We start from the raw sequence: 115343 nt of genomic DNA, 5'->3' as shown, positions 1-115343 counted from the left end.
GGCTATAACACGGAGCTGAATGAAACATTGCCAAGTGCTTTTATTCGTTTTGAAAATAAGCACCCTGAACATGACAATGGTAAAACCTATATCGGTCTAGGCTATGTAGAGCGCATGCCAGATTATTGGGAATTATTCAGCCCAAAATCAGGAAATGGTCATAACAATACATTCAATCATATTGATACAGAAAAAACGCTTCAGTTAGATATGGGTTATCAACATGAACATAGCGCTTTGAATTCCTGGGTATCGGCTTATGCAGGTTTAGTGAGAGATTATATTTTAACAAGTTATAAGTCTGGATCAGGAATGATGAAGGGTATGGAAGCACATAGCCGAAATGTGGATGCCACCATTGCGGGAGCTGAAGCAGGGATTGGCTATCAATTTACAGATGCGATCCAAGCAGATGTCAGCGCAATGTATGCGTGGGGGGAAAACACCACGGATAATACGCCATTACCACAAATCTCACCTTTAGAAGCTCGGGTAAATTTACGTTATATCCAAGATAATTATACTTTGGGAGCATTTTGGCGTGTGGTTGATGGGCAAAATCGTATCAGTGCGTACCAAGGCAATATCGTGGGTTATGACCTGAAAGAAAGTGCAGGTTTTGGCACACTGTCATTAAATGGTACTTATCATATTGATGAGGGTGTAGATGTATCTGTGGGTGTGGATAATCTCTTGAATAAAACTTATACCGAGCATCTGAATAAATTGGGTGATGCAGGGACAGGTTTAGCGACCGATCAACAGTTTAATAATATTGGTCGCAATTATTGGGCACGCATATCGATGAAATTCTAAGTTCTGATATTTGTCATCCAAAAAGCAGAGCGATCGCTCTGCTTTTTTTATTGGTGCATACTGGCCAGTTGTTTGGCTTTACTTTGATACGGTGCTAAACCGAGTTTTTGAATTGCACGGCCTTTTTGCTGTAATTTTTGATTTAAACTTGGGAGATGCTTAGCACCTGAATACAGGACGAGATTTCTAGCTAATAAATAATAGGCAAACCATGCGGCGGACTGGGGTTTGAGCCCTAATTTATGCATGCGTTTTTTGCCAATAAAAAATTGTGTCAGCTCCAGATGTTGTCGATAAGCCAGTTTTTGCTGAAATGGTCGGAGGTATTTGTATTGTCTTTCAAAAGGTTCTTTAGATAGACTTGCACCGAGAGCCATACTGCTTGCATCGGATTGAGGATGTACAAATTGCATCCAATACAGCAGTTTCCAACCGTCAGATTCTTTTTCAATTAACCATTTTTCATCAATACCCATCAACCAGCCGACATAGCGCCAAAAATGCAAAAAGCTTTCAGTTTCTTGTTTTGATGGGAAAATCCCTAAAGCGCGAATGCCCAAAAGTACCACACTGCTAAAGGCAAGATTGGTCATCGCTAAGTCAAATTGATTGATCGGCACCCCCCACGTTGCAAAATCCCAGTCTTTGCCTTTTTGGAGTTGATGCCGTACCACAGCATGAATAAAACGCACATAAATTGTCGATGTAAATCCTGCATGCAAACGTTCGAGTCCGCGTTCTTCAGTGATATCTACCCACCATTTAGTGGTTTCAGCCAGACGTGTACCGGCTTGTTTATTTAAAGCACCGGTCAGCATGAGCGGCTGATTGAAACCGGGGAAAAGATAACCGACCATAAGTGAAAGATCGCGCAAAATAAAGCCATTATTAATCCCTAGCCGATGGGTGAACTCAAGGGCTTGCTGTATTTTTTCTGGCTCTAGCCAGGGCGGTATTTGTTCAACATGCTTAAAAAAATGTTCGAGTTCAGGAATAGGAAAGGGAAGCTGTTCTACACCTTTAAATAAAGCAATTTCAAAATATTCACGATGCTGCTTAGGGTTCTGCATCATCCACGTGAGCACTTTTTCCATCTGTGGATCACCACATTGCAGGGCTTTATTGAGGGCAAGATATTGAGGGTAATTCGGCTGTGCAGCTCGACCCGTCAAATGAGACAACAGAAAACTCAGTAGATTAGATTGCTGCGTGGCCTGAAATGAAGCCAGTCGGGTATTGAAGTGAGTGGTCATGTTTTGATCTTCAATGTTATTGTTGCATACCACACTAATATGAATATTTATTCGCATTCAATTCGCATAACACTATCGCATTGGAGAGCAAAAGAATGAGAAAAAGACCACAACAACAACGCGCGAAAATGATCGTGGAAAGCATTTTGCAAGCTGCGCAGTTGTGTATTGCAGAACAAGGTTTACTGGAGCTGACGACGCCCAAAATTGCGGAAAAATCTGGCGTGAGCGTTGGGTCAATTTATCAATATTTTGAAAATAAAGAACAAATCGTAGAAGAATTACTGCTCCGAAAATCAGAACAATTGGGGTTGGCACTAAAAAATATAGTCGTGGAACAAGAGCAGCACAGTATTTATGAGGTGATCCCACTTTGTATTCAGTTTGGCTTTGATATGTTGAAAGCTGATCGTGGCTTCTTCATTGAGATCTTAAAACATTGGCATCAATACAGTCATTCAGATGCCTCTCAGGTTTTGGAAAAGCATTTTTTTGAAGTTGGGATGTATTTATTTAATCGCTATTATTCACATTGGAACTTTGAAACTTTGAAACACCGCTCTTTTGTAATCATTAATAGTACCTTATTTACCATGATGCGCTATGTGAGCAATAATAGTTTTTTAATTACAGAACAACAGCTTAAAGTTGAATTGTCAAAGATGATTTTGGCGTATTTAGATAGTGAATAACACTGAAAAAAATAAATTTGTCTATTAAAGAATCTAATTAATTCAGATCCAAGATATGTGAAGATAGATCAATAATAAATCAATAACTTAAGATAATAAATCAGGAACATCATGATGGTTTCTTTGAGCTTGCAGCAACTGTCCAAATCTTTTGCGGGAAAACGTATATTTTCAAATTTAAATTTAGAGTTAAGCGAATTCGGAATTGTCGCTGTTGTTGCTGAGAATGGAGTAGGGAAGTCCACCTTACTTGCGATGATTGCGGGGATGTTGGATTTCGATACAGGCAATATTTTGATTAATGATCAGCAATATGCCCCTCACAACAATCAATACAAGAAACTTGTGGCCTATGTGCCAGATAAAAGCCCTATTTATGATTTTTTACAAGGGCAGGAGTTTCTGAATTTAATATGTAATATTCGAGGGATAGCGCATGAGCAGTATCAAATCTTCATTGAAAAATTTAAATTAGAAAACTATTTAGCCACGCCATTTGCTGACATGTCTTTTGGTACAACCAAAAAGTTTTTATTGGTTGCTGCCTTAATGACTTCGGCACCTTTACTGATTTTGGATGAACCGAGCAATGGCTTAGATCAAAATGCCTTGGCTGAATTAACAAGTATACTTTTACAACAGAGCCAATCAAAATTGATTCTATTGTCTTGCCATGATCCTTTATTTAGAGACAGTCTTGCAGCAAAAATCATCGAGCTGGATCGGCTAAAGTCCAATGAGCAGACGGCATGAATAAACAAAGACATGTTGGGCAGCGAACAATTATAAAAACGCTTTTGAAATACCGATGGACATACTATGTCAAGACCACAGCAGACGCAGTTGCACGGCAAAAGCATTTACTTATTTTAGTCACATTAATTCTCGGGCCAATGCTATTCGGACTGCTCTTATCATTAGTGCAGCCCATGATTGATTTGGTTTATTGCAAATCATTAATCACAAATCTGTTTCTTTGGACTGGCTTTCTTGCCTTAAATGTATTTTGGTGTGCGATACAGCGTAAAGCTTTGAGCGGTGGAGAAGGGTATCGCTATCTAGCGCTATTGCCAATCACGCTCAAAAGTCGCTTTGCAGTGGAAATCAAATTTTTAGGCAGTTTAAGCTTTTTGATGTTATTGCCATTTGTTTTGGCGCTTTTATATGTTTGGGTTGAGTATGAGCTTTTGGCTTCCATTGGTATTAGTGTATTGATGCTTCTTTGGATCTTTAATTTATTAATCATACAAATGCTGCTTTTACAACAGAATCAATATTGGGTTTTAGTCTGCCTTTTGACATATTTGCCCATTTTGAGCCTAGCGATATTGGAAGCTCAACTCGTTGCGGTGTTGTTATCTACTTTCATCTGTATAGCGGCAATAAAATTCTGGCTGCTCGGTAGGAAATCCAAACCAATAAAGCTGCAAGTACCTAGCGTATTTGTGATACAGAAATATAGCCCACTTTGGCTCAACCAAAATAAACTCATTATTCGTCAGGCATTTCATAAAAGATTTCTAACCCACCGTATTGTCAGTATCGGTATTTCGGTTACTGCGGTCGTGATTTTGTATTGGTTCGCCACACAGGTGGATACTTGGAACATCATGAGCCTTGATTTCACTGCTTCACAATTATTCCAATTAATGTGTGCCGTCTATATTGCACTGAGTTTATTCAATCTAGGCGTAATAAAAATGGACTTAAAATCAAATTTTGAATCTGTAGAACAATTCTGGATCATTCAAGGGTTCACACGATGGCAGCTCAGAAAATACGAATACTGTTTTTTATTGATAATTGGCTTAATGATGAGTGTGCCAGTTTTGCTGTGGCTACTGCTGAAAGGTGGATTGGTTGATGTGCTATTGATGGTTACATTATTTGGTATCGCCATTCCATTTATTCAATGGCTGTATAGAAAACCTGAAGAAGTGCACGGTGTTATGCCAGTTTTAATGTTTATCTTATGGGTGCCTGTGGCATATTGCATGCTTTCTGTACGCTAAAAACACTTTTTTAAGTAAAAAATACTAATTTAGTAGAATAAATAAACAAACGTAATGAAAAATTAAAAATAAATGGAAAAGGGTGTTGCAACGGATGTGAAATGCTGTAGAATGCACATCCATCGGCGGTGATGAAGATTAAAACTTCTGATAAAACAATGACTTGGTTGAATTGATTAAGTTGGGTTTTATTTGATAAGTTTAAAAATAATTTAAATTACCGGTTGACTCTTTAGAAATAAAGAGTAATATAGCCGACCTAGCTTGCTGGTGACGAACCAGTAAGAAGATCATTAAGAGATTATGAAGAACAACTTGTGTGGATTTTTACTGATTGATCGATCGAAATTATTTTCATTGATTAATGGTAGAAATTACTCGAAGTTTATTTGAGCAAATTTTTGTCAGTAATTGATGAGCCAAGATTGGTACCCTTATAGGTACTATTGATTTTAAACTGAAGAGTTTGATCATGGCTCAGATTGAACGCTGGCGGCAGGCTTAACACATGCAAGTCGAGCGGGGGAAGGTAGCTTGCTACTGGACCTAGCGGCGGACGGGTGAGTAATGCTTAGGAATCTGCCTATTAGTGGGGGACAACATTTCGAAAGGGATGCTAATACCGCATACGTCCTACGGGAGAAAGCAGGGGATCTTCGGACCTTGCGCTAATAGATGAGCCTAAGTCGGATTAGCTAGTTGGTGGGGTAAAGGCCTACCAAGGCGACGATCTGTAGCGGGTCTGAGAGGATGATCCGCCACACTGGGACTGAGACACGGCCCAGACTCCTACGGGAGGCAGCAGTGGGGAATATTGGACAATGGGGGGAACCCTGATCCAGCCATGCCGCGTGTGTGAAGAAGGCCTTTTGGTTGTAAAGCACTTTAAGCGAGGAGGAGGCTACTTTGGTTAATACCTAAAGATAGTGGACGTTACTCGCAGAATAAGCACCGGCTAACTCTGTGCCAGCAGCCGCGGTAATACAGAGGGTGCGAGCGTTAATCGGATTTACTGGGCGTAAAGCGTGCGTAGGCGGCTTTTTAAGTCGGATGTGAAATCCCCGAGCTTAACTTGGGAATTGCATTCGATACTGGGAAGCTAGAGTATGGGAGAGGATGGTAGAATTCCAGGTGTAGCGGTGAAATGCGTAGAGATCTGGAGGAATACCGATGGCGAAGGCAGCCATCTGGCCTAATACTGACGCTGAGGCACGAAAGCATGGGGAGCAAACAGGATTAGATACCCTGGTAGTCCATGCCGTAAACGATGTCTACTAGCCGTTGGGGCCTTTGAGGCTTTAGTGGCGCAGCTAACGCGATAAGTAGACCGCCTGGGGAGTACGGTCGCAAGACTAAAACTCAAATGAATTGACGGGGGCCCGCACAAGCGGTGGAGCATGTGGTTTAATTCGATGCAACGCGAAGAACCTTACCTGGTCTTGACATAGTAAGAACTTTCCAGAGATGGATTGGTGCCTTCGGGAACTTACATACAGGTGCTGCATGGCTGTCGTCAGCTCGTGTCGTGAGATGTTGGGTTAAGTCCCGCAACGAGCGCAACCCTTTTCCTTATTTGCCATCGGGTTAAGCCGGGAACTTTAAGGATACTGCCAGTGACAAACTGGAGGAAGGCGGGGACGACGTCAAGTCATCATGGCCCTTACGACCAGGGCTACACACGTGCTACAATGGTCGGTACAAAGGGTTGCTACTCCGCGAGGAGATGCTAATCTCAAAAAGCCGATCGTAGTCCGGATTGGAGTCTGCAACTCGACTCCATGAAGTCGGAATCGCTAGTAATCGCGGATCAGAATGCCGCGGTGAATACGTTCCCGGGCCTTGTACACACCGCCCGTCACACCATGGGAGTTTGTTGCACCAGAAGTAGGTAGTCTAACCGTAAGGAGGACGCTTACCACGGTGTGGCCGATGACTGGGGTGAAGTCGTAACAAGGTAGCCGTAGGGGAACCTGCGGCTGGATCACCTCCTTAACGAAAGATTGACGATTGGTAAGAATCCACAACAAGTTGTTCTTCATGACGATGTATCTGAGGGTCTGTAGCTCAGTTGGTTAGAGCACACGCTTGATAAGCGTGGGGTCACAAGTTCAAGTCTTGTCAGACCCACCATTCTGACTAACGAAGTATTTGAATAAAATACGGAAGCAAACAGAAAATCAGAGACATTGACTTATTGATAAGCTGGGGACTTAGCTTAGTTGGTAGAGCGCCTGCTTTGCACGCAGGAGGTCAGGAGTTCGACTCTCCTAGTCTCCACCAGAATACTTTTTAAAGCACTGCTTTTAAAAAGTATGCAAGACAAGATCACGAAGTGATCGCGTAGTTGTCTTGTGGGTTAAGCCTTAATCAAACGGTTTGATAGCTTATAGAGCTTAGCAACAAAGTGGCGTATGATTCGCTCCATTGTTATTAAGCTCTGTGATTTATCACAGTTTCCTGACCTGACGAAGGCTGGAAAAATCATTAACAGAATATATTTGAGTTGAAATAATTTGTTCATACTCATAACTGACATTAACACTAACAGTGATTTATTACTGTGATGTGAAGATAAAAGCTATGAGTTACTAGCGAAATTAACTGAATCAAGCGTTTTGGTATATGAATCTAATTGAAGCTGTACAGTGATTAAGTTCACGAGACTCTAACTGTGGCGATTAAGTTCGCAACGCAACATCTTCACTTGTAGGAGATGGGCGACTGTTTGGGGTTGTATAGTCAAGTAATTAAGTGCATGTGGTGGATGCCTTGGCAGTCAGAGGCGATGAAAGACGTAATAGCCTGCGATAAGCTCCGGGGAGGCGGCAAATATCCTGTGATCCGGAGATTTCTGAATGGGGAAACCCACCCGCTATAAGGCGGGTATCATAAACTGAATACATAGGTTTATGAGGCGAACGAGGGGAAGTGAAACATCTCAGTACCCTTAGGAAAAGAAATCAATTGAGATTCCCTCAGTAGCGGCGAGCGAACGGGGAAAAGCCCATTAAGTTATCTAAGCTTTAGTGGAACGCTCTGGGAAGTGCGACCATAGTAGGTGATAGTCCTGTACGCGAAAGGGCTTAGATAATGATGTCGAGTAGGGCGAGGCACGTGAAACCTTGTCTGAATATGGGGGGACCATCCTCCAAGGCTAAATACTCCTGACTGACCGATAGTGAACCAGTACCGTGAGGGAAAGGCGAAAAGAACCCCTGTGAGGGGAGTGAAATAGATCCTGAAACCGCATGCATACAAGCAGTGGGAGCCAACTTGTTTGGTGACTGCGTACCTTTTGTATAATGGGTCAGCGACTTACATTCAGTAGCAAGGTTAACCGATTAGGGGAGCCGTAGAGAAATCGAGTCTTAATAGGGCGTTTAGTTGCTGGGTGTAGACCCGAAACCGGGTGATCTATCCATGAGCAGGTTGAAGGTTGGGTAACACTAACTGGAGGACCGAACCCACTGTCGTTGAAAAGCCAGGGGATGACTTGTGGATAGGGGTGAAAGGCTAATCAAACTCGGTGATAGCTGGTTCTCCCCGAAAGCTATTTAGGTAGCGCCTCGGACGAATACCATTGGGGGTAGAGCACTGTTTCGGCTAGGGGGTCATCCCGACTTACCAAACCGATGCAAACTCCGAATACCAATGAGTACTATCCGGGAGACAGACTGCGGGTGCTAACGTCCGTAGTCAAGAGGAAAACAATCCAGACCGCCAGCTAAGGCCCCAAAATTATAGTTAAGTGGGAAACGATGTGGGAAGGCATAGACAGCTAGGAGGTTGGCTTAGAAGCAGCCACCCTTTAAAGAAAGCGTAATAGCTCACTAGTCGAGTCGGCCTGCGCGGAAGATGTAACGGGGCTAAAACTATATGCCGAAGCTGCGGATTTACACATTAGTGTAAGTGGTAGGGGAGCGTTCTGTAAGCCGATGAAGGTGGATTGAGAAGTCCGCTGGAGGTATCAGAAGTGCGAATGCTGACGTGAGTAACGACAAAACGGGTGAAAAACCCGTTCGCTGAAAGACCAAGGGTTCCAGTCCAACGTTAATCGGGGCTGGGTGAGTCGACCCCTAAGGCGAGGCCGAGAGGCGTAGTCGATGGGAAATTGGTTAATATTCCAATACTTCAGTGTAATGCGATGAGAGGACGGAGAAGGTTAAGTCAGCCTGGCGTTGGTTGTCCAGGTGAAAGGAAGTAGGCATGTATCTTAGGCAAATCCGGGGTACTCTATGCTGAGATCTGACAGCAAGCTGTACTTGTACAGTGAAGTGGCTGATACCATACTTCCAGGAAAAGTCTCTAAGCTTCAGTTACACTGGAATCGTACCCGAAACCGACACAGGTGGTCAGGTCGAGTAGACCAAAGCGCTTGAGAGAACTCTGCTGAAGGAACTAGGCAAAATGGTACCGTAACTTCGGGAGAAGGTACGCTGCTTTTGGTGATGGAACTTGCTTCCTGAGCTGAGAGCAGCCACAGAAACCAGGCCCCTGCAACTGTTTATTAAAAACATAGCACTCTGCAAACACGAAAGTGGACGTATAGGGTGTGATGCCTGCCCGGTGCTGGAAGGTTAATTGATGGGGTTAGCGTAAGCGAAGCTCTTGATCGAAGCCCCAGTAAACGGCGGCCGTAACTATAACGGTCCTAAGGTAGCGAAATTCCTTGTCGGGTAAGTTCCGACCTGCACGAATGGCATAATGATGGGGGCGCTGTCTCCAGCAGAGGCTCAGTGAAATCGAAATCGCCGTGAAGATGCGGTGTACCCGCGGCTAGACGGAAAGACCCCGTGAACCTTTACTGCAGCTTGACATTGAACTTTGATCTTACTTGTGTAGGATAGGTGGGAGGCTTTGAAACCGAGACGCTAGTTTCGGTGGAGCCAATCTTGAAATACCACCCTGGTAATATTGAGGTTCTAACTCTGTCCCGTTATCCGGGACGAGGACCATGTCTGGTGGGTAGTTTGACTGGGGCGGTCTCCTCCTAAAGAGTAACGGAGGAGTACGAAGGTGCGCTCAGCGTGGTCGGAAATCACGCGTAGAGTATAAAGGCAAAAGCGCGCTTAACTGCGAGACCCACAAGTCGAGCAGGTACGAAAGTAGGTCTTAGTGATCCGGTGGTTCTGTATGGAAGGGCCATCGCTCAACGGATAAAAGGTACTCTGGGGATAACAGGCTGATACCGCCCAAGAGTTCATATCGACGGCGGTGTTTGGCACCTCGATGTCGGCTCATCTCATCCTGGGGCTGAAGCAGGTCCCAAGGGTATGGCTGTTCGCCATTTAAAGAGGTACGCGAGCTGGGTTTAGAACGTCGTGAGACAGTTCGGTCCCTATCTACCGTGGGCGCTGGAAATTTGAGAGGATCTGCTCCTAGTACGAGAGGACCAGAGTGGACGAACCTCTGGTGTACCGGTTGTGACGCCAGTCGCATCGCCGGGTAGCTATGTTCGGAAGGGATAACCGCTGAAAGCATCTAAGCGGGAAGCCTACCTCAAGATAAGATTTCCCTTGGACTTTATGTCCACTAAAGAGCCGTTGAAGACTACGACGTTGATAGGTTGGATGTGGAAGTGCGGTGACGCATGAAGCTGACCAATACTAATTGCTCGTGAGGCTTGACTATACAACACCCAAACAGTTGTATGTAAAGCATCAATTGATTCGATATTAAGCAAAATAACTTGATTTAGTTAACGCTTAAGAACAAAATATGCAACTTAGATATGATCTGTTAATAACTCATTTGACCAAGCAACGGCACTGAAAAGATAAGACCAAATGCAAAGTCATAACAGTTGTGCTGGCGACAATAGCAAGAGTGAACCACCTGATCCCTTCCCGAACTCAGAAGTGAAACCTCTTAGCGCTGATGGTAGTGTGGGGTTACCCATGTGAGAGTAAGTCATCGCCAGCTCATTATTCAAAACACCCCCTGATACGTCAGGGGGTGTTTTTTTTGCAAGGAGAAAAGGGAAGAAAAAGAGGAAAAGATAAAGTAGAAATATAGAAGAAAAGCTTCATTCATTTTTATGTGATTTATAAATTAAAGACTGAAAGGCGTATACTATCCGTGTCATTGATGGAAAGCTCATGTCTGATTTAGCCTCAAATTCTCCTTATATTGAATATGGCACACGGCCATTTCTTGCCATTTTATTTTCTTTATTTTTAGCGGGCTTCGCAATTTTTTCATCGTTGTATTGTGTACAACCGATGATGCCCATTTTTGCTGATTATTTTCATGTCAGTCCGACACATAGCAGCTTTCCATTATCTTTTTCAACCATTGCCTTAGCGGTAGGGCTGCTGTTCACTGGTTTGATTTCAGATCGATTCGGCCGTAAGCCTGTCATGGTCACCGCTTTATTTTTGGCAGCGTCACTTTTAATAATCAGTTCTATATTTCCGCTTTGGGAAGTATTTCTACTGAATCGCGTGTTGATTGGTTTAAGTGTGAGTGGTGTTGCTGCTGTTGCAATGACTTATATTGGAGAGGAAATTGCGCAAAAAGATATAGGCTTTGCAATGGTGTCAACGGCATTCTAAAATTGACCCCTTTTACCTTTCAAATGGCAAAGTAAAATTGACCCCTTTGATCTCGTATTAAGTTTCAACCTGGGGCTGAATCCCAATTCTTTTTTTATCCTTCAAACGATAACTCTCACCCGATATTTGTACCACATGACAGTGATGCAATAACCGATCTAACATCGCAGCGGTCAACGTGACATCATCTGCAAAGGATTTGGACCACTGGCTAAAGGGTAAGTTACTCGTCAATATCGTACTGCCTTTTTCATAACGCTTGGCAATCACGTTAAAGAACAGATTCGCTTCTTCACGTCCAAACGGTAAATAACCAATTTCATCGATAATCAGTAACTTTGGTCCCAGTACCGCACGTTGCATATAGGTTTTCAGTTTACCTTGCTGATAGGCTGTACTCAGTTGCAGCATGAGATCGGCGGCGGTAATGAACTTGATCTTAATGTTGTTCATGATGGCCTTATAGCCTAATGCCATAGATAAGTGCGTTTTTCCTACTCCGCTAGCCCCGAGAAACACCACATTTTCTGCTCTAGCAATAAAGCTCAGATTGAACAGTTCAATCACCTGTGATTTAGGGGCCCCTAGGGCATAATTAAAATCATAGTCTTCCAGGGTTTTGACTTGAGGCAGGCCTGAGAGTTTCATCAGTACCTGCTGACTGCGCTGTTGCCTGGCAGCATATTCATGCGTCAAGATCGCTTCAACAAAGTCGGCATAACTTCCATCTTGACCTAATGTTTGTTGTGCATGATGTGACCATTGTGATGCGATGGCAGGCAGATTGAGCTTTTGGCAAAGTTGCTCTATACGGTCGTATTGCAGATTCATCAGGAAACTCCCAGCAACTGGTCATATACCGATAAGGGATGCTGCAAACTCTCGTAGGGCATGACATGCTGTGCTGCTGCAACAGGTACAGTGCCAGAACCCGTATCTGATTGCGGTAATGGCGTAAATTTTTGCTGCTCCTGTTGCAGTCGAACAGCCGGTTTTTCTTGCGTGGTGGCATGAATCCGCTGATTGGCGGTTTCATGCAGCCACCGGCCAATGAGGGCATTGGCGACATCAACATCTAACAGTAAACCCGAAGTCTTCAGGCTTGCTTTCAATGGCACAATAAAGCTTGATTTGAGGTATCCATTAAAGCGTTCAACTTTGCCTTTGGTCTGTGCACGGTAGGGCTTACATACGCGAGGACGAAAGCTGTATTTCTTGGCGCAGTCGAGCAGTTTGGGATTCCATTTATGCTGCCCCTCCTGATAGGCATCCCGTTCAATCATGATCGTTTTAGCGTTATCAAACAGTATTTCCTGAGGTACTCCTGCAAAGAACTGAAATGCATTTTCTAGACCATCGATCCATGCATCGGTACGTTCATGATCATAAAATTTCACGAAAGTCGCTCTGGAATACCCTAATGTTGCGAGGCTTTGTTGCATAAAGGCTTTAAAGATAGAGTTTCCCTAAGTAACTCAAATTTAAGTGACAACTTGGGTATGAGGGCGACCTAATTCTGTGAATTTGTTCAAAACTGCTACACGTGCATGAATCTCATTCACCTGACTAGGAAAACTCCTTGCTGTTAATTTATCGCCCAATAATTTGATGCAATGCATCTTGGTTTCAACCAAACTTCGATGATGGTAGCCTGACCATTTTTTCCATAGCGTCCTACCTAGATGTTTAACAGTACGAAGTAATTCATTTCGCTCTAGCGAGCTGGTCTTTTTATCTTTCCATGGCTTCGCATTTTTTCTAGGTGGAATCACCGCATGTGCATCTCGATCTGAAATGACTTGTCGGCAGAGCTTTGTGTCATATGCGCCATCAGTATAGACCGAATCAATTCGTTCATCCAAGGGAATTTGAGAAAGTAAATCATCGAGTACTTGCGAATCGCTCACATTATTTGTAGTAAGCTGTACTGCACGTATTTGAAGGGTTTCAGCATCTATAGCAATATGAAGCTTGCGCCATTGACGACGATATTCAGGTCCATGTTTCTTACGTTTCCATTCACCTTCACCTAGAAATCTCAAGCCAGTGGAGTCTACGAGTAGATGTAGCCCATCACTACTTTTTTGATAGCTAATCGCAATATCAATATGCTTTTGTCTACGACAAAGGGTGGAGTAATCCGGAGCTGTCCAATCTAATCCCCAAAGCTTAATCAGGCTTTGAACAAAACCTGAAACCATGCGTAAAGAGAGTCGAAATAGGGATTTAATCATTAGGCAACATTGGATTGCTATATCAGAATAGGTTTGATTTCGACCTTGTTTGCCCTTTGCTTGTGCATACCACTGAGTTTTTGAATCAAACCAAATGGCAATATTTCCACGATTAATAAGTGCGCGGTTGTATGTAGACCAATTGAGAGTACGGTAAATTTTAGGTGTGGGCTTATTCATTTGAAAATTATATTGTGGAATAAGCCCTTAACGATAGGTTTGTGCAACAAAGCCGATCAATATTGGTATTAAAATTAAGGCGATTATGAAAAATATAACTATTTTAATGATGGCTTTATTTTTTATCTTAATTTCAGCTTGTGTAAGTACCACGAATTTAGGGACAGCTGGTGCAGAACGTAAACAGTTTTTTATCGTTCCTCAAAAATTATTAACTAAACAGGCGGACAGATCTTATCAACAATTTATTCATCAGTCTAAAGACAAACAACTTTTGATCATTTATCCGAAATTGGATCAGGTTTTAAATAAACTCAAAAAAAATGCGGAGTTTTACCGTCAAGGTTCGAGCCAATGGGATTGGCAAGTCAGTGGGAATCTCAATAAAGATTTAAATGCACATGGTTTTCCAAGTGGGAAAATTGTCATTAACACGGGTTTGTATTGGAGTTTAAAGCTGACTGAAGATGAATTGGCATTTGTGATGGCGCATGAAATGGCACATGCATTGCGTGATCATCATCGTGAAAAGATTTCTTTGCTGTTTGCTAGTCAGGTGGCGATGATTTCTTCGACTGCGGGTATCGGCGCGCTTGCAACGGCTGCCAGTAGTGTGACTGGGCAAGCGGTTTTTCTGCCTAAAGTTTCAAAATTTGAACTAGAAGCTGATGTTCTCGCACTTGATCTTATGTCGAAAGCGGGCTTTGACCCAAATGCAGCATTGAGTTTTTGTCAAAAATATCAGCAGGAAACGACACGCCGTCAAATGCTTGATGTAAAACCATTGATGACTCAAGACAGTATAGATAAGCGTAAGATTTATATTGAAAAATATTTACCTGAAATGCACATCAAATTTCAACAGGCGCAGGCTTTAATGTTGAATAAAATGCGATAACTCATGGCACATTCTAGGTTGATTTAAACTAAAGCAAAGTTACAAATGATTTATTTAAATCTTGTTTTATAGTCGTGCTACAGCACTATTACATCTGATGTCTATATAAAACAATTCAATGATTCTGTAGCTATTGTATAAATTATAATCAAGCATGATGAATGGAATTCATGGTAAAATGATCGGCTTTCATCTTCTTTGATCTTTTTTTAGATCATTCCATCTGCCAGCCGAGAATTGCTAGCCATGTCTACTGCTTATACTATGCAGACTGCGCCAAAAGCGTTGTTTGATTACGACAAATATTGGGCGTCTTGTTTTGACCCTGCGCCATTTTTGCCGATGTCACGCGAAGAAATGGATCAACTCGGTTGGGATAGCTGCGACTTTATTTTGGTTTGCGGTGATGCGTATATCGATCATCCATCATTCTGTTCAGGCATTATCGGCCGTACCCTTGAAGCACAAGGTTTCCGTGTCGGGATTATTGCTCAGCCAGACTGGACCAATGTAGAAGCCTTCCGTGTATTGGGTAAACCAAATATTGCTTGGGGCGTGACAGCCGGCAACATGGATTCGATGATCAACCGTTATACAGCTGACCGTAAAATCCGTTCAGATGATGCGTATTCTCCGGATAATCAGCCGAATAAACGTCCAGACCGCGCAGCAACAGTCTATTGCCAGCGTGTGCGTGAAGCTTATCCAGATGTGCCTGTATTATTGGGCGGTATTGAAGCCTCGCTGCGCCGTATTGCACATTATGATTATTGGTCAGACAAAGTCCGCCGTTCAGTATTGATGGACTCGAAAGCCGATCTATTGATGTATGGTAATGGTGAACGTTCAATCACGGAAATCATGCATCGTTTGGCTCGCGGTGAAAAAATCCAAGAGATTACGGATGTCCGCGGTACTGCATTTATTGTGAATAAAAATAACCGGGCTTCAAAAGCGAAGTTTATTGAAATCGCATCAAATGATGTCGATGCGATTGGCCGTGTCGATCCGATCATTAACCCGTACGTGATGACTGAAGACCTTGAAGGCTGTGAAATCGAGAAAGGCAAAGACAGCGTTACGCAATATCAAGGCTTCCAAAAAGAAGCGGTAGCAAATCCGATTGTTCGTGAAGGTGATAACTTAGACGCCGATACGCAAATCGTGCAGCTGCAGCCTGCATCAAAAGCCATTAAGCATAAATTGCCGCCGCGTGAATTGGCGGTGATTCGTTTACCTGCCTATGAAGATGTGGCGAATGATCCTGTGCTGTATGCACATGCCAACCGTATTTTGCATTTGGAAACTAATCCGGGCAATGCGCGCGCGATGGTGCAAAAGCATGGTGAACGTGATGTTTGGCTGAATGCACCGCCGATTCCATTGACTACAGAAGAAATGGATTATGTGTTTGACTTGCCGTATGCACGTCTGCCACATCCTGCGTATGGTGAAGCGCGTTTTCCTGCTTTTGACATGATTAAGTTCTCTGTAAACATTATGCGTGGCTGTTTTGGCGGCTGTACCTTCTGCTCAATTACAGAGCATGAAGGGCGTATCATTCAAAACCGTTCTGAAGAATCGATTTTGCGTGAAGTTGAAAAAATTCGTGATACCGCACCGGGTTTTACCGGGATCATTTCTGACTTAGGCGGTCCAACGGCCAATATGTACCGTTTGGCATGTAAAGATCCTGAGATTGAAAAGAACTGCCGTAAGCCGTCGTGTGTATTCCCGGGTGTGTGTCAAAACTTGCACACAGATCATGCGCCTTTAACCCAGTTATACCGTAAAGCGCGTTCATTGCCGGGGATTAAAAAGATTCTGATCGGTTCTGGTTTACGTTATGACCTTGCAGTGTTAAACCCAGAATATGTCAAAGAATTGGTGACACACCATGTGGGCGGTTACCTGAAAATTGCACCTGAACATACCGAAAAAGGCCCATTATCGAAGATGATGAAGCCGGGGATCGGGACCTATGACCGTTTCAAACAAATGTTTGATCGTTTCAGTAAGGAAGCAGGGAAGGAGCAGTATCTCATTCCTTACTTTATCGCAGCGCATCCGGGTACGACTGACTATGACATGATGAACTTGGCGATTTGGCTGAAGAAGAATGGTTTCCGTGCCGATCAGGTGCAAACCTTTTATCCATCACCAATGGCGACCGCAACAACCATGTACTACACCGGTAAAAACCCGCTGGCTAAAGTGGCGCGTTATACCGAAAATGTCGATATCGTGAAAGGTGAAAAACGCCGCCGTTTACATAAAGCCTTCTTGCGTTACCATGATCCAAATAACTGGCCATTGCTGCGTGAAGCGCTCAAAGAAATGGGCCGTCAGGATCTGATTGGCAACTCAAAACAGCATTTGATTCCGACGTATCAACCGGCGGGCAGTGCTGAGGGCCAATACCAATCTGCACGTAAAAAGAACTCAAGCATTGCGGGTGATTCACAAAAACGTACAGGTGAACAAGGTAATCGGACGAAGGCTGCTCAATCGCGTCCTTCAAATACCAAGAAGCGTCCTGAGCGCGGTCAAATCTTGACGCAGCATACTGGTCTGCCGCCGCGTGAAACGGGTGATGCGAAAAAACCTTTTGGCGGTCCGAAACCCAAAGGAAAATCGAAGTCTAAATCACGCGCTTAAAATGGATAGATAAAAAAAGACACTTCGGTGTCTTTTTTTATGGGTGTTATGCTCGGCAGCATAAGAAAGTTTGCATTTTTATATGCTGTTACAAGCTCAATGCCATATGTGTGTCGGTTATCTCAATGAAATACGAGCAAAATTTGACAGCTTATCGGAATAGTCTGACAGTGAGAGGAAATGCACTTGCTGTCGTTTTAGCGAATGATCTAAAGTATCTGTATATAGCAATGGATGCTATTACTCTGAACGAAGTGGCATGTGATGTTTGACGCTTTAAGTTTGCAACTTTTTGTCAGTTTAAATACGTATTGTGTGAAAGTTAGAGTTATTTTTTTTAATAGGAAATTAAAAAAATAATACTGGTTGTATACTTCGTCTTCAAAAGAAGTATGTCAAAAACCAAAAATATAAGAAATATAAAGGATTATGAGATGACTATATACATAGTAATAGGGAGTATTTTACTCTTCTGTGTGCTCATAATGGCTTGGAAAAGTTTAGAAAGTGATTCTAAGCAACAAGATAGCGCATTGAAACAACGTGCTATTTTCAACATTAATGAGCAATTAACTTACACGCGTTTAAAAGAAATTTTGCCTAAGCATACGATCCTTGCGCATGTATCTTTTGATGCACTGTTGACCACGAAATATTATCGTACGCGGAACAAGTATCGAAATATGGTGGCGGACTTTGTCGTCCTCGATGAACAGCATCAGATCTTGGCAATCGTCGCTTTAGATGATCCAATGGTGCTGAAACGGATGCAGCAGTCGCAATATCAAGATGCTTTGCTCGCTTTGGCAGGCTATCGGGTCATTCGTTATGATGATGTGCCTGAGTACGTTCAATTACGCGAAGATTTCTTAAATGAGCAGCGTGTACAAGCGCCATTTGTACCGGTTAATGATTTGAAAAAATATCATTTATATTCAGATTTGGAACGTAAAAAGATCAAAATTATTGGATCTTAAGGATTCAAAGAGCCAAGTCTTTTGCAAAAAAAAGCATGTCTTTAGACATGCTTTTTTTATTGTTATTCAGGCTTAATGGTTATTCAGGCTTAACGGCTACGACAGTTAATTCTACCCGTACACGCGGGTCGTATAATTTGGCTTCGACACAAGTTCTGGGTAATGCTTCAATGTCTGACACCCACGCATCCCATACTTCATTAAATGCGGCATAATCCTGTTCAATATCTTTAAGATAAATGGTCACTGACATAATCTGGCTTTTATCTGTGCCGGCATCTGCAAGGAATTGATCAATGATCTCAAATGTTTGCTGTGTTTGTCCTTTGATGTCTAAATCAAGGTCTGTTGCCAATTGACCTGCCAAATGGACCAATTGACCTGAAATAGCGATTTCGGAAAAGCGTTTTGAAACATGCAGGCGTTGGATGGTCATGCGGAATATCCTGAAAGCAAAAAGGTCACTTAATCTTGAGTTTTAGGCATTGTAGCTGCAACCAAGGCCGTCAATAAACAGCCAACAGCAAGGTAGATTGCTACATAATGCCATGAACCATCACCCCAAATCACCAAAGCTGCTGCAATCATTGGGGTAAAGCCACCACCGATAATACTGGCTACTTGATAGCCGACACCTGCGCCACTGTAGCGATAGGCGGTACCAAACAAGGAGGTAAAAATCGGCTGGTGTACACTCACCACCATATCATGGGCAATATTGGCAAGGAAAATTGCACCGACAATAATTAGCCAAGTATTTTGTGCATCAAGGGCCATGAAGAAGGGAAAAGCTGAAAGCGCACCAATCAATCCACCCAGCACGCACATTTTACGATGATCAAATCGATCTGCTAGCCACACAAAGAGGGGAATGCTGAAGCAGCTAATGGCACCAACCATTAAGGTGATATTGAGGAAGAACTGTTTGTCCATGCCCAATTGAGCGGTGGAATAATTCAGTGCAAAGTTCGTCACCAAATACATGGTGAGTAACTCAGTCAGGCGCAGCGCAATAATGTAGAAAAAGGCTTTTGGGTGTTGGCTAATCGCTTGCAGAATCGGTAATTTTTGCGGCGTTTGTCGAGCTTTGACCACATTGTCGATGAATTCTTGTGATTCGTCTTGATCACGTCGAATCCACATCGCGATAGCCAGCAAGACAATACTGGCAATAAAGGGAATTCGCCATGCCCAATCAGCAAAAGCATCTTCACCCAAAGTGGCAATAATCAACGACACAGCGCCTGTTGCCAGAACGAGTCCGACGCCATAGCCAATTTGTACACCACTGCTGTAAAAGGCTTTTTTGCCTTTCGGGGCATTTTCCACGGCCATCAGGGCAGCGCCGCCCCATTCACCACCGACGGCAAAACCTTGTATTGCTCGAAGTGTCACGAGCAGGATCGGGGCCCACCAACCGATGGCCGCAAAATTGGGTAATAAACCAATGCCGACCGTCGAAATACCCATCAGGATGACGGTGAGCACCAACATTTTCTTACGACCCAGCTTGTCACCAAAATGTCCAAACACAATGCCGCCTAAGGGGCGGAACAAGAAGCCAACGCCAAAGGTCGCCAAGGCAGCAAGTGTGCCCATATTGTTGCCAATACTGGGGAAAAACTGATCTTTGAAAATGAGTGCGGCAACAATGCCATAAAGTAAAAAGTCGTACCAATCGACTACGGCACCAATGAAGCTACTTAATGCGGCTTTACGAGCGCGTTGTTCTTGATTTTGTGAAATATTTTGAGGATTTGGAGCGGATTTTACAGAAGGCATACAGCGGGGTATTCCATGATTGACAACAGAGTTGCCCTGTAATATTCGGATTTGATCGTCACGCCAATCACAGGACAGCATGCTGAAAGTAAAGGTGATTTTCAGCATCTCAGCGCATACACGGATAATGTAGTGCGCTGATAGAGTACTCTAATTTTAGGCTTTGTGAATAGCAAATTGCTTTAATTTTGTTCTTCTGCCTAAATCTTAAGCAAATACGATCTTCTTGAAGTTTTTAGAGCAGCGAAAGTTGTGCTTCTTGGTTTTGCGCACTTAATTGATAGACACCTACGCCAATCAGACGAAATTGATCGTCCTCAGAAAGATGCATTTCATGCAGTAATTGCTGCAATACATGCGCAAGGTCTTCACGATGATTCAGTGACGTTTTAAAACTTTTACTGTGCTGTAGCACTTGGAAATTCTTCAGTTTTAATTTGGCCGATACACCGCGCGCACTTAACTGCTTTTTTTCTAAACTAGACCAAACTTGGTCAATCAGTTTGGGCCAATAGGGCTGACATTGGCTCAGAGTGAGATCATCATCAAAAGTGGTTTCTTTCGAGATCTGTTGACGTTCACGTCTAGATTGGACAGGTCGCTCATCAATCCCTTGTGCATACAGATAGAGTTGTCGGCCATATTTACCGAAATGATGAATCAGAACGGTTTCTTCAATTTGTTGTAAATCACCCAATGTATTAAGTTGCATAGCTTTTAATTTTTCTTGAGTCACTTTTCCCACACCGGGTATTTTTTTCAGTGCCAAGTCATGGATGAAATGCAGGACTTGTGAAGGTTTGATAATACAAATGCCATTGGGTTTGTTCCAATCAGAAGCGACTTTAGCCAAAAATTTATTGGGCGCGACACCTGCGGAGGCAGTTAAACCAGTGCTTTGTAAAATCTCTGCCTGAATTCGCATAGCGACTTCGGTGGCGCTCGGAATGTGTTGTAAATTTTCTGTGACATCCAAATAAGCTTCATCTAACGATAGCGGTTCAATCAGCGACGTATAGCGTTGAAAAATGGCATGAATTTGCGCCGATACAGCACGATATTTTTCAAAATTCGGTTCGATCACTACGACTTGTGGACAGAGTTTACGGGCCTGTGCCATCGACATTGCAGAACGTAAACCAAATTCACGTGCAGGATAGGACGCAGCGCAGATGACTGCACGAGGGTGATGTGAAGACACAACAACAGGAAGCTGCTTGAGTTCTGGACGTTCCCGCAGCTCTACAGATGCAAAAAATGCATCCATGTCGATATGTATGATTTTCCTCATGCTTAGTTAGATCAGTGCCTAAAAATTGAATTTCAGTATCGCACAGTCAATCTAGCGCTTTCCTGAATTTTTTAACTCAAACGACACAGGTTGACTGAGTAAAACCACCTTGGTGTTTTGAGCTGCTGCCGACTGTATCAATAGATTTAGGCTTTGAGGGGTGTCATCGGCAAAACGGGGCAAAAATTCGAGCTCTGGATTCAGTGGTTTGAAAAAATTATCCCAATGAATTGGAATCACGGTGATGGGTTGAAGAGTCGCTAAGGTTTCTTTGAAATATTGCTGTTGAAACGCTGCCGTTTGCTTGGAAAGTTGGGCGATGCCTAGAAATAAAGTATCGACTTTTAGTTCTTGCAACTGTTTGGGCACAGCACTCGTACTGGCTTTGACTAAACTGTAATGCGGCCCATGTTGGATGAGATAATCATATGATCCACCTTCTTTAAACTGGCTAAAATGTGCAGGGAGTTGTAGTGGCTGCGAAATTTCTTCCCCTAAATCATCATTAACGGCCGTTGGCGGAGTATGTTGCGAGGGGATGGTAGTAATGGTGAATTTACCGATTTTCATCGGTTGCCATGCTTGAACTTCGTGTAATTGTGATTCAGCGATTGGCATCGCCCGTGCGATATTTAAGGTACTTTTAGAGCCGACAATCATGGCTTTAGGGAGCTGGTGGGCCAACATTGGAATATCGAGCGCATGATCATAATGTGAATGAGTCACGAAAATAGCACGTGTACGTTTTAAGTCGTATTGGTCGATATAGCTTTTTAATAAAGGCTGATCACTTTGAATCTGAGTGAATATGGTCTGACTGAGCGATGGACGAGTAAAGAAGCCATCGATGAGGAGTTGCTCTTGGCCATCGTCAAAAAGTAAGGTCGAAACACCAAAGAACTTCACGTGATAGGGCGCTGCTGAGTGTGTATATGTAGTGCTTTGTGCGGGATGTTGATAATGCCACGTTTTAAACACTGCCAAGGTCCCTGAAGGTTGGATCAAGTAAACCAATATCCCGATGGCGAGGATTATAAAGACTGAAAATATAATAAGAAAAATTTTTAAAATACGCATCCTGCGACTCAGTTTTCATGGATTATTTTGTTCGATGTTGTCCTGAGTCGGTGAATAAATCAACGGGGTTTGATCGGGGAAACGCCATTTTTGTCTAAAAAATCAGCCCATGCATTGGCATCACCTGAAAATACATTTAAATCGACGGTGGTCGAGATGCCTTGAATTTTTCCTTGATTGGTATGTTGCCAAATCAGCCATTTCGGATTGTTTTTTAGATCGGGTGGGCCTTTATACTCACGGACCCACAGCGGTGTGTGTTTAAACTCGCCTGCTAAGACAATATTATAAAAAGACTTCGAAGTATAAAAAATCGGTTGTTTGCCATAATGGTGGTGCAAGCGATCATGCATATAAGTGATTTCTTTGAGTAACTGCTCTTTGCTGTAGGTGTTAATGCAGTTGGTGTCATATTCCAAATCAATCACTGGGGGAAGGGCATCGGCTTTTTTCGGCACGGAAGCAATAAAATTTTCTGCCTGAATCCTGCCATCACGGCACAGACGGTAAAAATGATAGGCCCCAACTAAAAAGCCGTTTTCCCGCGCTTGCAGCCAGTTATCTTGAAATTTCCGATCTTTAAAATCACCACCTTCTGTGGCTTTGAGATAAACGAATTGGTATTTTTTAGGTGAAATTTTTGACCATTGAATATCTTTTTGATGATGGGAAACATCAAAACCTTTGACTGGATATTCTTCTGCAGATGCAGGGCGATGCGGCATAACGGCTAAATAACCCAGTCCTGCCACCACCAAGACGCCGCTGATAGCGCTGAGTGCAATAATCGGGCTGTATTTTTTGAGTGAACTTTTTGTGGTACGTGATTTGGCTTTTTTAGGCATGAAAATGTATCCAAGTATCTCTTTTATCATAACCCTTTAATGGCTGATCTGTCATAGATTTGCCCGATGACACGGATTTAGACATCCACATGTTTAGGAATCTGCCAAAAAATCGCTGCGGTAATCAGGTTAATGCAGCCGAGTAAAATCAAGGTGCTATGGAATGCCGTTTCGATTTGTGCAGGACCATAATAGGCCGTAAACACGTTGACTAAAGTCCCTGCCAAAGCCACACCGATACTCATCGACACCATCATAATCATCGACAAGAAACTGTTGCCACTGCTGGCATCTTGTTGGGGTAAATCTTTGAGGGTTAAGGTATTCATCGAAACGAATTGCAGCGAGTTTAAAATACCAAAAATAAAAAAGTGTAAGGCACGTAACCAAGTGGGGGTTTCAGCCGTAGAGAGTGCAAAACTGCAAATACAGGCACCGACCAAGAAGGTATTTACCAATAACACTTTGCGATAGCCAAAGCGTTGAATAATTTGACGAATAATCGGTTTTGATGCCAATGAACCGAGTACCGTCGGTATCATCAATAACCCTGTGATAAATGGCTCAAAGCCAAAAGCCACTTGTAGCATTAAGGGAATCAAAAATGGCATGGCATTGCCGCCAAGGCGGGCAAAGAAGTTGCCGATAATGCCGATAGCATAGATCCGATTTTGAAATAATTTACTGCGAAACAGCGCATTGGCGTGGGTATGTGCATGAAAGGCATAGATCAAACTGGCGATGATGCCTGCAGCGACCAAAAGCAGGCTCCACCATAGCGGAAGATGAGGGCTAGCAAAGTTTTCAATGCCTAACGATAACCCCACCATGGCGACGACCAATAAGAAAAAACCCATAAAGTCGAAGCGTTGTACGCTCGGTTCGGTCACATTGGGCATGGCTTTAAAGGTAATAAGAACCCCTAACAGCCCCATTGGAATGTTTATTAAAAAGATCCAATGCCATGTTGCGACTTCCACCATCCAACCGCCAAGGGTAGGACCAATTAAGGGCCCCATTAAACCAGCAAGGCTCATCAGACTCATGGCCGATAAAAACTGTGTCCGAGGAATCACTTTGAGCATCGCCAAACGCCCAACAGGTAGCAGCAACGCGCCACCTATGCCTTGAATTACCCGATAAACCAATAGCTCATTCAGGCTATTGGCCATACCGCAGCCTAGTGATGCTAATGTAAAAATAATAATGGCTGTGAAATAGGTATTTCGTACACCAAAACGATCGGCCAACCAACCACTTAAGGGAATACACGCTGCGACAGACAAGACATAGGCCACGACCACACTATGCATTTGAAGCGGGTCTTCGCCCAAACTTCTTGCCATCGCTGGGATTGCGGTATTGACGATTGTCGTATCCAGGCCTTGCATAAAAAAGCCAATAGAGACCAATAGCACTAGAAGTCTAAATTCGGGTTGTAAAGCCTGATGCGTTGGCGTGCTATTCATAAGTCAATAAAGCTGAGATTTTTAAACAGTTTAAATGAATATTGCCATTCGGATGTAGTAAAAGCTTTGCATAATTGAGCCAAAAAATTGCAAGAAAAATGCAATGAAAGTTTCATCTCTATGCAACCTAATGTTTATAACTTGGTCATATTTTAATAAAAGACGAATGAAAACATGAAACTACAAATTTCGGCACTGATGTGATTAAACAAGGCGATGTGGGACCTGAAGATCTGATTTTTATTGCCGCCAAAGATTCGCCCAATGCTCAACCTTTGTTGGTTGTTAGAAATGAAGTGAACGGTAGCACTGCAGTTTATCAGATTAAATTGAAATAATTAAATTTTAAATTTTTGTTTTATTTAAAGTTTTTATTTTGATGTCGAGAAAAGCAAGGCACAAAATTGTATGAACGCCAGATAAACTGTCATAATGCGCTCAAGTCCTTCATTTATTGGAGGGCTTTTTCTTTATGGCAAAGGTGTTTTGTTTTCATGACAATCGAAATTCTGATGGTCATAGGCTTCTGTCTCGCGGCCTATTCTATTGTCGGTAATGATGTGCCACAGACATTGGGAACCTTTATTTCATCCAATGCGCATCGCCCTTGGTGGCTGTTGTGGATCTATGTCAGCAGTATTCTAGCTATTGTATTGGTTTATGGTTGGTACAGTTCTGGCGTGGGGGATGCATCTTATGGTCGTTTAGAAACGATTCCATTTCCCGCAGAAGGGGTCACGTGGCTCTATATTGTGCCACCGATCTTACTGATCATTTTGACTCGCTACGGAATTCCGGTCAGCACCACATTCTTAGTGTTAACGATTTTCTCTCCGAGTAGTCTTGGGTCGATGTTAACTAAGTCGATGATGGGTTATGCGGTAGCTTTTGTTGTTGCGATTATTGTTTATCGATTTGTGATTAAAGGCATCTCGGTTTATTTCAGTAAAACACGTGATGAAACCCCCTCGAATATTTGGGTGGGACTACAGTGGGTTTCGACGGCATTTTTATGGAGTCAGTGGCTGATTCAGGATTTGGCCAATATTTTTGTCTACGTCCCTCGTCAGGTGCCGCTGGAGTTCCTGATTTTTGCAATTGTGGTGTTTATCGTACTGCTTGGGATCATTTTGTACCAACGTGGCGGGGCGATTCAGGGCATTATCGACACCAAAACGGGTGTGGCTGATATCCGCTCGGCAACCATTATCGACTTTATGTATGCCTTGATTTTATTGGTGTTCAAAGAGTGGAGTAATATTCCAATGAGTACCACTTGGGTGTTCTTGGGCTTACTCGCAGGACGTGAATTTGCCATGTCCATGCATTTACATGAAGTGAATAAATATCGAACTTCACGAAATGTCAGCAAAGATGCGATGAAATTGATGCTTGGTTTATTGATGAGTATTTTCTTAGCGACAACATTGCCATGGTTCTATCGTGTGGTGTCAGGTTAAGTCGGCACGATCTCGATTTGAAGTAGGATATCGAGTAATAAAAAAGGGGAATAATTTATTCCCCTTTTTGATATCTAAAATACAGTTAGACCACGAAATTTTTTGGGCAATCTAAATTTTTTAGTGCACTAAAGATCTGCTTCGAAGAATTACATACGATCAATTTGGCACGATGCTGCGGCGGCAAGAAACCTTCAGCGACCGCATGGTCTAATTGTGCAATTAGTGCATCATAGAAGCCATTGACGTTATAAAGCATCATCGGTTTTTGGTGTTGATTCAACTGTCCCCAAGTGGCGATTTCTAAAATTTCTTCAAATGTGCCAAGACCACCGGGCAGGGCAACAAAGGCACTTGCACGTTCTGCCATCATGGCTTTACGCTCATGCATACTGCGCACGACGTGTAATTCAGTCAAATGATTATGTGCAATTTCATAATCCAACATAAACTCAGGAATCACACCCACGGCTTCGCCGCCATGTTCGACCACAGCGTCAGCAACTTGACCCATCAGGCCAATACTGGCGCCACCATAGACCAGACCAAAACCATGTTCAGCCAAGCCTTGCGCTAATGCGATGGCTTTTTCTTGATAAATTGGATTGTTACCAGAGCGGGAGCCGCAATACAGTGCGATTAAAGGTTGTGTTGTAGCAGGAGAAGGATTACCACGTTTTTCTGTCATTTTTAATCCGCTATTCATTACGTTTTAATTTTACCTTAGCATGTTATTTTTTATGACACTACATTGGCAGCTAAATATGACGATTTAATGTCATCACTGGGTTTAAATTCTTCCATACAGAGATTGTACTTTGGTAAAAAAGGGTGAATTTTTACCTTAACTTGCTATACTTAAAACTTCATTTCAAGCTAAAGAACCGTCATGGGTAGTGGTTGTTGTCACTCAGCACACATCAAAATATTAGAAAGAACGCCATTAAAAGCGTTTGCGCATGTCCAATGCATTTCATCTTCAAATCAGCATGATCTACGTGTGAATAACATTCAGGAGATACAATTATGATCTTTGAATGGATGTCCGACCCATCTGCATGGGTGGGTTTATTGACACTGGTGGTGCTTGAGATTGTTTTAGGTATCGATAACCTGGTTTTTATTGCGATTCTTGCGGAAAAATTACCGCCAGAACAGCGTAATACCGCACGGATTGTCGGCTTATTGCTTGCACTGTGTATGCGATTGGTCTTACTGGCTTCGATTGCATGGGTGGTGACTCTAACCAATCCACTGTTCCATATTTTCGACCATCCATTCTCCGGTCGAGACCTAATCTTACTGTTTGGTGGGGTGTTCTTGCTATTTAAAGGCACCATGGAACTGCGTGAACGTCTTGAAAACAAGCCTATGCTAAAGGAAGAAAATCCTGTGCATGCGACGTTTTGGATGGTGATTGTGCAGATTGTGGTGCTCGATGCTGTGTTCTCGCTCGACAGCGTGATTACCGCTGTCGGGATGGTGAAACACCTGTCAGTCATGATGATTGCGGTCATTATTGCTGTCGGCATCATGCTGTGGGCATCTAAGCCTCTGATGAACTTCGTGAACCGTCATCCAACGGTAGTGATTCTGTGCCTGTGTTTCTTGATGATGATCGGTTTCTCGCTCTTAGTCGAAGGCTTTGGTTTCCATATTCCAAAAGGCTACTTATATGCAGCTATTGGTTTCTCCGTACTGATTGAGTTTTTGAACCAAACCATGCGTCATAATCAGGAAAAAATGGTGACAACCACAGACTTACGTTATCGCACAGCCTCAGCGGTGATGCGTATGCTCGGTGGGAGAAATGTTGCAGACAATCAAAATGAAAATGAAGATGTGCTTGCAACACGTGCCTTTGCCGATGAAGTCTTTGATGAAGACAACGGGGTTTACCACAGTGTCATGGTACAAGGGGTACTGGGTTTATCTGAACGTCCAGTGAAGTCAGTGATGACACCTCGTCCTGAACTAGAATGGATTGACTTGGATGAAGCGCCTGAGGCGATTCGTGCTCAATTACTCAGTACCACGCATTCACGTTTGATTGTGGCACACGGCGAGTTAGACAATATCGCGGGTGCGGTACTGACTCATAAAGTCATGAATGACTATATTGAAACAGGCGTACTTGATTTTGAAAAGCATCTCCGTGAGCCTGTAGTGGTGCATGAAAATGCACAAGTCTTGATGGTGATGGAACAACTGCGTCAAGCGCCGTTGCAAATGGCCTTGGTGTTGAACGAATACGGTTCAATTGAAGGGATTGCAACACCAATTGATGTCTTAGAAGCGATTGCTGGTGAGTTTCCCGATGAAGATGAACCGGAGACAGCAGCAGAAAGTCTCGATGATGGTTCATTGTTACTCGATGGCTCAACTGACATTCGTCATGTGTCTTTATTGTTGGGTCGTGACTTGGTGGATGATGCTGAACAGTATTCGACATTGTCCGGATATATCTTATTTCATTTGGGCCGTTTACCAGCCAATGGTGAAAAATTCAAAGCGGATGAACACATCTTTGAAGTGGTCACAATGGATGGTCATAAGATCGAAAAAGTGCATGTCATTCCCATGCCAACTGAAGATTAAGTTGCGTATCGGGGGGTAATCTATATAGATCACTGATGTTACGCACGTAAAAGTAATTACGCATTTTTAAAATGATTTTTAAGTCTATTCGACGGAGTCTTACATCTAGGGTTTAAATAAAGGGATTAGCCTTCGGCTGGAGGTACTTTTGTTTCGGCAAAAGTACCCAAAACCATTGTCATCCGCAAAACTCGTTCACTACCGTCAAATTATTCAAAGCATTGCAAAAACATTTTTGATTAGAAGTAGTCCTGTCTCAAACACTTGCGGATGACCTTACCGTGTATCATTCTTTTATTTGAATCGATACGGATCTACTGATGAAAATTGTGTGGAAAGATCCGTTAAAATAGCCTGCATTGTCAGGCTATTTTTTTATGGAAACAAACATGTCACAAGTCCAGTGTCCGTGTGGCAAAGGTGAATATGGTAGCTGTTGTCAGCCCTTACATACGGGGCGTGAAAATGCACAGACTGCAGAGCAGTTGATGCGTTCACGTTATAGTGCTTTTGCACTGCATAAGATTGATTATATTGTACAAACAACTGCGTTTGGACAGCAGCAAGCCTTGGATGTCAGTGCCATTGCAGCGTGGAGTCAGGCCAATCAGTGGTTAAAACTTGAGGTGGTACAGGCTCAAGAAAAACTCGATAAAAACCATGCTCAAGTTGAATTTAAAGCCCATTATCACGATGGGCAGCAAGCGCAGGTACATCATGAAATTTCACACTTTGTGAAGTTCGAGCAGCGCTGGTATTTCCTTGATCCGACCACAGAGATGCAAATCACCATGAAGCAGCCCTGTATTTGTGGTTCTGGACGAAAATTTAAACAATGTTGTGCGCAATTTTTATAACATTTGAGCAGATTTAGCTTAGAATAGCGCGCATCTCAACCCTCAGTGGAAGAAGGGCGATGTTACTTACCGTTATTTATATTATCGCAATCACGGCAGAAGCAATGACAGGTGCATTGTCTGCGGGTCGGCGGAGTATGGACTGGTTTGGGGTAACATTGATTGCCTGTGTCACGGCACTGGGGGGCGGTTCGGTTCGTGATGTGCTACTTGGGCACTATCCACTGACATGGGTTAAGCATCCTGAATATCTCATGCTGACTTGCTTTGCTGCATTTGTCACCATCCTGATTGCAAAGTGGATGCGTCATCTTCGTAATATCTTCTTGGTTCTCGATGCCCTTGGTCTCATTGGTTTTACCATTATTGGCTGTCAAATCGCTTTAGAAATGGGACATGGTTTTGTCGTTTCTGCGGTAGCAGGGGTGTTAACTGGGGTCTCTGGCGGTATTTTACGAGACATTCTATGTAACGATGTCCCGCTGGTGTTCCGTCGTGAACTTTATGCCAGTATTTCTTTTGTGTCCGTGATTTGTTATTGGCTCTGTATTGAGATTGGCTTATCGCTAGAATTAACCGTCATTGCGACTCTCATTTTCGGTTTCACCTTACGTCTGATCGCCATTTACTTTGGCTTAGAAATGCCTAAATTCATTTATAAAGATGATGATGATCAGTCGGTATCTTCAAAAGATTTGTCGTAACCGCGTTGCTATAACATCACATTAAAATGCTAAAAAGACGGATCAATGGTCGGTCTTTTGCATGGATCTATACTAAAAAACGCAAAATCATACATCCTGTTGGGAAAGCAGTGTTTATCCTTCCACCAGTTCAGAGATCTTGTTATGGACTTAGTCTCACGTATACAACGCTTACCCATCGGTAAGTTTCACTACACTTTACTTTGGGTTATTGGCCTTGGCTGGATGTTTGATGCCATGGATACGGGACTCATTTCCTTCATCTTAGCGAAAATGGCTGAAGATTGGGCCATGACGCCAAATGATAAAAGTTGGGTGGTCTCGATTGGTTTTGTTGGGATGGCGATTGGCGCGGTGTTTTCTGGAGGACTGGCAGATCGCTTCGGCCGAAAAACAGTGTTTGCATGGACATTGGTGATTTATAGCTTAGCCACTGCTGCATGTGCGTTTGCACCTAATCTAACTTGGTTATTGGTATTTCGTTTTATTGTCGGCTTAGGTTTAGGGGGACAACTCCCAGTCGCGGTGACTTTGGTCAGTGAATATATTCCAGCGCATGTACGTGGACGTTTTATTGTCTTACTGGAAAGTTTTTGGGGACTGGGCTGGTTGGTTGCTGCATTGGTCTCACGCTTTATTATTCCTGATTTTGGCTGGCATGCAGCGTTCCTGATTGGCGGTATTCCTGCGTTATATGCGATCGTGATTTGGAAAATGGTGCCCGAATCGGTGCCTTATTTAATCAACCGTGGACGTTTTGATGAAGCACATGCATTGGTGAAAAAGATTGAAGCCAAATGTGGTGTGCAAGTTGTTGAAATTTTTGAGGTCAAACCGGTTGCAGAAAAGCACAACATCAGTTTTTCACAGCTTTGGTCAGGCATTTTTGCACGACGTACTTTAATGCTGTGGCTCATTTGGTTCGGTATCGTCTTTTCTTACTATGGCATTTTTACGTGGTTACCAAGTTTATTGGTCAAAGAAGGCTACACCATTGTTCAATCCTTTGAATATGTCTTGGTCATGATTTTGGCACAATTGCCAGGTTATATTGCAGCGGCATGGTTGGTCGAAAAATTGGGTCGTAAAGCTACTTTGGCGGGCTTCATTGGGATGTGTGCCATTTCGGCATATTTCTTCGGACAGTCTGGCAGTGTGACAGAGATCGTGATCTGGGGCTGTTTAATGTCCTTCTTTAATCTCGGTGCATGGGGCGTACTTTATACCTATACACCAGAACAATATCCGGCCAATATTCGTGCCTTTGGTTCGGGCTGGGCGGGTGCCATTGGTCGGATCGGGGGCATTGCCGCGCCTTTTGCTGTGACACATATGATGGATATGGATCATGGTTTTAGCTATGTCTTTATGATGTTTACTGCAGTCTTAATTGCCGTTGCCGTGGTGATTTTGGTTTTAGGTGAAGAAACCAAAGGCAAAACTTTAGAATCCATTGGTCTATAAAGACTGTTGAATTTTTAGTTGATCATGGTGAATAAAATGGATATTTTTACGCCATAAGACACAATTTGTCGCAGAGTGTTAGATCATCCCCTTGTATAGGGGACACCTGCGACATAGCATAAGAACCCAATAAAGAACGAACAATTTAGGATTACAGGTTGTTATGACAAGCCTTGCGCATCATGCGACAGAAAACCGTTCCGTAGCAGAATTTACCGAACAAGCATATCTCAACTACGCCATGTACGTGATTATGGATCGTGCATTGCCACATATCAGTGATGGTTTAAAACCCGTTCAGCGTCGTATCGTCTATGCGATGAGCGAACTCGGGCTAAAGCCAACGGGTAAGCCAAAAAAATCTGCACGTACGGTTGGTGATGTACTGGGTAAATACCATCCTCACGGTGACTTAGCTTGTTATGAAGCCATGGTCCTCATGGCGCAGCCGTTTAGTTATCGCTATCCATTTATTGAAGGTCAGGGAAACTGGGGCTCACCAGATGATCCGAAATCCTTCGCAGCGATGCGATATACCGAAGCAAAACTGTCTGCTTATAGTGATTTATTATTGTCTGAGTTAGGACAAGGGACTTGTGATTGGCAGGATAACTTTGATGGTTCGATGAAAGAGCCAGTGAATTTACCGGCACGTGTTCCAAATATTTTACTCAACGGTACAACGGGTATTGCTGTGGGTATGGCAACCGATATTCCACCGCATAACTTACGTGAAGTGGTGAAGGGCACCATCGCCTTAATTCGCAATCCAAACTTAACCGATGAGAAAGTCGCAGAATATATTCCTGCACCTGATTTGCCTACACGTGCGGAAATTATTACCTCTCCAGAAGAATTACTTAAAATTCAAACCACGGGTCGCGGAAGTTATCGAACTCGTGCTGTGTACAGTATTGAGAAAAATGAAATCGTGATTACGGAGTTACCGTATCAGGTTTCAGGTTCGAAAGTGATCACGCAGATTGCAGATCAAATGCAGGCGAAGAAGTTGCCATTGGTCACGGACTTACGTGATGAGTCAGATCATAAAAACCCAACACGTTTAGTGATTGTCCTGCGCTCAAACCGTATTGATGCTGAATCGGTGATGAGTCATCTATTTGCAACCACTGACTTAGAGTCGAGCTATCGTGTCAATATGAACATGATTGGCGCTGACGGTCGTCCGCAAGTGAAATCGATCCGCCGTATTTTGTTGGAATGGATCGAAATCCGTAAAAATACCGTGACACGTCGTTTGACTTATCATCTGAATAAAATTGAAAAACGGTTACATATACTTGCAGGCTTGATCATTGCCTATCTGAATATTGATGAAGTGATTCGAATTATTCGAGAAGAAGATCAGCCTAAACCTGTGTTAATGACGCATTTTAATATCGATGAAATTCAAGCCGAAGCCATTTTAGAACTCAAGTTACGTCATTTGGCAAAACTTGAAGAAATGGAAATGCGCCGTGAACAAGAAGAATTGGAAGCCAAAGCTGCCATTATTCGTGAACAATTGGCGAATCCTGAATCATTAAAAGCATTGATCATTAATGAACTTAAAGAAGATGCGAAGAAATTTGGTGATGACCGCCGTTCTCCAATTGTGAAACGTGCAGAAGCCCATGCGATTAATGAACAAGATATGCTTCCTGCAGATCCTGTGACTGTGGTGTTGTCTGAAGCGGGTTGGATTCGCTCGGCGAAAGGTCATGAAGTCGATGCTGAGAACTTAAATTTCCGTGCTGGTGACCAATATCTCAGCCATGCGCAAGGTAAATCGAATCAACGTGTTTATGTATTAGATGATGCCGGTCGTAGCTATGCTTTGGGCATCAATACCTTGCCATCTGCGCGTGGTTTAGGTGAGCCTCTGAGTTCTAAACTTGCACCTGCAAGTGGTGTCGGCTTTAAACAAGTGTTTATTGCCGAAGATGAAACAGAAGTCTTGGCGATGAGTAGTAAAGGCTATGGCTTTAAAACCCAAGCCAAAAACCTCGATACCAATGCAAAAGCAGGTAAAGCCTTCCTTAGCTTGTCCGAAGGGGCGGCAGTTATGAATTTAACGGCGATTGAGAATGCAACACATCTTGCACTCCTCAGTTCTGCGGGGCGTTTGCTGTTGGTTGAACTTGATGAATTACCAGTATTGAATAAGGGTAAAGGTAATAAATTGATACAACTTGAGGCAAAAGATCAAATTGTATCCATGACAACTTTGAATTTAGATGAAATAATTCAAGTGCTTGCAGGAAATCAACAATTAAAGCTTAAAGGCGACGATCTGCAAAAATATGTGGGTAAACGTGCATCGAAAGGCGTGTTGTTACCACGTGGATATCAAAAAGCAAATAAACTGTTCATTCAAAGATAATACTAGCATCCATGGAACGAAATACGTTATATATGCTGTTATTCGTGAAATGGATGCAATATTAAGCACAAACAAGTTAAATAATGACCGCTTAATATTGAAAAAAAACAGTTGGATTATTAAGGATTACGACAGGAGAATTGGGCGTTATGGAAAAGATTTGGTTCGCTGAATACCAAAAGACAGGGATTCCAGAAACTGTAGAATTACCCGCAGAAAATACCTCATTGGTCGATATTTTTGAGCGTAATTTTCAGAAGTTTGGCTCAAGAGATGCCTTTATCTTCATGGATAAAGTCTTAACTTTTAAAGAACTTGATGAAGCAAGCCGTAAATTTGCAACCTATTTGCAAAGCTTAGGTTTGGCTAAAGGTTCACGCGTTGCAGTTATGATGCCTAACGTTCTTCAATATCCTGTTGTTGCATTAGGTGTATTCCGTGCTGGACTGGTATTGGTCAACGTGAATCCACTGTATACCTCTCGTGAACTTGAGCATCAATTGAATGACTCTGGAACAGAAGCTCTTGTTATTATTGAAAACTTTGCATCTGTTTACCAAGCGATTATTGGTAAAACCCCAGTAAAACACGTGATCGTGGCATCTGTGGGTGACATGCTTGGTACGCTGAAAGGTACATTGGTTAACTTTGTATTACGTTCAGTACGTAAACAAATTCCAGCTTGGAACATTCCAGGTCATATTCGCTTTAATGCAGCAATGTCTAAAGTGAGTGCAAACAATTACAAACGTCCAAACTTAACTTTAAGTGATACTGCTGTACTTCAGTATACCGGTGGTACAACTGGCGTATCTAAAGGCGCAGAATTGACCCATCGTAACCTTGTGTCAAACATGTTGCAGTGTGATGGTATTTTCCAAAGTAAATTTGGTCAGAAAGATGGTCAGCCAGATGATCGTATCTTCTGTGCATTACCGCTGTATCACATCTTTGCATTTATGGTGTGTGCACTTTACGGTATGTACAAAGGTCAGGCAAACGTATTGATTCCTAACCCGCGTGACCTACCTGCGGTAATGAAAGAATTACGTAAATACCAACCTTCATTCTTCCCAGCAGTGAACACATTGTTCAATGCTTTGGTGAACAATGAAGAGTTCAAGCAACTTGACCACAGCAAGCTAAAAATGGCGATGGGTGGTGGTATGGCAGTACTTCCTTCGACTGCAGAAGCGTGGAAGAAAGTTACAGGTACCAATATTATCGAAGGTTATGGTTTATCAGAAACTTCACCTGTTGCAACCGCAAACCCTCCAGCATCAATGGAATTCAGCGGTACGATTGGTATTCCATTGCCACTGACTGAAGTTGCTATTTTAGATGATGATGGCAATGAAGTTGCTCAAGGTGAGCAAGGTGAAATTTCGATTCGTGGTCCTCAAGTCATGAAAGGCTATTGGAACCGTCCAGATGAAACTGCCAAAGTAATGACGGCAGACGGTTTCTTCCGTACAGGTGACATTGGTGTCATGGATCCACGCGGTTATGTGAAGATTGTAGACCGTAAAAAAGACATGATTTTGGTGTCTGGCTTCAACGTTTATCCTTCTGAAATTGAAGAAGTTGTTGCAAAACATCCAAAAGTGCTAGAAGTTGCTGCGATTGGTGTTCCTGATGAAAAATCAGGTGAAGTACCTAAATTATTCGTTGTGAAAAAAGATCCATCTTTAACAACTGAAGAAGTTTTGGCATTCGCAAAAGAAAACTTAACTGGCTATAAACGCCCACGTTATGTTGAATTTATGGATGAATTACCAAAATCAAACGTTGGTAAAATTCTACGTAAAGATTTGCGTAAAACCGCATAATACGATGCATAAAAAAAGCGCCTTCGGGCGCTTTTTTTATCGCTTTAAATTTAGCTCATTAAAGCTTGCCTTTATTCATCGACCAGCGATCAAAGTAGCGACGTCCTACACCAAAAACACCCAAGAAAATAAACATCGCGCCGAACTGACGACTAAAGCCGGATTGGTTATAGCTGCCATAGGTTAAAATATTGTCGACTAAGCAATATAGGGCAATGACAATGACCCAATGCCAAAGGGGAAGTTGCTTGATGGAAACTGCATAGAATGCAATCCACATGATGACAAAGCTGAAAACAGTCGACCAGACATTTAAGTTGGCGCAGATCACAGCAAGTAAAAATGCAGTCACTGGAATGACGATTTTTAAGACACGATCGACGCGAAGCAGATGGCGTTTTTGCTCTTCAAGAACTTCAAATAATTGATCTTGATCAGAAGTGCTCATAGAGGATCCTTTCATCTGCCGATTATAAAAACACTATATTTAACAAAAATTATTCACGAAATGCCATGGTATTATAGCAGCCATAAAATCTTCCTGAGAAAAAACACATGCACAGCATCAGTGGGATCATCTATCTCATTTTGGCCGCTTGTTTATTGCCATATGTATTTACATTTATTGCGAAGCGAGCTGCAGGTTTTAAGTCGAGTGATAATCAAAATCCACGTGAGGTTTTAGCGCGCTCTACAGGATTGGCGAGCCGCGCACATGCAGTGCAGCAAAATAGTTTTGAAAGTTTACCTTTATTTATTGCGGCTATTCTAATGGCTGAATACATGGTGATTCATCAACAATACATCATGACCTTTGGGATTGCCTATCTCGTTTTACGCGTCATTTATGGGCTATGTTATTTAGCCAATTGGGCAACTTTACGTTCAATTATTTGGACCTTGTCGATGTTATGCCCGATTTGCCTGATGTTATTGGTCATTAAATTAAGCTAAATGTTCTGCTTGATGATTAAATTATCAGCATGATCGCTTAAATCACAAAAAAAGCGATAAAACCGTTATAATTGTGCCGGATTAAAAGATTTAACTTTGTTTAAAGAGTGATGCTATGAGCTACAGCAATATCCCAGCGGGTAAAGATGCACCAAACGACATCTATGTCATTATTGAAATTCCTGCAAATGCAGCACCAATCAAATACGAAATCGATAAAGATTCTGATGCGTTATTTGTAGACCGTTTCATGGGTACTGCAATGTTCTACCCAGCAAACTATGGTTATGTTCCAAATACATTATCTTTGGATGGTGACCCACTAGACGTACTTGTGGTAACTCCACATCCAGTAGAGCCAGGTTCTGTAATTCGTTGCCGTCCTGTTGGTAAATTGAACATGGAAGATGATGGTGGTGTTGACGCAAAACTCGTTGCTGTTCCACACGACAAATTGACTCCGCTTTATAAAGATGTTCAAGAATATACCGATCTTCCTGCATTATTGATCAATCAAATTGAACATTTCTTCCAACACTACAAAGACTTAGAGCCTGGTAAATGGGTTAAGTTAAGTGGTTGGGAAGGTGCTGATGTTGCGAAACAAGAAGTACTTAGCTCAATTGAAGCTTACAAAACTGCGAACAAATAATATTGTTTTAAGCTGAGCATCGTTTTTAGATGAAATCGATGCTCATAAAAAAAACCTGCACAGTGTGCAGGTTTTTTTTCTATCTTAGAGTAGCTGCGAAATTAAAATAATTTCACAGGGATGTCTAAGAATAAACGCCATTCGTTTGTATCACCGATATAGTTACCAGCTTGGTAGTTATCACTTGCGCGGTAGTAAGAATGACGTACACGTAAGCTTGCGTCCTTAGCAAAACCAGATTGAACAGTATATTTCACTTGGTTAAAGAATTCGCGCTCTTGACCTTCTTTTGCTGAATTGTTGACTTTAATATCCCAGCCATAAACGAATGCAGAAGTCCAGTTCAAGCCTGGCACACCATAATCAGTAAAGTTTAAGTTATATTGAACTTGTGCCGATTTTTCATGATTACCGATAAAGTCAGATAGATAAGAGTTCGCGACATAAATAGATTGAGCACCGTCAGCATTTTCACCATAGTCATAGCCAGTGTTGCCCGTATTTTGTTGGTAAGCCAACATTACAGAATGAGCACCTTGGTTCAATGTACCAGCAAGCGACCAAATGTTATTGCTTCGGTCAGCAGGGTCTACATTTGGAGATGTTGAATAAGTACCTGCTTCTTTATCCCATTCAGTGTGATAACCATTAAAATCTAAAGTTAAAGAACGCTTTTCAGCCAATGGTAATGTGTAATTTGCATTGATGTAGTGACGTTCGAGAGCATCTTCACTGTCTAAGCCATAATAAGATGCATTGAGTTGGTCATTAAATTTGTATTTTGCGCCCCAAACGATCGCATTATCTAAATGACGACCATCAGAGTTAATTTGGTCTGAATATTGGTTTTTAGTGAATTTACCAGCAATCACTTCTAAGTTTTCAATTTCATGGCTAGTTGCTAAAACACCTGTGAAATATTCAGGCACCATACGTGCAGTATTCGATGCAAGCACTGGAATATCAAGAACTTGGGTGCCGTATTCAACAGTTGTATTTGATATACGTGCTTTTACACTGGCACCACCACGTGCCCAATGATCATAGGTATCACCGATGCCTTTTTGTAATTCACCTTTATCATTGATTCCAGTTTCACGAGGAATCATGCCATTGCCAGCATTATTATTACTGCCTAATTTGAATGAAGCATCACCAGTAATGTTTACACCAAAACCAACCACACCTTGAGTAAAACCAGATTCAAGTTTTACGATCGCAGACTGAGCAGTTGAGCTTGTGTCAGTTACACGTTTTTCTGCACCGGTACCATTTTCGATATAATTTGTTTTGTCACGATGTAAATAACCTGTACGGAACAATACAGAGCCTTCGGCATCTTCCACAAAGCCTTTAGATTCGCTTTGTTCGCTAGCAAAAGCAGTAGAAATAAGAGCAGCGTTTACTAATACTGCAAGTGTTAGTTGTTGAGCTTTAAGCATTGGGAGAGAGCCTCATGCAAATTTGGTTAATATGTAGTGCGATTGTATATTTTTTCTTAAAAAAATCACTATTTTTAATGCGCTTATTACACTAAAGTTAGAAAACATTCAGATCATCGGTCAATCTGTAATAAGCAAATGTTTCGTATGTTATTGTTGTTTAACAAATAGTTTATTTAAATTGAATATATATTAAGCTAAAGAGAAGTTTATTCATTGCTTATCATAAAAAAATATAAAAAATTTCATTTAACTTGCTGATTTTTCATTACTCTTCGCGACAATTTGTGCTGAATTTAAATTGGTATTTTGATCAAAAAGTATAACAATGATTGAGGTGCATGGCATCACTGTTCAGGCACAGTAAGCACCGTTGGGGTGTATTTTGTAAATAGAGAATGACTTTTAGCGAAGTCGTCAGAAATGTTTTCCTTAAAAATACATTTCAATAAAAAGATGATATTAATCGTGATAAATATATATAAATGAATGCATTAAATTGTTGTTAAAGACTTGAACACGATAAAAGATATTTTATGAATCAAAAGCTTATTTTTTACTATTTTATATAATAGATTTCTTTCATAAGTCATTTTTCACTCAGCTCTAAGTTATAAATTCCAGCAATTAGATTGAATCTCAATGCTAGTCTTTTGCCTCGATTGCGATATCGCTCAGCAAGAATTTTGAAGGTTTTCAAACTGCCAAATACATGCTCAATTCCAATTCTTCTTTTATTGATTTCCTGATTATAGATTTTTAGTTCGGAATCCAGTTTACAGCGCTTCTTTGCTTTTAATGGCAACAAGCTATTTGGATACACTGTATAAATTCCCTGATAACCCTTATCCGCAAGGATAAATGCACCTGCAGGAATCTGATTCAAGTTACGTTTGAAGAGTTCGAAATCATGTACGGCACCACGACTCGTACATAAACTCAGGATTTTTTGAGTTTGATAATGAATGATGGCCTGTACTTTGAAAGTGTGGGTCTTTTTCTTGCCGCTATAGCTTTTCTTCTGTTTTTTTAGGCCTTTGGATTGGAATTTCTGTGGCATCCACGATCACAACATTCCAATCGATGCCTTCGCCCTCGGGTAAATCTTTGGGTAAATTAAAGAGATTGGACCGAATCAGGCAGTCTTCAACATGATGGACAATTCTTGAGGCTGTGGGCTCTGAAACCCCGTAGCTCGTCGCAACGTGAAATAAGGTTCGGTATTCCCGCCAATAGCTTAGACAGAGCAGAACCTGGTCTTCCAGGCTTAACTTGGGCGGTCTGCCTTTGGCAGGGACATGTTTCTTCAATTGCTCAACCATCAAATAGAAAGTTGACCATGAGATGCCTGTGTATCGCTTGAACTGAGGATCAGAAAGCTTGTTTGAATCGATGTATTTCATCCGCAGATTATGCACGAATGCTAAGAAATCCGGAGTGCAAATATTAACCAAAAATAAGATCGTTTTTTGATTTATGAAAGAGATCTAATCTTAGCTTTGTTTTTAAATGATTTAATTTATCAAAATAAGAAAAAAGGGGCTATACAGGGCGGTAAAATCGATTAAAATCGGCGCTAAATTTTACTCAACCCAATCCACGATCGATCCGATGTGGGGACTAAACATGATTCAATTTTATAAAAAAGCAATTTTAAGTATTTTAGTGACCCTAGGCACAGTCCCTGCATTTGCAGAACAAACTGAACAAGCCACAACTGCACAAGGGAATTGGTCTGGAAGTTTGGGCGTGGTAAACAAATATGTGTACCGTGCGAGTGAAGAAAATGATCAAGCGGCATTACAAGCTGGACTTGAATATGCACACAACAGTGGGCTGTTCGCGGGCTATTGGGGTTCTACACTCAACTATGATCCTACGGACGACAGTCAGTCGCATGGTTTTGAACATGATTTCTATGTCGGATATGGACGTGAACTGAATGAAGATTGGAGCTATAAGTCACAAGTGATGGCTTATGTCTATCAAGGTGGAGGTTCTGTTTATAACGACGACCGATCTGAAAAGCGTCGCACGACAGGCGTCGAATTTATTCAGGACATAAGTTATAAAGATTTAACTGCAAGCATGGCTGTATTGTTGTCTGATGTTAATTATGGCAACGCAGGCGATGTATATCTGAACGCTACTTATAGCTATGCATTACCGTATGATGTTTCATTAAATTCATCGCTCGGCGTTTCTGTTTTTAATGACAGTCACGATGACAGCCTATTAACAACCACAGAAGATGTAGTATTCACTGAAGCACGTTTGGGCTTAAGTAAACCGATTGCAGATACTGGATTTGAAATTGCTGCTGACTATGTATGGGGCGGTAAAGATCGAGAAGGCGAGCAATTAGACGATAACGTTGTGGTTGGATTGACCTATTCTTTCTAACATTAACGAGTTGATCGTATTCAGTCATATTCTTGAAAGTGCATAATGGTGATTGTGCACTTTTTTTATGCATTTTTGAGATCGGTGTTGAAAAAATATACTCAAAAAAGCGCATTTTTAAAGTCCTGTTACATCTATCAACCCGAAGATTTAAATAATCTAAATAGATGAAAATCTGCATTCTAAAATAAATTAAAGAGAAAAAAGGCCAAATAGGATAATTAAAAAATAATAAATAAAAACAGTAATATATTGGTTTTTCATAAACCAAAATGGTGACTTTTATAAAAAAAATATGCGCTTATTTTTAAACATGGCACAGCGCTTGCTAATACCTCATTGAGTTCAACGAAATAACCAAAAAATACGTCGTCGCACGATGTGGGGGAACAAACCATGAAATTTGTACTTAAAGCTTTATCAATCGCTGTACTAGGAGCAGCATCGACGTTTACTTTTGCTGAAGCACCTGCTTCTGAGCATTCTGTATCTGGAAATATCGGCGTACTGTCTAGCTATAATTTACGTGGTATTACCAATGTGCCTGAAAATAAAGATGCGACAATCCAAGGTGGTTTGGATTATAGCCATGCATCAGGCTTCTATGCAGGTTGGTGGGGTTCAACATTAAACTATGGTGATGACCTACCGAATGGTTTTGAAAATGATTTTTATGCGGGCTATAACGGTTCAATTAATGATGATCTTGGTTACACAGCAGGTCTAACTTACTACTATTACTATGATATTGATACAAGTGATGCAAACGGTTTAGAAACAATGCTTGGGCTAAGCTATAAAGATTTTGGCTTAACAGCGCAAACTTTGCTTGAAGATGTTTCATGGGGTAATGCAGGTGATACTTATATCAAAGCATCATATAGCTATGCACTTCCTAAAGACTTCAGTCTAGATACCGCGCTTGGTTTATATGCATATCAAGATTCAGGTGATTTTGAAGAAGATTTAGGAACAACAGAAAGCTTTGGTTTCCGTCACTTTGATATTGGTCTAAGCAAGCCTTTAGCAGATACAGGTGTTACCGCAAGCATGAATTACACAGTTGGTGGTTATGACCGTGCGGATGAAAAACAAAAGAATAAAGTCGTATTTGGTTTGAAATACGAATTCTAATTTTAAAGAGCATTAAAAATGGCGACCTTAGGTCGCCATTTTTTTAAGCATTGAGTTGGCTTCGATAGGACAGTGCTTCAGAAACGTGTTGAGCTTGAATGTGTTCACTTTGAGCCAAGTCGGCAATGGTTCTGGCAACACGTAACACCCGATGATAGGCACGCGCAGATAAATTCATTCTCTGCTGGGCTAACTGTAAAATATTCTGTGCAGTAGCATCCAAAACTGCTTGTTGTTCCAATTGCGTCGGCGTCAGTGCCATATTGGATTTTTGCTGGCGATCTATTTGTAACTCATAGGCACGAATGACACGATGCCTAACCGTACTTGAGCTTTCAACCTCTTGCGAACTTTGTAATTCATGCGCTGCCAGTGGCGGGACATCTATATGTAAATCAATACGATCTAATAATGGACCTGAAATACGGTTTTGATAGCGTTTAATACTTTCAGCACTACATTGACAGCGGCTGTCTTGGTTAAAGGCATAGCCACAAGGGCAAGGATTCATTGCTGCGATCAATTGAAAATTTGCAGGGAAAGTGATTTGACGAGAAGCCCGTGAAATCACAATTTCTTTGGATTCGAGTGGTTGCCGTAATACCTCCAACACCTTTCGATCAAATTCAGGCAGCTCATCTAAAAATAAAACCCCTAAATGTGCCAAGGTGATTTCACCCGGTTTAGGATTTGATCCTCCACCGACGAGGGCAATCGCAGATGCCGTATGGTGCGGCGCACGAAATGGACGCTGCCCAAAATGATGATTTGCACCTGCAATGGAATAAATACTCGCGACTTGCAAATTTTCTTGCATATCTAAGGGCGGAAGAATGCTGGCTAAACGCGAGGCGAGTAGAGTTTTACCTGTGCCTGGAGGGCCACGAAATAGCAGGGAATGACCGCCAGCCGCCGCAATTTCTAAAGCACGACGTGGTCTCAGTTGACCTTTCACATCAGATAAATCAAAAGGGTAACTGTGTTGATTGGCTGACGATGTCGAGGGGTGGCTGCTGATTAAGGCTGAACGACTCAAATGTTCACATACATCCTTAAGATGCTGAGCAGGAAAGACTTGGAACTCCGGCAGTTGCGCCGCTTCATCGGCATTGAGTGCCGGTAGAATCAGATGATGCCCGATATGCTGACAGGCAATGGCTATACTTAAGATGCCACTGACAGGTCGTAAATAACCATCAAGTGCCAATTCTCCAATAAATTCAAAACCATCTGCTGCATTTTCAGGAAGTTGTCCCGACGCGATCAGAATCCCTAAAGCAATGGCGAGATCTAAACGTGAACCATCTTTGGGTAAATCTGCGGGTGCTAGATTAATGGTCAGACGTTTGGTCGGAAACTGAAAGCCGCTATTAATAATCGCAGAGCGGACACGGTCTTTACTTTCACGGACGGCGGCCTCAGGTAGGCCCACAATGGTCAATGACGGTAGGCCTTGGCTGACATGAACTTCAACTTCAATTTGGGGTGCATTTAAGCCGAGCAAACCCCGAGTATAGATTTTGGCAAAAGACATATTATTGTTCCGTTATGGTGCATTATTTTTAATCGTTATGCGTCTTTTGTTGCACTAAAAAGGTGCTTATTTTTTGTTCTGAATTTTTTGTTCGAGTTCTTCGACGTGTTTCAACAATTCATTTAAACGTAAATTGGCATTATTCAGTGCAGTACGTTGGCGTTCGATTTCTTCTTTCGACACGAGATCCATTTTGCTCACAGCTTCATTGAGTAAGCTGCGAAGATTATGTTCGACGTCTTTTTTCGGCTGATCGATTTGTTCTAATATCGCTTGTAATAAGGTTTCAATCATTGTTTTGACCATCCTCAGTGAATTGGTGGCAGCAGTTTAACATCGCCACATTCATGACCATAGTGCTTTTATTTAAATATGCGTTTAATCGATCAGTAAAATCGTAATTCTTCTAGTAAAAACGTCTATTTTTATAAGCATACGCAAGATTATCCGTATAAAATAGGTTATAAAGAAATCTCATGCTGGGCTGACTATTTTCCCCCGACTGTAGTCATATTGGCATGAAAATTGAACATAAAACCTTACAGGTGAAATAAGCCGAAGGAAAACAAAACATGAAGCTCGTAACTGCAATTGTAAAACCTTTTAAATTAGATGACGTGCGTGAAGCACTCTCTGAAAATGGTGTTCAAGGGATCACTGTCACTGAAGTTAAAGGCTTCGGTCGCCAGAAAGGTCACACTGAACTTTATCGTGGTGCTGAATATGTGGTTGATTTCTTACCAAAAGTAAAAATCGAAATCGCAATCAGTGATGAAATGGTCGATACCGTAATTGAATCAATTACTCGTGTTGCAAGCACAGGAAAAATTGGCGACGGTAAAATTTTTGTAAGCAATCTGGAACAAGTCATCCGTATCCGTACTGGTGAAACAGGTGCAGATGCCGTTTAAAAAATTGGCATGAAGTTTGCTGAGTAGCTAATAACTCAGAAAATCAGGTCGGGGGATACGAATGAAAAAAATGCTAATTGCACTCGGCTTGTCCAGTGCACTTTTAGGTGGTTCTGTTGCGTGGGCTGAAGAAAGCGCAACAGCACCTACAGAAGAAGTCACAGTAGTTGATACTGCAAATACAACAACGCTAAATACAACAGAAGCTGCAGTTCCAGTTGAAGCAGCGCCAGCACCTGCAGAACCAGCACCTACAGAAGAAGAACCTAAGCTCGATACAGGTGATACAGCATGGATTTTAGTATCCACTGCACTTGTTCTACTTATGACAATTCCCGGTTTAGCATTGTTTTACGGCGGTATGGTCCGTAAGAAAAATGTACTCAGCACCATGGCACACAGTTTTGTTGCTGCGGGTGTCGTGAGTTTAACGTGGGTGATTGTGGGTTATACCTTAGCATTTGGTGAAGGCAATGCCTTTATCGGTAGCTTAGACAAATTTATGTTGTCGGGTATCACTACAGAAGCGTTGACGGGTACGATTCCAGAGATTCTTTTTGTTATTTTCCAAATGACATTTGCCATTATTACCGTTGCCATTATTAGTGGTTCGATTGCAGAACGTATGAAATTCGGTGCTTTTGTTGCGTTCATCGCAATTTGGAGTGTCGTGGTTTATGCACCAATTACTCACTGGGTATGGGGCGGTGGTTGGTTAGGTAACGACGGTGCGCTTGATTTTGCGGGTGGTACAGTAGTTCACATCAACTCGGGTGTTGCGGGTCTCGTTGCAGCGTACATGCTTGGTAAACGTATGGGGCTTGGCCGTGAATCTATGGCGCCACATAACCTAACTTTAACCGTCATCGGTGCAAGCCTTGTATGGGTAGGTTGGTTTGGTTTCAACGGTGGTTCTGCACTGGGTGCAAATGGTTCGGCTGGTTATGCATTGGTGGTAACACAAGTTGCAGCAGCGGCAGCAGCAGTGGCATGGTTAATTACTGAAAAAGTGGTTCGTGGTAAAGCGTCTGTTTTGGGTGGTGCTTCTGGTGCAGTAGCAGGTCTTGTGGTGATTACACCTGCGGCAGGTTTCGTAACAGTTGGTGGTGCTTTAGCGATGGGTCTGATCGGTGGTGTGGTTTGCTTCTGGGGGATTACTGCGCTGAAACGTGCGTTGAAAGCGGATGACTCTTTGGATGCGTTTGGTCTACATGGTGTCGGTGGTATCGTGGGTGCGATCCTTACAGCATTCTTTGCCAGCGAATTCATCATGGGTGACAATGCACCGAGTAACTTAATGCATCAATTATGGGTTCAAGTCGAAGGTGTACTAGCGACCATCGCTTACTCAGCAGTGATGACATTCATTATCTTGAAAGTGATTGATCTAGTGATTGGCATCCGTGTTGAAGCTGATGACGAACGTATGGGTCTAGACTTAAGTCAACATGGTGAACGTGTAGAATAATAAGATCACAGTAAATCAATATATTGTGTAAAACAGCCCGAAAGGGCTGTTTTTTTTCCATATCTAGCGTAAAGCTCTACAAATTTCAAAATTTTTGCTACACTCTAAATCCATTCGGATTTGTTCAATTTAACCGCTATGCATTGTCCATTTTGCAACGCTGAAGACAGTAAAGTGATTGACTCACGTCTTGCTGCTGAAGGCTGTCAGATACGCCGCCGCCGTGAATGTATTAGTTGCGGTGAACGTTTTACAACTTTTGAAAGCTATGAAGTGGTGATGCCGCGTGTCATCAAGTCTGATTCAAAGAGTGAACCTTTTGATGAAGCCAAGCTCCGCCGCTCGCTCATGCATGCCTTGCAAAAGCGTCCAGTAACGCAAGAGCAAATTGAAACGGTACTCAGTGATATTCAATTGCAAATTCGCCGTTTGGGTGAACGTGACGTGAAATCACGCACCATTGGTGAAATTGTCATGCAGTCATTGTTCGCTTTAGATCATGTGGCTTATGTACGTTTTGCTTCTGTGTATCAAGACTTCCAAGATGTAGAAGCTTTTCGTCGTCAAATTGAACAAATGCAGCAGCGTGAGCACTAATGCACATCTGCTTCCATTTTTATGATGAGTGATTACATGTCTGAGTTAGATCAAGTGACTTTGCAGCAGCATCAACAGTGGATGCGGCGTGCAATTGCATTGGCACAGCAGGGGCAATACAGCACTCGTCCCAATCCCAATGTGGGCTGTGTGATTGTCAAAGATGGTCAATTGGTTGGTGAAGGCTTTCATCCCAAAGCGGGTCAGCCGCATGCAGAAGTCTTTGCAATGCGTGATGCAGGTGAGGCCGCTCGTGGCGCAACTGCTTATGTGACTTTGGAGCCTTGCGCACACTATGGACGTACGCCACCTTGTGCCAAAGGCTTGGTAGAAGCAGGCGTTGCTCAAGTCGTTGTGGCATGTCCCGATCCGAATCCATTGGTTGCGGGTAAAGGTGTACAAATCCTACGTGATGCTGGCATTGAAGTCATTACGGGTATTTGTGAAGCAGAAGCGCATCAATTGAACTCGGGCTTTTTAAAAGCCATGGCGAGGGGCATGCCTTATGTCCGCCTCAAAGTCGCATCGAGCCTTGATGGGCGAACAGCCATGGCTTCAGGTGAGTCTAAGTGGATTACGGGTGCAATGGCGCGACAAGATGTACAGCATTGGCGTGCGATATCAGGTGCTGTGATTACTGGGATTGAAACAGTATTAGCCGATGATTGCTTACTCAACGTACGTCAGCTCGATGACGCTGTTGACATGCGTAACGTGGTTCAGCCGAAACGTATCGTGCTAGATCGTCAAGGCCGCTTGCCATTAAGCGCAAAAATATTGCAGCAACCTGAAACCGTGATGGTCATGGGGCCATATCGTCAGGAACTTGCTGACTTGGGCGTGGTACAATTTGAAATTCAGCCTTTGGCCGATCTGTTAGCAGCATGCGTTCAACAGTTTCAAATTTATGATGTACTTGTGGAAGCTGGTGCGACACTTTCGACCGCTTTCTTACAAGAACATTTGATCGATGAAATGATCAGTTATGTTGCACCGACCTTGTTGGGTCAGTCAGCACGTGCGATGTTTAATGCGGAATTTGACCGCATGGCAGAGCAGCTTCGATTTAAGCTGAAAGATGTCACTCAATTGGGTGATGACATCCGCTTAAGGTTAATCCCTTCTCAAGAGACGCTATGAATTCAGAGTCTACGGTTTATCACAAACGTCGTCATGCGGCTCGTACCACAGACGAATATCTTTTCCATCAGTTGGTTCCTTATTTGGGAAACAAACGCCGCCTATTACATCTGATTTTAGAAGCACTTGAGCAAACGGGAACCTTAAAACGCGAAGATGGTCGTGCGCCGATATTTGCAGACTTTTTTGCAGGTTCGGGTGTGGTATCACGGTTGGCTCGTCAAAACGGCTATCGTGTTATTGCCAATGACTGGGAACCCTACAGCCATGCCTTGAACAGCGCGATTCTCTCTTGCGTTGAAGCACCTGCTTTTAAAGAGTTGGGTGGCTATCAGAAAGCGATTGATTATCTGAACCGTTTGCCAGAAGTTAAAGGTTGGGTGACCCATAACTTGTGTCCACGTAATGATGAAATCTACGATCCGGCACGTGACCGTTTATTCTTTAAACGTCGTAATGGTATGCGTATCGATGCGATTCGTCAGCAAATTGCAACTTGGCAGGCTCAAGGCGCGATTGATGATGTGGAAATGAGTGCTTTGTTGGCACCGTTATTGTATTCAGCAAGTTTTGTCAGCAATACCAGCGGTGTATTTAAAAGCTTTCATCATGGTTGGGGTGGTAAAACCCAAGCAGCCTTAGATCGTATCGGTTCATTGTTATGGCTGACCCCAAGTCGTTTTTGTGAAATTGGTGATCCGAAAAAACCCGCTGCTGAAATGTGGTGTGTCGACGCACAGCATTTGGCCAATCAAATGAGCGGCTTTGAAGTAGATGTGGCTTATCTCGATCCACCATATAACCAACATGCTTATAGCAGTAACTACCATGTGTTGAATGCCTTAACGTTATGGGATCAGGTGGATTTACCAACACCAGACACCAAGGGTTTTAAGAGCGGAATCGATCGTGCATGGCGAAAAGAGCGTCCAAGTCCATATAATTCTTCGAAGCATGCGAAAGAAGCTTATGAAAAATTATTAGAAACCATCAATGCACGTTACATCCTGACGAGCTATTCAACCGATGGTAATATCAGCGCCACAGATTTGTTACAAGCCAATTTAAAACGTGGTCGAGTAAGCTTATTGACGCAAGATGTGCCACGTTACCGTGTGAGCAAGCAGCGTCAGTCTGAACGTGCGCGCGTACTAGAGTTTATTGTCATCACGGATACGCATGCCAAATCAGGTCCACCGATCCGTCAGTTGTTGAGTCAATTGCACCATTTTGCAGAATTAGGTGGTGTCGATACCTCTGGTGTGAGTACGCAACTTGATTTGTGGTAAAAATCATCGCCCCATATTTTTCAGGGATTGAACATGTTTACAGGCATTATTGAAAGTCTAGGTAAAGTTGAAAGCATTCAAAACGTGGGTGGCGATGTCCGCTTGCGTATCCAGACAGATTTAGACATGTCGGATGTGCATTTGGGAGATTCTATTGCCACCAATGGCATTTGCTTAACCGTGATTGACTTTGGCAGCAATTGGTATGCAGCTGATGTATCACGTGAAAGTTTAAATCGGACCACCTTGGAACACTGGAAAGCAGGGCAGGTAGTAAATGTGGAAAAAGCCATGTTGCCGACCACGCGTTTTGGTGGACATATTGTCAGTGGTCATGTCGATGCAGTGGGTGAAATCACTCAAGTTCGTTCAGATGCACGTTCAATTTATTTTGAAGTGACCGCACCGAAAGAAATTGCACGCTATTTAGCAGAAAAAGGCTCTGTGACCGTGGATGGTATTAGCCTGACGATTAACCATTTACGTGGCAATGTGCTGAGCTTAAATTTAATTCCGCACACGGCTGAACGAACCAATATCGGTACGTGGAAAGCTGGGGCTAAAGTGAACTTGGAAGTGGATGTTTTAGCACGTTATATTGAGCGTTTATTGCTCGGAGATAAAGCCGCTGAGACCACAGCGCAATCTAAAATTAGCTTAGATTTTCTCGCTGAAAATGGCTTCTTGAAATAAGTTGATACCGAAGAAAACCAAACAGTCTGATTGAAAAATTAGACTGTTTTTTTATTTTTGGTGATAATGCGTCGCGGAATGACATATATGATGAATAATCAGACAGGTGATAATGATTGATTTCTTACTGAATCTGGAACAGTGGTTACCCATGTTATTGGAAAATTATGGTGTGTGGATTTATGCCATTTTATTTCTGGTGATATTTTCAGAAACGGGTTCAGTATTTATGTTCTTCCTGCCGGGAGACAGCCTGTTGCTTGCCATTGGCGCATTATGCTCAACGACGGAAGTGGTGCATTTACACACCATGGGGCTGATGTTATTTGTCGCATCGGTCTTGGGCTACTGCGTCAATTACTATACGGGCAGCGTGTTAGGCATTAAGTACTTTAATAAGCACACACGTTACTTTAAGCCCGAATATATGGTCAAAACCAATAAATATTTTATGAAGCATGGCGGTAAAACGATTTTAGTCGCACGCTTTGTACCCTTTGTGCGTTCTTTTGCGCCTTTTGCTGCTGGATCTGCACGCATGAGTCTTGGCACATTTATGTTTTATAATGTGCTAGGTGGTTTTATCTGGATTGGATTATTACTCGGTATCGGTTATTTCCTAGGACATACCGTTTCTGCAGTTGCAGATTTGGTCTAAGCCAAACTTAAACATAAAAAAAGCCCACTGTTGTGGGCTTTTTTTATGGAGTCGATGGCCACTTAGTGTTTTGTAACGGTCACTACATCAAGGGTTTGAAAAATCGAGCTGTGGGGCAGTTGCTGAATGCTAAAACCACCTTTTTCTGATTCACGGCTGAGATAAACCGAAATACTGTGAAAGTCTGAATGACTCAGCCAAAGATCTTTGGCACGAATGTCCCATTGTTCTCCAGCAGATAGAGAGGATATTTTCTGGGTAATCTGGTGAATGATGTCCATATTGAATTCCCATCTGGATGCATGATTATATTTTTAGGATGCCTGAAGCATTGTATTTTGAGGGACAATGCTTCAGTCATATGAACATCATGTTGCAAATACATGTCAGTTTAATGACAGTGACCAGATTTCGATGCACGGCTTAAGATGCTTGGGACGATGTAGATTCTGTCGAAAAATTAGAGTTTTCTAAGATATAATCAATTTCTTCTTGTGCGGCTGCTTTCAATTTTGCACGGAAATCACTGACGGCCATTTCGATTTGCGTTTCTGCTTCAAGTTCCAAACGCACGCGTACACTTTCGAGTTCTGACAACATCTGTCCTTCGCTCACCGATAAGCTTTGACTTAATCCCGCTAAACCCGTTTCAGGGTTTTTATGATAGCGAGCGGCATAGTATTGTACTTCACGATCAAGATTATGCTGCATCATGGTGAGCGCTTGCGTTTGTGCAGCAAAGCGTAACTCTTCGTCGCGTCTCAGTTGTTCTGCATAGGCTTGTTCAGCTTCACGTTTTTCTTCTAAGGCTTTTTCTAAAGCCAATTGTTTGCGAATACGAGCATCTTCTATCAACTGTGCTTTTAAATCTGCATAGGCAGACTCAATTTTGTCAAAAGACACTTGCTGTTGCTGTTGGTCATTGACTAGCCATTGTTGAATGTCTGTACTGGGATTGAGGACATCGCAAACGCGACCAAGGTCATCAATAAAGGTCTGACGAATAGCTTCAGGTACTTTTAACCAGCGCTGTTTAAAGTCTGGACCGACATTCAATGCCATGGTGCATCTCCTTGCAAATAGGGTAAAACCAATATCACGTTAAAGTTTATGGGTCTGTGGTTGAACGCCCAAACGTCGATATTGTTTATATTTTTCACGCCCGATAATTTTAGCGGGTTCGTTATTTTCAATAATTTCGATAATGTGACTAAAACTTGCGAACTGTTCAAGTGCTTGATCGTTAAAATTAAACACAATCCAGTCGGCTTGCTCAGGCAATTGGGCAGAAATACAGACCGTTGCCTCGGGTTGATCGATACCATGGGGAATGAAACCTGTGTGATCGAAACTCCACAGGCGTTCATCAAGTTGTTGCTGTAAGTCTGGGTCAGCACAATGTAGCCAAATACGTACAGGCTGACGCAGGATCTTACGGCATAAACGACAAGTGCTTTCGACTTGTCGTTCAGGACTTTTTTCAAATAAATAAAAGCTAACTTTAGCCATTCGATTGAGCACGATTCGCTAAGAATTGCATTAATAATGGTACAGGACGACCTGTTGCGCCTTTATTTGCACCTGAGTTCCATGCAGTCCCAGCAATGTCTAAATGCGCCCAACGGTATTCACGCGTAAAGCGTTGAAGGAAACATGCAGCGGTCACAGAACCTGCTTTTGGACCACCAATGTTGGCAATATCTGCAAATGGAGAATCAAGTTGTTCTTGATAATCTTCAATCACTGGCATGCGCCATACGCGGTCAAAGCTATGTTGACCCGCAGCAGTCAATTCAGCCGCCAGTTCATCATCCGGAGTGAACATACCGGTAAGGACTGAACCTAATGCCACAACACATGCACCAGTGAGGGTTGCAATATCAATCACCAGTGCAGGATTAAAGCGTTTTACATAGGTCAAGGTATCGCACAGCACCAAACGACCTTCGGCATCGGTATTTAAAATTTCAACGGTTTGACCGCTCATGGTGGTCACGATGTCGCCCGGGCGAGTGGCATGACCAGACGGCATGTTTTCTGCAGCAGCAATTGCGCCGACCACATGAATCGGTAATTTCGCTTCACACAACGCACGGATGGTACCCAAAACTGATGCAGAACCGCACATGTCGAATTTCATTTCGTCCATGCCCGCACCTGGTTTAAGTGAGATACCACCCGTATCAAAAGTCACGCCTTTACCAACAAGCACTACAGGGGCTTCTTCACGATTTGAAAGGTATTCGATGGTAATAATACGGCCTGGACGGTCAGAACCTTTACTCACAGCAAGGAAAGCACCCATACCGAGATCAGCCATTTGCTGTTCATCGAGTACAGTCACTTTGAGTTGATCCGGAAATTCAGCTGCAAGCGCTTGAGCTTGTTCGGCTAAATATTCAGGGAAGCAGATATTGCCCGGACGGTTACCTAGGTCACGAGTAAAACTTTGACCTGATTGCACTGCAGAAATTAATTCAAGCTGTGCAGTGGTTAATGGACTTTCAGCAGCGATTAAATGGATCTGCTCCAAAACAAATTCATTTTTCTTAGACTTGTATTCATCAAATGCATAAGCCGCTTGCGTCAGGCTAAGTGCAAATAAATAATGTTGTTCTTGTGGTAGGGCAGAGATATCGACACTGATCTGTTTGAATTTTTTTTGTGACGCTTTAATAATGGTTTGTGCAATTTTTGCAAATTTATTGACCTGTAATTCAGCAACTTTGCCGAGGCCTAAAAGAGCGCTATTGCGACAAGCGGCAATGTTCGCCACCAAAGGCAGGCTTTCATTGAGTGCTGCTTTAAATTGAGTTGCTTCAATTAAATTATCTAAATCATTGATTTGATATGAAGTAGCTGCATTTGTAACGTGCTCAGAATCTACTAATATCAACAAATATTGGCTGGACGCATTCGCTTGGAATGACGTATTAATAGAAAGTTTCATGTGCGGTATTTATGCCTTTTTAAATTTATAAACCATTAAACCATTGAAACATTTATATGAATAGAGTTTCAATGAGCAACAAGGGTATAGGTTTTATATTTTCTACATTCGGGTAAACTAACGCTAGTTTTTATTGGCCCTATTTTTGGAAGAATTAATTTGATTATTCGGCGTTATCTGGTCAAGCAAGTGGTGTCGACATCACTGGTTGTGATTGCCTTATTGACCTTGATCATGATGGGTGGTCGTTTGATCAAGTACTTTGGTGTGGCGGCGCAGGGTCGTTTAGATGCAAGTATTTTATTTAGCATCATTGGCTACCGTTTGCCTGAGTTTTTAACTTTAATTCTTCCGCTCGGTTTCTTTATTGGTCTGATGTTGGTCTTTGGTCGTCTGTATGTCGATCATGAAATGGCTGTACTCAATGGTAGTGGTGTCAGTCGAAATCAATTGTCACGTTTATTGGTGCCAATGACCGTGGTCTTTATGGCTGTTCAAGCATTTTTGATGCTGTGGGCTTCGCCTTGGGGCATCCGCCAGTTTGAAGCATTAACGACTTCACAAGCGGTACGAACAGGCTTTGACTTGGTTCGACCAAAAGAGTTTATTTCCTCTGGGCCCTATACTATTTATGCAGGCGACTTGTCAGAAGACCGTAAAAACTTAAAAGATATTTTCTTCTATCAGCGTGCAGAAAAGGAGGGTAAGCCTGATGTCATTATTTTGGCAAAAGAAGCGACCCGCGTCGAAGTGCCCAATGATAATGCCAATGTCGTTGATTTAGTTGAAGGTCGCCGTTACGAAATCTATCCAGGACAACCGCGCTATTCTCAAGCTGAATTCCAAAGTTATCGTTTACGTTTAGAAAATGATAAAGAAGCAAAATTTGAAAGTACCGAAGTAGAAGCTTTGCCAACCTCGAAGTTATGGGATAACCGTCATGATCCTGTGGTTGTCAGTGAACTTGGTTGGCGAATTTTTGTGCCGTTCGCTATTTTGGTGGCGTTATTGCTTGCCACCGCTTTGTCTGAGGTAAGTCCTCGTCAAGGGCGTTACCTAAAACTGTTCCCCGCCTTACTTATTTTTGCCAGTTTAATCGTGGCTTTAATGGCGATCAAAACGCGGATCAGTAAAGATGAAATGGGCATCTGGGCTTATCCACTGGTCTTAGTGATTTACGGCATTGCAGCAGCATTGTTCTCGCGTAAACAAAAATTAGCGCCCAAAATTAAGAAACAAATTCAGCGAGTGAGGTCTTAAAATGTTGGCACGTCGTATAGTTGCAAAACATGTGACCAAAACTACTGCTTTAGCCATGCTTGGTGCGACCGCGGTATTGGCTGGCTTACAAGTGCTTTTTACTTATTTAGGTGAATTGGGCTCGCTGAAAGAAGGCTATAACGCATGGAATGCTTTGCAGTATGTGTTATGGAGTTCACCGAATTATTTATATGAAATTTTACCGATTTCAGCCTTGATTGGCGCGGTACTGGGTTTAGGTACTCTAGCTTCAAATAGTGAATTGATTGTCATGCGTTCGGTCGGCATCAGCCTTTGGCGGATTGTGGGCTGGGTGATTCGTTCGGCACTCATTTTGGTGGTTTTATCCTTTGCATTAAGCGAATGGGTCATTCCCTATACCAATGAACAAGCCAAAAGCGTCAAAAGTCACCGCACTGCGGCTGAGTTGGGTGAAGTCAAAGGCTATTGGTCGCGTGAAGGTCAGCGCTTTATTTATATTGACTATGCCAATTCGCAAGGTCAAATTAAAGATGTTCAGGTTGTTGATTTTGATGAAAAATATCGTTTGCGAGGCACTTTGGATGCGGAGCAAGGGAATTTTGTTAAAAATGGCTCTTGGTCGCTACAAAATTCAACCCAAGTGGATCTATTAGCGACGGGTGATGCTGTAGCGAAGCAAAATGCTGAACAGCCGCTTTCATTGGCGTTGCAACCTAAATATGTGCATATGGTTACCATTGACCCTGAAGACCTATCACCGAGTCAATTGGTGAGCTTTATGAGCTATATGCATGAATATAGCCAAGTCCCGAAGACCTACCAATTGGCATTTTGGCAAAAGTTTGGTTCGCCCTTTGCTTTAATTGCCTTGGTGGTGATTGCTTGTTCATTTATTTTTGGACCTTTACGTCAACAGTCGATGGGTTTCCGCTTGGTGATTGCCTTATTTGCTGGACTGGGCTTTTACTACTTACAAGATTTCTTGGGTTATGCCAGTTTGGTGTACGCACCATCGCCTGCATGGTTCGTCTTTATACCAATTATTTTGATGTTTGTAGCGGGTGGCTATCTGCTGCATCGCGCACGTTAAGTGCATGCAAGATTGAGTAAAACAATGTTGATGACCTAGATAAACCATGGTTGTCACATAGAGTCTTCACCGAAAATTCGGTAAGATAGTATGATTAATTTATAAACGAAAGAGTGTTCATTATGACGGATGCAACTGCTGGCAAAATCCCACACGTATTGGTAATTATGGATGGTGTGGGTCATCGCGAAGCGGTCGAGGACAATGCCTTTTTAGCAGCAAAACGACCTAACTTGACTGCAATGCAGGAAAAGCATCCGCATGGATTGATTTCAGGCTCTGGCGAAGACGTTGGTTTACCTGATGGTCAAATGGGTAACTCTGAAGTGGGCCACATGAACCTTGGTGCAGGACGTGTGCTGTATCAAGACTTTACTCGTATTACCAAAGATATTCGTACCGGTGCGTTCTTTGAACATGACGTTTTAGTCGATGCGGTTGAAAAAGCCAAAGCTGCAAATCGTGCTGTACATATCATGGGCTTGTTGTCTGAAGGTGGTGTGCATTCACATGAAGATCACATTGTGGCGATGGCTGAATTGGCATTAAAACGCGGTGCAAAAGTGTATCTTCATGCATTCCTTGATGGTCGTGATACGCCACCAAAAAGCGCACAACCTTCGCTTGAAAAATTAGATGCGCTGTTTGCTCAGTATCCGGGTCAAGGTCGTATTGCCACCATGATTGGTCGCTACTTTGCAATGGATCGTGACAACCGTTGGGATCGTGTTGAGCAAGCCTATCGTCTTTTAACTGAAGGTGAAGCAGTGCGTACAGCAGCGACTGCTGTTGAAGGTCTAGAGCAGGCTTATGCTGCTGAAGAATCAGATGAATTTGTAAAAGCGACGCGTATTGGTGATTTAGCACCGATCCAAGATGGTGATAGCGTTGTGTTTATGAACTTCCGTGCTGACCGTGCGCGTGAAATTACCAAAGCTTTTGTTGAAAAAGATTTTGCAGGTTTTGAACGTAAAGTGGTTCCCGCTTTATCAAAATTTGTCATGTTGACCCGTTACCAAGCAACAATTGATGCACCTGTGGCTTATATGCCAGAAGCGTTGCATAACTCGATTGGTGAATACCTGTCTAATTTGGGTAAAACACAACTGCGTATTGCTGAAACTGAAAAATATGCACACGTGACTTTCTTCTTCAGTGGTGGTCGTGAAGATGAATATCCGGGTGAAAAACGTATTTTGATTCCATCACCAAATGTTGCGACTTATGATTTAAAACCAGAAATGAGTGCTTATGAAGTCACTGATGAATTGGTTGCCGCAATTAATTCAGGTGAGTACGACTTACTGGTGGTGAACTATGCCAATGGTGATATGGTTGGCCATACCGGTGTGTTTGATGCAGCAGTCAAAGCAGTTGAGGCCGTAGACACGTGCTTAGGTCGTGTATATGAAGCTGTGATGGCAAATAAAGGTCACATGCTCGTGACCGCCGATCATGGTAACGTAGAGCAAATGCAGGATTACCAAAGTGGTCAGGTGCATACTCAACATACCACTGAACTTGTGCCGTTTATCTATGTTGGCCCGACCAATGCAACAATTGCAGAAGGTGGTGTTTTGGCTGACGTAGCGCCGACAATGTTAACGCTTATGCACATTCCTGTACCAACAGAAATGCAAGGTCGTAACTTGATTACTCTTGAAGCTTAAAATGTAAGGAAGCATGAATGACTAAAGCACACTGGACGTCAGTTGTAAGCCTTACAGCCTTGCTGCTGTGTTCTAGTCATTCGACATGGGGAGCCGACAAAGCAAAGTCGGCTTTCGATGAATTTGATGGCAGCTATGAACAAAGTTATGCCGAAGTACCTGTCGAATCGATCCAACAATTTGTTCAAATCTATGGCATTGTCAAAGAAAATTATGTCGTTGAAAAAAATGACGATGCATTATTCCAACAAGCCATCAAAGGCATGGTCAGTGGTTTAGACCGCTATTCACGATATCTTTCACCTGAAGACTATAAGCAGCTTTTGCAATACACTGAAGGGGATATTGCGAGTGTCGATTTCAATTTGCGCTTTGATGTAGGTTTACAGCAATGGGTCATCACCAATTTAAAGCCTGATGCCGATTCAGCAAAGCTAGGTCTGAAAAATGGCGCGGCGGTGTTTAAAATTGATGATCAAGAACTCAAAAAACTTAATCAAGATCAAGTGCGACACCTGCTCACAGGCAGTATCGGATCGACGCTGAATCTACAGTTGATAACTGCAAGTCAACCGGTTAATTTGGTCAGAAACACTAAAGTTGAAACAGATATAGAATCTAAATTATTAAATAATCAGGTTTTAGTTTTACACGTAAAAGTTTTTCAACAAGATACAGCCAATGAAATTAAGCGTTTAATTGAAAGTCACGGTTCACGTGTCAAAGCTGTATTGTTTGATTTAAGAAATAACCCCGGTGGGTTATTGTCCGCAGCAGTGGAGTCTGCCGATTTATTTTTGAATCAGGGCATTATTGTGTCGACTCGAAGTCGATCTGAGGGTGACCAACAGTTTCAGGCTTTACCGAGTTTTGAATTTCAAAATATGAAAGTTGGTATTTTAATCAACAATCGTTCTGCTTCTGCCGCAGAGGTCTTTACCGCAGCATTAAAAGAGCATAAACGTGCATGGGTAGCGGGTGAGAAAAGTTATGGTAAAGGTGTGGTTCAAAAACTATTTCCATTGAGTAATGGTGCGGCTTTACAAATGACTGTGTCGCAATATCTGACACCGAATGGCAAAATGATTGAAGGAATTGGAGTGCAGCCAGACTATAACTATCCGCTGCAACATGATGCACGTGAAGATCACTATGTCGATCATGTTGCAGAGTTATTGCTGAATCAAAAATAAACAGCAATACGCTGGAAAACTTTTACTCTTCGTCTTCGGTATCTAAACCGAATTTTTTCAAACGATAGCGCAATGAACGGAATGACATGCCTAATTTTTTTGCGGCAAGGGTTCGGTTCCAGTGGGTGATGTTCAACGCATTCATGAGCACTTCTTTTTCGATATTTTCTAAAAAGAGCTCTAAGCCTTCTTCAGGTAGTTTGCGAGGGACCACACTCTGTTCGTTGCTGTTTGCACCTAGCTGAGCGGATTCATTCGTTGTTGGAGCGGAATTGAACTGAGCACTTGGTTGTCTTAATGGCGCACTTTGCAGATGTTGAAGATCAATCTGATCATCATCGCAGAGGGTCATAGCGCGTTCGATAATATTGCGGAGTTCACGCACATTACCTGGATAATATTGGCTGAGCAGGAAACTCTTCGCACGTTCAGTTAGAGGCTTAGTAGCAATTTCCCATTCATGGCTAATTTTTTGAATAAAATGTTGAGCCAATAAGAGGATATCGTCGCCACGTTCACGTAAGGCAGGCAACACTAAATCCATCACATGGATGCGGAAGAATAAATCTTGGCGGAAGCGACCTTGTTGGACGAGTGCTTCTAAGTCCTGATGGCTGGCGCTGATCACACGGAAATCAACGTCAATTTCACAGTCTGAACCTACAGGACGAATACGTTTTTCCTGTACTGCGCGTAGCAATTTAACTTGCATGGCTAAAGGTAGTTCGGCAATTTCGTCCAAAAATAAGCTACCGCCATGTGCAGATTGAATCAGACCTTGTTTGTCTTGGGTGGCACCACTAAAGCTGCCTTTTTTATGGCCAAAAAGTTCACTTTCCATTAACTCTGTGGGAATTGCCCCGCAGTTAATGGCAATAAAGGGTCCTTCATTACGGTTGCTTAAACGGTGAACCAAATTGGCCACGACCTCTTTACCCGTACCAGATTCACCCGTAATAAAAACAGGTGCTTGTGAACGTGCAATTTTCTTTAGAGTTCGACGCAATTGCTGGATTGGAAGCGATTCACCAATCAACATTTTATGTTCTAAAGCATCTTGCGAAGTAATGTCTTCGGCCAATGGCTTATTCAGGGCTTTTTGTAGCAGTTGTTCAAGATGTTTGGGATTGATCGGTTTGCTGACAAAATCGAATGCTCCCGCCTTTAATGCGGCAATGGCAATGTCCATGTTGCCATAGGCTGTAAGCACAGCAACGGGCAGGGCAGGACAGTGTTCATTCATCCAATCTAAGAGCTGTAGACCATTACCATCGGGTAAGTTGAGATCGGTTAGGCAGGCATCGTAGCTATAGGTAGACAAGGCTTTTTTAGCTTCGTCGAGGCGATGTGCAACATGCGTTTTAACCCCCATCCTTGATAAAGACATCTGCATCAGCATACATAAGTCTTCTTCGTCATCAACTAACAATACCAGTGGTTGTGAATCCACAGTTTTCCCCTAAAAACAATTAAATAACAGCTTGTAAGCACTCAATCCTAAAGCAAGCTCCCTGTTTTTTTTCTACATAGGAAAGCTGTGCTTGATTCGCTTCACAGAAGCTATGAGCAAGATATAATCCTAAACCAGTTCCAGTAATTTCGGTACTAAAAAATGGTTGAAATAACTGTGCGCGGTTTTGTAAAGCAACCCCATGACCGAAATCTCGGACATCGATCTGGACTTTTTTCTGATCCGTACGCGCCACCACTTCGATATACGACATGTCCGGATTGTTATGGCGAATCGCATTACGAATTAGGTTGATTAAAATTTGTCTGAACTGTGCCTCATCAAAATCGATTAAAGTCTTGGCTTGTACATTGAGCCGAATGTTCTGTTGAATGTCTGCCAGATCTTCTTGCAGGAATAACGGTAAAAATTTTTCTAGATTCAGACGAGTCGGATGGGTTTCCTTATTGCGCACCATATTTAGGGTGTCTTGAATAATTCGGTCAATCCGCACCGCTTGACGTGAAATCATATGATTCAACATGTGCTGTTGTTCGGTATCACTTTGCGGATATAAATCATTGGCATGCACAATTGCGGCTAAAGGATTACGAATTTCATGTGCAATACTGGCGGAGAGTTGCCCTAAAGCGGCTAATTTTAGTTGTTGCACTTGCTGATTGAGTTTTTGTGCATCTTGTAAAATCAGCAAGGTCAGCATTTGATGCGGCACAACGAGTTTTTGTACGAGTACCTGAATGTGGTATTGGCTTTGTTGGGATTCAAATTGGAATTTTTCACCGCTTTTTAAATCTTCAAATTTGAGTAATTCAAATAAATCGGGCTGCGTGGTATACAGTGGATATTGATCATGATGATAAAAATTTGGCATGCCGAGTAAATGGCAAGCAGCAGGATTACTCAGCACCACATGACAGTTTTCATCCAACACCAAATAGCCCGTATCAATCTGCTCCAAGATATAGCGGTTAATGTTTTGTAGTCGATGTAGCTCTAAGGATTGCGAAAAATTCAGATTTTCTAGTAACTGGAAACGTTTCACGGCAATTTGCGCACTGCCATACACCACACAAAATAAAAAAGCCAAAATCGCACTGTTGGTTAAATTTTTGAGTGAGGTAAATTCAAGAATTGAACCTAAAAACAGTTGATACACCACGCAAATCACAGCGATGAGGGTGATGACCAAGGCTTTTTGGGCATCTAATAACAGGGATGCTGCAAAAATCGTAATCACAAACAGCAAACTCAAATGTAAATTGGGTCCATCGATGGCTAAGGTCAGTAAGCTCAGCGAAATGACATCTACAATGAATAACAGCAGTAACTGGTTTGGAATACGGACTTTGAAGCGTCCAAGCGACATGAATTGAATGCTGGTAAACAGCAAATAAATCGTCAATACATATAGGTATAAACGTGGGTATTCATAATCTGAACTGAATTGAGTGTAGGTCAGTAAAAAGACCAGTAACAGACAGGCACTGATGATAAAGCGATAAGCACTGTACCAAAGGCCCAAATGATACTGGTTCAATTCACTATGGATTGAACGCTGTGTCATAGTAACAGGATGTACGTTGTGTTAAGGTTTGATTAACCCGTAGCGAATCGCCAAGTGAGTTAGTTTGACATCACTATCAATATTCAGTTTTTCAAAAATACGGTAACGGTAGGTATTCACCGTTTTAACGCTAACGAATAATTTATCAGAAATTTCTTGTGCACTAATACAATTGACCACCATCATGGCAACTTGCATTTCACGCTCAGACAGGGCGTCAAAAGGCGATTGTTGTGTATCAGACAAATATGAGCTGGCCAGTTGTTCTGCAATGTCTGCACTGAAATATTTGCCGCCTTGCATCACTTTATTAATCGCACGGACCATTTCAGTAACTGGTGCACCTTTGGTGATATAGCCTTTGGCACCTGCTTTTAACAATAAAGACGGATAGGGTTCTTCAGCAAGTCCACTGACTGCGAGGACTTTTGTATCTGGCGCTGTTTGAAGTAGGCGACGTGTGGTTTCTACACCTCCGATCCCCGGCATATTGACATCTAATAAAACAACATTTGGATGGTGTTGGCGAACAAGTGTAATCGCATCTTCACCAGATTCGGCTTGTCCAATGACTTGGACATCTGCATGGTCTTCGAGCATACGGCAAATACCAGTACGGACTAATTCATGGTCATCTACCACCAAAACTGTGATCACCTACACTCTCCCTCAAATCAAAATCTGTTTTTTTTGTTACATAAAGCAAAATAAGCTTGCAATGAAACGACAAAATTAGCAATCCTATTCTTATATGAAATGAAAAACTTCATACACAATGTGTGAGCAAAAAATGTTCGTAGTTGTGACCAATGTACGGCATATTGCTGGTCTTGCGCAAATGTTTAGTATCCTGAGTTGAGTGAGCAATGGTGAAAAAATTAAATAAATCCTTCATGCACGTTTTGGGCATGTCAATTTTATTCAGTATGAGCAGTTTCAGTTCTGCTGAAATTGTGATGAATAGTGCTGCAAATCAGCAGTCAAATATTAGCTGGTCATCTGAAGATGCAAACCAGTTACTCAACGGTGACGTGTCTTATAGCGCTGAAGAGCCATCTCCTCAAGGGTCAACTAAAGTGACTACTTCTGTACGTAGTACAGGCGGTGTGGTACAGACAGCACCATCGAAAACGGTCCGTATTATTGATACCAATCAATACGCAGGTCAGCCTTCTGTAAATGCGCGTGCAGCACTGGTTATGGATGGTCAAACTGGTGAAGTGCTATATAGCAAAAATAGCAATACCGCTTTACCGATTGCATCAATTACCAAACTCATGACAGCAGTAGTGATTTCAGATGCCCGATTAAACATGTCTGAAAAGATTACCTTACAACAGTCTGATTTCTCATGTTCAGGCTGTAAAAGCTCAAGTTCAACGCTGCGTGCTGGCGACAGTATGAACCGCGCAGAAGCTTTGCTATTTGCTTTGATGAAATCTGAAAACCCAGCGGCTTCGGCATTAGCACGTACTTATCCAGGTGGTCGTTCTGCATTTATTTCAGCGATGAATGCGAAAGCACGCTCATTAGGGATGAACTCGACTCATTATATGGAATCGACTGGCTTGCACCCAGGCAATGTCGCTTCGGCACGTGACTTGGGGATTTTGGTGAATACCGCTTCGCAGTATGGTTTGATTCGTCAATTTTCAACCACACCAAGTTATGACTTTAATTTGGGCTACCGCGTGTTGAAATCAAACAATACTAATGCTTTAGTGCGTAATGGTGGTTGGAATATTAATATTTCAAAAACAGGATTTATTAATGAAGCAGGGCGCTGTGTTGTGATGCATACCACACTGAATAACCGTCCAGCGGTGGTGGTGTTATTGGGTGCGGATTCTTCAGTGGCACGAACCAATGATGCGACTCGTTTAATGAACTGGGCGAGCCAGTTACCAAAACGTATTTAACAAGATTTCAGATTTTTCATTCTTTCAGTATTTAGATTTACTCAACGTTTAAATGCTGAAGTGAATGCAAGATATAAAAAAAGCCCTGCAAGAGCAGGGCTTTTTTTATTCAGTCAGCATATAAATTACATATTTGACAGAATTGAATCACGAACTTGATCCATAGTTGCATCAATCGACAACATTACGGCATCTTGGCATTGCTTGATGGCAGTGTCAGGATCTTTTAAACCGTTACCTGTTACAGTACATACGATCACAGAACCTTCAGCAATTTTACCTGCTTTGATGTCACGAATCGCGCCACCGATAGAAGCTGCAGAAGCAGGTTCTACGAATACACCTTCGTACATAGATAGTAGACGCTGTGCTTCTAAGATTTCAGCATCTTGCAGTTCGTCAAACCAACCTTCTGAGTCGCGGACTACGGCTTTAGCATGGTTCCAGCTTTGTGGATTACCAATACGGATCGCAGTTGCTACAGTTTCAGGGTTTTCTACAGGTGCGCCGCGTAGGAATGGTGCCGCGCCAGCAGCTTGGTAACCCACCATTGTTGGTAGACCCGCAGGTTTTGGACCTGTGAATTGATCAGTTTCAGGATCATAAACCACTTGTACAAATTCTTCTTTAGGCTGATTCGCCACAGCTTCGGTATAACCCATCCAGTGTGCTGTGATGTTACCCGCATTACCTACAGGTAAGCAGTGGTAATCTGGCGCACGACCTAACTCATCCACGATTTCGTAAGCAATGGTTTTTTGACCTTGCAGACGGTATGGGTTGATTGAGTTTACAATCGTAACTGGTGCTTGATCTGCAACTTCTTTTACAAGACGCATACCGTCATCGAAGTTACCGTGAATTTGCATTGTTACCGCGCCATACATCATCGCTTGTGCCATTTTACCCATGGCAATTTTGCCTTCTGGGATGAGCACAAATGCTTTAATGCCTGCACGTGCAGCATAAGCAGCCGCTGCAGCAGATGTATTACCTGTAGATGCACAGATAATTGCTTTAGAGCCTTCTTCAACTGCTTTTGTTACAGCCATGGTCATACCACGGTCTTTAAATGAACCAGTCGGGTTTAAGCCCTCGTACTTCACATAAATTTCAACATTTTTGCCAATAATGCGTGGAATGTTCTCAAGCTTAATCAGTGGCGTATTACCTTCGCCCAAAGAAATTGCGCGAGTAGTTGCAGATACGGGTAAACGGTCGCGATAGCGGTCAACTAAACCAGTATAACGATTGGCATTAGACATGATGATGTTCCAATTGTGTGTAGAGCTTGGCGAGAGGAACTGAAATATTCCCCTCGACCCGATTAATTATCAAGCGATTCTAAACGAATTCGTACAATTTCGCCATGAATGACAGGCAATGCTTGAATTTGTTGAAGTGCTTCATCCATTTTAGATTCTTTGACTGGATCAGTCAGAATCACGATAGGAATAAGATCTTTTAAGCGCGGCTGTTGCATGATCGCATCGATGCTGATTCCTGCACGGCTTAAAATCGTAGTGACATCAGCAAGAACGCCAGTTTGATCTTCGGCATTAATACGGATGTAATAGCCTGTGGTCATTTCTTCACGTGGAAGAATTGGTAAATCAGTTAGGGCTTCAAACGCAAGCTGTGGAATTGTACCTGCGCCATCTTCGGTATATGAGATGTCACGGACAATATCGACAACGTCAGCAACCACGGCTGATGCTGTCGGGCCTGCACCTGCGCCTGCGCCATAGTAAAGCGTTGGACCAACGGCATTGGCTTGAACCAATACAGCATTTTTAACGCCATTTACATTGGCAATCAGTTGGTCTTCAGGGATCAGCGTTGGATGAACACGAAGCTCAATACCCGTTGCAGCACGACGTGCAATACCTAAATGTTTAATACGGAAACCAAGGTCTTCAGCATATTTCACATCTTGCGCAGTGACTTTGCTAATGCCTTCCGTGAAGACTTTGTCAAATTGGAGTGGGATACCAAAAGCAATAGAAGCCAGCAATGTTAACTTGTGCGCCGCATCGATCCCTTCGACGTCGAAGGTTGGATCTGCTTCGGCATAGCCGAGTTCTTGGGCTTCTTTGAGAACGTCTGCAAAGGCACGACCTTTTTCACGCATTTCAGTCAGGATAAAGTTACCTGTACCGTTAATGATGCCAGCCAGCCAGTCAATTTTATTCGCCGCCAAACCTTCACGGAGGACTTTAATAATTGGGATACCGCCTGCGACAGCTGCTTCATAAGCAATCTGAACGTGATGATCATCGGCCAATTTAAATAATTCATTGCCGTGTTCAGCTAATAAAGCTTTGTTGGCTGTAACCACTTGTTTGCCATGAACGATTGCTTCACGAATTACTTCATACGCAGGGTGAATGCCGCCCATAACTTCAACCACAACGTCTACATCGGGTTGACGGACGATATCTAATAAATCAGCACTTTGCTTCACTGAAGCAGGTAGTTCTAAATCAGGACGAGGGCGACGCGTACCCACATGGGTAATTTCAATTTCACGACCGGTGCGACGTTTAATCTCAGCAGCATTTTCTTTTAGTAGTTTAAGGGCACCACCACCCACAGTACCAAGACCGAGGATTGCCAGACGAACTGGTTTCACGTCACACTCCATTTATTTCATCATTGCTTTAAGTGAGTTTAGATCATAGCTAAAAAAACGTTCGGACTCTAGGGTAGAAATCACTTTATTCCCACCCATAAAAAACATTCATTTAGCCTATAAAAATTAGTTATTTAAGCGCACTTTCAAGTTCGGAAGCCGACATGTAAGCACCGATGTGTTTGCCTTCTGCGTTATAGATCGCTGGCGTACCATTCACACCAATATTTAGACCCATTTCATACATGCTGCGCACTGGGTTTTTACATGATGCTGGCTCGATTTGCTCACCGGCAATGGCTTTATCAAATGCGGCACGACGGTCTTTGCTACACCAGATAGTTTCCATCATTGGCATGTGTTGTTCACCACGTGGCCAAGCGATGTAACGGACTTCAATGCCACGGGCATTAATATCATCCATTTGTTCATGTAACTTATGGCAATAAGGACAGCTGACATCGGTAAACACATAAACCACGTGTTTGGTTTTACCTTTGGCTTTATAGATTAGTAAGTCTTCGGTTTTTAATTGATCAAATAGTTTTTTGTTGGCGTCTGCTTGTAGCGTATCGCCTACATTAAAGAGTTGTTTTTCACCCAAACGAACCACGTCGCCTTGGAAAATGTATTTACCATCAGCTGTAGCATAGACCGCAGGCATGCCTTCAAAGCTTACCCAAAACAAATTAGGAACTTCAGTCGCTTTCACCCCAGTGACTTTGGCATTGATATTGGCTTTTTGCAGATTGGATTGCAAAGTATCAATTAAACGCTGCTGAGCATTACGTTCAGATAAATTCGAAGCTTCACCAGTTGCAGGCGTACTTGCCGTTAATGTCGCATCTTTCTTTTCGTCATTATTTGAATTAGAACAAGCCACTAACGCCATACTGGCAACAAGTGTCGATGCGAGAAAAATTTTTGAACGGGTAAATAACATAAACAACCCTTTTCTTTTAGCTTTATCAAACAGGTGAGTAAGCATAGCAAAAAATATCGGGCACAATAGAACTTCTTGGTCTGATATTTCCTGCCGTTAAGCTCTCGGATGATAGTCTGCATGTAATTTTTGCATACGAACCTGCGCAACATGGGTATAAATTTGTGTGGTGGATAAGTCACTGTGGCCGAGCAGCATCTGCACGACACGTAAGTCGGCACCGTGGTTGAGCAAATGCGTGGCAAAGGCGTGGCGTAAGGTATGTGGTGATAATTCGGCTTGAATGCCTGCAATGAGCGCATAGCGTTTAATCGCGTACCAAAAGTTTTGGCGACTCATCATTCCACCAAGTTGAGTGAGAAATAAAGCATCGGTTGCACTTTTGTATAAAACGGGACGTGCTTCAGCTAAATATTTCTCGATCCATTCCACCGCCATTTGTCCTAAAGGGACTAAGCGTTCTTTATTGCCTTTACCGGTAATTCGTAAATAGCCTTGTTTAAGATTGATCAGTTCTAATCTTAAATTTAATAACTCAGAGACACGTAAACCACAGGCATACAGCACTTCGAGCATGGCACGATCACGTAGACCCAATGCGGTGTTGAGGTCTGGGGCATTAATCAGGGCTTCAACATCTGCTTCAGATAAATCCTTTGGTAGGGCACGACCCAATTTGGGTGTTTTATGGATTGCAACAGGATTGTCACTGCGTATTTTTTGTTCACGCAAGAACTTGAAAAATGAACGCAGTGCAGAAAGTGAGCGGGCGATCGAGCGAGGGCTTTTTCCTTGTTTCGTCAGGCTAAGCAAGACATCTGAAATGTCGTCACTGCTCCAATCAGTCATGACATGCATATGACACTCACTGCATTGAATTAAATCAGATAAATATGCATTTCGAGTGTGTGGACTGACGGTTTGAGCTATTAAATCATCACGATATCCGTGTAAAAAACTGAGTGATTCTGGAATTTGGACTGGGGTTGGAATACGTGGTTTTTTATTTAACATGTGCCGCTCATTTTCGAAATTAAACCAAGAAATCACAATGGTTTAATGCAATGTAATTTAAAAAAATAGTCGTGTCGATGCTAGATTGTTAAATGAGAATTGAAATCGAATCCGATTTGTTAATTATTCTCATTTGTTTGTATAATATTCAAAATTTTTTAGGGTTAGTTGCGTGCGATTATCTGATTTGAAAGTGAAACAAAGCGCAGTCATTCATAAGGTACATCGTAACCAGAATGGCAACAATGCTCCGGCTGATTTAGTCGCTAGCCGTTTAGAGACTTTGGGTTTTGTTCCCGGAACAAAAGTACAGGTGATTACCAAAGGTATTTTTGGTGGTGACCCGATTTTAATTCAAGTTGGGTTTACTCGTTTCGCACTGCGAAAAATAGAAGCTGAAAAAGTGGAAATAGCAATGGAAGGTGCATCAGCATGAGTGATGCGTTACGTATTGCCCTCGTTGGTAATCCAAACTGTGGTAAAACTTCATTATTCAATCATTTAACGGGTACACGTCAGAAAGTTGCGAACTATGCTGGGGTAACGGTTGAGCGCAAGGTTGGTCAATTTACGTTGCCATCGGGTAAATCTGTTCGAGTTTTGGATTTGCCGGGGACGTATAGCTTAGAAGCGACGAGTCCTGATGAAGCCATTACGCGTGATGTCGTGCAAGGTAAAATTGCAGAAGAAGGGCATCAAGATGTCTTTTTATGTGTAGTTGATGCGACAAACTTAAAATTGCACCTCGGTTTGGTCATGGAAATGATCGATTTGGGTCGTCCAATTTTACTTGTCCTCAATATGATGGATGAAGCACGCCGTCGTGGCATGCAAATCAATACCCAAAAGCTGTCTCAGCGTTTGGGCGTTCCTGTTGTAGAAACCGTTGCTGTACGTAATGCGGGTATTGAAAACTTAATGGGTGCTTTGGATGCTGAAGGTTTCAGAAAACCAGATGCGTCATTAAGTGATACCAATCTTTCTGGGACTAACCACGAAAAAATTGAACAAATTTTAAAAGACGTGGTGGTGTTTGTTGATCATGAAGATAAACGCTCAGACTTCCTCGATAAAATTTTTCTACATCCAGTCTTTGGTTTAATTACCTTAGCGGTGATGATGTTTATTATTTTCCAAGCGGTGTTTGCGTGGGCTGCGCCGTTTATGGATGGTATTGAAACCTTCTTCGGTTGGTTCGGTGAATTGGTCGGTGAACACATTTCACATCCACTACTGAACAGCTTGGTGGTTGATGGGATCATTGCGGGTGCAGGCGGTGTAGTAGTGTTCTTGCCGCAGATTTTAATTTTATTCTTCTTTATTTTGGTTTTAGAAGAATCAGGTTATTTACCACGTGCAGCATTCTTGCTAGATAAGCTGATGTTTAAAGCCGGACTGAGTGGACGTGCTTTTATTCCTCTGCTATCGAGTTTTGCCTGTGCTGTACCGGGCATTATGGCAACCCGGAGTATTCAAGACCCTCGAGATCGTCTGGTAACGATTTTAGTGGCGCCGTTGATGACGTGTTCGGCACGTTTACCGGTTTATGCTTTGTTGATTTCGGCATTTATTCCAGAGCAAATGGTCTGGGGCGTCTTTAACTTACAAGGCTTGGTGCTATTTGCATTATATGCAGCCGGGATTGTGAGTGCCTTAATTGTGGCAACAGTGCTGAAATTCTTCCAAAAAGATAAATCACAGCATGCCTTATTGATGGAACTTCCAAGCTACCGTTTCCCAGATATTAAGAGTGTTTGGATTGGTTTACTGGACCGTGCCAAGATCTTCTTGAAACGTGTCGGTGGCATCATCTTCGCTTTATCGATTTTGTTATGGTTCTTGTGTACTTTCCCGCAACCGCCAGAAGGCGCAACCTTGCCGGATATTGATTATTCATTGGCAGGTATGCTTGGGCATGTATTACAACCGATTTTTGCACCATTAGGTTTTAACTGGCAGATCTGTATTGCCTTAATTCCAGCGATGGCGGCACGTGAAGTCGTTGTGGCGGCATTGGGTACGGTGTATGCCCTGTCTGCAACTGATGACGATGCCATGTCTCAAGGTCTGGCAAATTTAATTAGTAGTGATGGGGCATTGGGTTGGTCATTGGCAACCGGTTTATCATTATTGGTGTGGTTTATTTATGCGCCACATTGCTTGGCGACACTGGCAACAGTTAAACGTGAAACTGGCTCCTTGAAAACGGTGAGTTTTATGACCATCTATTTATTTGGTTTAGCTTATTTAATGGCATTCATCACGTATCAAATTGCAACACGCTATTTTGGATCGTGAATTGTGAATGGCAAAAGCTGAACAAAGGAGAGAGACATGCTTGAATCAATAATTATTGCAGTATTGGTGATTTGGAGTGCTGTCGTGGTGTTTAAGAAGGTATTTCCAAAAACATCGAACTCAGTCTTCACAACTTTATCTGAGCACTGTGCAAACCGTGGTTGGAACAGTCTAGCCAAATGGTTAAAGCCAAAAATGGCAGCAGGCTGTGCAGGCGGTTGTGGATGTTCAGCTTCAGATAATCAATCTGCAAAAAAAGCTGAAGTACAAGCGGTGAAATGGAAATAAGCTCACCGTCAATTGCTTGAAGAAACCGCCCAAGATGGGCGGTTTTTTTACGAGCGGACACAAAAAAACTGCGAGAAAGTGAAAACATAAAAAGCATTCAAAACAGCAAAGTGCTAACATTTTGTCAGATTTAAAAACCGACCAAAAAATGGGGCGAAAATGTTAATACAGCGTGGTGGATTGAAGGTTGTTGCCGGATTAGGGATTTCTGGTGTTTCCGCAGTGAATTTCTTACATAGCCATGGCTACCGCGTTGCAGTCACCGATTCACGAGCAGTCCCACCGGGTCATGATCAAATTCCAAGTGATGTACAAACCAGTTTCGGTCAGTTGGACCAAGATTTATTACTCCAAGCAGAAGAAATTATTATCAGCCCGGGGCTAGATCCAAAATTACCGCAAATTCAGGCGGCCATTGCAGCCAACATTCCTGTGGTTTCAGAAATTCAAATTTTACGTCGTGCGACAGATAAGCCGATTGTCGCAATTACAGGTTCGAATGCGAAAAGTACCGTAACGACTTTATTTGGTCTTATGGCAGCAGATGCAGGAAAAAAAGTGGCAGTGGGTGGCAACTTAGGGCGTCCAGCTTTGGATCTCACCAAAGATGATCCTGAACTTTATGTTTTAGAGCTTTCAAGTTTTCAATTAGAAACCACGTCGAACTTGGCCGCAGAAGTGGCTGTTGTGTTGAACATGAGTGAAGACCATTTGGACCGTCATGGCGATATGATGGGCTATCACACTGCGAAGCATCGTATTTTCCAAGCGGTGAAAAAAGTCGTGTATAACCGTGATGACTCATTAACACGTCCATTGGTTCCAGATATTACTCCAATGCAAAGCTTTGGCCTAAATGCACCAGATATGAATCAGTTAGGTATTTTACGTGATACTGATGGCACAATTTGGTTGGCACGTGGTCGTGAGCGGTTACTGAAAAGTACAGACATGTATATTCAAGGGACTCATAATGTGGCAAACGCCTTGGCATGTTTAGCTTTGGGTGAAGCGATTGGTTTGCCACTAGAGGGCATGTTGGAAACTTTGAAAACATTTAAAGGTTTAGAGCACCGCTGTGAATTTGTCAAAGAAGTGCATGGTGTTCGTTATTATAATGACTCTAAAGGCACCAATATTGGTGCGACTTTAGCTGCGATTGATGGTCTAGGTGCTGCGATTGAAGCCAAAGGCGGTAAAGTGGCGATTATTTTAGGTGGTCAAGGCAAAGGGCAGGACTTTACTGCGCTGCGTGATTCACTTTCAAAATATGCCAAAGTTGCGGTATTGATTGGTGAAGATCGTCCAATTATTGAAAAAGCGATTGAAGGGACAACCACGCTGATTCATGCTGAAAGTTTGAAACAAGCGGTTGAGCTGTGCCAACAAAATGCGGTAGCCAATGATGTGGTGTTATTGTCTCCAGCGTGCGCAAGTTTTGATATGTTTAAAGGCTACAGTGAGCGTGGACACCAATTTGTCGATTGTGTGAATGTACTCGTTTAAAAGAACGATAAGGAAAGTTGTATGGCTGGGTTGGCTCAGACGACCATAAATAGAATAAATGAAGTTGTAGAGCGTTGGCTTCCTCGGTTACCTGCCGAGGTCAACGTGCGCAATGTTCTGGTGTTCTGTGTTTTGGCATTGTTGTGTATTGGTTCGATCATGGTGGCATCTGCATCTATGCCCTATGCAGAACGCATGCATGAAAATGCCTTTCATTACATTTCACGACACGGTATTTCGATTGCCGCCGCCGCCGCCGCCGCCTATATCGCCTATAAAGTGCCGTTGAATGTTTGGTTTAATAACACCTTCTTTTTATGGATTATCACGATTATCTTACTGGCTGCTGTATTGGCTGTCGGGACAGAGGTCAATGGTTCTAAACGTTGGATTCGTATTGCTGGTTTCACCTTACAGGCTTCGGAAGTCGCCAAAGTCATGATGGCGATATTTACCGCGGACTATGTGGTACGACGTGCTGAAGAAGTTCGCAATAACATCAAGGGCTTGGTACGATTGGCAGTGATTATGGCTGCAACTGTCGGTTTAGTCATGGCAGAGCCTGATTTAGGGGCGACGGTGGTGATTGCCTTAACTATGCTAGGGGTATTCTTCCTCGCAGGTGCACCGTTGATTCAGTTCGCAATTGCCTTTGGTGCGATCATCATGGCCTTTGTGTTCTTGATTTTATTTGAACCTTATCGTTTAGAACGTTTGATGTCCTTCTCAAATCCATGGAATGATCCATTAGGCGCAGGCTACCAGTTGTCGAATGCATTAATGGCTTTTGGTCGCGGTGAATGGTTTGGTGTCGGCTTGGGTCATAGTATTCAAAAAATGTCGTATTTACCTGAGGCACATACCGACTTCATGTTGGCGGTTTTGGGCGAAGAATTTGGCTTCTTTGGGATTTTGACCGTATTGACGCTGTCATTTGTGATGTTGGTCTGCTGTATTCGCATTGGTCATCGTGCTTTACGTCATCAATACTTACGTGCAGGCTACTTGGCTTATGGCATTAGTATTATCTTCTTGCTGCAAATTTTGGTGAATGCCGGCATGAACATGGGCATGCTTCCTACCAAGGGTTTGACCTTACCGTTTATTAGTTATGGGGGGTCTTCTTTGATTATCTGTGCGGTTATGGTGAGTCTGATATTAAAGATCGATGCCACGACCAAAGAAGTAAACCCAAGTAAAGAAGAATCAAGCTTCTAAATTCGTATCTCGTTGCGGATCGGGAGATGCATGGTGGAGGACACTGGCTGGCATCTCCGTTCCACAATGGAGACATTTGACAAAGCTGGCCTTGGCTTTAGAAAGGGGAATCAATGGGATAAAAAATAAAGAAAAATAATTACGTTGCTGTTTTAACTCATACTGAGTTCTGCTGCGGCAGACAGGGCAAGTAAATTGGCTCTTTTCAATGACTTTGGGTTTCGGACCAATTCCAAAAATAAAAAACATTAGGCTCTCCAATGGTCGATTGATCACTTTATTAAAGCATAATTCAATTGAATATCGAGTGATTGGCTCAGATAGGGATGTGGGTTTATTGATAGATTTGAGGCAATGCTGTGCCATGGGGAATTTGTTGAATATCCCACTGCGCAATCGCCTGTTGTAGCATAATACGTGGCGTATCCAAGTCGACTGGCGGTTGGTGTAGGGCTTGCAATGCTTGTTGTAATAAAGGTCCCGCTTGGCTTAAATCAAGAGCTTGAGCCATATTCTGTTTTGACAGTTTTTGTCCCTGATTATTCATTGCCAATGGCAAGTGCATGTATTCAAGGCGTGGATAACCCAAAACCTGTCCGAGCCAAATTTGACGTTCGGTATTGTCCAAAAGATCAGCCCCACGTACAACATGGGTCATCCCTTGTAGGTAGTCATCAACCACGACAGCAAGTTGATAATTGATAATGCCATCACGGCGTTTTAAGACAAAGTCACCCAAATCCTGTTGCAGATTGGAGCAATGCGTCCCTTGTAAGCGGTCGGTAAAACAAATCTTCTGTGCATCGACTTTGATTCGAATAGCCTGATCCTGAAGGGGAAGGCCAAGATTACGACATGTGCCTTGATAGATATGATTTGAACCGAGCATTTTTCGGGTGCATTGACAAGCATAGACCAAGTCTTGGGCATGCAAATGCGCAATGACTTGCTCATAGATTTCAAGGCGGTCTTTTTGGAAAATGATCTCGGTATCTGGTTCGAATTGAAATGCATCAATACAACGTAAGATGTGTTCTTCGCTGCCGGGAAATATACGTGGAATGTCGGTATCTTCGATACGAACGACCCATTGCCCCTGATGGGCACGGGCATCGCAGTAGCTTGCGACTGCTGTAATTAAAGAGCCAAAATGCAAAGGGCCGGTTGGCGATGGCGCAAACCGACCCACGTAATGCTCTGCAGCTTTCCCTCCCTTATCTAAAGGGAGGGCTAGAGAGGAATTACTCAACACAGAATTAACCGTTATTTTGCTTCTCTTTGATCTCTGCAAGTGTTTTGCAGTCGATACATAAAGTTGCTGTTGGACGTGCTTCTAGGCGACGTAAACCAATTTCGATACCACACGTTTCACAGAAACCGTAGTCATCATTTTTAATCGCTTCAATTGATTGTTCAATTTTACGGATCAGTTTACGTTCACGGTCACGTGTACGAAGTTCAATCGCAAATTCTTCTTCTTGCGTTGCACGGTCGTTCACATCTGGAAGCGCAGTATTTTCGTCTTGCATGGTATTCAAAGTACGGTCTACTTCAGACATTAACTCAGCTTTCCACGCCAATAAGATGTGACGGAAATGCTCAAGTTGCCCTTCAGACATGTATTCTTCATTCTTTTTAGGCTGATAAGGTTCAATACCAAATAAGCTTGCAGTAGAACCACCTTCAGTCGCCTTTGGCTTTGATTTGCGCACGCGTTTGGTAGACTTTTCGTCTACTACATCAGTTTGTTCGTCTAAGACTTGATTTTGGTTGTCATTCGCCATGTAGGGCATTCCTCATCATATGCATATATCTATACGCAAAAAATATGGTGATATGCAAGTTTTTTATCCACCCAACACAGAGTTTCCTTCTGTGGGGGTCGTCATCATATAGACTTTTTCTGCTTATTGATAGTCTTTGATGTTTGGATTCTAACTATCACTTTTCCTTTAGAAGCCATAAAGTAAAGCAAAAAAATCAAATTGAAAAGTTAATAACCTGAAATTTCAACATTAATTTGAGGTTGTTTTAATTTGACCCGAACAACTTCAGTTTTAAATTCACCATTATCATTCAGATAGAGTGCACGATACCCTGGTAAAGCCTCATCTAAGGCAAAATTTTCACTATGCGGTTTGAACTGAACACTGGTCGAAGGCGTCGATAAAAACTGAATATTGCGCCATTGATTAGACGAGTCTTGATGTACGTGTCCGCATAGTACAATTTTGACATTGTCATGGCGTGAAAGCACATCTATGAGATGTTCAGCGTTCTTTAGTTTATGCTGATCTATCCAATGCGATTGCATGGCAAAAGGGTGGTGGTGGCATGCCACAATGATGTGTTGCTGTGGGTGTGCTGTGAGTAACTGATCTAATTGTTCCAACTGCTGTTGTGATACCCAACCATCCACTTTTCCTTTAACCGCACTGTTCAGTAAAATCAGACACCAATTGCCTAATGCGATGCAGTGAGCACGATCTTCCTGTTGATGAAATGGGAAGCAAGACGCTTCGTCATGGTTCCCCGGAATCTGATAAAACGGAAACGGCTGCTGTTGCATATATTCGAGATAACGCGCATAGGTACGCTCTACCGGCACTTGTGCAAGATCGCCAGTATGGACAAGCGTATCGATGTGATGATGGTTCAACTGAATTTGTTGAATCACATCGTGAAAACTCTGCTCTGGATTCATGCGGACAAACTCAAGATCTTCCTGATCCATTAAATGTGTGTCCGAGATCTGGATCAGTGTCCAGTCGTATTGTGGTGTATCCCTTAAAGTCATGTCCTTCCCCTTAGACATTCCTTGTAGTATGTATTTGTTGTTGTAACCATTGCAAGGCCATAATGACAGGTGCGTTTTTTAGCCGACCATTGGTTAATAATTCAGGAATATCAGCATAGTTTAAGATATGCAATTGAATATTTTCTCCTTCATCAGGCATGCCAAAGACTCCACCATGTTCAGGCAGTTCAGCTTCAGCACTATATAGGTGGAATAATTCCGCGCAGGCACCCGCAGAGGGATAAAAACTAAATAAATGCTGTAGCGCATCTAATTCACAGCCTGATTCTTCCAAACTTTCACGGCGGATACAGCTTTCAGCAGATTCATCACCATCGAGCACGCCGGCAATGATCTCAAGTTGCCAAGGTGAAGTTTCATCATCAATCGCCCCAATTCGGAATTGTTCAATTAAGGCAAATTTTTGTTGTTGATGACTATAGATCAGCACACCTGCTGCTTCAGGACGATGAATCAATTCACGCTGAATGGTTGGAATCATGCTGTCTTGATGGAATAAGCGGTGTCGAAGCAGAACTTTTTCAACTTGAATAAAGCCTTTATAAAGATGTTCACGCCCTTCAATGCTGTAATCTTTTTTGTTATATGTGGCCTGTTTAATAATATTCATAAGCGCTAATTAGGATGAAATCTTCCATTTCATCCTAACCGAGATTTTGTTGAATACAAAAGATTTTTTTTAAGCTTTACACTTTGTGGTACAACTTTTGACCATGTTCATGATAGGCCGCTTTCATGCTCTGTAAACCTGTTTCAATTTCAGGATTAGATTCTGAAGAAAGCTGCATATCTTGCTGATTTTTTGCATAATCTCTCACATTTTGTGTGATTTTCATCGAGCAAAATTTAGGTCCACACATCGAACAAAAATGGGCCGATTTATGTGCTTCTTTCGGCATGGTTTCATCATGCATGCTGCGCGCTGTATCAGGGTCTAAGCTCAGATTAAATTGGTCTTCCCAGCGGAATTCAAAGCGTGCTTTCGACAATGCATTATCACGGGCCTGCGCACCGGGATGACCTTTAGCAAGGTCTGCGGCATGGGCTGCAATTTTGTAGGTGATAATGCCATCTTTGACGTCTTTTTTATCTGGTAGACCTAGATGCTCTTTCGGGGTCACATAACACAGCATAGCCGTGCCGTACCAACCAATCATTGCCGCACCAATCGCAGAGGTAATGTGGTCATAGCCTGGTGCAATGTCAGTGGTGAGCGGTCCAAGCGTGTAGAAGGGCGCTTCTTTGCAAACCTCAAGTTGTAGATCCATATTTTCTTTGATCATGTGCATAGGGACATGGCCTGGACCTTCAATCATGACTTGTACATCATGTTCCCATGCACGGTGAGTCAATTCACCTAAGGTGCGTAATTCACTAAATTGAGCTTCATCGTTGGCATCTTGAATACAGCCCGGACGTAAACCATCACCTAAACTGAATGACACGTCATAGGCTTTCATGATTTCGCAGATTTCATCAAAATGCGTATACAGGAAGTTTTCTTCATGATGCGCTAAGCACCACTGCGCCATGATGGATCCGCCGCGTGACACAATCCCTGTTAAACGGTTGGCGGTGAGAGGAACATAACGAAGCAGTACGCCTGCGTGAATCGTAAAGTAATCGACACCTTGTTCGGCTTGTTCAATCAGCGTGTCTTTGAAAACTTCCCAAGTTAAGTCCTCTGCGACACCATCAACTTTTTCTAAAGCTTGGTAAATCGGTACGGTGCCAATCGGTACAGGTGAGTTGCGAATAATCCATTCGCGGGTTTCATGGATATTTTTACCTGTCGATAAATCCATGATGGTGTCAGCGCCCCAACGAGTTGCCCAAGTCATTTTTGCCACTTCTTCATCGATGCTTGAACCAAGTGCTGAGTTACCAATGTTGGCATTGATTTTCACCAAGAAGTTACGACCAATAATCATCGGTTCACATTCAGGGTGGTTAATGTTGGCAGGGATAATGGCACGACCTTCAGCCACTTCTTGACGTACAAATTCTGGGGTGATTTCAGTTAAATTGCGTGCGCCAAAATTTTGACCGGCATGTTGGCGCATATCAACACCTTCACGCTGGCGCTGATTTTCACGAATCGCAATGTATTCCATTTCAGGGGTGATGATGCCTTGTTTGGCATAGTGCATTTGAGACACATTGTGTCCACGACGAGCGCGACGGGGTTTTGAAATATGCGCAAAACGAATCTCTGCAGTACGAATATCTCGAAGACGCTCTTGTCCAAATTTTGAAGTTAAGGTATCGAGTATTTCCGTATCATTTCGAGACTCGATCCAAGATTCACGGACATTAGGTAGACCTTGATTCAGGTCAATTTGAATATTGGGGTCTGTATAAGCACCAGAGGTGTCATAAACCATGATCGGCAGATTTTTTTCTCCACCCAGACCTGTAGGCGTATCTGTAAGGCTAATTTCACGCATTGGTACGCGAATATCTGGACGTGAGCCTTGGATATAGACTTTCTTTGACGCGGGGAGAATACGAGTGAGATCTTTAGCATCTTGTTCATGTTGAGCAGCGCGATCTGAAGCGGTGAGATTCGTTAATTGGTTCATTGCAATGATCCTTATGAATGACATCAACGAATCAAGCACGACCAAAAACGTGGCAGTTTATCTGATGGATTCACCTGAAAATAAAGGCGTAAAACCAAGAGATAAGAAGGGCTTAAGTTTTTAGATGGCTTGATTCCTACGCAGGTATTAACCTGATCAGGTTCAACGGTACTCATCCTTAAATTTAGCGAACTAAATTTAGATGATCTCAGCAGGAAATTACCTGCGCTCCGTCAAGCTTTGTGCGGATATTAGCATGAAGGCTGTTTTAAAACAGTGTTATTTTTCATCGATTTTGCAGTGCAGAATTTTGGCTAGGCACATGTGCAATTGAACTTGGATTGGCTAAGTAGAGGACTGATTTACACAGATGGCGTCACTAAAACAGTCTTTCTTATAATGCGGATCAGGATTGCGGACACCAATTAAATTCAACAGCTGCGCTTCTGATCGCTGATTAGATGCAGCAGTATTTTGATCTAATAATTTTAAAAATAAACGCGCCTGATCTGCCAATTTGGAGTTTTTTAATTGAGCCAAGCGTTCAATTTCTTCTAAAGAACTGGCTTGAATACTGAGGCGGTCTGAAAAATCATTGGAAACTGGACTATGTGCCGAACCAATAAATAACAACTGGCTATATTGATATAGTAATTGTTGTGCATCTTTTTTGTAGGGGCTATCTGGATATTGTTTCAGATAGTCTTCCCAAAAAATTGCACGTGTCGCAATCTCTTGTGGCTCAATGGCTAAACTTTGTTGCAGCAAGGCAGGTTGTGCATTTTGTTCAGCCAGTTTTTCAATAAAGACTTGCTCAGATTCTTGCATATAAGGCGCAAAAATTTTGGCTAAATATTCAGGACTGCGGCGATAGCGTAATTGTCCTTCACCTGCATCGAACAACTCCACATAAGCTTGGCCTTTATGTTTCAGTAAATACTGATCTCGGGCAGTGAGCTGCTCATAATGATTTTGTTGAATGGTGGGATGCTGAGCCATATCAAAGGCAAATTGTTCGAACGCCATTTGCTGTTGAGCTGTACGTTCAACATGTAAAAAGTTGCGATACATTTGATTGGACAAACGCAGTAATTTTTTTTGTTCGTCCGCTTTTAATAGCGGTAAGCAGACTTTGAGATCTTGGTTGATTTGTTCTAAAGCGAAAGTTGTTCGTTGATCGTCTATTTCCAGCATGTTTTTTTCAAGTTTTTTGCACAGCAAAGACAAATCGACTGCTTCTTTTTGAACAGTCTTATTGTTGGGAAACTCTGGTGCAGGTTGAGGTTCAGGCTGTTGTTGGCATCCATTCAACATACTGAAACATAAAAACATTGCACTAAACTTTGCAGGCAGCTGAAAAAATTTTGACACAGGAACTCGATGCGCTATAGAAGTGGTATTGTCCGATGGAATGTCGACTATTTTATAGATGAAACACGTGCAATATGTGTACTATTGTACAGTTCTTTGTTATAGCGTTGTGAGTAGTGTCCGAAAACGACTGAAATTATCCGGTTTTGTCGCATTTGATATAAAAAATTAATAAAAATCATACGGAAATTTGCAAGGATATGATTAGTATCTGCTTAGTTTTAGGCTTGAATATTCAATCTCGGGTATTTGAATATTAGGAATTTACAAAAAAAATGAACAAAAAAGTTGTGGTGGGTCTTTGTTTGCTTTTCACGAGTCAATGGGCGTGTGCGCTAGACCTTGTGCAAGCTTATGAACGTGCAAAACAAGAAGACCCCAATTGGCAAGCCAATAAACTACAATATGAAGCGGATAAATTGAATTTGGGGATTGCCAATGGGAACTTACTCCCGACGGTAACAATCTCCGGAAATGTGACCCGAAAAAATCAAAATTCCAACCAAAGTGGCGCTCAAGCCGGGCTGATCATGCCAGACAGCACCACAACAAGACAAATTGCGCTCACTGCCCGTCAGCCCATTTTTCGTTGGGATGCATGGGAAGGGCTGAAGCAAGTCAAGACCTCGATTAATTTAAGTGAAATTAATCTGCGGATTCAAAAACAAGATCATATTTTAAATGTCTCTGAAGCTTATTTTAATGTCCTACGTCAACAAGCTTTGACGGTTGCCAACCTACAAGAAGAACAGGCGCTATCTGAACAGTTGCGTATGATGAATGGCAAATTAAAAGAAGGCCTAGTGGCAAAAAGTGATGTCAGTGAAGCCAATGCACAATATCAAAATGCACGGGCAAACCGCATGGCAACCAATGTTCAATTGGTTTTGGCGCAGGAACAATTACAACAGTTGATTGGACCATATCGAGAAAATCTGGCGGTGTTACGTGAAGATTTTCAGTTTGAAAAACCGATTCCAAATAATGTGCAAGCGTGGGAAGAACTGGCTCAGGGGCAGAACCTAGGCATTTTACAAGCGCGTATGCAACAACGTTATGCGGAAGATGGTAAACGCGTCGAAAAGGCCGCCTTATATCCTCAGATTGAAGCGGTAGGGACCTATGGGTATAACAAGCAAAGTCCACAATCCATCATGTCGCAAGATGGTCAATTTGATCAGGTGGGGATTGAAATGAACTGGAATGTGTTTAATGGTGGACGGACACAGAAATCCATTAAGCAAGCAGCGATCAATGTTGAAAAAAGCCAAGCACAGGTGGATGCAGCAATTCGAAAAGCACAAACCGATGTAAAAAAATCTTATATGCAAGTCGAAACGGATCAAAGTAAATTACAGGCACGTAAAGCCGCGATGGATTCTTCCGCGCAAGTGTCTTTAGCATCACAAGCCCAGTATCAGGAAGGTCTGAAAACTATGGTTGATGTGCTGTTGGCACAGCGTAATGCTTTTTCAGCCCGTCAAGATTATTTAAATTCCAAGTACGATTATTTAATACATGTACTGCAACTCAAAGCCTCCGTTGGGAAATTAACGGAAGCTGATTTAGTGGAAATGAATGCATGGTTGGTCGATCAGAAAAATCAGCCATCGATCCTACTAAAGAAATAATCCATGGTCATAAAAGTTTCACAATCAATATGCTTTAATATGGCACTAAAATCTGCCGATTCACGTTGTAGTGGAGACTCGCTTTGCCTAATAATCCTGTTTTAAACCATCACATTTCTTCGCAATTCAATGAAGAGTTGCAGGATGTGCATACCAAATTTATGACCATGGGTGGTTTGGTGGAGCAGCAGGTTGCAAATGCCATTCATGCCTTATTGGATACGGATGCAACGATGGCGATTGATGTTCAATTTCAAGACAATACGGTGAACCGTATGGAAACTGAAATTGATGAAGCGCTTACCCTGATTTTGGCGCGTCGTCATCCTGCTGCGATTGATCTACGCATGGTGATTGCGATGTCGAAAGCCAACACCGATTTAGAACGGATTGGTGATGAAGCGGCAAAAATTGCCCGTATTGCACAAAGCTTGTGTGAAGAGGGTGGTTCACCGCGTGGCTATATGGAAACACGTCATATTGGCAACCAAGTCCGCGTGATGATTCATGATGCGCTGGATGCCTTTGCACGTTTGGATGTAGATCAGGCTTTACGTGTCCTTTTGGCCGATGCCGATATTGATCGTGAGTACCAATCGGCAACCCGTACCCTCATGACGTATATGATAGAAGATCCACGCCACATTACTCGGGTGATGAATGTACTTTGGGTGCTGCGTTCACTTGAACGTATTGGTGACCATGCTCGAAATATCTCTGAACAAGTGATTTATATGGTGAAAGGTCTAGATGTCCGTCACACCAGTGTTGAAGAAATTGAGCAAAAAGTTCAGCGTTAATTGATTAACATCAAGATGAACGAAGCCCATCAAACGATGGGCTTTTTTCGGTCTAAAATTAACTATGTGTTTCTTCGTCTTCCTCAAAAGTCCGGGCAATTTTGTCAATATTTAAACTTTTCGCCATCGCATCGAAGATTTGCTTATAGGCACCTTCTTGATGGTACAAATCATGATGCTCCCCGTGTTCTACGATTTGTCCGTCTTTCATCACATAGGTGTAATCAGCATCGATAATTTGCGACAAACTATGCGAAATCATGATGACGGTACGCCCTTGCTTAATTTGATCCAGACTATTTTTAATTTGTTCAGCAGCGATCGCATCTAAACTTGCAGTCGGTTCATCCAAGAAAATAATCGGCGGATTTTTCAAGAACATGCGTGCCAAGGCAATGCGCTGTTGCTGTCCACCTGAGAGCAGTAAGGCATCGGCTTCATAGGCATGCGGCAGTTTTAAGATCTGATCATGGATCGAGGCTTTCCGTGCTGCATCGAAGACTTCTTGCTCTGTAGCTGTACTTTTGCCATAGCGAATATTTTCAAAAATTGAACCTGGGAAAATATGATTTTTTTGCAATACCAAACCAATATTTTCACGTAAATACTGTGTATCAATCTGTTCTAAATCGATGCCATCGAGTTTGATATTGCCCGCTTGAGGATGATAAAACTTATCCAGTAAACTAATTAATGTCGATTTACCAGCGCCAGATAAACCAACCAAGGCGGTGATTTTGTTCGGTTGGATGGTCATGTTGATGCGGTGCAATGCCTGAAAGCCATTGGGATAGCTAAAGTCGACATTGCTTAATTCAAATTGACCTTGAATCGGAGGTTGAGCAGTGCCACTGGTTTCAATTTCATGATCCGCTTCTAAGATGTTAAAGAAGCTTTCCGAATAAATCATTGCAGAGTTAATTTCATCATAGATACGATGCAGCGAGCGAATCGGGGCAGAGACATTATTAAATAACAACACGTGATACATAATCATCCCGATACTCATTTGCCCATCCAAAACAAAATAGGCCGTCAGAATGATGATCAGCACTACACCGACCTGTTCAATAAAGGTTTTGAGTCCGTCAAAGATATAACTGGTTTGCCGTGTCTGCATCTGGTTTTCAGTCAGCGACTTTTGCAGATTTAATTGCTTTTTCGATTCGACGGCTTCTTTGTTAAAAGATTTAATGACCGTTATCGAATTGATAATACTCAGAATACCCTGATTTTTCTTTTCAAAATTATCGCGTAGGGCACGGCGTTTGCCTGCCAGTTTTTGTGATTGTTTGAAAGTTAGCCAAAAATAAATCGGCACGATAATTGTGGCCACCACGCCAACCCAAACATTGGCATAATACATTAAGCCCAGTGCAATAATCGCACTGGTAAAAAGCGGTAAAATATCAATAAAAAAGATTTGAACTAGTCGTGTGAGCGAGCTGACACCCCGATCAATTCGAGTTTGGAGCTTACCTGCTTGGTTGTCTTGTTGATCGAAGAATGCCAATCGATAGGTGATAAATTTTTCAATAATGCCTTGGGACAAATCCTGAGAAATTAAAATACGTAACTTTTCACCAAACGATTTTTGTCCAAATTGCACGATGGCATTGATGACTTCTTTTCCCAGTAAGACTACGGTGATGGTGATTAATATATGCCAACCATTGGCTAGACCGAGGCCTTGTTGTAAAAGCTGATTGATGCTGTCTACGGCATATTTGAGTGTCAGGGCATTCACCTGTGCCGTGAGTGAGCCAATTAAGGTCAAGATCAGCGTCACGACCACCAGCCAGCGGTATGGCTGTACGAATGGGCGTAATTTTTGGAAAAGTTGCCACAGATTCATAAGCAATTATTTTTATTGTGAATATGAGCTTTAGTCTAAGACTGAAAATTCAATGCGACAAGCGATGACAATGTTTTGATTTGTGACGAGAGTTTTTCAGCTAAGATATTTTTAAATGTGCTCACGACCTCAGCATCACGCTGCTGCGCCTAACAGTGTTGAGTTGAACCGATGAATTTTGAATTATTTGCGCCTGAACCGCATGCAAACCTGCTGCCCTATGATGGTGAAGTTGAAGATTATGGACTGATCTTCAATGCTGAAGACAGTGAAAAATATTTACGCTATTTCCTCACGCAGTTGGCTTGGCAGCATGATGAAGTCATTTTGCATGGACAGTATTATCAAACGGAGCGAAAAGTGGTTTGGTATGGAGATGCCCATTATGAGTATCACTATTCAGGCATGCAAAAGCAGGCATTGATCTGGAATCCAGCTTTACTACGCTTAAAGCAACATATTGAGCAACGGGTGGGTCAGGCGTTTAATTCCTGTTTGGCCAATTTATACGAAAATGGTACGCAAGCGGTAGGGTGGCATAGTGATGATGAGCCGTCTTTACTTTCACCCACACAGCAGGTGGTGATCGCATCTTTGAGTTTTGGCGCAAGCCGAAAGTTTTGCTTTAAACATAAAAGCACCCAAGAGAAAGTACAGCTTTTACTGCAAAGTGGACAGTTGATCGTGATGCGTGGGCAAACCCAACGGTATTGGAAGCATGCCCTAATGAAGTCGATGAAAGTGACCGAGCCGAGGGTGAATTTAACCTTTCGTTATTTCTATGATCAACAGCCGTAAAAAAAGCCCATATCTAGATGAGCTTTTTTCTTTCTCTGAGGAAGAGTATAGCGACAATCAACTGAAATCATGGTTGAGATGACTGCTAAAGAACAATAATCATATTATGATAATTTATCTAATATTTATAATTAATAAATTCAATTAATAATATAAATTTATCAGATTAATTAAATATCATCTTTACAACATCGCATCAGTTGTGCGCAAACTGATCAGATTTAAATGGCGTCCGATTCTTCCATCATACTGCTGTATTTTTTCTCAATACGCGCTGTACAGTCTTGCATCATTTCTACGACTTTTTGAAAATTCATAAATTCAAAACGATTTTTAGACGCCAATAGGGTCAAAGCAAGTGGGGGTTCTTTACTGGAAAACTTAATCGGAATCGATAAGCTCGACATATTCGGGTCAACTTCACCATTGGAAAAATAATAACCCTGCTTTTTAATCTTTTTCATTTGCTGCATAAATTCTTCTTCATTATGCGCAAAACCAACTTGAGATAACTCGTCCGCAAAACGGTGGTAATAATCTAAAATCCGTTGCTTAGGTAACTGAGACAAAATTACTTTAGACGATGAGCCTTTATACATTGGACGCGGGCTACCTCGACCATAAGCCAATGCGGCATAGTCTTTATAAAGTTCATGATGTACATCAATGCAAGAGTCGATATTTAGATGCGTCAATAAGCAGCAAGACTCTGTGCGTTCCACAATTTCTTTCATGAAGGGGATGCTAATTTGCACCAATGGATCGGTGGTGCGAGAAATAAAATCAAGCACAGCAATTTTTGAACCCAGTGTGTAATCGCCAGAAGTCCCACTGAGGCGCTGCAATAATTCAGCAGAAACCAGTTCTTTTAAATAGCGATAGCTCGTTGGTTTAGATAAGCCTAATTCTTCACTAATAATGTCGACATTGATGATGGGACGAGCAACTGAAAATAAGTCGAGTACGGTGAGAATTTTACCAAAACTGGAAAGCGCCATAAGAACCTGCTTGGTCACAATAAAAAATGAATCGTTAAGTTACTTTATAACAAATTGCTCGGCCTGATGTTGCGCTTTTCTACATTTGAAATGAAAAAAATCTGAAATATCACAGGGTTTCTTAGGGCATCCTGATAAAAGCATAAGAAAAACCTAAAATATGCATTTAAAATATAGTTAAATTATCAAAATAAGATATTTATATTGACTATTATTTACTTTTTTAGCAAAATTGCTATGAAAATATCCTATATTGAATAAATATTGCTCATCCATGTGATGCACAGGCAATGTTGTACATTACTTTTTGTATTCAAATGGTTTGAAACACGATTTGAATCGCTTCTTTACTTATTGAAATTTCTAGTCATTCCTGTGCCGTGATACAGGTTGTGCTATCGAATGTTTAAGCATTCGATACGAGGCCGTTTTCACTAAAAAGAAGCAAGCCACCGAGATCCATCATGCTGCTGACGAAACAAATACTCGCTTTTCGGCCCAATAAAATGGACTGGATTTTTGCGACCAAAACGTTCATCGCGGGCATGCTTGCATTGTATGTGGCCTTTGTACTGAATTTGGCATATCCGATTTGGGCGATTGGCACCGTTTTCGTGATCGCGAATCCATATTCAGGGATGACGTCTTCAAAAAGTTTGTATCGTGTATTAGGGACGTTCTTAGGGGCGGCCGTGTCGGTGGTGGCACTGCCACATCTCATTCACATGCCTGTACTGTTTACGGTGTTTTTAGCGGTTTGGGTTGGGTTTTGCCTGTATTTGTCACTGCTAGACCGTACGCCTCGTAGTTATGTTTCCATGTTGGCGGGTTATACCACGGTCATTATCTGTTTTAACGTGGTGTATTTTATTGATACCGCTTCGATCTTCGATATGGCCTTGGGGCGTTTTCTCGAAATTACGGTGGGTGTGGTATGTAGTGTCATCGTGACCACGACATTATTTCCAATGCATATTGGTCCTGCAGTCGAAACACGAGTGAGTAAAACCTTTGCCGATACCAAAGAAATTTTTGATCAGATTTTATTAGAGCCCGCCGAACTAGAAAATTATTCAAAAAACCTCGGCAATATTGCACGAGATATCGCGGATATACATGTCATGGCGGTGCATTTGTCTTATGAAAAATCCACCTTAAAAGGCATGACACGTCCATTGCAGGAAATCTTGCATCAGTTGAGTTTGTTGGTCAGTAACTTGGTGGCCATGTCTGAACGGATGAAACAATTAGACGGTCTGGACATACATTATCGGACGGCACTCAAGCAAGCCCATGAACATATTGCCGCGTTTTTATTAGATCAACATCAGATTGAGGAAAGTAAACTTAATCAATTGCCTGAACAGTTTGAGCAAGATTTTCAACACATTCAGACACAGGCATTGCCATCACAGCAGGTGATTTTGGGCAGTCTAAAAATGGATATTCGCCATTTTATTCAGAATATTCGTGCGATTCGTCTGCTTTGGCAGCGGGTACAGCAAGGCGACTCCACTTTACCGGCCATACTGACCGCCTTGGGCAATAGTCATTATCCGACTTTGCACCGAGATGCGGGGGTTGCTATTCGTGGCGGGGTGTCTGCATGTTTGATTATTTTAATTTCTACAGGTTTTTGGATCGTCAGTGGTTGGAAAGCTGGATTTATGATGGCTGAAATGGCTGCGATCAGTGCTTGTATTTTAACTGCAATGGATAACCCTGTTCCTGCATTGAAAATGTTTATTCGCGCCAATATGTATGCGGCTTTCATGGTGTTTATCTACGCCTATGGCATTTTCCCGCATGTGACCGCTTTTTGGCAGTTGATCGTGGTGTTAGCACCGTTTGTGATGTTCTGTCTGATGCTATTTTTACATCCGCCTTTGATTGGGATCAGCTTGCCGCTTTTGATGGGGACCATCATGGGACTGAATTTTCAAAACCGCTTTAGCCTCGATCAGGTGTTTTTCTTTGATGCATCGATTGGGACGGTTTTGGGACCCATTATTTCGGTGTTTATTATTCATTTAGTGCGTGCGATGTCACCAGATATGACGGCCCAACGTATACTTTCACAGCATTACAAGGCACTGCGTCAGGCTTTATATCTGCCATACGGCTTACCGTTTCGGGTGCATTTACGCAGTATGTTGGACCGAATCGGCATCCTAAACAGCAAAATGGTGCAATCAGGGAATTTAAAACAACAGATCGAGTGGGCTTTGGTGGAAGCCAGTGCTGTGATTGATTTAACCCGCTTGCAAGAACTCATGAATAAACTCGATCCGAATGATGCACTGGTCAGCGAACTCGAAGAGTTACAACAAGATTTAGATGACTATTTTCGGGCCATGGAACAAGGGCAAAAGAATGTGTATATGAGCTTGAAACAGCAAATTGTAGAGCGAATTCAACGATTGAATCAGGCTGTTCAGGGTGTGGAAAACGATGATGTTATGCATCGAATTCAGTATTCGCTGAACAATATTCAAAGCAGTTTGTGTCATGTCCTAACACAGCAAACACCAAATCATTTACAGGTCGAGGCACAACATGGGTGAGCTAAATGTATATGGCGTCTATGTGCCCATTCTATTGATTCAAGCGGTATTGGCCTATCTGTTATTGCGGGTCATCATGCGTTTGCTTGACTGATGGATGGCGCCAGATTGGGTGCCGATGCTCAATATTTTTTATTTGGGTGTATTTATGATGTTGCTTTGGCTGGTGCATGAAATCTTTATTTTCTGCCAGTTCTAAGCCCCTAAAAAATGAAATGATTGAGGTAATCGTATGACCAATTTGAATGTCCGAAAATATGTTCGGCCTGTATTGTTGATAATCGTGCTATGTGGCGCATTACTTGCGCTGAAACATATTTGGGACTATTACAATTCGGAACCATGGACGCGTGATGGACGGGTACGTGGTGACGTGATTCAAGTGTCATCGGATGTTTCAGGTTTGGTCACAGACGTTTTAGTTCAAGACAACCAACAAGTGAAAAAAGGCCAAGTGCTGTTTCGTATAGATGTGGCACGTCAAGCTTTGGATGTTGAGCAAGCCAAATCTGACTTGGCGAAAGCCAAAGCAGGACTGGCAGGGGCTGAAGCGCAGCTTGCTGAAGCCAAAGCGAATTTAGTGAAGTCACAAGCCAATATTAATCTTGCAGATAAAAATGCAAATCGTTATGCAAGTTTGATGGACGGTGCGATTTCAAAACAAGAACAAGATCAAATGTTTGCAGTACGTGATCAATCACATGCAGAGCATGAACAAACTCAGGCCGCGATTGAGCAAGCCAAAGCCAGTGTGGTGCAGCAAAAAGCCCTGATTGAAGCGGCGAATAGCAGTTTGCATTTGGCAGAATTGAATTTAAAACGTTCGGAAGTGGTTGCACCGACTGATGGAACATTGTCTAACTTTGAACTCAAAGCAGGGAATTACGTCAAAGTTGGCCAAGCCGTAGCGGCCTTAATTGACCGTCAACAATTGTATGTTGTGGGATATTTTGAAGAAACCAAACTAGATAAAATCTATGTTGGCGCACCTGCAACAATCCAACTGATGGGAAGTTCTGAAGTTTATAAGGGGCATGTACAAGGCGTTGCAACAGGGATTGAAGACCGTGAACGTACATCGACTGATAGTTTACTGGCCAATGTCAATCCAACCTTTAGTTGGGTTCGTTTGGCACAGCGTGTACCAGTGAAAATTGTACTGGATGAAGTGCCGCATGATCAGTTGGCTTTTGTCGCGGGTCGAACCACCACGATTCATATTGTGGATAAAAACTAAGTTATCCCCAATCATTTCATTTGCGCAGCATTGAGTGATCAATCTTGCGCATAAAAAAGCATCCTTTTTCGGATGCTTTTTTATTTGCCTGTTTGTTGAAAGCGCTTAAGGTTTCAGTCCCACTGGATTTCGATACCAACTTTCAATAAATAATGCTGCAGCAAGGCTGTCGGCAGAAAGATTCTTCGCACGGCCTTGGGCTTGATAATGATCTAATTCATCACGCGCTTCACGTGTAGTTAATCGTTCATCGACCATCAAAGTTTCAATATTGGTTTGGTGGCGAAGGCGTCGTGCAAATTTACGCGCACGTGTGGAGAGTTCAGATTCGCTATCATCCATATTGAGCGGTAGACCCACGATGAACAAATCCGGCTGATACTGTTTCACAATCTTGAGTAGATTATCCCAATTGGGAATGCCATCTTTCATGGGAAAGAGTGGCAGGGGATTTGCACTTTCAATCAAGGCTTGTCCCACAGCCATTCCTGTTTTTTGTGTGCCAAAGTCAAAGGCCATAATCATTTGATATTGTGGTAAATCAGGCATGTCCAATCTCAGATGATAACCACGTGCGGTCTACGCCCATTTTTTTATAGGCAGCGTCCCAGCGGTCGTCATAAGGTAAGTTAAATATTAAATCCATGTCTGAGTCACAAATGAGCCAATCACCCCGAGCAATTTCTTCTTCTAATTGGCTTTTACCCCAACTGGCATAGCCTAGAGCCACCTGATAACGACCCACACCTTCATTGTGTGCAATCGCATCTAAAATATCTTTAGACGTGGTAATGCAGACATTTTCACCTACAGCAATAGACGAATGCCATGTCGGTTGACCGGTATGAAGAACAAAACCTGCCTCTGGGCGCAAAGGTCCACCTTGCAACACTTCATGAGGATGCACATTATCTGCCTCAATTTCTAAATCATTCAAGAGTTCTTTGATCTGCAAGCCCGAAGGACGATTAATAATGATGCCTTGAGCGCCATCTTCATCATGTCGCGCTAAATAAATCACCGTATTGGCAAAGAATTCATCGTTCATTTCGGGTGGAGCAATCAGGCAGCGGTGTGTGAGGTATTGTTTAGTCACCTAATGGCTTCTCCTTATTGGGGTAAGTTTCATTCTTGGGGGGAATTGCATTCGAATAACGTTGTATTTATCAACATACTAGACTCACAAGTTTTCAACAATGAGTTTTTCTGCAAATTCAATATTTGTCATGCTCGACCTGTGAGGGACATGATAACAATCTTCATCGTGCAGGCAGGTCTATAATACGGTGAATCGTGAAGAAATTAATTAAGATTTGAACAACAGCAGTACAAAAGTGAGGAGAAGATATACGTGATGGATGACTGAGATTGCTTAAAATAGCAGGATAAACTGAGGGTAAAACAATGACACATTATTCAAAAATAATAGGGATGGCACTCTGTGCAAGCCTACCTATTTCAGGCTTTGCAGGAAGCGCTGACTTACAAAAACATGAATCTCAGGTGATTAAAAAATATAAAAACTTGAATTTTTATGAGGTCAATGAAGCGATAGAACGTGAAATTGTGGATGTCATTGCGGCAGATCCGAGCAGTTTTCACTACGGATTTACGCAACTCGAAAAGCAAGGTTTTGTTCATGTGCAATATTCACCAGATAAAAAACTTAAATTTTATAGTTTTGATGTGTCTGGCGGAGGCACCATGGGGGAGTGGAGCAGCTATGTGCAATATGCAACGGGAAAAACGCAACATTTAGATCAATTTGACTCAGGCTATATCAATCAAATTTTGCCGATCAACATCCAAAATAAAACCGTATATTTGGTGAAGAGTTATTATAAAGGTGATAATTGCAGTGGATTACATCATCTAAGAGCCGTTGAAGTTGGGCCAAAACAGTTACTTAAATCTTATGTATTTCAACCTAAGCAAAAAAACCTGCATGAAATTTCAGTCGATTATGATTGCCACTACGATAAAGACAGAAGCTCCAGTCAAAACTATTTAAAAGTTGGTCCTAAACATGTGGATGTGATGTTATTAAATGAAAACTATCAGCCACAACAGAAGTACTTACGTTATAGCTTGGGCTCAAAAGGCTTTGTCTATCAAGGAATTATTAAATAGAAGTCGTAATTAAATAGAGGTTGTATCACAAGTGATAAAAAAAGCCTTAGTCAAAGTGAACTAAGGCTTTTTTATTTAAGACATTTACGGTGATTTAGCTGTGCTGAAACTTTAATTGGCGTAAATGTTTGGCATGTTGTAATGTGGTATCGCTAATTTCAACACCACCCGTCATGCGAGCAAGCTCTTGAATTCGATCATCTTCTTCTAATTCGATAATGGTACTGCTTGCAGGATCCGTTTGACGTTTTTTCACCAGGAGATGTTGGTCAGATTGAGCAGCGACTTGGGCTTGGTGAGTAATACATAAAATTTGAACATGCTGCGCCAAATCAGCCAACAAACGTCCGACAATTTCTGCCGTTCCGCCACTGATCCCGACATCAATTTCATCAAAGACTAACACTTCGGATTCAGTTTTTTCAGCATTCATCACTTGCATGACTAAGGCAATACGTGACAATTCACCCCCCGATGCCACGCGTGCTAAAGGCTGAGCAGGAATCCCTTTGTTTGCGGTGAACAGCAGTTGAATAAAGCTCAAACCTTCACTTGAAGCTTGTTCTAGAGGCTCAAATTTAAATTCAAAATGTGCTTCTGGGAGCGCGAGCTGCTTCACTTGTTCAGTCAATTGCTTCGCCAATGGGGTAGATGCTTCACGACGAATATCATCCAAATGCTGTGCTTTGGCTAAAAAGTCTTGATGAGACACTTCCACTTGTTCAGCTAGGGTTTCAGGATCTTCAAGTTGATGTAATTGTTCTAGCTCAAGTTGCCACGCATCATAATCATTTTTTAAATCTTCAGGCTGAGTACGATATTTACGCGCTAAGCGATGAAAAACTTCGAGTTTAGTGTTTAATTCGTCCATACGTTCAGGATCGAAACTTTGACGATCAATAAAATGACGTAAATTTGCTGTCGCATCTTCAATTTCACTTTGAGCGTTCAGTAGCGACGTATAAATTTCAGAAAGTTGTTCACTACGTCCTGCATGCGATTCAATCCGACGAATGATCGCGCCCATTTCTTGATTGATATTTTGCTCGGCGTCATCGAGGGCATTTAGACCATAGCTACAATCTTGCATGATATGTTCATGATGACTGAGACGGTCAAATTCTTGCTCGATTTCTTTGTAGTCCGTTTGCACAACGTCTTCAAGTTCTTCCAATTGAAGTTCAAGCGTTTCTATCCGTTGCTTACGTGTGGCTTGGGCGTCGAGTGCTGCTTGGTGCTGACGAATGTCCTTTTGCCATTTGCTATAAGCATCACGCACGGCTTGAGCAGGCTGATAAAAATTATAATAACGATCCAACCAATGCTTTGGATAGGGTGGTTCTAAGAGTTGTTGTTGGCTGTGTTGGCTATAAAGTTGTACCAATAAGCGGCCAATTTCTTTTAATTCTGATAAGCTGCTCGGACGTCCATTAATCCATGCTTTGCTGCGACCTGTTGCAAAAATCACGCGACGTAAATGGATTTCGCCAGACTCATCATCTAGTTCGTGTTCTTTGAGCCAAAGCGCTTCAGGGCTGTGCTCTTGATAGCTAAAGGTCGCTGTCACATCGGCTTTGTCTGATCCATAGCGCACGTAGTTGGTGTCTGTACGTTCACCTAAGCAAGCTGATAATGCGTCTAGAAGTAAAGATTTACCTGCACCCGTTTCACCCGTCAGGACATTAAAGCCTTGTTCAATGTCGATGGCTAAATGGTCGGCTAATGCAAAATTGATCAGAGTTAAATGTGTCAGCATAAACGCATCCGAGCTGCGAAAAGTTCTAGTTAAAGATAATTAAGTTTTGTTTTGGTCACAAGACAAGTTTTATTTTAAGATGACGAAAAACCTCATAATTCTATCTTAAATTTCAGTTTAACAAGAAATTAGTTTCTTATCCGCTGTATCCATGCAGTGTTGTGATGCAAAGAGTAAATGATCTTGCATAACGTGAGCTGAAACCACCAACGTCCTGCCAAGTCCTCTTAAAACACGTTTGTGTATGTATTCTTGTATTTAATCTAGCGTGTTATTGCCATAAAACGTCATCATTTGGTCACTCAAATCTACCAATATGATTCATCACGCTGCTATTTTTTTGAAATGAGTTTGCAGCGTTTCGATTAACCCTAACTAGGACTTTAGTGGATGAAACAAAAAAGTATTTTGTACAACAGCACAGCTTGTTTTAGACTCTAAATGTTGAGGTGATGGGATGAAATTGGGGCACATCCGGTACTCAGATTTTTGTAATTATCTATCGCACAGTTTTCAACACAGATTGATTAGTTTTTGCAGCACAATTAAACTACATCGATCAAAATATTATAAATATGCTTTATCTGGAGAAAACGCATGTCAGCACAGTTTGATCATGTATCGGTAATCAAAAAATCAAATGTTTATTTTGGCGGTCTATGCATCAGCCATACTGTGCAATTTGAAGATGGAACAAAGAAAACACTGGGTGTGTTGCTTCCAACTGAACAAGCGCTGACTTTTGAAACTCATGTACCTGAACGTATGGAAATTATTTCAGGCGAATGTCGTGTTCAAATTGCAGATAGCGAAGAAAGCGAATTATTCCGTGCGGGCCAATCGTTCTACGTGCCAGGTAATAGCCGTTTTAAAATTGAAACAGATGAAGTCTTGGACTATGTGTGCCACTTAGAAGGCTAATGATTCAATCAATTTAGGCACAGTTTTTTAACCTTAAATCGGTTAAACTATGTGTCATAGCATAAATCCTGTAAAGCTTGCTTTGCAGGATTTTTCTTTTTGGCAGCCTATGCTGTGCTCTAGGGATATCATACCCTGTTCAAAAGTTAATCGAAGTTTGCAAATTAGAGGTCGTTCATGGCGAAACCGGAATATTATTATGGCGTTCATTCAGTGGAGTCATTACTGGAACTTGAGCCAGAACGCGTTTTAACTTTATTTGCGTTAAAAGGACGTGATGATCAGCGTTTAAAACGTATTTTTGAGCTTGCAGAACCGTTTGGTGTCAGCATTCAAAAAGCTAGTCGTGATAGTTTGGAAAAACTTGCGGGACAACCGTTCCATCAAGGTGTGGTTGCGGCTGTACGCCCACATCCAGTCTTGAACGAAAAAGATTTAGAGGCTTTATTACAAGCCAATCCAAATGCGTTGCTATTGGCATTAGATCATATTACAGATCCACATAACCTTGGTGCATGCATTCGTACAGCGGCAGCCATGGGTGTTGAAGCTGTGATTGCACCGCGTGATCGTTCAGCGACGCTTACCCCAACAGCCCGTAAAGTTGCTGCAGGTGGTGCTGAAAAAGTGAAGTTTATTCAGGTGACGAACTTGGCACGTACCTTGGCTCAAATCAAAGAAGACTTTAATGTACTTGTGGTCGGCACCATGCTAGATGAAAAAGCATTGCCGATTCAAAATTTTGACTTCACAGGTACGGGTGTATGTGTGGTGATGGGCGCTGAAGATACAGGTTTACGTCCTATTACGCAGGCGCAATGTGATCAAACTGTGTACATTCCAATGGCCGGCAATTTGCAAAGCTTAAATGTCAGTGTCGCAACAGGTATGGCATTGTATGAAGCATGTCGTCAACGTAATAATGAATTGAAATAGCAGTGATGATGTCTCCTCAAAAGCAAGGTTATTTATATGTGTTCATTACCATGTGTATTTGGGGAGGATTCACCTTAACGGCGCGTTTAAGTGCCAATTGGGGAATCAGTGCTTGGGATATCACGGCACTTCGGTTTGCTTTGGCATTTTGCATCTTAATGCCAATTTTGATTTATAAAAAAGATACGGCTTTTTTATGGAAGAAAGAGCCTTTTATCCTCGCTATGCTCGGTGGGGTGACCTATTGCTTAACGGCCTATAGCGCATTTCATTATGCTCCTGCGGCCCATGCTGCAATCTTCCTCAATGGTTGTATTCCCTTATGTACGGCCATAGCCGCATTCCTGATCTTCAAACAGCCACTCGATAAGCATACCTGGATCAGTGTGGTGATTATGGTCTCTGCCATTAGCTTAATGAGTTATTTGATGTATGTGGAAACCGGTGTAGCGTTTGGTTTAGGTGATTTGCTGTTTTTTATCAGTGCCATTTGGTGGGGAATATTTACGGTATTGCTTAAGCAATGGAAACTCTCTGCTTGGCATGCCATGGCAGGGGTTGCGATTTGGTCTGCCGTGGTATTTGTGCCAATTTATCTAATATTTTTCCCTAAACATTGGTCCGATCCTGAGCCATTGCAACTCATTGGACAAGTTATCTTTCACGGTATTTTTGTGGTGATTATTGCGACTTTAACGTATGTAGAGGCGATCAAGCGCCTGGGTGCATTTAAAGCCGGAAGTATCGTAACTTTGGCACCTTTTATTGCTGCAATTTTAGCGGTACCGCTGTTGAATGAACCCTTAAGTTTTGCAATTGTGTGTGGATTGGTCGGGATGGGGATTGGAGCGATTCAACCGTGGAAATGGTTGGGACGAAAGGATAGTCTAGAGCAGCAACTCGAACAACAAAAACAGCAGTCTGAGTAAGACTGATTTTTTATTTAGCTTTTTTCAGCGTGCGCTAAGTACTTGAGATGCAACGGCCGAAGCTGTGCATAAAGATGATCTAAATGACCATCATTCAGCACGATATCATCTGCAATTTTTTGCTTTTCCTGACGTGACATTTGAACTTGAATAATTTTTTGGATTTGCTCGATATTTTGACCATCACGCTGTGATGCACGCTGAATTTGCAATTGTTCTGTGGCATCAATCAGCAAGGTGTGATTGGCCAATTCATGTTGATTGGTTTCAAATAATAACGGCGAAACCAAGATGACATAGGGGCTGGTGGCTTCGTTTAATTGTTGGATAATGGACTGGCGTATTGCAGGATGGGTAATGGCTTCAAGTGCTTGACGTGCTGTAGGATCTTTAAAGATATGCTCGCGTAATGCACGCCGATTTAACTCACCATTTTCCAGTAAAACCCAATCACCAAATTGTTGTTGAATTTGATTCAGTGTGGATTGCCCCGGTTCAACAACTTCCCTTGCAACGATATCAGCATCGACGACTTGAATGCCTTGGAGTCCAAACCAATTGCTTGCAGCAGATTTACCGCTACCAATACCACCTGTTAAACCCAAGACAAATGTCATACAACGACCTTACTGACCCAAATAAATTTTCATAATTTGATCACCCCATAAAAAGGCGATCCATCCGGCGATGGCAATATAGGGACCAAATGCAAAAGGTTGGTTTTCTTTACGAACCTTGAGCAAAATAATGCCAATGATTGCACCTACCAGTGAAGAGAGTAATACAATCAGTGGAAGCAGGAAAGGGCCCATCCATGCACCCAAGGCAGCTAAAAGCTTAAAGTCACCATAGCCCATACCTTCTTTGCCAGTGATAATTTTAAATAAATAGTAAACGATCCATAGGCATAAGAAGCCGATGATATATCCCCAAATGGCTGAGGTTGCAGAGGTATAAATGGCATAGCTATTCACGCCAAGCCCGAGTGCAGCTAAAGGAAGGGTATAACGGTCAGGTAAAAGTTGGGTGTCAAAATCAATAAATGTTAATGCAATCAATACATAAGTCAGCACCAGACCAAACAGCATTTGGATGGTTGGGCCAAAAACAGCAACAACAATCAGCGCGCAGATCATGGTGAGTAGCTCGATCAGTGGATAACGGCTACTGATCGGGTTTTGGCAACTTCCACATTTTCCGCGTAACACAATCCAACTGATGACCGGAATGTTTTGATACCAACGAATGGGCGTTTTGCATTTTGGGCAGGTTGAAGCAGGGGTACTTAGTGTGATCTTTGTTTCATCAATAATCGGTTGGTCTGGATGTAAAAACAGTTGGCAATCTGTGCGCCATTCTTGTTCCATCATCTTTGGTGTGCGGTAAATCACCACATTCAAAAAACTACCAATACAAAGACTAAAAATCCCAACTGCGAAATACATCGCAATTGGGGTATTGATTAAATATGTTATTAATTCTTGCATTAAACCACAGAACCCATTTGGAAGATTGGAAGATACATTGCAATCACAAGACCACCAACGAGGACACCCAGTACCGCCATAATTAAGGGTTCCATCATCGAGGTTAAGCCATCTACGGCATTATCAACTTCGTTTTCATAATGCGTTGCCACTTTATCTAGCATGGCATCTAAAGCACCTGATTCTTCACCAATAGCCACCATTTGAACCGCCATAGAGGGAAATTTATCGGTGACACGCATGGCGAATTGCAATTGCTGGCCGGTCGCCACATCTTCACGAATTTTTAACACAGCTGTTTCATATACCACGTTGTTGGTTGCACCTGCAGTTGATTCAAGCGCATCAATTAAGGGTACACCGGCTGCAAATGTGGTTGCCAAGGTACGGCTGTAGCGGGCAATAATTGCTTTATAAACCAAATCACCAAAAATCGGTGCTTTCAGTGCAGCTTTGTCCAAGAAGTCACGGAAAGCCTTGCTACGTTTTTTCGCTTCCATGAAACCAGCAATCACAGCTCCAATTCCAATGATGAGGAAGAACCAATATTTTTGCATCCATTCCGACATGTTGACCACCATTTTGGTAAAGGCAGGTAAGTCTGCACCAAATGATGAAAACAAGTCTTGGAATACGGGAACCACTTTTACCATCAAAATAATCGTCACAATAACAGCGACAACGATGACCGCTGCTGGGTATTTCATGGCTTTTTTGATTTTTTGCTTAAGCAATTCACTTTTTTCTTTGTAAATGGCAACACGGTCTAGCATGGTTTCAAGTGCACCCGACTGTTCACCTGATTCAACCAAGGAGCAAAATAGGTTATCGAAATACTGCGGATATTTGCGCAGCGCACCAGCAAAGGTATTACCGCCTTCAACTTCACCTTTGATCCCCAAGACCACTTCACGCATGGCTGGGTTTTCTAGGCCTTCCGCCACGATTTCAAAACCCTGAACGAGCGGTACACCGGCTTTCATCATGGTTGCAAGTTGGCGCGTGAATACCGTGATATCCAAAGTGGATACTTTCTTTTTCATCAAGCCTTCGAGAATATTTTTGCGTTTTTCTCGAATGGTTTTAATGGTGATGCCTTGCTTACGTAAAGTGACTTTGGCTAAAGCCATATTACGCGAAGGCATTTCCCCTTTGATTTTCGCCCCTTTGCGATCCACGCCTTCATAACTGAAGGTTGGCATCATCTGCGCTTTTTTTACAGCCATGAATTTATCCTTATTTTTAAATACTAATTCACTTACTCACTGGTCACACGATTGACTTCTTGAAGTGAAGTCACCCCCTGCATGACCTTAATTAAGCCTGAACGGCGTAAATTGTTAAAACCTGCTTGATTTGAAGCTTCGGCAATTTGTAAGGCATTGCCATCTTCCATAATAATTCTTGAAATTTCAGGTGTCACTTTCATGACTTCATATATACCGACACGACCTTTATAGCCTTCGCGGCATTCGGAACAACCGACAGGTTGGTATATTTGAAATTCTGGTGTATTTAAATCGTCTTCAGTAAAACCAAGTTCCAGTAGACTTTGTTTTGGTACCTCTACTGTTTCTTTACATTGTGAACATAGGCGACGCGCAAGTCGCTGCGCAATGACAAGGTTCACGGATGTCGCAATGTTAAATGAGGGCACGCCCATATTGCGTAAGCGTGTCAATGTTTCAGGTGCACTATTGGTATGTAGTGTAGACATCACCATATGACCCGTTTGAGCTGCTTTAATGGCAATTTCAGCCGTTTCTAAATCTCGAATCTCACCGACCATCACAATATCAGGGTCTTGACGTAAGAATGACTTCAATGCTGCAGAGAAGGTGAGGCCGACTTTATTATTTACGTTGACCTGATTGATCCCTTCTAAGTTAATTTCCACAGGGTCTTCGGCCGTTGAAATGTTGGTATCTTCACGGTTAAGAATGTTTAGACCTGTATATAAAGATACGGTTTTACCGGAACCCGTTGGACCGGTAATGAGCAACATGCCTTGCGGTTTTTCTAAAGCCTGCATGAACAGTTCTTTTTGATCCGGTTCATAACCCAACGCATCAATCCCTAACATCGCACTAGAAGGGTCAAGGATACGTAGAACAAGTTTTTCACCAAACAAGGTCGGTAAGGAGTTCACACGGAAGTCGATGGCTTTGTTCTTTGACAGCTTTAACTTGATACGACCGTCTTGTGGAATACGTTTTTCCGAGATGTCCATTTGTGACATGACTTTTAAACGCGAAGCAAGTCGAGTCGCGAGCTGCAAGGGCGGATTGGTAATTGTTCTTAACACGCCATCGACACGGTAGCGGACGCGATAGGTCTTTTCGTAGGGTTCGAAATGTAAGTCAGATGCACCCATACGAATCGCATCGACTAGCAGCTTATTGATGTATTTAACAATCGGCGCTTCATCACCATTGTCTTTTTCATCTGCTTGTTCAGCTGGGTCTATCGTTTCCTGTTCTAAATCAAGATCAAAGTCATCATCAAAGTCGAAAGTACTTTCTTCAGCGAAGTTCTGCTCAATTAACTTTTCAAGTTTGTCATGTTCAACAATAATGGTTTCGGTATTGAGCTTACTACCAAATCGGATAGCATCTACAGCTTCAATATTGGTGGGATTACTGATCGCAACGAATAACAAATTGCCATGTTTAAAAATGGGCAAAATACGATGCTTGGTAATTAACTTATCTTCAAACTCATCACGAATGATTAAAGACGTGTCATAAGTTGAAATATCAAAAACCGGTTCACCGAACTCTATCGAGATGGTTTCTGCAATCAGGCGTGCTGAAAGTTGATATTCCTGAATCAAATGCGGCACGATATCTTGATGAGCCTTTTTTGAATTTTGCAGCGCTGTTTGCATTTTTTCGGCAGACAGATGCCCTTCGTCAACTAAGCGACGAATAAACCCCGTAAATCTTGAAGAACCTTGAACTGCTGTCATGCTTTTACTTGCCTATGCTTCAGTCTGTTTATAATTGGTATAGCAAAATTATACTTTTGTTGCACAAAAATACCATATCTTAAAGTGTTGTCACTAGCTAAGAATTGGTAAAAAGCATGAACCAGTCCTTAAATCTGCTTAATTTTTTTACAGAAAAGTGAAGATCTTGGAATGACTGGTGTGGTTCGAAGATGCAAATGTGTTGAAATTTATCTTCAAAATTATGAATTACGTGTAGAATGTGCCCGATTTCATCTTTGTCATGTGGGATAAATATGTCGGGTTCGACGATTACGCCTTGGGTAGTGGGTAACTGGAAAATGAACCCATTGCAAGCCGATGCTGGCGCACTTCTTAAGAATTTTAAGCAATTATTAAATGAACAAAATATTGCTGAAGCGGCATGCCATATTGGGGTTGCACCAACAGCTATTGCTCTGACCTCGGTGCAAAATGAATTAGCACAAGCAAGCCGTTACATCATGACTGTTGCACAAGACGTTTCTCGCGTCGCAGGTACAGGTGCATACACGGGTGAGCTTAGTGCTGAGCTATTAAAAGATTATGGTATTGAATTTGTACTGATTGGTCATTCAGAACGCCGTGAAATTTTTGCTGATCAACCGCATATCATTAATGAAAAAGTAAAAAATGCATTAAACGCAGGTTTGACTGTGATTTATTGCGTGGGTGAAAGCTTAGAACAACGTGAAAGCGGCCAAGCAGAACAGGTTGTGTTACAACAAATATGTGATATTGCTGCTGTTGTACAAGCAGAGCAGTGGAAACAAATTGTGGTGGCTTATGAGCCAATTTGGGCCATTGGCACAGGTAAAACAGCGTCACCTGAAGATGCGCAAGCGATGCATGCTAAAATTCGTGAAGGTTTAAGCCAAATCACCCCAATGGGACTTCATACTGCGATTCTTTATGGTGGTAGTGTAAAACCTGAAAATGCAGTAGAGTTGGCAGCCTGTCCAGATATCAATGGTGCGCTGGTCGGTGGTGCATCATTAAATGCAGAGTCGTTTTATAAAATTGCTCAAGCATTTGCAAATACAAAATAATTAGGAGTTCAGCATGCATACGTTTGTGCTGGTGGTACATATTATCTTAGCGATTTTAATGATCGTGCTGATTTTAGTTCAGCATGGTAAAGGCGCAGATGCGGGTGCATCTTTTGGTGGCGGCGGTGCTGCAACTGTATTTGGTGCATCGGGTTCGGGTAACTTTATGACCCGTTTGACTGCGATTTTAACGGCTTTGTTCTTCGTTACGAGCTTGACACTTGCTGTGTTTGCAAAGAAACAAACGACAGATGCTTATAGTCTGAATGCGATTTCTTCAGTACCGACTGCGCCTGCAAAATCGGCTGAAACTTCGCCAACTGCACCAAAAAGCGCTGAATAATTTATTTAGCACTTTCTTTTTTGACGTGTTGCGACTAGAATGCGTCACAGCTGCGGTGGTGGTGGAATTGGTAGACACGCTACCTTGAGGTGGTAGTGCTTTCGGGCGTGGGGGTTCAAGTCCCCCCTTCCGCACCAACTTATAATCCAGAACATAAGTTGGTGTATGCAGCAAAACTCTGTTGATGCGGGATGGAGCAGTCTGGTAGCTCGTCGGGCTCATAACCCGAAGGTCGTTGGTTCAAATCCAGCTCCCGCTACCAATCAATTCTATTTTTAAGATGCAAACTTTTAAATGGACAGCTTTTAAAGCTGAGAAAACTATTTGCATATTGATGCGGGGTGGAGCAGTCTGGTAGCTCGTCGGGCTCATAACCCGAAGGTCGTTGGTTCAAATCCAGCCCCCGCTACCAATCTTATATAGCACACAATCTATATAAGCAGTTTATCTGAAAGTCATTGTGATGTTGATGCGGGATGGAGCAGTCTGGTAGCTCGTCGGGCTCATAACCCGAAGGTCGTTGGTTCAAATCCAGCTCCCGCTACCAATCCTCTGAGATGCAACTCAGTAGGGCAATTCTTCAGGTTGTTTTAGATTGAAAATGACCAAGAAATTGTATATAATTTTTGCATGTTGATGCGGGATGGAGCAGTCTGGTAGCTCGTCGGGCTCATAACCCGAAGGTCGTTGGTTCAAATCCAGCTCCCGCTACCAAGTTTCTAAAAGAGGCTCACAACTAGGTGGGCCTTTTTGCACAGTGGACTATGGTTTTCTGTGTAATAATGGGGCGATTTACGCCCTTTTTTATTGGCTATCGTGTAGTGTCGACAGTATTTTGGTCAAACCGTCATGTTTCACTACTACTATAGTTTCGCATTGGTCTGTAGTGGTCATTTCGACCATCGAATCGCACAAATTTGACGAGAGTAAATGAAGCTATCAAATAAAACTCAAGCACTTCAGGACTTAATTGCCCCAGCGGTGCAAGCATGTGATGTAGAACTTTGGGGGATTGATTTCCAACCTCAAGGAAAACGTTCACTGTTACGTATTTATATCGACCGTGAAGTTGATGAAAATGCAGAACCTGTCATCAATGAAGATGGCGAAGTTGAGCAAGGCCGTGGTATCGGCGTGCAGGACTGTGTTCGTGTCACTCAGCAAGTGGGTGCGATGTTGGATGTACATGATCCAATTTCAGGCGAATATGCATTAGAAGTGTCATCTCCAGGTTGGGATCGTCAGTTCTTTAAATTGGAACAAATGACGGCATACATTGGTCAGCAAGTCGCTTTGCGTTTGATCAGTGCTGTAGATAATCGTCGTAAATTCCAAGCCAAACTTGTTAACGTAGACCTTGAGAACGAAATGATTCAGGTTGAAGTTGAAAAGCAACAAGTGTTGGATATTGACAGCCACAATATTGATAAAGCAAATCTGGTTTTCCAAGATTAATTTAATAAATAAGAATCTGAACGAATAGGTGACTTATGGCTCGTGAAATTCTTACCGTAGTAGAAACGGTTAGTAACGAAAAAGGTGTAAGTCGTGATGCAATTTTTGAAGCGCTTGAACAAGCTTTAGTTGCAGCGACTAAGAAGAAATTCTACGAGGGAACTCACTCGGAAGAAGCTCGTCTACGTGTAGAAATCGACCGTCGTACTGGTGATTACCGTACTTTCCGTCAATGGGAAGTGGTTGCCGACGAAGATCACGAAATGCCAGCATGCCAAGATGCGATCTCTGATGTAGATCCTGCAAAATGGGCAATTGGTGATATTCGTGAACTTGAAGTTGAATCGATTGATTTTGGTCGTATTGCGGCACAAATTGCGAAACAAGTGATTGTTCAAAAAATTCGTGAAGCAGAGCGTGCGCTAATTGCAGATGCTTACGAATCTAAAGTTGGTGAACTCATCTACGGTGAAGTGAAAAAACAAACCAAAGATGGCTTTATCATTGACTTAGGTGACAATGCAGAAGCATATCTTGCGCGTGAAGAAATGATCGCTAAAGAAATTCTACGTCCTAAACAACGTGTAAACGCGATTTTGTTTAATGTGAACCGTGAAGGCCGTGGTGCTCAGTTATTACTTTCTCGTTCTAAACCAGAAATGCTCATCGCATTGATGAAGAAAGAAATTCCTGAAATTGCTGAAGAAATCATTGAGATTAAGGCAGCTGCACGCCAACCTGGCGTTCGTGCTAAAATCGCTGTGAAAACAAACGATCACCGTATTGATCCTGTAGGTGCATGTATTGGTATGCGTGGTACACGTATCCAAGCGGTTCAGTCAGAGTTAAATGGTGAGCGTATTGATGTAGTCGTTTGGTCGGATGACGCGGCACAATACATTGCAAGTGCTTTAGAGCCTGCTGATGTATCAGGTATCGTGATTGATGAAGAAGAACGTACTGCAGATATTATTTTTGCAACGAGTGATCAGTTAGCACGTGCAATTGGCTCTCAAGGTCAAAACGTACGCTTAGCATCTGAATTGACTGGTTACAAGCTCAATATGATGCTTGAAGAAGAATATCACGCACGCCAACAAAACGAAGCGCAACAATATTTAGATATGTTTGTTACACGTCTAGATATTGATGAAGACTTAGCGATGGCGTTAGTTGAAATGGGTTTCACATCATTAGAAGAAATCGCGTATGTTCCTGCGGAAACATTCGATGAGATCGAACTTGATGCTGAAACTGTTGAAATGCTACAAGGTCGTGCAAAAGAAATTGCATTGGCTGATGCATTGAAGCAACAAGAAAACATCCAAGAGCCAAGCGAAGAGCTTGCTGCAATGGAAGGCGTGACTAAAGAAATCGCATATGCGCTTGCCGCTCGCGGTGTGGTAACTGTAGATGATCTTGCAGATCAAGCCACTGACGATATCTCTGATATCGAAGGTTTAGGTGCTGAAAAAGCAGGTCAACTTATTATGAAAGCGCGCGAATCATGGTTTAACTAGGAGGTAATATATGACGGACAAGTCGATTAAGGAGTTAGCTCTCAGCGTGGGTCGTCCAGTTGAGAAGCTACTGGAACAGGTTCGTGATGCGGGTTTACCACAAACTAAACCTGACGATATTATCTCCACTGAACAACAAAATGCCCTCGTTAACCATTTGAAAAAAGTTCATGGTCAGGATGCGGGCAATGCAGGACAAATCACGTTGAAACGTAAAACTACCAGTACTGCTAAAGTGGCGAGTACATCGGGCAAGGCAAAAACGATTAATGTAGAAGTTCGTAAGAAACATACATTTGTTAAACCGGATCCTGAGCAAATTAAAGCTGAAGCATTAGCGAAAGCACAAGCTGACCAACAAGCACGTAAACAGGAACCTAAGGTTGAAGCGAAAGCTGAAGAACCGAAGCAACAACCAGTATCTAAAGCGAAACAAGCTTTAGAAGCAATGCGCGCTGCTGCGAAGCAAGAACATGCGAAGCAAGAAACACCGAAAGCTGCGGTTGTTGTAAAACGTAAGTCAAACAACAAGCCAATTACAAAACCTGTTGAAACTCTAGAACAGAAAAAAGCACGTGAAGCTCAAGCAGCACAATTGAAAGCTGTAGAAGAAGCGGCGCGTCGTAAAGCCGCTGAAGAAGCGCAACAACGTACGCTTGAGCAAATGCGTCAAATGGCGTCTAAGTATTCTAACGAAGACACTACTGCGACCATTCGTGTTGTAGATGATTCTCCGCTTGCTGCCGGCCTTGTAGGTCAGGCATATGAAGATTCATTTGCGAAAGAAGACCGTGAAATTAAACGTGGTACCAATACCAACAATTCACGTTCACCTAAAAAAGGTGGTCGTCGTGGTGAAGAGCAATCTTTCCGTGATAACTCACATAAACGTGGTTTAAAAACAAGTCAAGCGAACAAGCATGGCTTTGAAAAACCAGTTAAAAAACAAGTTTATGATGTTGAAATTGGTGAAACAATTGTTGTTGCTGACTTGGCTGCGAAAATGGCGGTTAAAGTTCGCGAAGTTATCAAATCACTCATGAAAATGGGCGAATTGGTTACTCAAAACCAAGCGATTGATCAAGAAATCGCAGTACTTGTTGTTGAAGAAATGGGTCACAATCCAGTACTTGTTTCGGATACACAAGCAGAAGACAACTTACTTGAAGCAGCTGAAGAAGCGCGTGGTGTCCAAACCACTCGTCCGCCAGTTGTGACAATTATGGGTCACGTTGACCATGGTAAAACATCACTTCTTGACCGTATTCGTCGCTCTAAAGTGGCTGCAGGTGAAGCAGGTGGTATCACACAGCACATCGGTGCATACCATGTGAAAACTGAAAAAGGTATTATTACTTTCTTAGATACACCGGGACACGCAGCATTTACTGCAATGCGTTCACGTGGTGCGAAATCTACAGATATCGTAGTGTTGGTTGTTGCAGCAGATGATGGTGTTATGCCACAAACTGCTGAAGCAATTGACCATGCACGTGCAGCAGGTACGCCAATTATTGTTGCTATCAACAAAATGGATAAAGAGTCTGCTGATCCAGATCGCGTATTGAATGAGTTGACGACGAAAGAAATCGTACCTGAGCAATGGGGCGGTGACGTTCCAGTGGCAATGGTTTCTGCGCACAGCGGTGCAGGTATCGACGAACTTCTTGACTTGATCTCAATTCAAGCCGAACTTCTTGAGCTTAAAGCATCTGAAGAGGGTGCGGCACAAGGTGTTGTAATTGAAGCACGTGTAGACAAAGGACGTGGTGCGGTAACATCGATTCTTGTTCAAAACGGTACATTGAAAGTGGGTGACCTTGTTCTTGCAGGTTCGTCATACGGTCGTGTACGTGCAATGACAGATGAAAATGGTCAACGTATTAAATCTGCTGGTCCTTCGATTCCTGTGGAAATCTTGGGTCTACCAGAAGCGCCAATGGCGGGTGATGAAGTTCTTGTTGTAAATGACGAGAAAAAAGCACGTGAAGTTGCTGATGCGCGTATGGATCGTGAACGTCAAAAACGTCTTGAGCGTCAATCTGCGATGCGTCTTGAAAATATCATGGCGTCTATGGGCAAGAAAGATGTGCCTATTGTCAACGTGGTATTGAAAACAGACGTACGTGGTACTTTGGAAGCATTACACGTTGCACTTGCTGAACTTGCAACTGATGAAGTGAAAGTACGTATTATTGGTTCAGGTGTTGGTGCGATCACTGAGTCTGACGTAACACTTGCTGAATCATCAGAAGCGGTTCTTCTCGGCTTTAACGTACGTGCTGATAATACTGCACGTCAAAAAGCTGATGCTGATGGTATCGACATTCGTTACTACTCGATCATCTATCAATTAATTGATGATGTGAAAGATGCGATGAGCGGTAAATTAGCGCCTGAGCACCGTGAAACAATTCTGGGTGTTGCTGAAGTACGTGAAGTGTTCCACTCAAGTAAATTCGGTGCTGCTGCAGGTTGTATGGTACTTGAAGGTACATTACACCGTAATAAACCGATTCGCGTATTACGTGATGACGTGGTGGTATTCCAAGGCGAGCTTGAATCTCTTCGTCGCTACAAAGATGTGGTTGAAGAAGTTCGTGCCGGTATGGAATGTGGTCTTGCGGTGAAAGGCTATAAAGACATCAAAGCACAAGATAAGATTGAAGTGTACGATGTTCAATTGATTAAACGGAGTCTTTAATGGCGGGTAGTCAACGTCTGAAGCGTATGGCGGATACAGTACAACGTGAGTTGTCAGAACTGATCCGTCAGGAGCTGAAAGATCCACGCTTAGGTGGTCTTGTGACCATCTCTGCCGTGAAGGTGAGCCCAGACTTAGGATATGCCGAAGTTTATGTGACTGTAATGGGGCGTGAGCTAGGCGATGAGCAAAGTGAAGCTGCAAATAAAGAAACTTTAGATGTCTTGAATAAAGCATCTGGTTTCTTGCGTCATGAACTGAGTCGTCGTATCAAAACACGTATTACGCCACGTTTGCGTTTCCATTACGACAAAACAAATGCTTATGGCAACTATATGTTTGGTCTAATTGCGGAAGCGGTCAAGGACTTACCTCCTACTGGCGAAGCAAAAAAAGATGATGAATAATTCAGTTCGCTGAATGAAAAAAGCCACCTTCGGGTGGCTTTTTTATGTTTGAATAGCAGTAACTTAAAAACTCAATCACTTTAAAATTATAATGTGCTAATGAGAGACAGGTCGAACATGATATTCAATCCGCCTATCTGTAAAAACAATGAAATGAAAAAAAATCATGCTATTGAGCAGCATATTACTCATCACTATGCCAAGTTGGGCATGTTTAAATACCTATGTAGAAGATTTTTATACATCTGATTCATAAAAAGAAAATCAACTTGAAGAAGATCATGATGAGAAATTGAATAACTTTGTATCAAGGCATCCTAGCCCAATAGACTATCAAGCAGAAATTGATTTTGCCGTACATCAGATCCACGCAGGTCGTCACGATTTAGCCATTAAGGTTTTAAGTGAAATTGAAAAAGAGCATCCAGGTTTACCGAAGACGGCAGTGAATTTAGGCACAGCTTATGAGTTGATCGGCAATATTTCACTAGCCAAAAAATGGATTGCTGAAGGTATGAAGCGTGATCCATCGATTCATCTTGGCAGTGAATGGATTCATCTGAATATTTTAACAGCCAAAGAAAAACGTGCGACGGCAAAATATTTTCATGAATTTCCATTGTTGAATGTACATTATGGAACAGGTTATGTACCTGATGCGCACTGGAAGAATCAGCGAAAACTCACAACGGCAGAATATGATGCTATACGAGAGCAGGCCAGTTTACAGATTAATGAGCGGAAAAATTTTGTTTCAAGACAGAATGCCGTGATGGCACAGCTGTTTTATCAAATGGAGCGTAAAACTCTGTCCTTCAGGTCAGAGATATAAGCGACACGACATGAAGTGTCGTTTGATTTAACTAAGGACTATTTTCCTTGAGTTCTGATTGTTAATATAAGTACATGAAAACCCTTAAATTACGTATAAAAGACAAACATCGCAAGGTGTTAGACCAACTAGCATCAGAAGTGAACTTCGTCTGGAATTATGTCAATGATTTAGGGTTTAGGCATTTGAAGCGGAAAGGTGAATTTCTCTCTGCTTTTGATATTGCCAAATATACGAAAGGCACATCCAAAGAATGTAATTTACATAGTCAAACCATTCAGGCTGTAACTGAAGAATTAGTCACCCGAAGAAAGCAATTTAAAAAGGCAAAGCTGAAATGGCGTGTCAGCAATAAAAAATCAGCAAGGCGCTCTTTGGGATGGGTTCCCTTTAAAAAGGTGGCTATCAAATATGCCAATGGATATGTCCAGTATGGAAAACACCAATTTAAGCTTTGGGATAGCTACGGTTTAAGCAAATACACGTTAAAAACAGGTTCATTTGTAGAGGATAGCCGTGGGCGTTGGTATGTATGTCTTGTTGTTGAATCGCCTAAGCAAGATAAATCGACAGCAACCAAAGCGATTGGTATTGATCTAGGCTTAAAAGATATTGCCACCTGTTCTGATGGCACTGTAATTTCAAATCCAAAATTCTATCGAAAATATGAGCAGAAATTAGGTATTGCTCAGAGAGCCAGGAATAAGAAGCGTGTTCGTGCATTACACGCCAAGATTGCAAATAGTCGAAAAGATCATTTGCATAAAGCAAGCACCAAGCTTGTGAATGAAAATGCATTGATTATTGTAGGTGACTTGAGTGCTAAAAAATTAGTAAAAACCAAAATGGCAAAATCTGTTTTGGATACAGGATTTTCTGCACTAAAAACAATGCTCAAGTATAAATGCGAGAACGCAGGCGTATTGTTTGAAGAAGTCCAAGAAGCCTATACCACCCAAATCTGTTCGTGCTGCGGTGAGATCACCTCAAGTAGTCCAAAAGGTAAGACAGATCTTGGAATAAGAGAATGGGAGTGCATGAGCTGTGGTACAGCTCATGATCGAGATATAAACTCAGCTCTAAACATTCTTGCGCTTGGGCATAAGCGTCTAGCTGTAGGAATCACCCTCTTTTAAGGGGGTGAGGATGTCAAGAATTGGCGAATCTTGAGATGAGTCAATATCAGCCTAAATGGTCTGATCATTTTCAAAGTAGTTATGAAACAAATATGCTGATTGATTTAGCTGAAAAATATGGTTTAAAAACGACGCCATATAACCAAAAGCGTTTGCAATATATGGCTCAAAGTAGCGTATTTGAAAAAATGTGGATGCGAATCAAAGAATTTTTTAGCTCGAAGACATAAACAAAACTGGATCTGGAATTAATCCAGATCTTCCGGTTTTGAATGGACTTTAGAGTGAAAGGCACGGCGCCGAGTTCGTTGCCAAGGAAGAGGGCGATTGAGCGCTTCTGGTGCATCACCACTCATCGAGCGCAGTCGTAAATGTAATGCCGCTTGCGCCATAAGGTTTGCAGAAACCGGTGCTGTAATAAAGGCAAAGAGCGTGATCAAGATCTCTGCAAAACCAAAACGGCCTTGAAATGCCGCATAAATAATTGCAGCTATTAGAAAACTTCCTAAGCCTAAGGTGCTCGATTTGGTCGGTGCGTGCAGACGCATAAATAAGTCGGGTAGGCGAACCATGCCAATACCGCCGACCAACATGAAAAAAGCGCCAATAACCAAAAAAATCGAGACCAAAATTTCCATGACTAATTGCATATTAATGGACTCCTAGTCGATCACGTGGCCAGTGGTGAAATAGCGTGCTAAAGCGGCTGTAGACACAAACCCAAGCATGGCAACCAATAATGCCCCCTCAAACATCGATGTACTTGCCCAATAAATACCTAAAATGACAATTAAACAGGTGGCATTTAAAAATAAGGTATCTAAAGCAAGTAGTCGGTCTACGATTGAGGGTCCCATCACTAAGCGGATGAGGCACAGTAACATCGAGATCGTCACCGCAACTAAACAGATGCCAAGCGCATACGGTAAAATTGTCATGTGGATTCTCCTGTATCAGCGCCAAAAATGAGGATGAGAGGGTGTTCATAGCGCTCTTTAATGGTTTGAATTTCCGCTTCAGGGTCATCCGTGCTCAGCGCATGGACCAAAATATCACCACGGTCTTGGTCAATCCCAGCAGACACTGTACCGGGTGTGGTGGTGATGATCATCGCAAGTAAAGAATTGACTTCCTCATGCTGTGTATCGAGAGGAACACGGAACCATTTCGGGTGCAGTTTATGTGTTGGCCCAAGGACTAATTTTGCAACATGGATATTACTGACAATAATATCCCACAGCACCACAAAGAATAATTTACATGCTGCCAGCCAGTTGATATTCGGCGTTCGGTCAATAAAAGGGCGAACCAATCGTGGAATAACAATGGCTAAAACCAAGGCCATGCAGAGTGTGGCCGCATCTAGACTGTGCGCTAACATCACCCAGCTCAGACCAACCATGACTGATACCAATGGATGTGGAAACCAGCGATTTAATACAGATGTTTTCGCCATGTTAAGGTGCCTCCATCGGTTTTAGTTGGGTCTCTTCAGGTAGTTTTTCTTCTTGTTGCTGTCCTTGAATTTGGCGTTGCTTATACTCAGAAATATGCTCGCCATGTAGAGTTTCAGGTGCAATCAATGCAGGAATGAGGTGTGCATTTGGATCGGCTGATTCACCACCATATTTAGTTTCAGGTAAATTTTCAGGATCATAAGGTTGAACACTGATGATTTGACCTTTTTCATCCTTTTTTAGCAGCAATGATTCATATAATGGATTGTTTTGAATTTGCTGCGCAGTTTTGTAGGTATAGTCATAGATCGGTGCAGCAAAAACCATATATCCCACAAGCGCTGTTAACAGCAGATAAATGGTTTTGTCATTACGAAGCGGTGCCTTATTCGGCAAAGCCTGATAACGCTGATATTCTTCAGTATCAATATCATCTTCTGGGCGAGATGAACGCCAGAAAAGCACAAAACCAACTCGAGTGAATGCGATAATACTGAGTAAACTCACCAACAATACGATCAAAATAATCATAATTTGGTAAGGTGAATTGGCCGTTGCTTGCAAGAGAAATACTTTACCCAAAAATCCACTAAATGGCGGTAGACCAGCCATCATCAACGCAATGATGAAATAGCAAACAGCAACGGTATTATGCTGTTTCATACGGGGCGCAATTTTAAAATGATCTTTAAATTCGCCACGTTGTGAGGTAATCCAACCCGAGAGAATATAAAAAGCTGCACCAATGATGGTACTGTGAATCAGGTAATAAAGCCCCGCAGCCCATGCATCAGTATTAAAGAGTGAAATCGCAACCAATATTGTCCCGATAGAAGACAAAATCATAAAACCGACAAAACGACGTAAGCGATCCGTTCCGATAGCACTATAGGCACCATAGAGCGAGGTTACTAAGCCAATCGGTAACAACCACTGTTGTAAGATTTCACGGCTAATCCCATCGTCAAACACAGTACCATTGACACGGAGAATGGCATAGATGCCGACCTTGGTCATTATAGTGAATAAGGCTGCCACAGGCGTGGTTGCCACAGCATAGGTCTTTGGTAACCAGAACCCTACAGGCAGCATTGCAGCTTTGATGCCAAAGACGGTAAACAGTAACAATGCACCAGCCACTGCGATACGATGTTGATCCGCTTCAAGCAAAGGCATAAGTCGTGCAACATCAGCCATATTTAAGCTACCTACACTGCCGTAAATCATCCCGAGTCCAATCAGGAAGAGGGCAGAGGCAAATAGGTTAATGGTGACGTAATGAATACCAAGTTGAAAACGTGCTTTGCCTTGACCATGTAAGAGCAATACATACGATGCCATCAACAGGATTTCAAAGAACACAAACAGGTTAAATAAATCGCCTGTCAGGAACGCACCACACAAACCCATCAGTAAGAAATGGCACATGGCATGGAAATAACGACCACGCTCGTCCCATTCTTTGCTGGCAAACCACATCACTGGCACAGCAAGTCCATAGGTCAGCACCAACATGAAAGCTGAGAGTCGATCTAGGACTAAGACGATGCCGAATGGTGCGGCCCATTCACTCAGGTTATAAACCAAAACTTGACCAGAGCTGGCGATCATCAAATAACTGATAGATGTGATCAGCCCGAGAATGCCTGAAACATAACTGATTCCACGACGCCAAGGTTGTCGCCAGTCATGCGCCAAAGAACCAGAGCCGGGGTTGCCCAGCAGGACTAAAATAAATGCAGTAATTGCAGGAATTAAAATACTGAAAATCGGGCTATGCGTAGTCCAAAATTGGATGAAGTCATGCATTATGGCTCATCCTCCCGCGGGTCAATTTGCGGTATTTCTTCTTTGGAGTCCACATGATCTGTTCCGGTTTCATAGCGGCTACGCAGAGCCAATTGTACGATAAAGGCTGTGGTCGCAAAGCCAATCACAATGGCGGTCAGGACCAAGGCTTGCGGTAAAGGGTCGGTCGCTTTGGTGGTTTCGGTTAACACAGCCGGTGCGTTGACATGAATACGTCCCATGACAAATAAAAATAAGTTCACAGCATAGCCAATCATGGCTAAACCCAGCACGACAGGAAAGGTACGTGCCCGCAAAATCAGGTAGACCCCTGTTGCGGTCAGTAAGCCAATGGCTGAAGCGAGTAAAAATTCTAAACTAATCATCTTATTCGCCTCTTGGAACTGGACCAGACATACTCGAGTGACGCGAGTCGCCTAAGACGGAAATCATTAACATCGTCGCGCCCACAACGGTGATGTAGACACCTGTGTCGAAGAGGGCAGCGGAGGCAAGGTGCATTTCACCTAAAATGGGTGGCGATACATAGATATGAGCACTGGTCAGGAATGGACGCCCCCATAGCCAAGCCGCGATACCTGTCAGCCCCGCAATGGTTAAACCAATACCAATCCAAACTTCATATAAGCGACCTGATTTTGCACCAATCAGTTGTTCAGCACGGTCTTGGCCGAGCGCAATATATTGAATCACTAAGGCTAAAGAGGTAATTAAGCCTGCAATAAAGCCACCGCCTGGTAAATTATGACCCCGTAGGAAAATATATAAGCTGATGACGAGTGCTAAAGGCAAAATCCATGATGATGTAATACGGAACATCAGTGGTGACGGATTAAAACGATAGGTCAGACCTTGCGTAATGGTGGTACCATGAGCACGCATACCATCCATCATGCACAGCGTACCAATTGCGGCAATTCCCAGTA

104 protein-coding genes, 7 tRNA genes, 3 rRNA genes, 2 pseudogenes and 1 riboswitch (2 of these 117 only partly in view) are annotated in these 115343 nt (G+C 42.4%); of the genes and pseudogenes, 66 read left to right on the top strand and 50 right to left on the bottom strand.

Annotation, left to right across the window (positions count from 1 at the left end; genetic code table 11):
- On the top strand, positions 1 to 816 hold the 3' end of the coding sequence (locus tag MST16_RS15910) for a TonB-dependent copper receptor (protein WP_180010739.1). Its footprint begins 1281 nt before the window's first position; the window shows 816 of its 2097 coding nt (coding positions 1282-2097); its start codon lies off the left edge, out of view; the stop codon is at positions 814 to 816.
- Between the two features lie 47 nt (positions 817 to 863).
- Here the strand turns inward: MST16_RS15910 and MST16_RS15905 are convergent, their stop codons facing one another.
- Complete coding sequence (locus MST16_RS15905) at positions 864 to 2069, bottom strand: oxygenase MpaB family protein (RefSeq protein WP_180010737.1); 1206 nt, start codon at positions 2067 to 2069, stop codon at positions 864 to 866.
- Positions 2070 to 2164: 95 nt separating this feature from the next.
- Between MST16_RS15905 and MST16_RS15900 the strand changes: the two genes are divergently transcribed.
- The 9 genes and pseudogenes from MST16_RS15900 to MST16_RS15860 form a co-directional block, all read left to right on the top strand.
- Complete coding sequence (locus tag MST16_RS15900; protein WP_078194008.1) at positions 2165 to 2761, top strand: TetR/AcrR family transcriptional regulator; 597 nt, start codon at positions 2165 to 2167, stop codon at positions 2759 to 2761.
- Positions 2762 to 2872: 111 nt separating this feature from the next.
- Positions 2873 to 3514, top strand: a complete 642-nt coding sequence (locus MST16_RS15895; RefSeq protein WP_180010735.1) for an ABC transporter ATP-binding protein — start codon at positions 2873 to 2875, stop codon at positions 3512 to 3514.
- Between the two features lie 176 nt (positions 3515 to 3690).
- Complete coding sequence (locus MST16_RS15890) at positions 3691 to 4773, top strand: hypothetical protein (RefSeq protein WP_257245662.1); 1083 nt, start codon at positions 3691 to 3693, stop codon at positions 4771 to 4773.
- A 454-nt stretch (positions 4774 to 5227) separates the two neighbouring features.
- Positions 5228 to 6765 (top strand): 16S ribosomal RNA (locus tag MST16_RS15885).
- Positions 6766 to 6826: 61 nt separating this feature from the next.
- A tRNA-Ile gene (locus MST16_RS15880) sits at positions 6827 to 6903 on the top strand.
- A gap of 74 nt (positions 6904 to 6977) precedes the next feature.
- Positions 6978 to 7053: transfer RNA gene (locus tag MST16_RS15875), tRNA-Ala, on the top strand.
- Positions 7054 to 7510: 457 nt separating this feature from the next.
- Positions 7511 to 10404: ribosomal RNA gene (locus MST16_RS15870) — 23S ribosomal RNA — on the top strand.
- 176 nt (positions 10405 to 10580) lie between these two features.
- Positions 10581 to 10695: ribosomal RNA gene (rrf, locus tag MST16_RS15865) — 5S ribosomal RNA — on the top strand.
- The 16S, 23S and 5S rRNA genes sit together here with 2 tRNA genes alongside, the layout of an rRNA operon.
- 176 nt (positions 10696 to 10871) lie before the next feature.
- A pseudogene (locus tag MST16_RS15860) lies at positions 10872 to 11309 on the top strand (MFS transporter); the annotation flags it as partial.
- A 75-nt stretch (positions 11310 to 11384) separates the two neighbouring features.
- Here the strand turns inward: MST16_RS15860 and istB are convergent.
- The 3 genes and pseudogenes from istB to MST16_RS15845 form a co-directional block, all read right to left on the bottom strand.
- The gene (gene istB, locus MST16_RS15855; RefSeq protein WP_001053379.1) at positions 11385 to 12158 is read right to left on the bottom strand and encodes an IS21-like element ISAba8 family helper ATPase IstB; all 774 of its coding nucleotides are present in this window, start codon (positions 12156 to 12158) and stop codon (positions 11385 to 11387) included.
- Positions 12158 to 12790, bottom strand: a pseudogene (gene istA / locus MST16_RS15850) (IS21 family transposase); the annotation flags it as partial. The gene istB and the pseudogene istA, both read right to left, overlap by 1 nt.
- 18 nt (positions 12791 to 12808) lie before the next feature.
- Positions 12809 to 13741 carry an IS5 family transposase gene (locus MST16_RS15845; protein ID WP_180004513.1) on the bottom strand — a complete coding sequence of 311 codons (933 nt, stop codon included), beginning with the start codon at positions 13739 to 13741 and terminating at the stop codon, positions 12809 to 12811.
- An 85-nt stretch (positions 13742 to 13826) separates the two neighbouring features.
- Between MST16_RS15845 and MST16_RS15840 the strand changes: the two genes are divergently transcribed.
- From MST16_RS15840 to MST16_RS15830, 3 genes are all read left to right on the top strand, one after another.
- Positions 13827 to 14639, top strand: coding sequence for a M48 family metallopeptidase (locus tag MST16_RS15840; protein ID WP_180005215.1), 813 nt, complete (start codon positions 13827 to 13829; stop codon positions 14637 to 14639).
- Positions 14640 to 14885: 246 nt separating this feature from the next.
- A complete protein-coding gene (locus tag MST16_RS15835; protein WP_180010724.1) occupies positions 14886 to 17297 on the top strand; it encodes a YgiQ family radical SAM protein in 2412 nt (803 codons plus the stop codon).
- Positions 17298 to 17731: 434 nt separating this feature from the next.
- Complete coding sequence (locus MST16_RS15830) at positions 17732 to 18274, top strand: DUF2726 domain-containing protein (protein ID WP_180010722.1); 543 nt, start codon at positions 17732 to 17734, stop codon at positions 18272 to 18274.
- A 79-nt stretch (positions 18275 to 18353) separates the two neighbouring features.
- Here the strand turns inward: MST16_RS15830 and MST16_RS15825 are convergent, their stop codons facing one another.
- The 6 genes from MST16_RS15825 to mdtD form a co-directional block, all read right to left on the bottom strand.
- On the bottom strand, positions 18354 to 18710 hold the full coding sequence (locus MST16_RS15825) for a RidA family protein (protein WP_180010720.1): 357 nt from the start codon (positions 18708 to 18710) through the stop codon (positions 18354 to 18356).
- Positions 18711 to 18739: 29 nt separating this feature from the next.
- A complete protein-coding gene (gene shiA / locus MST16_RS15820; RefSeq protein ID WP_180092571.1) occupies positions 18740 to 20056 on the bottom strand; it encodes a shikimate transporter in 1317 nt (438 codons plus the stop codon).
- 235 nt (positions 20057 to 20291) lie between these two features.
- Positions 20292 to 21347, bottom strand: a complete 1056-nt coding sequence (gene dinB, locus MST16_RS15815; RefSeq protein WP_180010718.1) for a DNA polymerase IV — start codon at positions 21345 to 21347, stop codon at positions 20292 to 20294.
- Between the two features lie 51 nt (positions 21348 to 21398).
- Positions 21399 to 22424, bottom strand: coding sequence for an MBL fold metallo-hydrolase (locus MST16_RS15810; protein WP_180010716.1), 1026 nt, complete (start codon positions 22422 to 22424; stop codon positions 21399 to 21401).
- A gap of 59 nt (positions 22425 to 22483) precedes the next feature.
- A complete protein-coding gene (locus MST16_RS15805; RefSeq protein ID WP_180092565.1) occupies positions 22484 to 23269 on the bottom strand; it encodes a GH25 family lysozyme in 786 nt (261 codons plus the stop codon).
- Positions 23270 to 23346: 77 nt separating this feature from the next.
- Complete coding sequence (gene mdtD, locus MST16_RS15800) at positions 23347 to 24738, bottom strand: multidrug transporter subunit MdtD (protein ID WP_111884839.1); 1392 nt, start codon at positions 24736 to 24738, stop codon at positions 23347 to 23349.
- 200 nt (positions 24739 to 24938) lie between these two features.
- On the opposite strand from mdtD, the gene MST16_RS15795 reads away from it, so the two are divergent.
- Together MST16_RS15795 and MST16_RS15790 are read left to right on the top strand one after the other, a co-directional pair.
- Positions 24939 to 25076: a hypothetical protein gene (locus MST16_RS15795; RefSeq protein WP_162689750.1), complete on the top strand. Its 138-nt coding sequence runs from the start codon at positions 24939 to 24941 to the stop codon at positions 25074 to 25076.
- A gap of 156 nt (positions 25077 to 25232) precedes the next feature.
- Positions 25233 to 26198, top strand: a complete 966-nt coding sequence (locus MST16_RS15790) for a hypothetical protein (RefSeq protein ID WP_078189479.1) — start codon at positions 25233 to 25235, stop codon at positions 26196 to 26198.
- An 85-nt stretch (positions 26199 to 26283) separates the two neighbouring features.
- Here the strand turns inward: MST16_RS15790 and MST16_RS15785 are convergent, their stop codons facing one another.
- Entirely contained in the window at positions 26284 to 26904 is a 621-nt protein-coding gene (locus tag MST16_RS15785) for a TIGR00730 family Rossman fold protein (protein ID WP_078189478.1), read from the bottom strand.
- A 320-nt stretch (positions 26905 to 27224) separates the two neighbouring features.
- Here MST16_RS15785 and MST16_RS15780 point away from each other — a divergent pair, with 320 nt between their 5' ends.
- From MST16_RS15780 to MST16_RS15755, 6 genes are all read left to right on the top strand, one after another.
- Positions 27225 to 28796: a TerC family protein gene (locus MST16_RS15780; protein WP_180022085.1), complete on the top strand. Its 1572-nt coding sequence runs from the start codon at positions 27225 to 27227 to the stop codon at positions 28794 to 28796.
- A gap of 389 nt (positions 28797 to 29185) precedes the next feature.
- Positions 29186 to 29653 carry a YchJ family protein gene (locus MST16_RS15775; protein ID WP_180022084.1) on the top strand — a complete coding sequence of 156 codons (468 nt, stop codon included), beginning with the start codon at positions 29186 to 29188 and terminating at the stop codon, positions 29651 to 29653.
- Positions 29654 to 29712: 59 nt separating this feature from the next.
- Positions 29713 to 30357: a trimeric intracellular cation channel family protein gene (locus MST16_RS15770; RefSeq protein ID WP_078189475.1), complete on the top strand. Its 645-nt coding sequence runs from the start codon at positions 29713 to 29715 to the stop codon at positions 30355 to 30357.
- Positions 30358 to 30501: 144 nt separating this feature from the next.
- Positions 30502 to 31821, top strand: a complete 1320-nt coding sequence (locus tag MST16_RS15765; RefSeq protein ID WP_168378243.1) for an MFS transporter — start codon at positions 30502 to 30504, stop codon at positions 31819 to 31821.
- A gap of 163 nt (positions 31822 to 31984) precedes the next feature.
- Positions 31985 to 34204, top strand: coding sequence for a DNA topoisomerase IV subunit A (gene parC, locus MST16_RS15760; RefSeq protein ID WP_180005204.1), 2220 nt, complete (start codon positions 31985 to 31987; stop codon positions 34202 to 34204).
- A 149-nt stretch (positions 34205 to 34353) separates the two neighbouring features.
- Positions 34354 to 36033, top strand: coding sequence for a long-chain-fatty-acid--CoA ligase (locus MST16_RS15755; protein ID WP_168378241.1), 1680 nt, complete (start codon positions 34354 to 34356; stop codon positions 36031 to 36033).
- A 58-nt stretch (positions 36034 to 36091) separates the two neighbouring features.
- Here MST16_RS15755 and MST16_RS15750 read toward each other — a convergent pair whose 3' ends face one another.
- The gene (locus tag MST16_RS15750) at positions 36092 to 36481 is read right to left on the bottom strand and encodes a hypothetical protein (protein WP_180092568.1); all 390 of its coding nucleotides are present in this window, start codon (positions 36479 to 36481) and stop codon (positions 36092 to 36094) included.
- Between the two features lie 107 nt (positions 36482 to 36588).
- On the opposite strand from MST16_RS15750, the gene MST16_RS15745 reads away from it, so the two are divergent.
- Complete coding sequence (locus tag MST16_RS15745; RefSeq protein ID WP_078189470.1) at positions 36589 to 36987, top strand: MAPEG family protein; 399 nt, start codon at positions 36589 to 36591, stop codon at positions 36985 to 36987.
- Positions 36988 to 37102: 115 nt separating this feature from the next.
- Positions 37103 to 37639, top strand: coding sequence for an inorganic diphosphatase (ppa, locus tag MST16_RS15740; protein ID WP_180065981.1), 537 nt, complete (start codon positions 37103 to 37105; stop codon positions 37637 to 37639).
- A gap of 101 nt (positions 37640 to 37740) precedes the next feature.
- Here the strand turns inward: ppa and MST16_RS15735 are convergent, their stop codons facing one another.
- The 3 genes from MST16_RS15735 to MST16_RS15725 all read right to left on the bottom strand — a co-directional run bounded on the left by MST16_RS15735 (position 37741) and on the right by MST16_RS15725 (position 40484).
- Positions 37741 to 39081: an OprD family outer membrane porin gene (locus MST16_RS15735; protein ID WP_180005203.1), complete on the bottom strand. Its 1341-nt coding sequence runs from the start codon at positions 39079 to 39081 to the stop codon at positions 37741 to 37743.
- A 589-nt stretch (positions 39082 to 39670) separates the two neighbouring features.
- Positions 39671 to 40141, bottom strand: coding sequence for an IS5/IS1182 family transposase (locus MST16_RS15730; RefSeq protein ID WP_039254797.1), 471 nt, complete (start codon positions 40139 to 40141; stop codon positions 39671 to 39673).
- A complete protein-coding gene (locus MST16_RS15725; RefSeq protein WP_257245633.1) occupies positions 40089 to 40484 on the bottom strand; it encodes a transposase family protein in 396 nt (131 codons plus the stop codon). The genes MST16_RS15730 and MST16_RS15725 overlap by 53 nt, the downstream gene beginning before the upstream one ends.
- 223 nt (positions 40485 to 40707) lie before the next feature.
- Here MST16_RS15725 and MST16_RS15720 point away from each other — a divergent pair, with 223 nt between their 5' ends.
- Together MST16_RS15720 and MST16_RS15715 are read left to right on the top strand one after the other, a co-directional pair.
- Entirely contained in the window at positions 40708 to 41484 is a 777-nt protein-coding gene (locus MST16_RS15720; RefSeq protein ID WP_180064897.1) for a TorF family putative porin, read from the top strand.
- Positions 41485 to 41880: 396 nt separating this feature from the next.
- A complete protein-coding gene (locus MST16_RS15715) occupies positions 41881 to 42618 on the top strand; it encodes a TorF family putative porin (protein ID WP_180064896.1) in 738 nt (245 codons plus the stop codon).
- A gap of 43 nt (positions 42619 to 42661) precedes the next feature.
- On the opposite strand, the gene MST16_RS15710 is transcribed toward MST16_RS15715, so the two are convergent.
- Positions 42662 to 44152 carry a YifB family Mg chelatase-like AAA ATPase gene (locus tag MST16_RS15710; RefSeq protein WP_168378235.1) on the bottom strand — a complete coding sequence of 497 codons (1491 nt, stop codon included), beginning with the start codon at positions 44150 to 44152 and terminating at the stop codon, positions 42662 to 42664.
- 66 nt (positions 44153 to 44218) lie between these two features.
- Entirely contained in the window at positions 44219 to 44446 is a 228-nt protein-coding gene (locus tag MST16_RS15705; protein ID WP_078189551.1) for an accessory factor UbiK family protein, read from the bottom strand.
- A 278-nt stretch (positions 44447 to 44724) separates the two neighbouring features.
- Here MST16_RS15705 and glnK point away from each other — a divergent pair, with 278 nt between their 5' ends.
- The 7 genes from glnK (at position 44725) to MST16_RS15670 (ending at position 50908) form a co-directional block, all read left to right on the top strand.
- Positions 44725 to 45063: a P-II family nitrogen regulator gene (gene glnK, locus MST16_RS15700; RefSeq protein ID WP_067763174.1), complete on the top strand. Its 339-nt coding sequence runs from the start codon at positions 44725 to 44727 to the stop codon at positions 45061 to 45063.
- A gap of 61 nt (positions 45064 to 45124) precedes the next feature.
- Complete coding sequence (locus tag MST16_RS15695) at positions 45125 to 46531, top strand: ammonium transporter (RefSeq protein WP_180008071.1); 1407 nt, start codon at positions 45125 to 45127, stop codon at positions 46529 to 46531.
- Positions 46532 to 46669: 138 nt separating this feature from the next.
- Positions 46670 to 47128 (top strand): transcriptional regulator NrdR, encoded by a 459-nt coding sequence (nrdR, locus tag MST16_RS15690; protein WP_067763170.1) that lies wholly within the window; start codon positions 46670 to 46672, stop codon positions 47126 to 47128.
- A 36-nt stretch (positions 47129 to 47164) separates the two neighbouring features.
- Positions 47165 to 48268, top strand: coding sequence for a bifunctional diaminohydroxyphosphoribosylaminopyrimidine deaminase/5-amino-6-(5-phosphoribosylamino)uracil reductase RibD (gene ribD / locus MST16_RS15685; protein WP_180092178.1), 1104 nt, complete (start codon positions 47165 to 47167; stop codon positions 48266 to 48268).
- Positions 48265 to 49557 carry a DNA adenine methylase gene (locus tag MST16_RS15680; RefSeq protein ID WP_078189462.1) on the top strand — a complete coding sequence of 431 codons (1293 nt, stop codon included), beginning with the start codon at positions 48265 to 48267 and terminating at the stop codon, positions 49555 to 49557. Before ribD ends, MST16_RS15680 begins: the two co-directional genes overlap by 4 nt.
- Before the next feature lie 33 nt (positions 49558 to 49590).
- Entirely contained in the window at positions 49591 to 50250 is a 660-nt protein-coding gene (locus MST16_RS15675) for a riboflavin synthase (protein ID WP_180035947.1), read from the top strand.
- A 112-nt stretch (positions 50251 to 50362) separates the two neighbouring features.
- Complete coding sequence (locus tag MST16_RS15670) at positions 50363 to 50908, top strand: VTT domain-containing protein (protein WP_078189460.1); 546 nt, start codon at positions 50363 to 50365, stop codon at positions 50906 to 50908.
- 62 nt (positions 50909 to 50970) lie between these two features.
- On the opposite strand, the gene MST16_RS15665 is transcribed toward MST16_RS15670, so the two are convergent.
- The 4 genes from MST16_RS15665 to MST16_RS15650 form a co-directional block, all read right to left on the bottom strand.
- On the bottom strand, positions 50971 to 51189 hold the full coding sequence (locus tag MST16_RS15665; RefSeq protein ID WP_078189459.1) for a hypothetical protein: 219 nt from the start codon (positions 51187 to 51189) through the stop codon (positions 50971 to 50973).
- 142 nt (positions 51190 to 51331) lie between these two features.
- Positions 51332 to 51970, bottom strand: coding sequence for a hypothetical protein (locus MST16_RS15660; protein ID WP_180092175.1), 639 nt, complete (start codon positions 51968 to 51970; stop codon positions 51332 to 51334).
- Between the two features lie 39 nt (positions 51971 to 52009).
- The gene (locus MST16_RS15655) at positions 52010 to 52417 is read right to left on the bottom strand and encodes a DNA polymerase III subunit chi (RefSeq protein ID WP_078192594.1); all 408 of its coding nucleotides are present in this window, start codon (positions 52415 to 52417) and stop codon (positions 52010 to 52012) included.
- Entirely contained in the window at positions 52410 to 53858 is a 1449-nt protein-coding gene (locus MST16_RS15650; RefSeq protein WP_180010689.1) for a leucyl aminopeptidase, read from the bottom strand. Before MST16_RS15650 ends, MST16_RS15655 begins: the two co-directional genes overlap by 8 nt.
- Positions 53859 to 54017: 159 nt before the next feature.
- Here MST16_RS15650 and lptF point away from each other — a divergent pair, with 159 nt between their 5' ends.
- The 4 genes from lptF to MST16_RS15630 all read left to right on the top strand — a co-directional run bounded on the left by lptF (position 54018) and on the right by MST16_RS15630 (position 59053).
- Entirely contained in the window at positions 54018 to 55118 is a 1101-nt protein-coding gene (lptF, locus tag MST16_RS15645) for an LPS export ABC transporter permease LptF (protein ID WP_180064892.1), read from the top strand.
- Position 55119: 1 nt separating this feature from the next.
- Positions 55120 to 56190: an LPS export ABC transporter permease LptG gene (gene lptG / locus MST16_RS15640; RefSeq protein ID WP_180039929.1), complete on the top strand. Its 1071-nt coding sequence runs from the start codon at positions 55120 to 55122 to the stop codon at positions 56188 to 56190.
- Between the two features lie 122 nt (positions 56191 to 56312).
- Complete coding sequence (gene gpmI, locus MST16_RS15635; RefSeq protein ID WP_180064891.1) at positions 56313 to 57860, top strand: 2,3-bisphosphoglycerate-independent phosphoglycerate mutase; 1548 nt, start codon at positions 56313 to 56315, stop codon at positions 57858 to 57860.
- Positions 57861 to 57877: 17 nt separating this feature from the next.
- Entirely contained in the window at positions 57878 to 59053 is a 1176-nt protein-coding gene (locus tag MST16_RS15630) for a S41 family peptidase (protein ID WP_180059120.1), read from the top strand.
- Positions 59054 to 59075: 22 nt separating this feature from the next.
- On the opposite strand, the gene MST16_RS15625 is transcribed toward MST16_RS15630, so the two are convergent.
- From MST16_RS15625 to MST16_RS15615, 3 genes are read right to left on the bottom strand one after another with little or no spacing between them, the layout of a single operon-like run.
- Complete coding sequence (locus MST16_RS15625) at positions 59076 to 60503, bottom strand: sigma-54 dependent transcriptional regulator (RefSeq protein WP_180064890.1); 1428 nt, start codon at positions 60501 to 60503, stop codon at positions 59076 to 59078.
- Positions 60504 to 60522: 19 nt separating this feature from the next.
- Positions 60523 to 62088, bottom strand: a complete 1566-nt coding sequence (locus MST16_RS15620) for a PAS domain-containing sensor histidine kinase (protein ID WP_168378225.1) — start codon at positions 62086 to 62088, stop codon at positions 60523 to 60525.
- A gap of 21 nt (positions 62089 to 62109) precedes the next feature.
- Positions 62110 to 62745, bottom strand: a complete 636-nt coding sequence (locus tag MST16_RS15615; RefSeq protein ID WP_078189449.1) for a response regulator — start codon at positions 62743 to 62745, stop codon at positions 62110 to 62112.
- Between the two features lie 212 nt (positions 62746 to 62957).
- Here MST16_RS15615 and MST16_RS15610 point away from each other — a divergent pair, with 212 nt between their 5' ends.
- A complete protein-coding gene (locus MST16_RS15610) occupies positions 62958 to 64007 on the top strand; it encodes a serine hydrolase (RefSeq protein WP_180004717.1) in 1050 nt (349 codons plus the stop codon).
- A gap of 125 nt (positions 64008 to 64132) precedes the next feature.
- Here the strand turns inward: MST16_RS15610 and thrC are convergent, their stop codons facing one another.
- The 4 genes from thrC to xerD form a co-directional block, all read right to left on the bottom strand.
- Complete coding sequence (thrC, locus tag MST16_RS15605) at positions 64133 to 65272, bottom strand: threonine synthase (protein WP_078192584.1); 1140 nt, start codon at positions 65270 to 65272, stop codon at positions 64133 to 64135.
- Positions 65273 to 65334: 62 nt separating this feature from the next.
- Entirely contained in the window at positions 65335 to 66639 is a 1305-nt protein-coding gene (locus MST16_RS15600) for a homoserine dehydrogenase (protein WP_078192857.1), read from the bottom strand.
- 130 nt (positions 66640 to 66769) lie between these two features.
- Entirely contained in the window at positions 66770 to 67582 is an 813-nt protein-coding gene (locus tag MST16_RS15595) for a DsbC family protein (RefSeq protein WP_180010679.1), read from the bottom strand.
- A 96-nt stretch (positions 67583 to 67678) separates the two neighbouring features.
- A complete protein-coding gene (xerD, locus tag MST16_RS15590; RefSeq protein WP_180092172.1) occupies positions 67679 to 68596 on the bottom strand; it encodes a site-specific tyrosine recombinase XerD in 918 nt (305 codons plus the stop codon).
- Between the two features lie 172 nt (positions 68597 to 68768).
- Here xerD and MST16_RS15585 point away from each other — a divergent pair, with 172 nt between their 5' ends.
- The 5 genes from MST16_RS15585 to ftsW all read left to right on the top strand — a co-directional run bounded on the left by MST16_RS15585 (position 68769) and on the right by ftsW (position 73906).
- Complete coding sequence (locus MST16_RS15585) at positions 68769 to 69032, top strand: FeoA family protein (protein ID WP_111884859.1); 264 nt, start codon at positions 68769 to 68771, stop codon at positions 69030 to 69032.
- Positions 69029 to 70894 carry a ferrous iron transport protein B gene (feoB, locus tag MST16_RS15580; protein ID WP_180064888.1) on the top strand — a complete coding sequence of 622 codons (1866 nt, stop codon included), beginning with the start codon at positions 69029 to 69031 and terminating at the stop codon, positions 70892 to 70894. The genes MST16_RS15585 and feoB overlap by 4 nt, the downstream gene beginning before the upstream one ends.
- Positions 70895 to 70930: 36 nt before the next feature.
- Positions 70931 to 71182 carry a DUF6587 family protein gene (locus tag MST16_RS15575; RefSeq protein ID WP_180092169.1) on the top strand — a complete coding sequence of 84 codons (252 nt, stop codon included), beginning with the start codon at positions 70931 to 70933 and terminating at the stop codon, positions 71180 to 71182.
- 159 nt (positions 71183 to 71341) lie between these two features.
- Positions 71342 to 72688, top strand: coding sequence for a UDP-N-acetylmuramoyl-L-alanine--D-glutamate ligase (murD, locus tag MST16_RS15570; RefSeq protein ID WP_180064887.1), 1347 nt, complete (start codon positions 71342 to 71344; stop codon positions 72686 to 72688).
- Between the two features lie 21 nt (positions 72689 to 72709).
- Positions 72710 to 73906, top strand: coding sequence for a putative lipid II flippase FtsW (gene ftsW / locus MST16_RS15565; RefSeq protein WP_111884862.1), 1197 nt, complete (start codon positions 72710 to 72712; stop codon positions 73904 to 73906).
- On the opposite strand, the gene MST16_RS15560 is transcribed toward ftsW, so the two are convergent.
- The 7 genes from MST16_RS15560 to MST16_RS15530 all read right to left on the bottom strand — a co-directional run bounded on the left by MST16_RS15560 (position 73895) and on the right by MST16_RS15530 (position 80638).
- Positions 73895 to 74155 carry a zinc ribbon domain-containing protein gene (locus tag MST16_RS15560; protein ID WP_180064886.1) on the bottom strand — a complete coding sequence of 87 codons (261 nt, stop codon included), beginning with the start codon at positions 74153 to 74155 and terminating at the stop codon, positions 73895 to 73897. The genes ftsW and MST16_RS15560 overlap by 12 nt on opposite strands.
- An 85-nt stretch (positions 74156 to 74240) precedes the next feature.
- Positions 74241 to 75158 (bottom strand): tRNA glutamyl-Q(34) synthetase GluQRS, encoded by a 918-nt coding sequence (gene gluQRS / locus MST16_RS15555; protein WP_373683438.1) that lies wholly within the window; start codon positions 75156 to 75158, stop codon positions 74241 to 74243.
- Between the two features lie 4 nt (positions 75159 to 75162).
- Positions 75163 to 75690, bottom strand: a complete 528-nt coding sequence (dksA, locus tag MST16_RS15550; RefSeq protein ID WP_078189438.1) for an RNA polymerase-binding protein DksA — start codon at positions 75688 to 75690, stop codon at positions 75163 to 75165.
- Between the two features lie 209 nt (positions 75691 to 75899).
- On the bottom strand, positions 75900 to 76703 hold the full coding sequence (cpdA, locus tag MST16_RS15545) for a 3',5'-cyclic-AMP phosphodiesterase (RefSeq protein ID WP_078192576.1): 804 nt from the start codon (positions 76701 to 76703) through the stop codon (positions 75900 to 75902).
- 10 nt (positions 76704 to 76713) lie between these two features.
- Entirely contained in the window at positions 76714 to 77334 is a 621-nt protein-coding gene (locus tag MST16_RS15540) for an NUDIX domain-containing protein (RefSeq protein ID WP_180039952.1), read from the bottom strand.
- 76 nt (positions 77335 to 77410) lie between these two features.
- The gene (gene thiC / locus MST16_RS15535; RefSeq protein WP_180064884.1) at positions 77411 to 79306 is read right to left on the bottom strand and encodes a phosphomethylpyrimidine synthase ThiC; all 1896 of its coding nucleotides are present in this window, start codon (positions 79304 to 79306) and stop codon (positions 77411 to 77413) included.
- Positions 79307 to 79422: 116 nt separating this feature from the next.
- A riboswitch (TPP riboswitch) is annotated at positions 79423 to 79549 on the bottom strand.
- 102 nt (positions 79550 to 79651) lie between these two features.
- On the bottom strand, positions 79652 to 80638 hold the full coding sequence (locus tag MST16_RS15530; protein WP_180092181.1) for a hypothetical protein: 987 nt from the start codon (positions 80636 to 80638) through the stop codon (positions 79652 to 79654).
- A gap of 314 nt (positions 80639 to 80952) precedes the next feature.
- Here MST16_RS15530 and MST16_RS15525 point away from each other — a divergent pair, with 314 nt between their 5' ends.
- Both MST16_RS15525 and phoU read left to right on the top strand, forming a co-directional pair.
- Positions 80953 to 82308, top strand: a complete 1356-nt coding sequence (locus MST16_RS15525; RefSeq protein WP_078189434.1) for a TolC family outer membrane protein — start codon at positions 80953 to 80955, stop codon at positions 82306 to 82308.
- Positions 82309 to 82391: 83 nt separating this feature from the next.
- Complete coding sequence (gene phoU / locus MST16_RS15520) at positions 82392 to 83108, top strand: phosphate signaling complex protein PhoU (protein ID WP_078189433.1); 717 nt, start codon at positions 82392 to 82394, stop codon at positions 83106 to 83108.
- Positions 83109 to 83166: 58 nt separating this feature from the next.
- Here phoU and MST16_RS15515 read toward each other — a convergent pair whose 3' ends face one another.
- Positions 83167 to 84963 carry an ABC transporter ATP-binding protein gene (locus tag MST16_RS15515; RefSeq protein ID WP_078189432.1) on the bottom strand — a complete coding sequence of 599 codons (1797 nt, stop codon included), beginning with the start codon at positions 84961 to 84963 and terminating at the stop codon, positions 83167 to 83169.
- 171 nt (positions 84964 to 85134) lie between these two features.
- Here MST16_RS15515 and MST16_RS15510 point away from each other — a divergent pair, with 171 nt between their 5' ends.
- Positions 85135 to 85761, top strand: a complete 627-nt coding sequence (locus MST16_RS15510; RefSeq protein WP_180092166.1) for an alpha-ketoglutarate-dependent dioxygenase AlkB — start codon at positions 85135 to 85137, stop codon at positions 85759 to 85761.
- Between the two features lie 221 nt (positions 85762 to 85982).
- On the opposite strand, the gene MST16_RS15505 is transcribed toward MST16_RS15510, so the two are convergent.
- Entirely contained in the window at positions 85983 to 86759 is a 777-nt protein-coding gene (locus tag MST16_RS15505; protein WP_078189430.1) for an IclR family transcriptional regulator, read from the bottom strand.
- A 464-nt stretch (positions 86760 to 87223) separates the two neighbouring features.
- On the opposite strand from MST16_RS15505, the gene MST16_RS15500 reads away from it, so the two are divergent.
- From MST16_RS15500 to MST16_RS15490, 3 genes are all read left to right on the top strand, one after another.
- Positions 87224 to 89323, top strand: a complete 2100-nt coding sequence (locus MST16_RS15500; protein ID WP_180092163.1) for an FUSC family protein — start codon at positions 87224 to 87226, stop codon at positions 89321 to 89323.
- On the top strand, positions 89316 to 89417 hold the full coding sequence (locus MST16_RS15495; RefSeq protein WP_257225765.1) for a DUF1656 domain-containing protein: 102 nt from the start codon (positions 89316 to 89318) through the stop codon (positions 89415 to 89417). Before MST16_RS15500 ends, MST16_RS15495 begins: the two co-directional genes overlap by 8 nt.
- 138 nt (positions 89418 to 89555) lie before the next feature.
- On the top strand, positions 89556 to 90560 hold the full coding sequence (locus MST16_RS15490; RefSeq protein ID WP_180064879.1) for an HlyD family secretion protein: 1005 nt from the start codon (positions 89556 to 89558) through the stop codon (positions 90558 to 90560).
- Between the two features lie 105 nt (positions 90561 to 90665).
- Here MST16_RS15490 and ruvX read toward each other — a convergent pair whose 3' ends face one another.
- Together ruvX and MST16_RS15480 are read right to left on the bottom strand one after the other, a co-directional pair.
- Positions 90666 to 91109 carry a Holliday junction resolvase RuvX gene (gene ruvX, locus MST16_RS15485; RefSeq protein ID WP_078192570.1) on the bottom strand — a complete coding sequence of 148 codons (444 nt, stop codon included), beginning with the start codon at positions 91107 to 91109 and terminating at the stop codon, positions 90666 to 90668.
- Entirely contained in the window at positions 91102 to 91656 is a 555-nt protein-coding gene (locus MST16_RS15480) for a YqgE/AlgH family protein (protein ID WP_180022050.1), read from the bottom strand. Before MST16_RS15480 ends, ruvX begins: the two co-directional genes overlap by 8 nt.
- A gap of 308 nt (positions 91657 to 91964) precedes the next feature.
- On the opposite strand from MST16_RS15480, the gene MST16_RS15475 reads away from it, so the two are divergent.
- Positions 91965 to 92690: a hypothetical protein gene (locus tag MST16_RS15475; RefSeq protein WP_180092160.1), complete on the top strand. Its 726-nt coding sequence runs from the start codon at positions 91965 to 91967 to the stop codon at positions 92688 to 92690.
- A gap of 94 nt (positions 92691 to 92784) precedes the next feature.
- Here MST16_RS15475 and recN read toward each other — a convergent pair whose 3' ends face one another.
- Positions 92785 to 94446, bottom strand: a complete 1662-nt coding sequence (gene recN / locus MST16_RS15470; protein ID WP_180092157.1) for a DNA repair protein RecN — start codon at positions 94444 to 94446, stop codon at positions 92785 to 92787.
- 597 nt (positions 94447 to 95043) lie between these two features.
- Between recN and MST16_RS15465 the strand changes: the two genes are divergently transcribed.
- The 3 genes from MST16_RS15465 (at position 95044) to MST16_RS15455 (ending at position 97232) form a co-directional block, all read left to right on the top strand.
- Complete coding sequence (locus MST16_RS15465; protein WP_067763086.1) at positions 95044 to 95367, top strand: pyrimidine/purine nucleoside phosphorylase; 324 nt, start codon at positions 95044 to 95046, stop codon at positions 95365 to 95367.
- Between the two features lie 177 nt (positions 95368 to 95544).
- Positions 95545 to 96303 carry a 23S rRNA (guanosine(2251)-2'-O)-methyltransferase RlmB gene (gene rlmB / locus MST16_RS15460; RefSeq protein WP_180092154.1) on the top strand — a complete coding sequence of 253 codons (759 nt, stop codon included), beginning with the start codon at positions 95545 to 95547 and terminating at the stop codon, positions 96301 to 96303.
- Positions 96304 to 96311: 8 nt separating this feature from the next.
- Positions 96312 to 97232 carry a DMT family transporter gene (locus MST16_RS15455; RefSeq protein WP_373686350.1) on the top strand — a complete coding sequence of 307 codons (921 nt, stop codon included), beginning with the start codon at positions 96312 to 96314 and terminating at the stop codon, positions 97230 to 97232.
- Positions 97233 to 97246: 14 nt separating this feature from the next.
- Here the strand turns inward: MST16_RS15455 and coaE are convergent, their stop codons facing one another.
- The 4 genes from coaE to pilB are packed head-to-tail and all read right to left on the bottom strand — an operon-like array spanning position 97247 to position 101687.
- On the bottom strand, positions 97247 to 97849 hold the full coding sequence (gene coaE / locus MST16_RS15450) for a dephospho-CoA kinase (protein WP_180092148.1): 603 nt from the start codon (positions 97847 to 97849) through the stop codon (positions 97247 to 97249).
- 9 nt (positions 97850 to 97858) lie between these two features.
- Positions 97859 to 98719: an A24 family peptidase gene (locus MST16_RS15445; protein WP_180004675.1), complete on the bottom strand. Its 861-nt coding sequence runs from the start codon at positions 98717 to 98719 to the stop codon at positions 97859 to 97861.
- Positions 98719 to 99945: a type II secretion system F family protein gene (locus MST16_RS15440; protein ID WP_168378204.1), complete on the bottom strand. Its 1227-nt coding sequence runs from the start codon at positions 99943 to 99945 to the stop codon at positions 98719 to 98721. Before MST16_RS15440 ends, MST16_RS15445 begins: the two co-directional genes overlap by 1 nt.
- 32 nt (positions 99946 to 99977) lie before the next feature.
- Entirely contained in the window at positions 99978 to 101687 is a 1710-nt protein-coding gene (pilB, locus tag MST16_RS15435) for a type IV-A pilus assembly ATPase PilB (protein ID WP_180004674.1), read from the bottom strand.
- Positions 101688 to 101962: 275 nt separating this feature from the next.
- On the opposite strand from pilB, the gene tpiA reads away from it, so the two are divergent.
- The 14 genes from tpiA (at position 101963) to MST16_RS15365 (ending at position 111381) form a co-directional block, all read left to right on the top strand.
- Positions 101963 to 102754, top strand: coding sequence for a triose-phosphate isomerase (gene tpiA / locus MST16_RS15430; protein WP_180092145.1), 792 nt, complete (start codon positions 101963 to 101965; stop codon positions 102752 to 102754).
- Positions 102755 to 102767: 13 nt separating this feature from the next.
- Complete coding sequence (gene secG / locus MST16_RS15425; RefSeq protein WP_078192560.1) at positions 102768 to 103097, top strand: preprotein translocase subunit SecG; 330 nt, start codon at positions 102768 to 102770, stop codon at positions 103095 to 103097.
- Positions 103098 to 103149: 52 nt separating this feature from the next.
- Positions 103150 to 103234, top strand: a tRNA-Leu gene (locus MST16_RS15420).
- A 48-nt stretch (positions 103235 to 103282) separates the two neighbouring features.
- A tRNA-Met gene (locus MST16_RS15415) sits at positions 103283 to 103359 on the top strand.
- Positions 103360 to 103432: 73 nt separating this feature from the next.
- Positions 103433 to 103509: transfer RNA gene (locus tag MST16_RS15410), tRNA-Met, on the top strand.
- Positions 103510 to 103567: 58 nt separating this feature from the next.
- Positions 103568 to 103644 (top strand) — tRNA-Met (locus MST16_RS15405).
- Between the two features lie 90 nt (positions 103645 to 103734).
- Positions 103735 to 103811, top strand: a tRNA-Met gene (locus tag MST16_RS15400).
- Positions 103812 to 104027: 216 nt separating this feature from the next.
- Positions 104028 to 104552 carry a ribosome maturation factor RimP gene (gene rimP / locus MST16_RS15395; protein ID WP_078192559.1) on the top strand — a complete coding sequence of 175 codons (525 nt, stop codon included), beginning with the start codon at positions 104028 to 104030 and terminating at the stop codon, positions 104550 to 104552.
- 35 nt (positions 104553 to 104587) lie between these two features.
- Positions 104588 to 106072: a transcription termination factor NusA gene (gene nusA, locus MST16_RS15390; protein ID WP_078192558.1), complete on the top strand. Its 1485-nt coding sequence runs from the start codon at positions 104588 to 104590 to the stop codon at positions 106070 to 106072.
- A gap of 10 nt (positions 106073 to 106082) precedes the next feature.
- The gene (gene infB, locus MST16_RS15385) at positions 106083 to 108776 is read left to right on the top strand and encodes a translation initiation factor IF-2 (protein ID WP_180092143.1); all 2694 of its coding nucleotides are present in this window, start codon (positions 106083 to 106085) and stop codon (positions 108774 to 108776) included.
- Positions 108776 to 109183 (top strand): ribosome-binding factor A, encoded by a 408-nt coding sequence (locus tag MST16_RS15380; RefSeq protein ID WP_180092140.1) that lies wholly within the window; start codon positions 108776 to 108778, stop codon positions 109181 to 109183. Before infB ends, MST16_RS15380 begins: the two co-directional genes overlap by 1 nt.
- A 292-nt stretch (positions 109184 to 109475) precedes the next feature.
- Positions 109476 to 110015, top strand: a complete 540-nt coding sequence (locus tag MST16_RS15375; protein ID WP_180092138.1) for a M48 family metallopeptidase — start codon at positions 109476 to 109478, stop codon at positions 110013 to 110015.
- Between the two features lie 74 nt (positions 110016 to 110089).
- Positions 110090 to 111151, top strand: coding sequence for a transposase (locus MST16_RS15370; protein ID WP_257245660.1), 1062 nt, complete (start codon positions 110090 to 110092; stop codon positions 111149 to 111151).
- Positions 111152 to 111186: 35 nt separating this feature from the next.
- Entirely contained in the window at positions 111187 to 111381 is a 195-nt protein-coding gene (locus tag MST16_RS15365; RefSeq protein ID WP_180005485.1) for a hypothetical protein, read from the top strand.
- 18 nt (positions 111382 to 111399) lie between these two features.
- Here the strand turns inward: MST16_RS15365 and MST16_RS15360 are convergent, their stop codons facing one another.
- The 6 genes in view from MST16_RS15360 to MST16_RS15335 are tightly spaced (at most 12 nt apart) and all read right to left on the bottom strand, a layout consistent with a single transcriptional unit that may run on beyond the window.
- Positions 111400 to 111801, bottom strand: coding sequence for a Na+/H+ antiporter subunit G (locus tag MST16_RS15360; RefSeq protein WP_168378199.1), 402 nt, complete (start codon positions 111799 to 111801; stop codon positions 111400 to 111402).
- Positions 111802 to 111813: 12 nt separating this feature from the next.
- On the bottom strand, positions 111814 to 112089 hold the full coding sequence (locus tag MST16_RS15355; protein WP_078189410.1) for a monovalent cation/H+ antiporter subunit F: 276 nt from the start codon (positions 112087 to 112089) through the stop codon (positions 111814 to 111816).
- On the bottom strand, positions 112086 to 112607 hold the full coding sequence (locus MST16_RS15350) for a Na+/H+ antiporter subunit E (RefSeq protein ID WP_180005484.1): 522 nt from the start codon (positions 112605 to 112607) through the stop codon (positions 112086 to 112088). The genes MST16_RS15355 and MST16_RS15350 overlap by 4 nt, the downstream gene beginning before the upstream one ends.
- A 1-nt stretch (position 112608) precedes the next feature.
- Positions 112609 to 114417: a monovalent cation/H+ antiporter subunit D gene (locus MST16_RS15345; RefSeq protein WP_180012106.1), complete on the bottom strand. Its 1809-nt coding sequence runs from the start codon at positions 114415 to 114417 to the stop codon at positions 112609 to 112611.
- Positions 114417 to 114782: a Na+/H+ antiporter subunit C gene (locus MST16_RS15340; protein WP_078189407.1), complete on the bottom strand. Its 366-nt coding sequence runs from the start codon at positions 114780 to 114782 to the stop codon at positions 114417 to 114419. The genes MST16_RS15345 and MST16_RS15340 overlap by 1 nt, the downstream gene beginning before the upstream one ends.
- A gap of 1 nt (position 114783) precedes the next feature.
- On the bottom strand, positions 114784 to 115343 hold the end of the coding sequence (locus MST16_RS15335; RefSeq protein WP_180066168.1) for a monovalent cation/H+ antiporter subunit A. It continues 2281 nt past the right edge of the window; the window shows 560 of its 2841 coding nt (coding positions 2282-2841); the start codon falls outside the window, past its right edge; the stop codon is at positions 114784 to 114786.

Source organism: Acinetobacter sp. YH16040_T (assembly GCF_024605785.1).
GTDB classification, from domain to species: domain Bacteria; phylum Pseudomonadota; class Gammaproteobacteria; order Pseudomonadales; family Moraxellaceae; genus Acinetobacter; species Acinetobacter amyesii.
This window is presented reverse-complemented; position numbering and strand designations above follow the sequence as displayed.

Excerpts from the sequence above, each read along its gene's own strand:
- MST16_RS15790 (WP_078189479.1), top strand. The coding sequence starts at position 25,233 with ATGACAATCGAAATTCTGATGGTCATAGGCTTCTGTCTCGCGGCCTAT.
- MST16_RS15575 (WP_180092169.1), top strand. The coding sequence starts at position 70,931 with ATGCTTGAATCAATAATTATTGCAGTATTGGTGATTTGGAGTGCTGTC.
- mdtD (WP_111884839.1), bottom strand. The coding sequence starts at position 24,738 with ATGAATAGCACGCCAACGCATCAGGCTTTACAACCCGAATTTAGACTT.
- MST16_RS15765 (WP_168378243.1), top strand. The coding sequence starts at position 30,502 with ATGGACTTAGTCTCACGTATACAACGCTTACCCATCGGTAAGTTTCAC.
- MST16_RS15490 (WP_180064879.1), top strand. The coding sequence starts at position 89,556 with ATGACCAATTTGAATGTCCGAAAATATGTTCGGCCTGTATTGTTGATA.
- lptG (WP_180039929.1), top strand. The coding sequence starts at position 55,120 with ATGTTGGCACGTCGTATAGTTGCAAAACATGTGACCAAAACTACTGCT.
- MST16_RS15560 (WP_180064886.1), bottom strand. The coding sequence starts at position 74,155 with ATGTTTTTTATTTTTGGAATTGGTCCGAAACCCAAAGTCATTGAAAAG.
- gpmI (WP_180064891.1), top strand. The coding sequence starts at position 56,313 with ATGACGGATGCAACTGCTGGCAAAATCCCACACGTATTGGTAATTATG.
- MST16_RS15340 (WP_078189407.1), bottom strand. The coding sequence starts at position 114,782 with ATGATTAGTTTAGAATTTTTACTCGCTTCAGCCATTGGCTTACTGACC.
- MST16_RS15350 (WP_180005484.1), bottom strand. The coding sequence starts at position 112,607 with ATGGCGAAAACATCTGTATTAAATCGCTGGTTTCCACATCCATTGGTA.
- MST16_RS15890 (WP_257245662.1), top strand. The coding sequence starts at position 3,691 with ATGATTGATTTGGTTTATTGCAAATCATTAATCACAAATCTGTTTCTT.
- infB (WP_180092143.1), top strand. The coding sequence starts at position 106,083 with ATGACGGACAAGTCGATTAAGGAGTTAGCTCTCAGCGTGGGTCGTCCA.
- ribD (WP_180092178.1), top strand. The coding sequence starts at position 47,165 with ATGTCTGAGTTAGATCAAGTGACTTTGCAGCAGCATCAACAGTGGATG.
- MST16_RS15695 (WP_180008071.1), top strand. The coding sequence starts at position 45,125 with ATGAAAAAAATGCTAATTGCACTCGGCTTGTCCAGTGCACTTTTAGGT.
- MST16_RS15770 (WP_078189475.1), top strand. The coding sequence starts at position 29,713 with ATGTTACTTACCGTTATTTATATTATCGCAATCACGGCAGAAGCAATG.
- murD (WP_180064887.1), top strand. The coding sequence starts at position 71,342 with ATGTTAATACAGCGTGGTGGATTGAAGGTTGTTGCCGGATTAGGGATT.
- MST16_RS15715 (WP_180064896.1), top strand. The coding sequence starts at position 41,881 with ATGAAATTTGTACTTAAAGCTTTATCAATCGCTGTACTAGGAGCAGCA.
- MST16_RS15365 (WP_180005485.1), top strand. The coding sequence starts at position 111,187 with ATGAGTCAATATCAGCCTAAATGGTCTGATCATTTTCAAAGTAGTTAT.
- MST16_RS15515 (WP_078189432.1), bottom strand. The coding sequence starts at position 84,963 with ATGAATCTGTGGCAACTTTTCCAAAAATTACGCCCATTCGTACAGCCA.
- MST16_RS15650 (WP_180010689.1), bottom strand. The coding sequence starts at position 53,858 with ATGAAACTTTCTATTAATACGTCATTCCAAGCGAATGCGTCCAGCCAA.
- MST16_RS15810 (WP_180010716.1), bottom strand. The coding sequence starts at position 22,424 with ATGCGTATTTTAAAAATTTTTCTTATTATATTTTCAGTCTTTATAATC.
- MST16_RS15900 (WP_078194008.1), top strand. The coding sequence starts at position 2,165 with ATGAGAAAAAGACCACAACAACAACGCGCGAAAATGATCGTGGAAAGC.
- MST16_RS15440 (WP_168378204.1), bottom strand. The coding sequence starts at position 99,945 with ATGGCTGTAAAAAAAGCGCAGATGATGCCAACCTTCAGTTATGAAGGC.
- MST16_RS15455 (WP_373686350.1), top strand. The coding sequence starts at position 96,312 with ATGTCTCCTCAAAAGCAAGGTTATTTATATGTGTTCATTACCATGTGT.
- coaE (WP_180092148.1), bottom strand. The coding sequence starts at position 97,849 with ATGACATTTGTCTTGGGTTTAACAGGTGGTATTGGTAGCGGTAAATCT.
- ppa (WP_180065981.1), top strand. The coding sequence starts at position 37,103 with ATGAGCTACAGCAATATCCCAGCGGGTAAAGATGCACCAAACGACATC.
- glnK (WP_067763174.1), top strand. The coding sequence starts at position 44,725 with ATGAAGCTCGTAACTGCAATTGTAAAACCTTTTAAATTAGATGACGTG.
- rlmB (WP_180092154.1), top strand. The coding sequence starts at position 95,545 with ATGGCGAAACCGGAATATTATTATGGCGTTCATTCAGTGGAGTCATTA.
- MST16_RS15665 (WP_078189459.1), bottom strand. The coding sequence starts at position 51,189 with ATGGACATCATTCACCAGATTACCCAGAAAATATCCTCTCTATCTGCT.
- MST16_RS15830 (WP_180010722.1), top strand. The coding sequence starts at position 17,732 with ATGACTATATACATAGTAATAGGGAGTATTTTACTCTTCTGTGTGCTC.
- MST16_RS15680 (WP_078189462.1), top strand. The coding sequence starts at position 48,265 with ATGAATTCAGAGTCTACGGTTTATCACAAACGTCGTCATGCGGCTCGT.
- MST16_RS15730 (WP_039254797.1), bottom strand. The coding sequence starts at position 40,141 with ATGCCACAGAAATTCCAATCCAAAGGCCTAAAAAAACAGAAGAAAAGC.
- MST16_RS15840 (WP_180005215.1), top strand. The coding sequence starts at position 13,827 with ATGAAAAATATAACTATTTTAATGATGGCTTTATTTTTTATCTTAATT.
- dksA (WP_078189438.1), bottom strand. The coding sequence starts at position 75,690 with ATGGCGAATGACAACCAAAATCAAGTCTTAGACGAACAAACTGATGTA.
- nrdR (WP_067763170.1), top strand. The coding sequence starts at position 46,670 with ATGCATTGTCCATTTTGCAACGCTGAAGACAGTAAAGTGATTGACTCA.
- shiA (WP_180092571.1), bottom strand. The coding sequence starts at position 20,056 with ATGCCTTCTGTAAAATCCGCTCCAAATCCTCAAAATATTTCACAAAAT.
- MST16_RS15475 (WP_180092160.1), top strand. The coding sequence starts at position 91,965 with ATGACACATTATTCAAAAATAATAGGGATGGCACTCTGTGCAAGCCTA.
- tpiA (WP_180092145.1), top strand. The coding sequence starts at position 101,963 with ATGTCGGGTTCGACGATTACGCCTTGGGTAGTGGGTAACTGGAAAATG.
- MST16_RS15670 (WP_078189460.1), top strand. The coding sequence starts at position 50,363 with ATGATTGATTTCTTACTGAATCTGGAACAGTGGTTACCCATGTTATTG.
- MST16_RS15360 (WP_168378199.1), bottom strand. The coding sequence starts at position 111,801 with ATGCAATTAGTCATGGAAATTTTGGTCTCGATTTTTTTGGTTATTGGC.
- recN (WP_180092157.1), bottom strand. The coding sequence starts at position 94,446 with ATGCTGACACATTTAACTCTGATCAATTTTGCATTAGCCGACCATTTA.
- MST16_RS15510 (WP_180092166.1), top strand. The coding sequence starts at position 85,135 with ATGAATTTTGAATTATTTGCGCCTGAACCGCATGCAAACCTGCTGCCC.
- MST16_RS15905 (WP_180010737.1), bottom strand. The coding sequence starts at position 2,069 with ATGACCACTCACTTCAATACCCGACTGGCTTCATTTCAGGCCACGCAG.
- MST16_RS15735 (WP_180005203.1), bottom strand. The coding sequence starts at position 39,081 with ATGCTTAAAGCTCAACAACTAACACTTGCAGTATTAGTAAACGCTGCT.
- MST16_RS15370 (WP_257245660.1), top strand. The coding sequence starts at position 110,090 with ATGAAAACCCTTAAATTACGTATAAAAGACAAACATCGCAAGGTGTTA.
- MST16_RS15825 (WP_180010720.1), bottom strand. The coding sequence starts at position 18,710 with ATGACCATCCAACGCCTGCATGTTTCAAAACGCTTTTCCGAAATCGCT.
- MST16_RS15895 (WP_180010735.1), top strand. The coding sequence starts at position 2,873 with ATGATGGTTTCTTTGAGCTTGCAGCAACTGTCCAAATCTTTTGCGGGA.
- MST16_RS15805 (WP_180092565.1), bottom strand. The coding sequence starts at position 23,269 with ATGCCTAAAAAAGCCAAATCACGTACCACAAAAAGTTCACTCAAAAAA.
- thrC (WP_078192584.1), bottom strand. The coding sequence starts at position 65,272 with ATGTCTAATGCCAATCGTTATACTGGTTTAGTTGACCGCTATCGCGAC.
- MST16_RS15780 (WP_180022085.1), top strand. The coding sequence starts at position 27,225 with ATGATCTTTGAATGGATGTCCGACCCATCTGCATGGGTGGGTTTATTG.
- MST16_RS15785 (WP_078189478.1), bottom strand. The coding sequence starts at position 26,904 with ATGAATAGCGGATTAAAAATGACAGAAAAACGTGGTAATCCTTCTCCT.
- MST16_RS15775 (WP_180022084.1), top strand. The coding sequence starts at position 29,186 with ATGTCACAAGTCCAGTGTCCGTGTGGCAAAGGTGAATATGGTAGCTGT.
- ruvX (WP_078192570.1), bottom strand. The coding sequence starts at position 91,109 with ATGCCTGATTTACCACAATATCAAATGATTATGGCCTTTGACTTTGGC.
- MST16_RS15705 (WP_078189551.1), bottom strand. The coding sequence starts at position 44,446 with ATGATTGAAACCTTATTACAAGCGATATTAGAACAAATCGATCAGCCG.
- MST16_RS15630 (WP_180059120.1), top strand. The coding sequence starts at position 57,878 with ATGACTAAAGCACACTGGACGTCAGTTGTAAGCCTTACAGCCTTGCTG.
- feoB (WP_180064888.1), top strand. The coding sequence starts at position 69,029 with ATGAGTGATGCGTTACGTATTGCCCTCGTTGGTAATCCAAACTGTGGT.
- rimP (WP_078192559.1), top strand. The coding sequence starts at position 104,028 with ATGAAGCTATCAAATAAAACTCAAGCACTTCAGGACTTAATTGCCCCA.
- istB (WP_001053379.1), bottom strand. The coding sequence starts at position 12,158 with ATGAATCTGCAATACGACCGTATAGAGCAACTTTGCCAAAAGCTCAAT.
- MST16_RS15655 (WP_078192594.1), bottom strand. The coding sequence starts at position 52,417 with ATGGCTAAAGTTAGCTTTTATTTATTTGAAAAAAGTCCTGAACGACAA.
- thiC (WP_180064884.1), bottom strand. The coding sequence starts at position 79,306 with ATGAACCAATTAACGAATCTCACCGCTTCAGATCGCGCTGCTCAACAT.
- secG (WP_078192560.1), top strand. The coding sequence starts at position 102,768 with ATGCATACGTTTGTGCTGGTGGTACATATTATCTTAGCGATTTTAATG.
- MST16_RS15525 (WP_078189434.1), top strand. The coding sequence starts at position 80,953 with ATGAACAAAAAAGTTGTGGTGGGTCTTTGTTTGCTTTTCACGAGTCAA.
- MST16_RS15380 (WP_180092140.1), top strand. The coding sequence starts at position 108,776 with ATGGCGGGTAGTCAACGTCTGAAGCGTATGGCGGATACAGTACAACGT.
- MST16_RS15725 (WP_257245633.1), bottom strand. The coding sequence starts at position 40,484 with ATGAAATACATCGATTCAAACAAGCTTTCTGATCCTCAGTTCAAGCGA.
- MST16_RS15345 (WP_180012106.1), bottom strand. The coding sequence starts at position 114,417 with ATGCATGACTTCATCCAATTTTGGACTACGCATAGCCCGATTTTCAGT.
- MST16_RS15845 (WP_180004513.1), bottom strand. The coding sequence starts at position 13,741 with ATGAATAAGCCCACACCTAAAATTTACCGTACTCTCAATTGGTCTACA.
- MST16_RS15505 (WP_078189430.1), bottom strand. The coding sequence starts at position 86,759 with ATGGCGCTTTCCAGTTTTGGTAAAATTCTCACCGTACTCGACTTATTT.
- MST16_RS15835 (WP_180010724.1), top strand. The coding sequence starts at position 14,886 with ATGTCTACTGCTTATACTATGCAGACTGCGCCAAAAGCGTTGTTTGAT.
- ftsW (WP_111884862.1), top strand. The coding sequence starts at position 72,710 with ATGGCTGGGTTGGCTCAGACGACCATAAATAGAATAAATGAAGTTGTA.
- MST16_RS15620 (WP_168378225.1), bottom strand. The coding sequence starts at position 62,088 with ATGACACAGCGTTCAATCCATAGTGAATTGAACCAGTATCATTTGGGC.
- MST16_RS15675 (WP_180035947.1), top strand. The coding sequence starts at position 49,591 with ATGTTTACAGGCATTATTGAAAGTCTAGGTAAAGTTGAAAGCATTCAA.
- MST16_RS15445 (WP_180004675.1), bottom strand. The coding sequence starts at position 98,719 with ATGCAAGAATTAATAACATATTTAATCAATACCCCAATTGCGATGTAT.
- MST16_RS15595 (WP_180010679.1), bottom strand. The coding sequence starts at position 67,582 with ATGTTATTTACCCGTTCAAAAATTTTTCTCGCATCGACACTTGTTGCC.
- xerD (WP_180092172.1), bottom strand. The coding sequence starts at position 68,596 with ATGTTAAATAAAAAACCACGTATTCCAACCCCAGTCCAAATTCCAGAA.
- parC (WP_180005204.1), top strand. The coding sequence starts at position 31,985 with ATGACAAGCCTTGCGCATCATGCGACAGAAAACCGTTCCGTAGCAGAA.
- dinB (WP_180010718.1), bottom strand. The coding sequence starts at position 21,347 with ATGAGGAAAATCATACATATCGACATGGATGCATTTTTTGCATCTGTA.
- MST16_RS15500 (WP_180092163.1), top strand. The coding sequence starts at position 87,224 with ATGCTGCTGACGAAACAAATACTCGCTTTTCGGCCCAATAAAATGGAC.
- MST16_RS15755 (WP_168378241.1), top strand. The coding sequence starts at position 34,354 with ATGGAAAAGATTTGGTTCGCTGAATACCAAAAGACAGGGATTCCAGAA.
- MST16_RS15495 (WP_257225765.1), top strand. The coding sequence starts at position 89,316 with ATGGGTGAGCTAAATGTATATGGCGTCTATGTGCCCATTCTATTGATT.
- MST16_RS15745 (WP_078189470.1), top strand. The coding sequence starts at position 36,589 with ATGCACAGCATCAGTGGGATCATCTATCTCATTTTGGCCGCTTGTTTA.
- MST16_RS15720 (WP_180064897.1), top strand. The coding sequence starts at position 40,708 with ATGATTCAATTTTATAAAAAAGCAATTTTAAGTATTTTAGTGACCCTA.
- nusA (WP_078192558.1), top strand. The coding sequence starts at position 104,588 with ATGGCTCGTGAAATTCTTACCGTAGTAGAAACGGTTAGTAACGAAAAA.
- MST16_RS15465 (WP_067763086.1), top strand. The coding sequence starts at position 95,044 with ATGTCAGCACAGTTTGATCATGTATCGGTAATCAAAAAATCAAATGTT.
- MST16_RS15355 (WP_078189410.1), bottom strand. The coding sequence starts at position 112,089 with ATGACAATTTTACCGTATGCGCTTGGCATCTGTTTAGTTGCGGTGACG.
- MST16_RS15750 (WP_180092568.1), bottom strand. The coding sequence starts at position 36,481 with ATGAGCACTTCTGATCAAGATCAATTATTTGAAGTTCTTGAAGAGCAA.
- MST16_RS15660 (WP_180092175.1), bottom strand. The coding sequence starts at position 51,970 with ATGGCATTGAATGTCGGTCCAGACTTTAAACAGCGCTGGTTAAAAGTA.
- MST16_RS15540 (WP_180039952.1), bottom strand. The coding sequence starts at position 77,334 with ATGAATATTATTAAACAGGCCACATATAACAAAAAAGATTACAGCATT.
- MST16_RS15530 (WP_180092181.1), bottom strand. The coding sequence starts at position 80,638 with ATGTTTTTATGTTTCAGTATGTTGAATGGATGCCAACAACAGCCTGAA.
- MST16_RS15710 (WP_168378235.1), bottom strand. The coding sequence starts at position 44,152 with ATGTCTTTTGCCAAAATCTATACTCGGGGTTTGCTCGGCTTAAATGCA.
- pilB (WP_180004674.1), bottom strand. The coding sequence starts at position 101,687 with ATGACAGCAGTTCAAGGTTCTTCAAGATTTACGGGGTTTATTCGTCGC.
- cpdA (WP_078192576.1), bottom strand. The coding sequence starts at position 76,703 with ATGACTTTAAGGGATACACCACAATACGACTGGACACTGATCCAGATC.